This window comes from Lysobacter dokdonensis DS-58, assembly GCF_000770795.1.
Taxonomy (GTDB): Bacteria; Pseudomonadota; Gammaproteobacteria; order Xanthomonadales; family Xanthomonadaceae; genus Noviluteimonas; species Noviluteimonas dokdonensis.
The window spans coordinates 1-114,226 of the sequence record NZ_JRKJ01000008.1 but is presented as its reverse complement, the minus strand read 5'-3'; the positions used below and the strand labels follow the sequence as shown (position 1 = coordinate 114,226).

Sequence of the window (114,226 nt, the reverse complement as noted above, 5' to 3'; positions counted from 1 at the left end):
TACGCCGCCCTGCGCGATGAGTTCGGCGTGCGTGCCCCGCTCCACCAGGCGGCCTTCGTCCAGGACGAGCACCTGGTCGGCGTGTTCGATGGTCGACAGGCGATGCGCGATGACGATGGTCGTGCGATCCGGCATCAGGTGTTCGAGCGCGTCCTGCACCAAGCGTTCGGACTCGTTGTCGAGCGCGGCGGTGGCTTCGTCGAGGATCAGCAGCGGGGCGTCCTTCAACATCGCGCGCGCGATGGCCAGGCGCTGGCGCTGCCCACCGGACAAGCGCCCGCCGTGTTCGCCGATGCGCGTGTCCATGCCGTTGGGGAGGCGTTCGACAAATTCCATCGCGTTCGCGCCACGCACGGCGGCGGCGAGGCGATCGGAATCGGCGCCTTCCATTTCGCCGTACGCGACGTTGTTGCCGACGCTGGCGTCGAACAGGATCACGCGCTGGCTCACCATCGCGACCTGGCGGCGCAGGTCGGCGAGCGGGTAATCGGAAATCGGGTGGCCGTCGAGCAGTACTTGCCCGCTCTCGGGTTCGTAGAACCGTGGGATCAGCTTGATCAGCGTGGTCTTGCCCGAACCCGAGCGGCCGACGATGGCCGTGACGGTGCCGGGCTTGGCGACGAAGCTGATGTCGTCGATGGCCGGGCGGTTCTGATTGGCGTAGCGCGCGGTGACGTTGCGGAACTCGAGCTCGCCCTTAGCGCGTTGCAGCGGGATTGTGCCCGTGTCGCGCTCGTCGGGCGCGTCCATCACCGAGAACAGGCGGTCGGCGGAATTGACGCCGCGCTGGAGCATCGCCTGCACGCCGGTGAGTTGGCGCAGCGGTGGGATGATGCCGACCATCGCCGTCATCAGCACGGTGAAATCGCCGGCGGTCAATCGGCCCGCGGCGGCCTCGCGTGCAGCGAGGAACAACAGCACCGCCATGCCGATGGCGCCGAGCACCTGCACGAAGAACGAAATGGACCCGCGCGTGACTTCCACCTTCAACGCCAGGCGCAGGTTCTTCTGCGTTTGTTCGGCGTAGCGACCGATCTCGCTGTCCTGCGCGCCGTAGATCTTCACTTCCTGGTGGCCGTGCAGCGCCTGGTCGGCGGACTGCAGCATGTCGGCGGCGTTTTCGAGGATGCGATGGTTGATGCGGCGGTAACGCCCGCCGACGGTGTTCATCGCCCAGATCAGGAACGGCGCGAGCAACAGCAGCGCGATGGTCACGCGCCAGCTGGTGGACAACATCGCCCACATCATCGCGACCGTCATCAGGCTCGCGCTGATCATCACCTTCAATGCATCGACCGCGGCTTGCGCGACCTGCTCGGTGTCGCCGCCCAGGCGCGTGAGCATCGAGGCGACGGGTTCTGCGTCGAAGCGATCGCCCGGCAACCGGAAATACTTGCGCATCAGCATCAGGCGCAGGTCGCGCGCGACGCCGCGGCCCGAGCGGGCCATCGTGTAATCGCCGGCCAGGCCGAACAGGCCGCGCGCGATGAACAAGCCGATCAATGCGGCGGGCAGCCACATCGCGAAGGTCTTGGGATCGGCCAGCCCATCGACGATGGGCTTGAGCAGGCGCGTGATGCCGTAGCTGGTCAGGGCTTCGAGGCCCATCACGAGGGCGGCGCCGGCGAGCCAGCCGCGATACGGCTTGGCGAACCCGAGCAGGCGGCGGTACGTCTGCGCGGGGGTCGCAGTCGAGGGTTCGGTCATGGGGCCTTGGCCTGTGCAGCCTGCACGGGCGGTGCGGTGGCGATCGACACTTTCGAGAACCCGAGCTGGGCGAGCGCGTCGAGCGCGGTGACGACGGACTGGTGCGGCGTGCGGCCGTCGGCGCGCAGCAACACCGGACGCGTGCGATCGGTGCCGGCGACATCGACCAGCGTCTGCTTGAGCGACTCGACGTCGGTGCGCAGCGCTTCGCGGTCGTCGATGAAGTAACGCCCCTCCGCGTTGACCAGCACGCTCAGCGCCTTGCCCTGCGAATCCGCCGGCTGGCCATCGGCCTGCGGCAGTTGCAGCTTGAGCACGGAACGCGCGTCGAACGTAGTGGTGACGACGAAGAAGATGATCAGGCAGAGGACGACGTCGATCAGCGGGATCAGGTTGATCTCCGGCGCGTCGTCCTCGCGGTGGTCGCGGATGCGCATGCGGTCAGTCGACGCTGGCGCCCGCGCGGACGGGCGGCGCACCGGCCGGCGGCTGCGCGGCGGCGGCGCGCTGGGCGGCGGCGGCGCGCGGGTCCAGCGCATCCATCAACTGGAAGGCCTCGTGTTCCATGTCCACGATGTACGCGGCGATGCGGCCACGGAAATAGCGATGGAACGCCAGCGCCGGGATGGCGACGATCATGCCGGCCGCCGTGCACACCAGCGCCTTGCCGATGCCGCCGGCGAGCTGGTTCACGTCGCCGATGCCCTGGTCGAGGATGCCGAGGAACATCTGGATCATGCCCACCACGGTGCCGAACAGGCCGAGCAGCGGGCCCGCGGCGGCGATGGTGCCGAGCGTGTTGAGGTAGCGCTCCATGCGATGGACCTCGTGGCGGCCCACGTCCTCGGTGCGCTCGCGGATCTCCTCGCGGGGGCGATGGCGGACGTCGAGCACGGCCGCCAGCAACGCGCCGAGCGGCGAGTTGCGGCGCAGCGAATCGATGTGGGCCGGATCCAGGCGCCCCTTGCCCGCCCAGGCCCGGACTTCCGGACCGAGGCCCGGCGGCAGGACCACCTTGCGCCGCAGGCTCCAGAAACGCTCGACGATGATCGCCAGGGCGATCACGGACAGCAGCAACAGCGGGATCATCGGCCAACCGCCCGCGCGCACCAGTTCCAGCACGTTCACTCCTCCGGGCCAGGCCCGTCATTCCGCCGATAGCATAGCCCAGCCATCCGGCCGGACCGGCGCGCTGCGTCCCAAAGCCGAGCGTGGGTTTCGCGACGTGCGGCCGTATTCACGCCGTTCAACCCCACATCCACACGCAACGCGCCGCCGCCTGCCGTGTCGAAGACGCGGGCGCCCGCCCTGCACCACCGCGCGACGACCTCGGCGCGCGGGTGTCCGAAGCGATTGCCGGCGCCCGTGGCGACGAGCGCGACGCGGGCCTGCGTGGCCGCGATGAACGCCGGATCGGAAGAGCCTTCGCTGCCGTGATGGGGAACCAGGACGACGTCGGCGCGCAATGCCGCCGGGTCGCGACGGACCAGCGCGCGCTCGACGACTTCGCCGATGTCGCCGGTGAGCAACGCCGCGCCGTGCGCGCCGTCGATGCGCAGGACGCAACCGGCATCGTTGCCAAGGTAGGGAAAATGTTCGGTGGGATGCAGGTACCGGAAGCGCACGCCGTCGCGTTGCCATGTGCGCCCTGCGATGCACCGCGAGGCGACCGGCGACGGACTGCCCTCGGGTGCGTGACTGTCATCGATCGTCATCGCGTTGCGCACCGCGTTCCAACCACCGGCGTGGTCGCTGTCGGCGTGGCTGACGATCGCGACATCCAGCGCGCGCACGCCGAGCGCGCGCAACGCGGGGACGACGGCGCGCTCTCCGGCGTCGTAACCGTCATGCGAGGCGGGGCCCATGTCGAAGAGCACGGCGTGCGACGCGGTGCGCACGAGCGCGGAGAGCCCCTGCCCCACATCCAGCACGTCGATGCGGAATGCGCCGTGCGGAGGAAGATCGCGCGCGGGCCACAACAGCGGCAACCACAGGAGCATGGCGAGTGGTTTGCCCGGAACGCCGCGCGGAAGGAGAACCCAGAGCGCGGCGAATGCCGCGAACGGCAGCGCATACCAGCGCGCCTCGGGGAGCCATGCGAATGCGAACGGGCTGTCGCCGATGACGACGAATGCAGGCCACGTGGCATCGAATGCATGGCCCGCGATCCGCCATGGCCGCACACCGAGGCCGGCGTGCAGCGCATCCAGCGCGGTGCCGATCAGCGCGAGCGGAACGACGACGAGACTCCACCAGGGAATCGCGACGAGGTTCGAGACCGGCCCTGCAAGGGAGGCTTGTCCGAACAACGCGACGGTGAGTGGCAACAGACCGATGGTCGCGACCGCTTGCGCCGATGCGAACGCGCGCAGCACGCCCCCGTCGGCGTTCGGCAGGCACCACAGAAGCCACGCGACCCCGCAGACGCTCAGCCAGAAGCCTGCGCCGAGCAGCGACAGCGGATCGACCAACACCATCGCGACGACGGCGAGCGACAACGCAGCGAACGACGATTGCGCGCGGCGCGCACAGCGCACCGCGGCCACGACGGCGATCATCAGCGTCGTGCGCACGGTCGGCAGCGCGAACCCGGCGACCGCCGTGTACAGGAGGGCGCCGATGACGGCGGCGACCGCCATCGCGATCGGGCGTGGCACGCGCAACGCAAGGGACGGTAGGAGACGCCAGGGCAGCGAGGCGAGCAGCGCGAAGAACCCGGCGACCAGGCCGACATGGAAACCGGAGATCGCGATGAGGTGCGTCAGCCCGGTGGCGCGGAGCGTCGCCCAATCGTCGTCATCGAGGCCGCGCGTATCGCCCAGTGCGAGGGCGCGGATGAAACGCGCGACCGGCGCGTCGATGGCCGCATCGATGCGGCTTGCCACGTCGGCGCGCCATGCCTGGAGACCGGCGGGGTGTGCGATTTCGCGCGCGCTTGCAGCGTTGCGCACGTATCCCGTCGCGGCCAGGCGATTCGCGAGTGCGTGGCGCTCGGCGTCGAACCACCCTGGATTGCGCAGGCCGCGGGGTGCACGCAGGCGCGCGTCGAATTCCCAACGGCTGCCGGCGTAGACGGATGGCGATCGCGACTGGCCGCCGTCGTACCACGCGATGCGAAGCAGGCGACCGCGGAGGGCGTCGGTTTGCGATGCGTCGTCATCGACACGGATCAGGAATTGCACGCGGCGCGCTTCGCGATCGGGAAGATCGACGACGCGACCGCGGATGCGGGTGTCCTGGCCTTCGAGCGATGCGGGAAGGCGGATCGACATCGCGTGGTTCGCGTGCAAAGCGGCCAGGGCGAAGCCGAATGCGACGATGGCCATGAGTTGCGTTGCGCGGGCGTGGATCCCCGCCTTCGCGGAAATGACGGCGATCGCGAGCGCGACAACCGCTATCGCGATGCAACCCCACATCGGCAGCATAGTTGGCAGCCACAACGCCGCCATGGCGCCGCCGACGAAGGCGACCGCCCCCGCCGTGATCCCGATCGTCCTGGTCCGATCTTCCCGCGGCGTCCGTGCCGCTTCGCGCATGTCACACCTCGCTGGGCGCCAGCTCCCTGAGCTTGCCGTCGTGGAGTTCGAGCACGCGGTCGAGGCGGCGTGCGAGCGAGCGGTCGTGCGTCACCAACACCAGGCTGGTGCGCTGCGCGCGGTTGAGATCGAGCATTTGCGCGAAGACATGCGCGGCGGTCTTCTCATCGAGATTGCCCGTGGGCTCGTCGCCCAGCACGCACGCAGGTTTGTTCACCAGTGCGCGCGCGACGGCGGTGCGCTGGCGCTCGCCGCCGGAGAGCTCGCCCGGCTTGTGTTCGATGCGATGCCCGAGCCCGACGGATTCAAGCAGGTCCTTTGCGCGCTGCCGCGCTTCCGGGATCGGCGTGCCGTTGAGCAGCACCGGCAGCATGACGTTCTCGAGCGCGGTGAATTCGGGCAGCAAGTGATGGAACTGGTAGACGAACCCGAGCGCGCGATTGCGCAGGCGCCCGCGCTCGGCGTCGGACAGGTCGCTCATGCGTTGGCCCGCCACCCACACTTCGCCCGCGGTCGGCACATCGAGCCCGCCGAGCAGATGCAGCAACGTGCTCTTGCCGGCGCCCGACGCACCGAGGATCGCGACCGTCTCGCCTTCCGCCACCGACAACTGCAGGTCGTGGAAGACGTGCGTCTTGAGGCTGCCTTCGGCGTAGGTCTTCGCCAGGCCTTCCGCGCGCAATGCTTCACTCATAGCGCAGCGCCTCCGCCGGTGCAGTGCGCGCGGCGCGCCACGCGGGATACAGGGTGGCGAGGAACGCCATGCCGAGTGCGACGAGCGCGATGATCGTGACGTCGTCGGCCTTCAATTCGGTGGGCAACCCGGTGATGTAATAGACGTCTTCGGGCAGCAACTGCACGCCGAGCACCCGCTCCAGGCCATTGAGGATGTGGTCGAGGTTGAGGGTCAACAGGACGCCGCCGATCACGCCCATCACCGTGCCGATGATGCCGATCAGCGTGCCCTGCACCATGAAGACCTGCATCACGCCGCGCGGCGTGAGGCCCAGGGTGCGCAGGATCGCGATGTCGGCCTGCTTGTCGGTCACCAGCATCACCTGCGAAGACACCAGGTTGAAGGCGCCCATGGCGATGAGCAGCGACAGCAGGATCGCCATCACCGTCTTCTCCATCTTCAGCGCGCGGAACATGTTGGCGTTCTCGCGCGTCCAGTCGCTGACGCTGTAAGGCCCCGGCAACTTGAGCGCGAGGTCGCGCGCGACGTCGAACGCCTTGTCCATGTCGTGCAAGCGCAGCCGCACGCCCGTGACCCCGTTACCCATGCGCATCAGGCGTTGCGCGTCCTGCAGGTTCACGACCGCCAGGCCCTTGTCGAATTCGTTGTAACCCGCCTCGAACAGCCCGCTCACCTTGAAACGCTTGAACTGCGGCATCGCGCCCATCGGCGTCGCCTGCAGGTCCGTGGTCAGCACGACCTGGTCGCCGACGTTGACGCCGAGCCACAACGCCAGCTCGCGCCCCAGCACGATGTTGAAGCTGCCCGGCTGCAACGAATCGATGGTGCCGACGACCATCTTCTCGCCCAGCACGGACACATGCTTTTCCTGGTCCGGCACGATGCCGCGCACGATGGCCGGCTGGTTGCGCGCACTGCGCAGCAGGCCCTGCGTTTCGATGTACGGCGCGGCGCCGGCGACGCGCTTGTCCTGCATCGCCAGTTGCACCGCATGCGGCCAATCGGTCAGCGGGTCGCCGTAGCCGCTGACCGTGGCATGCGCGGCCATTTGCAGCATGCGATCACGGATTTCGCGCTGGAAGCCGCTCATCACCGCCAGCGTGGTGATGAGCGCGGTCACGCCCAGCGCGATCCCGAGGATCGAGGCCAGCGAAATGAAGGAAATGAAACCGTTGCGGCGCTTGGCGCGGAGGTAGCGCAGGCCGATGGCGACAGGAATGGGTTTGAACATGAGTCCCCTATCCTCGCATCCCGTGGGGTTGCGCGGCGAGAGGGCCCGTCAGCGATGGGCTGGAGAGGCGCAAGGCGCGCCGCCCGCGTGCGCCGAGGACGTCGGGCCAGAAAGCCAGCCGGTGGACGCGTCCGTCTCCATCGCGGGCGCGCAGGAACGCGAGCGGCCCGCGCCAGTGGACGTGGTGATCGTGCAGGGGCATGTCGTCGAGGATGGCGCTTTGGTCGGAACGGACCATGAAGACCCGCGGCGGGCGCCGATGTTCCCGCCAGGCTCCGACGAGGCTCCAGAGCACCGCACAGACCGCGAGCGGAAGCTGTACGCCTGTGGGCAGCCCGGACGCGAACACACCGAACGCGCCGCCGATGCCGAGCAGCGGCAACACGCCGACAACCCAGCGCGATGGCCGCCATGCGACGCGACACGCCGGACACGCACGCGAGATTGCTTCGGGCATCGGCGACGATCCATGTCGATCCAGGAAGGTCGAGCCTATCGCACCCGTCCCGGGCGCACCGTCAGCGATTGCCGCGTTGCAATGTGAGGAAACCCTCACTTCCGAGGAGGGCCGTAGTCTCGTGAGCCTCGCCTTGCCATGGCCGGAACCGTTGCATGGAGTGGGAATACAATCCCCCGATGCGCCTCTCTCCCCGCTGGCCCCAATACCTCCTCGCCGCCTCCGCGCTGGCGATGGCCGCGCTCACCGGCTTCGCCGCGCGCGTACTGTTCGCCGCGCACCCGGAAACCGAAGGTGGTGGCACGTTGTTCGCGATCGCGCTCTTCGCCTACCCGCTCACGTTGATCATGCAAGCAGTGGCCTGCGTGGGCCTGTATCGCCTGGCGAAGGCCGGCTTCGACGAACCGACCAAGCGCACGCAAGGCCTCATCGGCCTGGCGTTCCTGTCACTGGCCGGGCCGGTGCTGGTGTTCCTCGCGTATGCGTTGATGCACCGCTGAAGCCATCAGCGCGCGCCCCCAGCTAGCGCTGCCCGGCGCGCAAGGCCAACAACGAAGCGCGCATGCGGATCGCGCTCTCGTACTCACGCGGAGACAAGCGGCGCCGTAGCGCTTGCTCGTACGTCGTCCCGGGCAGGCAGCCATCGCTCATGCACAGCGTCGCGGCGGCAAGCGCAGTAGACCCACAGTCGTTGGTCGCCCCGCAGACCACGGGAATCATGGCGTACTCCGACGCGAACATCCGCTCCATCGGATCCAGGGACGGATCGACTTCCAGCGGGTATCTTTTCACATCGGAAAGATGGTTCAGCGCCGCGCGGATCTGGGTGCGCGAGCCCGACTCGCGCAGGATGTCGAGCGCCTGCGCGGTAGCTGCGTCCGGATCCGCCTTCCGGAGTGTTCGGAAGTCCCGCAGCGCGGGGATCTCCCCCACCTTCGTCCCCTGGACGGCGAAATCCACGCACGCGCGCTCGACGTAATCGATCGCCCACGCATGACGCGGCGACTTGCGGCGGAAATCGTCAGCGGGGATGTCGCGCACGATCAGGCAGGCGTTCAACCCCTCGACGTTCATTTCGGCGACGACGAGATCGTCAGGCCCGCGCTCGGCCACGGCGCGCCGCAGCGTCGTCAGCAAATGCAGATTCGGATCACCCAGCCCATCGACCCGCACACGCGGGTTCGACGATGCGCCACGCGCTGCGCTCGGTGTGGGCGCTGCGGCATCTGCTACCTCGCTCGGTGGGGAAAGCGGAGCCGACTTCGCGCGCACATGGGAGGCGCCCCACGTCCACCACGCCAATGCGGCGAGCGAGAGGGCGAGCACGATCGATGCAATCGTTGCGAGAGGGCGCATCGAAAGATCATACCGAAGGTCGGCAGGTGTCGATGACGGCTTCGGATCAGGAGCGGTCACCCGGTGAGCAATGGCAGCGATCCGCCATCACCGAACGCTAGGCAATCGCGACTTCAGAACGTTGCGAGTCGCACGGCCGCCTCCGTCTCGTTTGTATCGCGGTGGATGCTGTTCGCCTTCGGCCAAAGACGGACAATAACCTTACGCAGACTGATGTGCGGCCGCGATCGCGATCGCCAACCCTGACGCAGCAAACACGGTGGCTACACGAAGTGCGAGGAGGACGTCGGCGAGATGCGTGGTCGTGCGGTCCCTAAGCAAAGTGTGCTCGCGGACCACGAGAAACCACAGCAGAGCCCAGGCCGAAGAGAAGCGAATCCAGAAGATGGAAGGCCGGTCCATCGCATCGTACTTTGCGGGGTGCCGCTCCCTAAGCCGACGGTAGAGCGTAAAGCGGATCGCCGTATCGGCGATCGAAAGGACGAAGAGGGTTGCAAACAAAAGAAGAACTGGCATGCGGTCCCTGTCATAGCTTCGTCTACGGAAGGAGTTCTTCCGGCCCCAGCCCGGTAGGCCAGCCTAGTCGCCGCGGGTCGCGTCCTCAAACGCTTTCCAGATGCCGAGCGCGGCCATCAGTGCTCCGATACTCAGGCCGGCCCACATCGCAAGCTTGCGTTACGTTTGCATGCATCAAATCGTAGGAAACCTGATTCGGTCCAGCAAGTCCCTATCGGCGAGCTTGCGTGATGTCTACTTTGGTTCGTTAGCGGTCACCCGGTGACGAATGCTTTTCGACCAGAAGCAAACATTCGCGACGCGAAGGCCGAAGATGCCGGATGCGCGCGTTGACTCCGCCGACCACGGGGACAAGGGGAGGCGGGGCAGACAACCGAGCCGCTTGATCAACCCCCGGGAGTCGCGCAGCATGCTCCCATGTTGATCACCATCGGCCGTTATCTCAACCCATGGGAAGCCCACGTATTGCGTGGGCGGCTGGAGGCTGAGGGGATCCTCGCCTTCGTAACCAACGATGCGCACGCGATCGCCGTCTTTCCATTGTCGTATGCCTTCGGCGGCACCGCGCTTCAGGTCCCGGCATCGCGGGTGGATGAAGCGCGTGAGATTCTCCGTGATTGCGCCTCCGGCGCGTTGGAAGACGACCTCCGCGCGGAAACGGGATTGGCGCCGCTCAAGTGCGCGCGATGCGGCAGTGCGGACCTTCGCGACGTGGTCCCCGTTTCCCAGAAAGTTCTGGTGGTGATGCTCGCGCTGTGGAGCGCGACCTTCCCTACGCGCGCAACCGGCATGCGCTGCAACGCATGCAACCACACATGGGAGTTCGGGGACTGAAATCCCAAATGAACACCTTCGTATTCGCGTTGGCGAGTTGGGTCATGCCTGATCGCCAAACGAGCGACGAGCTAAAGTCCGCTTCCCAGCAGTGTCCGCCATGGGTCGCTACTGGTCACCGGCCCAGATAGAAGTCCAGAGGGATCAGTTCGACCGCCCATCCACCTTCTTCCCCCAACTTGGCGGCCGGGTGCATGGATGCGACGCGCAGCGCCTCGTCGGGATCGTCCGCTTCGATGATGAACAAGCCTCCCACTACTTCTTTGGACTCGGTGTAAGGCCCATCACTGACCTGCGTCCTGCCGCTGCGCGGGCGTAGCGTCCTCCAGCCTTCCAGATCGCCAAGCGACGCGGAAACCAGGACCTTGCCGGTGGCGCGCATCTTCTCGTCCAGTGCCGGGCATTGGCCCACCAATGCCTTGACGTCGTCTGGTGACATCGCGGCGAATTTATCGGGGGTGAAGTAAGCCAGTCCGAGGTACTTCATGGGAACTCCGTGGGTGGGATCTCAAGTAACGACGAACCTGGTGGGAGGAAATCGACAAGTGAGAAGAAAATATTTGCGCTGGCTCGACGAGGCCCAAAATGAAGCCTGCTAGCTCGTATGGTTGACCAGCGCCCCCCTTCTTGAGCGCGATGGAACTTCCGACATCCGATTCAGCAACCCGCAGACGACTGCCGCGATTGCGCCGGCGACGACCGCGAGCAACATCATTCGCTGGCCCTTGTTGTGCATCAGCGACACGGCTGCGCACGCCATCGTCGTCGCACCAAAGCCGGCGTCGAACAGCATCGCCGACCAGACGGGCCGCTTGGGCCAACGCACATCCAGCACGTGCGTGGAAAGGGCCGTCGCGATCGCGGCGACGCTGCCGACAAAATAGGCGAGCGGCATGCCAAAGATCAGTCCCATGGCATCGCGTGAAGTGAACGCTTGCTGCCGCAGCGCATGGTCGATAACCGTCAGCGACAGATATCCGACCAGGGGTGCGAGGAGCACGAACAGCAGGATCGTACCGGCCAAGCGCTTCCAATCGATGCGCGCGCGACCGACGGGCAACGTGCGTACGACGCGCCGCCGATGGTTCACGTGCCCACACACGACGGCCGCGATGACGCAGAAGGTCACCATGGGGTGCACGCCTAGTAGAGTTTCGCGCGGGTGGGAAAACAACCAGGGTGCGCCACCGACCAGCCCGGCGCTCACATCGCGCAACAAGCGCCGCCACGCAGATCGCGTGGGCCATCGCGCTTCCCATCCAAGCGCCACCAACCCGGCCAGCAACGCCGGAATCACGCCGACGACAAAAGCGAGGGGCGCAAGGAAGATCGTCAGCACGACCGCGGCTCCCCAGGCGGCCGGATTCAGGAGCGAGTGCTGGCCCTCCATCGCGACCATCGCGAGCAGGCCCACGAGTGGCCCGAGGAACGCATAGGTGCCCAGCTCCGTGACGTTCCGTGCCGCCTTGCTTTCGACCATGTCCTTCCCCTTTGGGACACTGCGAGCCGAGCTTACCGAATGACCGCTTTGGGTCGAAGGCGAATCACTCTCCGCTGCGACGTCGAAGGCCTTCGGTGTCCGCTTTCGGCCAGAAGCAGTCACTCATCGGGCGCGAAAATCCAGCGACAGACAAGGCACCCAACCCGTTTGTCCGTCGGCCTTCCGGACGCGGCAAACCCAATAGTCCTTTCCATGCGCGTCGTCGACGACGCGAACGGTTTCGCCCTGGCGCAACGCCGCAATCGGGCGCGGCTCGGGGCGGTTGATCGCACCCGCATACGCGGCCTCCACCTCCGTCTCGTAGACCGGTGTTGCGAGCATGACCTTCGATGCCGTCTCCGGCGTGCAGGCAGCAAGCAAGACCAGGGTGAGGACCACAAAACGGCGACGGCGGTTCTCAGTCACGGCGAACCAAGCTGATGGTGTAAACCTCGTAGAACGGCGCGCTCGGCGGCGCTGGATACTGCCGGCCGACCATCTCGCGGGAAAAGCATGCGAGGTGCGGGGCACTCGGGTTGATCAAGTACTCCTTGACGATCCCCGATCCGTCGATGACCGCGACGGCCTGGAAACTCTCGATACCCGCTTCCATCGGCTCCGCGGCGCAAGTGCGGATGACGTCCGCCCAGAAGCCGTTATGGACCGGAAGCATGCGCCGCTCCCACGCCATGCCTTCGACGGTCGACGTCATGCGATGCCCTTCCGCCGCCAGCGTGTGCCAACGATCCGCCGGCGGCATGCGTCCGCTGGAGCAACCCGCGATGACGACGATGATGCCTGCTACCAACGCTCGCATAGTCCCCTGCCCCGACCGGTTTGCGCGCAACGATCCCATTCGCCGCGAGCGGATGCAATCGGCGTAGCATGGAGGTGTCACGCACTCGGGGGAGGCGTCGTGGGGCTTGCCATTGTTGTCGTGATTGTTCTCATTGCGCTCACCAACTGTGCCGCGTTGAGTGTCGGCTACGGTGGGACCCGGCGCGTCGACCACGTGGCAAAGATCTTCGGCAGCCTGGGTTTGGTCTGCCTGCTCGGATTGGTCATTGCATTCATCGATGCCTTTACCCAGATCTGGGTGAAGCGCCCGGGCTACCAAGGGCTGCCTGTTTTCATCTTCTTCTACGGGACAGCGGTGACTACCGTTGGCTCGTTGGCGACGACGATTGCGATCGTCGTCGGCGAGATGCGGGCTTCGGCCAGAAGCAAACAAATTGAGAGGGAACGCCTTTAGGTGGGTGGAGGCTGGCGCGATCCGAATACAGCACGTGGAGGCCGTTTGAATTCCCCGCGTCGGCAAGAGCGTCCATGAGCAACTCTGCAGCCGCGCTTAGCCTGTAGTCCGCTTTCGGCCAGAAGCGAACCTCGTCAGTCGGCCAGCGGTAGCTTTCGGCCCATGGCGGACGCTTTGATCAGGCATCTCCCTCAGTGTTCCCCGCGCTGGCAATCCTTTGTCCGCGTTGGGTCGAAAGCGGTTACCTGGTCATTCACTTTTCGGAGTCAGGAATACGCCGAGAATGCTCAGGAGTCTTGGCAGGCGATCTCGAACGTTGGCTTGCTCATTCGATGGCACTGTCATTGGATACGCCTTCAACCACCCCTCCACCAACGTGCCGAAGTTGGCCTCGCCACAAAGGTGGGCAGCGGTGATGGCGCGATACATCCTCGGCTCCGGTTTGTTGTACAGGGGGTGGGAGCGAGATTCGGGGCTCGAGTTCAGGCCGGTCGAGCACTCCTGCAACGACGCATACCGTGCGAAGTAGGACAACAGTTCGGCTGTGAGGCAGCTTGCGACGGCGCCGGCGACGTCTTGTACATCTCGCTCGGACGCTGCGTTTGGCAAAAACCACGTGTACTGATTTCCAGGTGTCAAAGGGAACCGGTCAGGCGACGTGAGGACCGTCGTGGTCGCGCTTTGATACTCGCTTCCGTAGACGAGGCCAAGTTGATTGACCACTTGCTCCACGACATCGTGGCGAACGCCAGCCGCCAATTCGTAATGCTGTCCGAGCGCGCCGTCGACAACAGTTGGGTACGTCATCAACAGGAATTCGCTGAACCCATGAGTCTCTTTGCGGACAAAGGTGCCCCGTTTGCTGATGTAGCGAAAACCTGACGCCTCGGCGAAGGGCGCAATGGCTTTGGTGAGTCTCAATCCGACGGTCATTCTTTGGTCCACCGACTGGTTCCCCTCAGTGCATATTCCGCTACCGATGGTCCGTCACGTTCAGGGCCGGCGATACTCTTCGTATTCGTGGACCAGGTACACCACGACGCTGCCCTGACTTTCGAACACTTCCACTCGCTTCGCCCAATTCGCCGGGCACTCCGCGATGACCTCGTAACGGCCGCGGGTAGCGCACGTCCCGATCGCCAGCGGACCCGCGAGGTGCTCGTCGCCGTCGAAGATATCGACGACGGGAACGTCCGATGCCGCGCCCATCTCGCCCTGCGGATTCGAGTTGTAGAAGCCGCCGGAAATCTTGATCGACACGCGTCCGCAGGTCCTGCCCACCGTCCCGGTACCGAGCCGACGGATATCGCCATGTGTGTCTTCTTCGCTGACCTTGATCAAGTTGCCGACATCGATGCGCTCCACCGCCATGTCGGAGCCCCGATCGGCCGGCGACGGAGCCGCGGTCAACAGCAGACGCGAGTGCGTCGCGTCGCAATGGATGCGCAGGACTGAATCAACGAGGCCTTCCTCCGCGTGCGTCGGCGTGATCGCGCACGTCAGCAGCAACGCCAGCACCCATCGGATCATGCGCCGTCCCCCGGTTGGAAGCAGATATTCGAGCGCGCCGAAAACCGGCGGCAGTGCGATTGTAGGCGACGACCCTGTCCCTCGCGTCGGCGAATGTTTCGCCGACACCTGGGTCGGATGTCGATGTGTCCGCTCCGGGTGAATCCCACTCACCCTTGTCGCCAACCCTCCCCCGCGTGCTCGGGCAGACCAGGCCGATCGGCATACGTCACCCGGTCATCGTGATGCACTTCGACGAGCCACGCCCCCTCTTCCGCATAGACCCACATGTCCGATCCGCCGCGCATCAACGCGATCGCATGCGTGCATGCATCGGCGGAAGACAGCACGACACGCGGCATGCGGGACACACCCCAGTCGACGATCACGGTGGACGCGGGCGCGACGCGCAGTGCATGCAGCGCCCGCTCAAGCAATTCGGCGAGATGCGCCTGGGTGGCACCGTGCTCGACGACGGCATGCGGCACCAGCGACCAATGCACGCTCGCGAACCCGATCGGATATCGCGTCAGCGGCCCTCGACGCGTGTCGGTGTCCCAGAGCAATTCGAAGCGCGCGCCTGCCGCTTCCAACGCAGCACCGTGGTAACGATGGAAGTCCGCAACCTCCTCCGCATGCCGCTGCCGCGCCGTGCGTTGCGCCTGCTGGGCGTACAGCGCGTCGCGTTTGGCTGCGAGCGCCGCGCGTCGGGTTTCCGGTTCGTCTTGATGTGTCATCGCGGCATTCTCGCCGGTTCGGCCCGCGACGCGCGATCCGCGCTACGCCCTTCACTGCTGGTCGGGCGGCGCGCTTCCGTCATCAGATTCGGCATTCGCGCGACTCTGCGCGAAGTCCGGGAAAGTCTCCGCCAGCGTCGCCTCATCCGGCAAGATGTAGAACACCCCGCCGCGCTCGAACGTCGGACTCATGACCTGCTCGTAAAAATCGGGCGCGACGTTGATGCAGCCATGCGTGATGCGGTTGTCGTCCGGCGAAGGCGATGCAAGACGTTGGGGGCGTCTCTCGGCCGGCACGCCTGTCGCGGTGGGGTGGATGGAGACTGCGGAATCGTAGTCCACCCATAGCACGCGCCCCGCATCGGTGGACGGGCCAAAGCCGCCCACGAAGCGACCGGCAGGCGTCGTGCGATCCCGGCCGGGGATCTCGCGAAGCGCGAGACCCGCGATGCCGGGGGCCACGTGGTCGCCGACCGCCGAGCCGAAGAGCGCAGATGCCGCGCCGCGAAGCCGGCCGTCGCCGCCGAACACCAGGATCTGTGCAGCGGCCTTGTCCATGATCGCGAACGGATAGCCTTGGCTGTCGCCGCTGGCGACGACCCAGCCCGCGAGCTGGATCACCGTGTCGGAGACTTTCTGGCCCTGCGGCAGCTGGTCGACGGCGGCCGCGGGTTGCGCGACGTCATCCCCGGCGCGGGCCACGCCGACGCTGGCGAACGCCAGCGCCAACGTCAGCGCGCCACAAGCGGCCCGGATCGCAGGGTGAATGCACGTGCGAATAGGACGGCTCCTTGGAAAAGACTAACCGCGCGGTTTGCGGGGCGGTGCCGTTTCGAGCTTCTGGACGCGGCCTTCCAATTGATCCAGCCGTTGGTTGGCCTGCTGCGCGGATTGATTGGCGGATTCAGCGCTCGCGGCCGCGCCCTGCACCTTCGTGTCGAGTTGATCGAGGCGCGAATTGATTGTCGCGAACTCGTCGTCGTACGTGGCGCAGCTGGCAAGACCGAGGGCGGCGACGAGCGCCACGCCGAACATACGTGCCGTTCTCAGATGATGCTTGGTCGTGAACATTCCTGTGCTCCTTCGTCTGGGAGATTGGTCGGCCTTCTTTCCCGAGCCAATTCAGTTGACGCTGGAATACGTTCGTGGGCCGTGAAGATGATCCGGCAAACCGCGAGAGCGGCTTGAATTCATTGTTCTCCACGCCGACGCGAGGGGGATTGAGAGCAAGCTCAGCCGTACCGGCCCTTCAGGCTACGGCGTGCGATGCGCAATCAAGGCCGGGGCGCGCGCTTGAGCACCGTCCAGAACGGATACATCGCCATGTGTTCCGATGACTTGGTCCACGCGACGATTTCGCCGTCGATCGTGTCCCCGCGCAGCTTGAGGCCGAGCGAAAGTTGCTCCAGGCCTTCGCGGCGGATATCGGGGCTGTCGACGTTGCCGTGGCTGTCGCCCGAGAGCACGCCGTCGACCAGGCCGAGATCGTCGATCTTCCGGGCGGGCCCCTCGCCCACCGACAACGTCCCCGTGCCGTCTTCCGCGATGGCGAGCACGACGGGCACGTGCTTGCCCTGCGCGAGTAGCGTCCCCATCCACCGCCCGCGGTAGGCCGCGATTCCCTTCAACGGGATCGGCTGCACCGCCGGCGGCGGTGGGAGGGTCGACCAATCGGGTACGACCGTCTTCAACAGCCGATCGCGCACGTCATTGATGAAGTTCGAGGGTCCGCGCTGGTTGCTGAGCACGATCACGGCGACGTTTGCCGACGGCACCAGCACGAATTCCGCCTTGACCCCCGACTGGCCGCCGCCGTGGTACAGCACCGGCGCGCGGCCGGGGGCGTCGTGGATCTGCCATCCCATGCCGTAGTGGAAATGCGGGGCGACGAAGGTTTGCGGACGATGCAGTTCCGCGAGACGCGCCTGATCGAGGATCATCGCCGAGCGCGGCAAGCCCTGGCCGCCCAGGTGCAGCATCGCGAACCGCGCCATGTCGTGTGCGCTGGCATAGAGCTCGCCCGAACCAGGCGTCGCCGTGAGATAGAACGGAAGCCGTTTGCCATCGTCTGCATAGCGCGCGGCCATCTCCTTGCGGCGCGCCAGATCGGTGTCGAAGAAGCTGTTCCGCATGCCCAGCGGCACGAGCACCCGCGATTGCAGGAAGGCGCCGTATTCCTGTTGCGACTGGCGCGCGACGACCTCGGCCAACAGGCCCATGCCGAGATTCGAGTACTCATAGCGCTCGCCGACCGGCGCGATCAGATGGCCGTACTCACCGATCAACGTTGCAATGCTCGGCTGCCGCGCGGGGCCGTCTTCGGGATACATCGCGAAGAAGGTCGGCAGTCCCGCCGAATGCGTGGCGATGCGGCGCAGCGTGGCTTCGCGCGCGGGGCCGTCGGCATCGACGAGTTTTTCGCCCAGGTAATCGTTTGCCGGTCGGTCAAGATCCACTTTGCCGTCGGCCGCCAGGACCATCAGTGCGGTCGTCGTAAAGGGCTTCGTGGACGAGGCGATCGAGAACGCGCTGTGCGGCGTCGCCGGCGTGCGTGCTTCGCGATCGGCCCAGCCGAAGCCGTCTTCGTGGACGATGCGACCGTCCTTCACGACCGCGATCGAAACACCCGTAAGACGCCCTGCGGCGATCTCGCGACCAATGTCCGCCTTGATCGCAGCGTATGGATCCGGTGTCGCCGCGATGGCGGTGAATGGGGACACCGCTAGCAATGCGGCGCCCAAGAGCAGGCAAAGCAATCGAACCTGGCGGGCTGCATTCATGGACATCGCACTCGCGCAAACGAGTCCATTGGATGCCGCAAAGCGGTTCGGCGTTTAAACGACTTATCGATCCGGACGAGGATGGAATACCGCCGGCGGCGTCGCACGAAGCGAAGCCCGCAAGTCCTCCATGGGTTTTTGCGATTCATGGATCGCGCCATCAATCGGCCTGTCAATGTCGATGATCAGCCCGAGCGCGAGGGTGAACAAGAGGAACAGGAATGTCGTCGACCAGCGTTCGCGACGGCTCTCGCGCGTGAACCCCACCAGCCCCGACGCGGCAATGAGATAGACGAACAACACCCCGTAAACCTCGTAGGGAACCTTGGCCAGGCGCGAGATCTTCCGCGATTCGCCGAGATCGATGACGGAATTCATCGAGTCGATGTAGGACGACGAGAAATCCATCCCGCGAATCGTGGGCCAGGCCGCGACGGTCGCAACCCATAGTTCAGTCGTCATGCGGTCATTGCGCGCCATCAATGGCCGCGCTTCGGCATTGGGAAGCCGCGCAAGCTCCAGACGATTGTCCGTGTAGTCGACCAAGAGCCGGCTGATGCGCGATCGATGAGGCTCCTCCAACAGTTGCGTCCGCAGGTAGGCCGTGCCGATCGCATTCGCCTCCTCCAAAACCAGCGAGCGCCGCGTTTCGAAACGATCCACGGCCAGCGCGAACGTGAACCCGACCAGCAACGCGAGCAAGCCGACGACGGAGGACAGCATGAAACCTTCTTCGCCGTCCGACTTGGAACCATCGGATGCAACGCCTTGCTTCCAGCGCCGGCGGAGTGCGATGCCAACGACGCGCGACACCGACATCGCCGCGATGAGGCACGCCGCGATCAGCCACAACGGCGTGGCCTCGAGCCAGCCGCCGAATCCGGATACGTTCATCGCATCGCTTCGAATATCCCGTCGCCACATACTCTCAAGGCAAAGCGACCGGAACCTGCGTACTTCTACTGGCGGGAAATTGCAGAAACCACTGATTCGGGTGATATGCCCCGCTCGACATGATGCACCGGGACCGCCTAGTGGATTTACCGATGAGCAAGGCAACGCAATCCCGCAAGGCCGGTGCGGCCGCTCCGTTGGTCGAACAGATCAACAACGGTCGCTGGCTCGATCAGAAGGAAGCGAGTGCGCTGCTGGATGAGCTGTTTTTCCAGCGTGCAATTCACGCCTACATGTCGATGCTGCCGGTCCTCAACACCATCGGTATGCGCGACGGATCGGAAGCTGCCTTCGGCGGCGGATACAACATCCTGCCGATCTGGAAGGACAGGATGGACAGTCGCTGTTGGGTGCCGACGCCAAACGCCGACGTCATCTACTCGATGAGTTACCTGGACCTGAAACAGCATGGGCCGCTGGTCGTCGCCGCGCCGCCCAATATCATCGGCATGTTCACGGACTTCTTCCAGCGCACGTTGACCGACGTGGGCCTGATCGGTCCGGATCGCGCGAGAGGCGGGTTGTATCTGCTGCTGCCACCCGATTACGACGGCCCCGTGCCCCAGGGCTATTTCGCGTTCACGTCTTCGACCTACCAAGTGCTGTTGTTCTTCCGCACCATCATGTCGCCAGGCGCGAACGGCCCGGAAATGAAGCAAGCGGTCAAGACCGCGGAACAGACGCGCGTGTACCCGTTGTGGGAGACCGAGAAGACCGTCAAGCCGATGAAGTTCCCGAACGGCTCTGGCAAGAACGTCGACATGATGTATCCCGTCGACATGGCGTTCTGGACGAAGTTGAAGGCGTTCGTCGATTACGAGCCTGCATCCGCCATTCCGCCAGAGACCAGCGGCGTACTGGCATCGATCGGCATTCGAAAAGGTGCGCCATTCAAGCCTGACAAGACGCAGAAGGATTTGCTGCTGAAGGCAGTCCTGACTGCACCGCGGATGATCATGGCGATGCGGCAGCTGGGCCGACCCGACAAGCGCGAGCGGTACTACGAGGATCGCCAATATCAGAACACGTGGGCGTCAGGCACGTCGGAGTGGCTGCAGGAGGACTACCTCGACATCAACCAACGCGCCTGCTACTTCCAGATCGCGTTCTCGTCCGCCTCGGCGATGGTGATGCGCACGTTGGGCGCCGGTTCCAAGTATCCCTTCGCCACCCAGGACGCGAAGGGCGAGTTCCTCGACGGCGGCAACACCTATCGCCTGCACTTGCCGCCGAACCCGCCGGCCTCGCTGTTCTGGGCGGTCACCGCCTACAACATCACCGACGGGACCATGACCTCCGCTCCACAGTTGCTACCGTCGATCAACAGTCTCGACAAGTCGGTGTCCATCAACGACGACGGCTCAATCGACCTTTGGTTCGGACCGACGAAGCCTCGTGCCGCATCGGGCACCAATTGGATACAGACGGTGCCGGATCGCCATTTCCTCGCGGCGGTTCGGCTGTATGGCACCGGCGTCGAGTTCTTCGACCAGTCGTGGAAACCTGACGACTTGGTCAAGGAGAAGAAGTAGACGACCGCCGCGACCTCGAGGTGACCCCATGTCTGCCCCACAGAATGCATCGGCACTCACGCTGCCGGACGCTCTACAACGACAAGCACCTGTTCCATCCGAACGCACTGAATCATTATTCGCTCGGCACCAAGAACAAGAATCTGAAGCGCAACGCCGATGGATCGTTGACGTTGTACGTGGGCGGGGCATCGCCGGGCCAGGACGGGGATCCAACTGGCTGCCCGCTCCCCGAGGGACGTTCTCGCTTTACATTCGCGCGTACTGGGGATAAGAAGGCATCACCGGCGGATCCTGGAAGCCGCCGGCCGTCAAACGAGTTTGAGTTCCGGGCCAATGTCCGCTATCGGCCAGAAGCGGAACGCCCTCATGGCTTGCGCACCGGGTGACCACAGTGCGCACAACTGCGCAAAAAGGGAATGGCAAAACCAAACCCCCACTTGCCTACCCCAGCCCACGTGTTTTCCGCAACTGACGCAGTTTCGGAACGCCGATGCGTACCCGAGCAGTAGCCCGCCCATCACGACGAATATCCCGACATCCTTGCCAAGGATGAGAAGGGCAACGCCCGTTGCGGTCGCCACGATGCAGCCAATGCGAAGCGCGACAAACAATCGCCATGCGGCCTGTTTAATTGCATCAGCGTGGGTCACGAGGCTTGGCCCATCCGCTTTACTATCAGGTTGTTCGCGACACGCTTCAAAGTTGGTTCGCCATGTCCCGAAGCTGCTTGGCGCGAAGCGTTGCATGATCCGCCTCGCAAGACAGACCAAGAGCGGCCGTCGACGATCCGTCGGCGATGTCGAACACGGCGGCGCAATCCCGCTCTGAAACGTGAACCACGCTCGCTGCAGTCGGCGGGTTGCATGTGACTCGCTCCACCGGCATGCGTCATTGCGCGACCTTCTTCTTCAAACACGGTGCAAGGCGCATCGTGCCGTCCGCATCGACGAGCACGTCGCCGCTCTGGGTGCGGACGAGGGAGGTATCGGCGTCCACGCGCAGCAGGTCCCACGGCGCGCCGGGAAGTCCTCGCCAGGCGATCGCCTGCCAGCGTCCGTCGCTGCCGCGGCGCACGTCGAGCAGCGTGCCGTCGTTGAGTGTCATGTGCGCGATGCCGCCGGCAGCGACGATGCGATCACCGATGCGGCCGAGGCCCTGGATGTTGTCGTCGTAGATCGCCTGCTTGACGCCGTCGTCGCTAATGAAGAGGAGCTCGCCGCCCCATTCGCCACGGTCGCCGCCGACGAGCCAGCCGCCGTCGACGCGCAACGCGACCCGCGGCACTTCGGCGACATGTTCTTCGTTGCGCACCATGTTCTGCTCGGTCACGTGGATGACGCCGTCGACAGGCTCGGTGCCCTCCGCCGCGCCGTAACCCACGATAGTCGCGACGTACCCGAGTTTTTTCAGCGCGGCGTCGTCGCGCCCGCTGCGCAGCTTGTCGCGACGTCCCGGCTCGGCTACGCGCACATCCGAATCGCCGCATCGATCGTCGAAGCCGAGTGCGTCGTAGCCGCCCGCCCAACCGGTGTCGGAGTCCATCGGCGCGCCGGTGCGGATCGCGGCGATGGCGCGTTGCGCAAGCGCGCGGATGTCGGGATACCAGTGCGTCGCGGCGATGCGTTCGAGTGGCGGGATCGCCTGCGTCGCGCGCAGGCGGCCCAATGCATCGGCGGCCGCCCAGTTGAGTTTCACGTCGCGCGGATCATCGAGCAGGGGCACCAGCGCGTCGGCGCCCTGCGTGTAACCGATGCTGCCGATCGCGGTGGCCGCGAGCAGCCGGATTTCCGGATCGGCGTCGGCGAGCAGAGGCACGAGATCCGGCCCGACAGCGCGCGCGACCGCCCCGGCGCGTGCGATTTCCCGCAGCAGCCACTCCCGTTGATCGGGGTTGTCCCGCAGTCGCCTGGAGAAGATCTCACCGCTCGGCGCGCCGATCTCGACCAGCGCGAAATCGATGGCATCGGCGATTGCGGGGCGTTGCTCGCGCAATGCCACCAATTGCGGCGCCATCGCGTTCGCATGGCGCGCAAGGCCCGCCAGCACCTCGATCGCATCGGCCGCCAACACGTCGGAGGACGACGGGTCTTGTGCGATGACCACCAAGCCGGGCGCCGCGCCAGCCGCCGTTTCACCCATCTCGTCGACCAGCCCCACCAAGCGGTCGGCGTCGGCGTGATCGCAGCAACGAGCGTTGCGCGTCGCCTCCACGATGAAAGGGACGGCGCGTTCGCCGGCCCGTCCCACGCCAACCGCCGCCGAACCTCCGGAATGGGCATTCGACGCCATGTAGTAGCGCACGAGATGTCGCGCGGCTTCATCCGTGTGGATCGTGCCCAGTGCGATCGGCAGGTTGTACAGATTGCGATCCAGGCCTGCGACGAGTTGCGGCAGGAAGCGCGGGTCGACGGCAGGACCCTCGACGAGCCCCGTCGATGCGAGGTCGGCCATGCGCCGGTCGGGATCGGCCAGCAACGCCACCAGTCGCGCTTGCGCACCGTCGAACGTGAGTACGCGCGCGACCAGCACCTTGGCCGCGTCCCAGTGCTTCACCTCGCGCGGGTCTTTCGCAGCCACGAATGCGCGCATCTCCGTGACGCACGCCTCCAGGGAACCGCAAGTCGCCGGCTCAGGTGGCGAAGGCGGTTTCCATGCGAAGCCAGACGCGGCGAGGAACAGACATGCGAGCGCGAGCCAGAGTCGCAACGTGCGTGCGGATCGCGTCATCGGCATTCCCCCTGTCCCCCGGCGACTTTACCCCAAGCAGAAAGGGCGGCGTCGACAGATCGAATGTCCGCTTTGGCTCGTTAGGGGTCAGCTACTTGCCGGCAGGCTGTGGATCATCGGACGCATGGTCGGCGATGTAGAGCCAACGGCCATCGACTTTCCGCTGGACATCGGTATAACGGCCGACCATCACGGACTCGGCCTTGGAAGCCTTGTCGACGACGCTGATGGAAAAGGTGCCCCACGCCACGTGGACGTCGCCCATTTCTTCTCCGCCGATCGGCGTCAGTGTCGCGTCCTTGATCGTCATGGCGTTGAAGAACCCCGTGTACGCGTCGCGGATCGCGGCGCGCCCCTTGGCCATGCCCGCACCGGGAAGCCACAGCACCGCGTCTTCGGCATAGCAGGCCGCCACTGCGTCGGCGTCGCCGGCCTTGAATCCGGCCAGCCAGCAATCGCCGGCCGGCGCCGGCTCCGCGGCGAACGACACGCTCGTCGCCAGCGCCATGCCACACGCCAGCATCGCCGCGCCCAATCGGTTTCGTGCACGCATGAGCTTCTCCAGGTGGCGGCCGCCTCCGGCCCGTAATGGGCTGTACGTCCGGCGTTCGCGGGATCGGCCACGCCTTGATTCATGGCACCAGCGTGAGAACTGCAAGCAGGATGAGACCGAGGCACACTGCGATCGCGATCAGCGACCGAACCTTGGCGCCGGAGAACCCGAACGCGCAGAGGCACAGTGATGCAAGCAGAGAGAGCAGGCCCGCCAATAGCGCAACGTATGACGCAAGCTGGTGGGGTTCGATGACATCCCTCGGCGTGTCCGGCACGAAGTCGACAAGCAGGGAGAAAAACCCGTAAGAGCAAAGCGGCCATGCCAGGATGGCCAGCGCAAGAGCGATGTTCGAGGCGGTTGCCTGCTTCATGCGGCCGGACAAGCCATCCGCCTCAGGGTCGCGGCGCCGGTCTTGAATTCGACCGGCCCAAACTCCGACTCGGGTTCGGCGATGCCGGTCCAAACATCTTCGTCGTCGGCATTCCGCAGGATCACGCGGAGCGCGTATGGGCCATCGGCCATCCACAACACCAACGTGCCGTCCTCGAGCCGCTGCCAGGTTTGCCGAGGATCGGGCGTGTTCGCATCCAGCCGCGCCACGACGTGGACGCCCTTGGTGGCAGGAAACTCGGGATGCAATTCCGGCGTGAGGCGAACGCGCGTCGGTAGCGATGGATCCATGGTGAAGCCATGGTCCCCGGTCACGATGACGGGCAATCTTTCGGGAAACAGTTCCAACGCGTAGCAGCCGACGAGCTCGCGCTCGGTCGACGGGCCTGAAGCGCACGCGGGCCCCGTGAGTGCCAGCATCAATGCAAGGGCTCCGCGCATGCGCACCCTCAAGGCGCGATTCCGATCGGAACGACACCCCGCCGTGGCCCGCATCCCGACATCGCCGTGAACTTCATCCGTCGGCCCAAATCGAGCAACGCACGGTCGACATTGCGGTCTCGCGAGCTGCGTTGGATGCCGACGTCGATCGGGTTGCCTTGCTCGTCGATCGTGAAAATCAAGCGCGGTTCCCGCTCCAGTTGGGGAATCTTGCTTTCCTTGGTCTCGGGATCGATGCGCGGCTGGAATGCGCGGCCGACGGCGCTCTGCACGTAACCGAGCGGCGGCATCGACAGGATCCTGCCCACGTCCGCGCACTCCGGCAAGGCGCCCCGGGCGTCCGCTTCCGCGGCCGTGTTTGCGGGCACCGTGGATGCGGCGCTCGGCTTCGCTTCCTGCGATGCGTTGGCATCGACTGCGATGCCCACGCTCGCCGTCAGCAGTGCGACGCACCACGCAACTTTCGACAGGCGCTGGATCATTGGTCGCCTTCGCCGGCGATGGGCGCCTCGTCGAGGTTCGACACCATGTCCGCGATGGATCCATCGGGTGCCGGGATCACGAAGACTTGATAGCTGAACTGCCGGCCGTCACAGGCTTCGATCGTCCACTTCTCGGTCGAGTCTCCGTCGCCAGTCTCGAGGACACTCGTTCCCAGCAGCTTCTTGAAACGGCAGTCGTCATGCTGGCGGTTGTGCCAGCCCGCGACGTCGCGCGTGACGGCGGTCATCTGCGACTTCGGTACGTGCGTGTCGCGTTTCCTGCGCAGCGACGTTGGTCATGGCGGCGAGCAAGAGCAAGGTGATGATCGGACGCATGCGGTGATTCCGTTGGGTTGCGTGGAGATGGGATCAGTCGAACCGGGCGAGCGCGTGCGCGATCGCAGGCGCGGGCGCAGCGGCATGCAGGCCCCGCGCGTTCGGCAGGTCCGCCCACAACTGCGCCCAGGCCGGGTTGTTGCGCACGCCGATCATCATGTCGACGCGGGCGCGGCCGCCCAATTCGTGGTCGAACGTGAAGTAGAGACGATCGACGCAACGCGGCCCTTCCTGCGCGGCGCATGCGAATTCGAGGGACAACGCGTGGGCGTCGGCATCCCATGCGTAATGCTCGAGCTTTCCGGCCTGCTCGAAGTAACGCCGCAGGCCCGCCATATCGTTCATCGCGGTCGAAGGATCGTCCATGAAGGCATCGGCGCCAGTCGACGATGCCGCGGGACTGCCTGCGGCGCGCGCCACCGTCGCAACGGAATCGTGCGAAGCCGGCGTGCCGGAATGCGTCGTCAACGCATCGACCCGGGCCTGGTCGCGATCGGCGACCGCCGACAGCAACGCTGCGACGGTGGCAGTCGCCGTGTCGTACTCGACAGGCACGTTGGTCGATACACCGCCGCACGCGGCGGCGAGCCAGGCGCACGCCCCTGCGACGGCGAACGGACGGATACGATGGACCACGGGCGGCTCCCCTGCCCACATCGAACCACTTTAGTGGAATCGTGTGCGCCGATGTCGATTCCAGCCCCGCTCGTTCGTCGTCATGGTGAAAGCGCACAGCCCGCAACCGATCCTCACCAGGAGACTCCCGATGACCATCGTCATTACCGCCTTCGAACGCTCCCCCGACGGCGGCAAGGGACTGGCGCGCGACACACGCGTGCGCTGGGCGCTCGAGGAAGTCGGCCAGCCCTACGCGGTGCGCCTGGTGTCGTTCAAGGCGATGAAGGAACCCGCGCATCTGCGCCTGCATCCCTTCGGCAAGATTCCCACCTTCGAAGAAGGCGACCTCGCCCTGTTCGAATCCGGCGCGATCATCCTGCACCTCGCCCAGAACCACGCGGGACTGCTGCCGGACGCTGCCAACGCGCGCGCCCGGGCCATCACCTGGATGTTCGCCGCGCTCAACACCGTGGAGCCGCCGATCCTCGACCTGTCCATCGCCAAGTTCCAGGAAGGCGACAAGCCTTGGGCCAAGGAACGCATGCCCTTCGTCGCGGATCGCATCCGCAATGTGCTGGCCCAGCTTTCCGTCCGTCTCGGGGAGGCCGGGTGGCTCGACGGCGACTTCAGCGCGGGCGACCTGCTGATGGTGTCGGTGCTCCTCAGGGTGCGGCCTTCGGGGATCCTCGACGAGTTTGCGAACCTGGCCGCCTATGTCGCCCGTGGTGAAGCGCGTCCGGCGTACCAGCGCGCCTTCGCCGCGCAATTGGCGGTCAATGCGCCGCAGGCCCGTTGATTGCGCAGCGGTTAGGATGGGCCGATGCAGGAACTCGGCTCGCTCCTCTTCTGGCTCGACATCGCCGGTCTGTCGGTGTTCGCCGTTTCCGGCGTGCTCGTCGCGGTGCGCAAGCGCGTCGACTTCGTCGGCGCGTGTTTCTTCGCATTGGTGACGGCGGTCGGCGGCGGCACGCTGCGGGATCTGCTCATCGACGCGCCGGTGTTCTGGATGAACGATCCCTCGCCCGTCGTCCTCTGCGTCGTCATCGCGATCGCTGCGTGGCTCGTTCCGCTGCGCTGGTGGCCCGAGCGCGCGTTTGAGTGGCTCGATGCGGCCGGGCTCGCGGCTTATTCCGTGTACGGCGCGAGCAAGGCGTTGCAGTTCGGCGTCGCGCCGATATCGGCCGTGGCCGCAGGTGTGATCACCGCGTGCGTCGGCGGCGTTATCCGGGATGTCACGGTCGGCGTGCCGTCGATCCTCATGCGCCACGAGTTGTACGTCACCGCCGCGCTGGTGGCGGCGTTGGCGTTCGTCGGCATGGGATGGATCGGGATCGCCGCGCCGTGGCCCGCGGTCATGGGCGTGATTGCCGGCTTCGCCTTACGCGGCGCAGCGATTCGCTGGAAGCTGGCGTTGCCGCCGCATCGGGGCAACTGACGCATGCCGCTGCTGTTGCTCCTCCCCTTGGCGTTGCTCGTGCTGGTCGCGCTCTGGCTGGTGTTGTTGCCGATCTCGATCTGGGCGCGTTACACCTCGGGCCGCGCACGGCGTCGCGCCCAAGGTTGGGTCGTGCGCGGGAACGCGTGGTTGCTCGCGCTCTCGGTGCCCCTGTTCCTGCTGACCGCATGGGTCGCATCGCACTGGCTCCATGACGCGTTGCGCGACGGGTGCATCGGACTGTTGTTCGGCGTGCTCGTCGGCATCGCGAACGTGTGGCTGACGCGCTACGAGCGCGACGCGAAAGGCCTGATCTACACACCCAATCGCTGGATCGTGCTGGCGCTCACAACGCTGGTCGCGCTGCGCATCGCCGCGGGTTTCTGGATGGCTTGGCAACACGCCACGACGAACGGCGCGAATGCGGTCGTCCATTGGATCGAAGCCGGCGCGTGGACGGGCGTCGCCGGGGTGTTCCTGGGGTATGGGTTGGCGTTCACGTGGGGGTTGCGTGCGCGGTTGGCGCGCCCATGAGGGAGTAAGATCCGCGAGCGTCGGCGGTGGGGCGGCGTGTCCGCATTCCCTGTCCAACCCGCAGGAGGTCTCCCATGTTCACAAGGTTGGTGGTCCTGCTCGGCGCGTTGCTCGCCTTCGGAACTGCGACGGCGCAAACGACGTCGAAGCCCGCGTCGACGAAGGTCATGATCGTCGGCACCTTCCATCTGGATAATCCCGGGCGCGACGTCTTCAACGTGCAGGTCGACGACGTGCTGTCCAAGAAGCGCCAGGCGGAAATTGCGGAGGTCGCCAAATCGCTCGCGGCGTTCGAGCCGACCGCGGTCATGGTCGAATGGCCGGAGGCGCAGACGGACGAGCAATACGCGCGTTATCGGGAAGGCACGCTTCCGCCCTCCCGCAACGAGGTCGTGCAACTGGGCTTCCGGCTGGCGGCGCTGCGCAAGTTGGAACGCGTCCGCGGCATCGACGTCTCGGGCGAATTCCCGTTCGACGCGGTCAAGTCTTACGCGAGCAGCCACGACATGTCGCCGCGATTGGATGCGGCGCTGGCCGGCGCCGGAAAGGAAGTGCAAGAATTGAGCAAGCGCGTGCGCGAAGGCAGCATCGGATCGGTGCTGCGCTACATGAATACCCCGCCGCGTGCGCTCGAGAACCACGGGTTCTACATGGACATGCTGCGGTATGGCGAAGGCGAAACGCAGCCCGGCGCCCGTCTCGTCTCCGCGTGGTACGCCCGCAACCTGTCGATTTGCGCCCGATTGCTGCAGACCCTTCCCGAAGGGGGCCGCGCGGTGGTGTTCTTCGGCGAGGGGCACGCTTACTTGCTGCGTCAGTGCATCATCGAGGCGCCGGGTGTCGAATTGGTCGAGGCGAACGACTACTTGCCGAAGTAGCGCATCGAAGTCCTGCGAAACAAGAACACGACCAGGCCACCCGCAACGACGGATGGGGCGAATCCGATCAGGAAGTAGCCCCAGCCCGTGTTCCGCATGACTGCCGGAATCGCGTCGTAAGGAAGGAACCATGGCGGTAGCGAAGCCGCGAACGCGACAGCGAGGCTGCACATCACGCCGAGTCCGCGGATCCTGCAAACGATCCCCAGCGTGAGCACGGCGATCAACGACAGGGACGTTCCGGCGGGATAGAGCAGCACGTCTTCGCCGTGAGCGAACGCGACTCCCGGAACGAAAGCCAGGATCGACAGCGCGGTCATCGCCCGGAGGCGGGATACCGAACGAGTCACTCCGGGGATCTCCTCGCGGCAGGTTCGGGTCAACGCCCGACGTCGACGAAGTTATCACGCGGCCGCACATCCACCAGCAGTGCACGCGGGTCGATACCGACATACCCCGGCTCGTTGGGCACCGTGACGGTAATTGTCTGCGTTGCCTTGCTGATCCGATGCTTCTGCAGAGACATCGCCTTGCCCGGGATGACTTCGCCGTTCTCCTGCTTCCCTGCCTCGCCGGGGAATACGCCGATCTCGATCCACTCGTCGAGCGATCGATCGATTTCCTCTCCGGCGTCGTCGACCAGCAGCTTGCGCGCTCGCAGGTCGACGGTCACTTGCCATCCCTCCCCAACCTTCCTCGCCTTCGCTTGCGTGGCCGACAGCTCCCAATACGTGTTGGCGGCGAACAGGTCGTGCAGCAGCGGGCGATACTGCGCGGGCGTGACGGCTTCGAATTCGCGATACAGGTCGAGTGTCGTCGCCCGCGGCGTGTGGCCTGGCGGGTGCGAAGCGAGCAGCCGGCGCAGCGCGAGGTTCACGTTGTCACGGCCGATGTATTGACTGAGCGCGTAGATCGCCAGCGGCCCCTTGCGGTAGTTGAGGAACTGCTCGGTCGCGCGCAACAGCGGCGGTGATGCGCGCGAGCGCGGCACCTGGTACTCGCCGCGCATCATGTCGAGGTAGCCCTGCAACTGGTCCGGGCCCAAGGTGCTTTCCATGACCTGCGTGGCCGAGTACGTGGCCAGGCTTTCGACCAACAGGCCGGCCCCTTCCACCCGCGCCGGCGCGAGCTTCTGACCCCACCACTGGTGCGCGACTTCATGCGCGGTGACGGCGAACACCAGGTTCAGGCCATCGGGCTCGCCCGCGGGATTGAGCAGCGAGAAGCCGTCGCCGTAGTCGACGAGGCCCGGTTCCGCGTGCGCACCGATATCGCGCGCCGCATTCTCGACAATGCGCATCGTGCGGTGCGGATACGGCCCGAACAGTTGCGTGTAACGCGCGAGCGATGCGCACGCGCTGCGCGCCATGTCGGCGACGATGCCAGTGTGCGTGGGGTGGTGCACGACTTCGACACCCACGCCGTTGCACCGCGTGCGATGCACTGCGTAGTCGCCCGAGAAGAACTGCACGTCCTCGCGTATCGGGGCGTTGCTGGCGTATTCGAAATAGCGGCGGCCGTTCTCGCGCCAACTGCGGCGCAATGCGCCGGGTGCGATCGCGGTCTGGCCGTCGTCGGTGCCGACGATCGCATCGAACTGGATACCCACGTCGCCGGGCGCTGCATTGCGCGGCCTCGTGTCTTCCAGCAGCGGGAACTTCGGACGGGCGGGCAGGCCTTGGGTCAGCCGGTCGCCCGGCTCCTGCAGTTCGCGGCGGGGCTGGTAACCGATGGTCGGCAGCAAGTTCGCGGTCTGGAGCCACGAACCGTTGGCGACGACGCTGTCGTCTGCGCCGCGATTGCCGAAACCCCGGGGTGCGAAACGCACGTCGTAGTGGAGCTGCATGGACGCGCCCGGTTGCAGCGGCGTGGCGAGCTTGTAGATCTGGTGCCCGAGCGCGGCGTCCTCCAGCACGCGGGTCGCCGGCCGGTCGAAGCGCAGCGTCCGCGTGTCGATTCCGTCGCCGGTCGCGGTGGCGACGTGCACGGTGTCGATCGCTTGCCGGGTTGCGTTGACCAAGCGATAGCTGCCGCGGAAGTCCGCGCCGTGCGTGCGCGGATAGAGCTCGACGCGCATGCGCGATGCCACAAGCGTCGGTTGCGGGACATCGGCGTAGCGCGCGTAGAGGCGCTCGTACGCCGCCTTGCTCGCCAGGCGGTCCTCCTGCGTGCTGTACGCGTTGAGCACGTTCGTGTTGTAGAAGATGTACGCGCCCAGGCCCACCGTGGCGATGCCAGCCAGAGCGGCGGCGCCCATCGTGGGGCGCGTCCACCGCGCGCGCGCCAACTGCAGTCGCGCACCGAGGTCCGACTCGCGGCCGCGCACCCACGCCAGCCGCGCAAGCACCGCGAGCAACAACGCCCACGCGATCCAGTACGCCTTGAACGCCAGCCACGGTTGCAGCGATGCACCGAAGCCGCGGATGTCGGAATAGGACCACTCCGGGCTCGCGCCGAACACCAGCAGCTTGTGTTCGATTCCCAGCAACGGCGCGAAAGCGATCAGCGCATACAGCGCCAGCGCCGCCAACGTGCCGAGGTGCTTCTGGTTCACCACCGTGTGCACCGTCAACGCCAGCAGCGCGAACAGCAGATAGTCGGTCAATTGCAGCCCGAACAGCACCTTGGCGTACAGGCCCATTTCGAAGTGCGCGTAGCCCAGCACGGCCTGCCCGATCACGCCGCACGTGGCGAGCACGAACATCCAGCCGATCAGCACCAGCGCGAGCGCCAGGAACTTGCCGACGAAGAACACCCAGTCCGGCACCGGCGCGGCGCCGCTGATTTCGCCCATGCGCGCGTCACGCTCGCCCCACACCAGTTCGCCGGCGTAGAAGATGATGAGCAACGGCACGATCATCCACACGCGGTTGCCGGGATTGGCGAGCGCGGCGGTCAGGTAGGTCAACACATGCTCGGTGCGCGGCAACAGGGGCACGCCGAGGTATTCCATGCGCGCGGGTACCGCGACGCAGACGAGAAACGCGACGAGGGCCAGCGGCGGAAAGACGGTCCATCCTGTCGCGAGCGTGCGCAGCGAGCGGCCGGTGACCGCGCGCAATTGGCGCAATTGCGTTGCCAGGCCGAAGCGACGGTCGGCGATCGGCGCCAGCCGCACCGCCACCGATGCAGCACTCACCTCGTCATGCATCTTGGCGCGCGCCTTCATGCGACGCACGCGGCGCTTGCCTTCCGCCGGATGCGCGAGGCGGAAGCGCGCGTACGTCCATGCGAGCACCGCGGCGCCGACAGCCAGCCACAGCAGGCGGTTGCCGACGAGGATAGGCTGCAGGCCGACGAGGCGCGTGTTCTTCTCCGTCGTCGTCCATGTGTCGTAAAGGTTGCCCACGATGGAAATCATGCCGACCGGGTCGAGCAAGCGCGCCAGGTCCTGCTCCCGCAGCGCGGTCATGACGAAGGCCGCCAGCCCCATCGATGCGAAGAACAACACCACGCTGCCGAAGTAGCCGAGGATCGCGCGGCGCCCCAATGCCGCGAACGCGAATTGCACCGCCGTGGCGATGAAGACGTTCGGAAGGATGATCGACACGTAGGCCAGCGCGAAGGCATCGGGCCGCCACGGGCCGACGATTTCCGGTTCGACGTCGGGCCAATGCATCCCGAGCAACATCCCGGCCGGCACCGCCAGCAGGATCATCGCGTTGAGCGCGTACGCGGCGAGGAAGCGGCCCGCGAGGTAATGGAACTTCGACACCGGCGCGGTGTAGCTGAGGGGATGCAGGCCCGATTCGATATCGCGCGAGGCGGCGTCACCGGCCACCGACGCGCCGACGAACAACCAGAACAGGCACGCCACCACGGTCGTGGAAGCAACGATCAACGGCGCGTTGATGAGCGTCCACCCGTTGCGCGCGTCATCGACGTAGTTGCCCTGGATGATGCTCCAGGCGATGAAGAACACAGCGACACAGTACAGCCACGTCGAAACGCGACGCGCCTGGTAGCCGAACTCGAACCGGAAGATCGTGCCGAGCGTCATGCGCCGACCGCCACCGGCTGCCGTGCACTGGCGCGGCGTTGGCCGATGTGTCCGGACATCGTGCTGAAGTACACGTAGGTGAGGTCGGGTTCGGTGGGTTCGAAACCGGCGCCGGGCGACGTTTCGTCGTAGACGTGCACGACGGTGCGCCCGCCCAGCAGCGTGGTCGAAATCACGCCGTGTTCGCGTTGCACCGCGGCGAGTTCGTCGCGGGCCACCACGCGCCGCCAGATGCGGCCGCGGATGCCTTCCACCGCACGCAAGGGCTCGGCTTCGAGCAGGATCTGTCCCCGGTTGATGATCGCCATCCGCGTGCACAACTCCGAGACGTCTTCCACGATGTGCGTGGAGAGGATGACGACGCTGGTTTCGCCGAGCTCGCTCAGCAGGTTGAGGAAACGTACGCGCTCGGCCGGATCGAGGCCTGCGGTGGGTTCATCGACGATCAGCAGTTTCGGATTGCCGAGCAGGGCGACGGCCACGCCGAAGCGTTGCTTCATGCCGCCGGAGTAGCCGCGCAATTTCTGATGGCGCACGTCCCAGAGGTTCACCTGGCGCAGCAGCGATTCGACCACATCGCGCCGCTCACCCGTGCCCGTGATGCCCTTCAGCACGGCGAAGTAATCGAGCAGCGACTGCGCGCTGGCATGCGGATACACGCCGAATTCCTGCGGGAGGTAACCCAGCGTCTTGCGCAGTTCTTCCTTGCGATGCAGCACGTCGAGCTCGCCGAGCATCGCGCTTCCGCTGTCGGCTTCCTGCAGGGTCGCCAGGATGCGCATCAACGTCGACTTGCCCGCGCCATTGGGCCCGAGCAAGCCGTACATGCCGACCGGGATCGTCAGACTGACCTTGTTCAACGCCTGCACGCCGTTGGGATAGGTCTTGCAGATGTCGCGGAGGGTCAGTTGCATGGCGTCTCGTTCAATGCGTGGTTTCGGCAAGCGTGCCGAAACGCAGTGACGCCAAGGTGGGGGGAATGTGTGGGGCGCGCGAAGTGACGAACGTCACCGTGACCATCATCGATGGTCGGTTTTTCCCTAACGCGCGGCAGATGACCGCTTTGCGGTCATCCGCACCATCGGGTGCTCACTTGTGGCGAGTCGGAATGACTTCCACGACACCGGCGCCGGCCTGGGCCGTGTCGCGCGATTGCAGGGTGAGGCGGCGGGCGATTTCGATGCCGACGGTCACCAGCGTGTACACGCCGGCGGCCAGGCCGAGGAACATCGCGAATTGCAGCGTCTGAGCGTCCATGGCGGGTCCCCTGTCTCCCTGTGCGAGGCGACAGGATCGCGCTCAGGCCGTCCGTGAAATTGAGAACAAAGTCACATTTTTGAAGACTGGCTAGGACTCGCTACGGGGAGTCACCTGGGCATCAGCGGGTGTGAAGATCCCCTGGCCGAAGGCGATCAGGTCCCCGTCGGGCACCTTCACGAGCAATTCCCGCTGCCCGTAGGGCTTGTCGGCGGGGCCATGGACGTCCTCCCTGGGGAGGGTGTCCAGCTTCGGCTTGAGCTCGGCGTACAGGCCGTCGACGTCGCGGACGTCGATGTAATAGCGGAAGCGCCGGTTCCCGGGGAGCAGCGGATTGCCCTCGCCCGCCTCGAGGATGCGGATGCCGCAGCCCTCGCGCTCGATGTAGGCGTAGCCGACCTGGCGATAGAGGACGTCGAAGCCGAGGATGTCGGCGAAGAAACGCGTCGTGGCCTCGACGTCGGCCACGTGCATGAACGGCGTGATCTGGAGGAAATTGGCCATGGCGCGAGTATGCGCCACGCAAAAAAGAAGGTCCGATCTCACGGACCTTTTTCAAGGGTCTGGAGGGGATCGGACCTTCCGCTCATCGAGTCACTCTTCGAGTTGCCGACCTCTTCGAACGGTGCGTTCCTGAGGTGGCAGGTTCTTGGAATGTCTCGACGGTTCGGAAGGTAGCGGATCGATCGTCAACGATTTGTCATGGCGGCGCTAAGACCACGGCCACCACCCGCGGCCGGTGAGTGCGTAACGATCCGCCGCACGCTCGAACCGATTGCGCACGCTCACCCCGCCGCACGCCAGGTACAGCGGCAGGAACAGCGGCCCGAGCGCCATGTACTGGAAAACATGCGCGCGTTCGTGGTCGGCGTAGGTGATCGACGGCTCGTGCGCGTGCCCCGCGCGATGCGCGTACGTCACGCATTCCGAATCGAGCGTATCCCCCGTGTGGAGGATGGTGTTCCCCAGCGTGATCGCTCCGCCCGGCCCCCACGGGAACCGGTGGAACACGACCGCGCATTCGCGCGGCCGCACATGCGCGTGCGCGCCGAACAGGATGCCGGCGAGACCCGCGGTCAACCCGATCAGCGTATTCGGCACGGTCCATGCCATGCCGAACAAGCGCGCGACCGCGAGCGGCAGCGCGCCCATCGCCTCAGCGCGCGGCCAGCCAGTCGTGGATGGTCTGCGGCACTTCCTTCTGCGCGCGGCCCGACACGTAGATGCCGATGTGGCCGCCCTTGAAGGAGAGCTCGGTGTAATCCTTCGTGCCGACCACGTCGCGCAGCGCGCGCGAGGCCGCCGGCGGCACCAGGTGATCCTGCTCGGCGAAGATGTTCAGCACCGGCATTTCGACCATGCCCAGGTGCACTTCGCGATCGCCGATGGTGATGCCACCGTTGATGAAGCCGTTGGCCTGGTAGAACTGCTTGACGAACTGGCGGAACGCCTCGCCCGCCTGGTCCGGCGAATCGAAGATCCACTTTTCCATGCGGAGGAAATCTTCGACGGCCTTCTTGTCGTCGAGGATGTCCACCAAACCGACGTACTTCTGCACGAACAAGCGCGCCGGCTTGAGCGTGAGGTAGCACCAGTTCATCAGGTCGGCCGGCACGTTGCCCAGCGTGTCGACGAACAGGTCGACGTCCATGCTGCGCGTCCAGCTCGAGAGCATGTTGTCGTCGGTGTGGAAATCCACCGGCGTGACCATGGTGATGAGGTTGCGGATCTTCCCGGGATGCAGCGACGAGTAGCACAGCGAGAACGCACCGCCCTGGCAGATGCCGAGCAGGTTGATCGCCTCCAGGCCGTGTTCGCGACGCAGGTAATCCACGGCGCCGCCGAGGAAGCGTTCGACGTAATCCTCGAGCGTCAGGAATCGGTCCGAACGATCCGGATAGCCCCAATCCATGATGTACACGTCTTCGCCGCGCGCGAGCAGGCCGCGCACGATGGAACGGTCGGATTGCAGGTCCACCATGTAAGGGCGATTCACCAGCGCATAGCTGATGAGCAGCGGGACCTTGGCGGTCGGCGCCTGCTCACCGCGATAGCGGTACAGCGTGACCTTGCCGTCGGACCACACGGCTTCCTTCGTCGTCGCGCCGTACTGCACGTCGTCGACTTCACGCAGGGTGTTCAATCCCGCGCCGAGTTTCTGCTGCACCTTGAACGCTTCGTCCGCGAGTGCTTCGGGGCTGATGTCCAGCGGACCCTGGTTGCCGAGAGCCATTAGCGCTTCCCCTTGTTCTTCGTCGTCGACTTCTTCGGCGCGGCCGGCTTCGACGGGCTGTTGTCGAGGATCTTGTCGCCCTGCACCTTCAGCGAGGGCTCGCCCGCACGGGCGGCGGCCTGCGGCTGCGGAGCCGGCTTCGCGGGCGTCTGCGCCAGCAACGCGTCGCGCAACTTGCGCACTTCGCGTTCGAGCTGCGCGATCTTCTTGTGCGCGGCGTCGACTTCGGTGCGCGTCGGCATGCCGAGCTGGCCGGTCTGGTTTTCCACTTCGCGCTGCACGCCACCACGCACGCGCATCTGCGCGTCGACGAGGCGGCCGTACACCTTGCGGAATTCATCCGACAGCGCGATCTCGGCGTAGGCCTCTTCGGCGGCGTCGATCCACAGGTCGAACAACGCGCGCGCGGACTTCAGCGGTTCGCCCTTGCGGCCGTTGAGTTTCTGTTCGAACACCTCGTAAGCGCGCTGGCCCGACTTGAGCATCAACGCGTTGTACGCGCTGTTTTCCTGCGCGAGGTCCATCTGCGCCTGCGCGAGCTTCTGCCAGCGTTCCTGGTGTTCGCGCGCGAAACCGAACGCGGGAACGCCGAGCCACGAGCCCGTTTCGCGACGCCATGCATCGAGGAACGGCGAGGCATCTTCGATCCACTGTTCGAGACCCTGCTGGCCCTGCCCGCGCATCGTGCGGAACAACTCGGGGAACGGGTTCTCGCCGACCGCGCCCAGCGCGGACTTCCACGCACTGGTGATATCGCGCGCCGAGGCATCGTGGCCCGCGAACTGCGCCGCCACCTGCTGCATCGCGCCGTACCAGCTGCGGGCCTGGCCATTGAAACGATCGACCGCGGCATTGACCTCCGAACGCTGCCCGTGAGCGAGCTGCGTCCACCAATCCACCGCGTCGTGCCAGGCCTTCATCGGGTCCGGCGTGGCGGGTTGGGCCGACGGCACGGCGCTGCGGAGCATGTCGCCCCATGCGCTCCAGTACTGTTGAGCCACTTTGTTGAAGTCCTGTCCTGCGTCCATTCCCGCCTCCAGCGTCATCAGGCGGGCATCCTATCGCCCGGAATGTTGCAGTGCCACATTTCCTCAGAACTTGGGGATCCGCATCGTCTTGCTGATCATCAGCGAACCCGACAGTGCGAACACCAGCACCAGCGGGTGCAGCTGCCACGGGCCGAGATGGAGCACCCCGAACCACAGATTGGTCCCGATGCGGTCCTGGACCGCGGCCACGGCCAGCAGGACGACGAGCAGCAGGCTGGTGGGGATCGGCGTGCCTTCGAAGAACTTCACCTTGTCGTCTTCACCGGACAGGGCCTCGGCGGTGACGTTGTAGCGCGCCAGGCGACTGACGCCGCAGCCCACGAAATACGAGAGCACCACCCAATCCCATCCGCCCTGCAGGCCACAGGCGTAGGCCAGCGCCGCCGGCGCGACGCCGAAGGAAATGACGTCGGCCAGTGAATCGAGCTCGCGGCCCAGCGTGGAGGCCGACTTGCGCCAACGCGCCACGCGCCCGTCGAGCGCATCGAAGATGAAGGCCAGCGGGATGAGGGCCATGCCCACCAGCAGGTCGCGCACGACGCCTTCCTGCAGGAAGCGCATGGCCGCGAAGATCGCGCCCGTGCCGCAGAACGCATTGGCCAGCGTGAACCAATCGGCCAGGTGGAAGTCGCGCAGCATCGAGAAATGGCGGGGTCGCTGCATCACGTGCTCTCCATTGCGAACGCGCAGGGTGCCAAAGGCGGTGTGAACGCCGCAACCTTCAGGGCCGCGGCGTGCCTGCCTGGACAGGTTCGGGCAGCGTGTCGCCCCGGCACAGCGCGGCGATGTCGAGCGGCAGCAACTGCACCGTCCGCGGGTCGCGCGCGATGCGGACCTGCATCTGCAGCAATCGGGCAGTGCGCATGTCGAACAACAACTCGTAGCCCGAGACCCAATACGTCGACGGGAGGGGACCATCGTCGAACGAGATGTTGACGTAGTACGGCAACCCCTCCATTTCCTCGTGGTACCACGAGCCCGCGACACGCACCTGGCTGATATCGCTGCTCCGCAGCAGCCCCGTCAGGCAGCTCGGCAACCGCACCTCGCGGTCGCGGATCCGCAGGACCACCGAGGCCACGTTCGGTGCGTCGTACGACGCGTCGCTCGCCTTGAACCCCACACGCAGCGAGGCCGGCCCGAATTCTTCGGGAAACCCGGTGAGCGCGCCATCGCGCTCGAGGCGAAACGGCGTGTCTTCATGCGCGAATGCGGGCATCGCGAGCAGCAACGTCGCGGCGAGCAACCAACGTCGGATCGAGAGCATCACGTCTACTCGCGCCGCCAATCGTCGCCGAACGCATCGCGCATGCGTTCGTACGCTTCGCGCTGGTCCTTCGAATGCGCCTTGGGTGCGAGGATTTCGAGTTCGACGATTTCGTCGCCCGGCGGTTGGCCCGGCAGACCGCGGCCGCGCAGGCGGAGCTTGCGGCCCGATTCGGAGTCCGCGGGGATTTTCAGTTCGACGGCGCCGCCCAGCGTCGGCACGCTCACCGTCGCGCCGAGCGCGGCTTCCCACGGCGCGAGCGGCAGCACGTGCAGGATGTTGCGGCCGTCGACTTCGAATTGCGGATGCGCGGCGTATTCGATTTCCAGGTACAGGTCGCCGCCGTTGTTGCCTTGCTTGCCCAGGCGGATCGATTGGCCGGGCTTGATGCCCTTGGGCACCTTGATGTCCAGCGTCTTGCCGTTGACGCCAATGCGCACGCTGCCGCCGCTGTACACCGACTCCAGCGGCACCGCGAGTTTCGCGCGCGTGTCGCGCGTCTGTTGGCGCGCGCCGTTGCCGCCGCCGTAGCCCGGGCCGCCGCCGCGCTGGCGGCCGAACAACGATTCGAAGAAATCGGAGAAGCCGCCACCCGCGCCACCGCCGGCGAAGATTTCGTCGAAGTCGAAGTCGCCCTGCCCGCCGTGGAATCCGCCGGGCGGCGGTTGCACGTCGTCGCCCGGACGATAGCCGCGCGTGCGCAACTGATCGTAAGCGGCGCGCTTCTGCGGATCGCGCAACGCCTCGTAGGCTTCGTTGACGGCCTTGAACTTGTCCTCGGCGCCCGCTTCCTTCGAGACATCGGGGTGGTACTTGCGCGCCAGTCGCCGGTAGGCGGTCTTGATCTCGGAGTCGCCCGCGCCGGGCTCGACGCCCAGGATCTGGTAGTAGTCCTTGAATTCCATGCGCAAAAGCCTACCGCAACGCCGTGGAGACCGGATCATCTACACTCGATGGCCTGCCCCCCACGCAAGGATTCCCCCATGTCCATCCAGCCCGGCGACCGCATCCCCGAAGTCGCCCTCAAGCGCATCAAGGACGGCGTCGAGACGGTCGATACGCGCACATTGTTCGACGGCAAGAAGGTCGTGCTGTTCGCGGTGCCCGGCGCCTTTACCCCGACCTGCTCGGAGCGCCACCTGCCGGGCTTCGTCGAGAAGTTCGAGGACTTCAAGGCGCGCGGCGTCGAAGTGCTCTGCATGTCGGTCAACGACCCGTTCGTCATGAAGGCCTGGGGCGATTCGCAGCACGTGCCGCAGGGCCTGGAAATGCTGGCCGACGGCAATGGCGACTTCACCCGCGCGCTCGGCCTGGAAATGGACGCGAGCGGTTACGGCATGGGCCTGCGTTCCAAACGCTTCGCGTTGTACGCCGAGGACGGCGTGGTCAAGCAGTTGCATGTCGAATCGCCGGGCGAGTTCCGCGTGTCGGCCGCCGACTACGTCCTAGAGCAACTGGGCTAACCGCCCGGTTCCATGACCCGGAACCCGATCGCCGCCCATGCGCCGGTTTCGGCCAGCGCAGTGAGCGTGTGCGCGCCGTGGGCGGCGAAGTCGAAAGCGAACGGCGCGGCGCCGCGGGTCTCGCCGACCATGCGGCCGTCAAGCAACCAGCGGATGCGCGCTTCACTGCCGAGCGCGCGCACCGAGAGTTTCAACGGTGCGGTGCTGTTGGACGGGCGCGCGAGGGTTGCGCGGTCGACGAGACCATCGATCCGCAAGGACTCGGTGGCGTCGCGGCTGTCGGGTTCGCAATCGGCGGCACGCGGCGGCAGCGTCGCCGCCGCGCGCGTTTCGTCGGACAGCCAGGGCGACGCGAGTGCGGGCCAGCGCGCGAGTTCGGTCGGCCGGCGGTCGTGCATCGACGTGCAATCGGCGGTGAGCCGTTGGCCCGTGCGTGCATCGATGTCGAATCGTTCGACACCCGCGTTCCACAATCGCGCATCGCGTTCGGCGAAGGTTGGCGGCACGTTGCCGTCGAGCGTCCACGCTTCGCGTTTCTTGCGGCACAACCCGGGCGCCGCGGGATCGGGCGGCAGGCCGAGCGGCCAGCACACTTCGATTTCCTCCACGCCTTGCGGCGGCGGGCGCGGCGCCGTGTCGGTCGCCGCGACCGGCAGGCTGTCGATGGTTTCGAACAACAACGGCAGCGCGGTCATCGCGCCGTATTGCCCGGGCATCGGCGTGCCGTCGGGCCGGCCGACCCACACCCCGACCGTGTAGCGCCGCGTACTGCCGAGCGCCCACGCGTCGCGATAGCCGTAACTCGTGCCCGTCTTCCATGCCACGCGCATGCGGGAGCGCGAATCGAATGTATCGGCCACGGTGCCCGGGCGCGGATGCGCTTCGAGAATCTCGCGAATGATCCATGCCGCGCCCGGCGACAACAGGCGGCGGTCGACATGCGGTGCATCCGGCCGATAACGCACGCGGCCGGCGATGCCGTCGCGATTCAATGCCGCATACGCACCGACGAGGTCTTCCAATCGCGCACCCGTGCCGCCGAGGATCATCGCCAGGTTCGGCGCCCCGCCCTCCGGCCATTTCAATGCGATGCCTGCGTTCTCGAGCCGCGCGGCGAATCGCGCAGGGCCGACGCGATCGAGCAGATCGACGGCGGGCACGTTCAACGACAGGCGCAACGCTTCCGACGCGGCCACTGGCCCGTTGAACGCCATGTCGAAGTTGCCGGGCCGATAGTCGCCGAACGACTGCGGCGCATCGATGAGCAGGCTTTCCGAATGGATCAGGCCGTCGTCGATGGCCAGGCCGTAGAGGAACGGTTTGAGCGTCGAGCCCGGCGAGCGCCAGGCTTTGACCATGTCGACGTGGCCCAACCGCTCGGGATCGCCGAATTCCACCGAGCCGACATAAGCGCGCGCTTCGAGCGTCGCATTGTCGACGACCAACAAAGCGGCCGATGTCCGCGGCGGCAAATCGGAGAAGTACGCAGCGACGCGCTCTTCCAGCATGCGTTGCAAATCGTTGTCGATGGTCGAACGGATCCGCGACGCGCCGGGCGCCGCATCGCGCAGACGTTGCGCGAGCAGTTGCGCGTGGCGCGGCGGTTCCAATGCACGCGCGACAACCGGTTCGATCTTCGCCTCGTGCACGTCGCCCGCCGGCCACAGGCCCTGCGTCGCCATGCGCGCGAGCACCTTGTCGCGTGCGACGCGTGCGCGCTCGGGCGCGCGATCCGGCCGCAACCGGCTCGGCGATTGCGGGAGCACGACAAGCAATGCGGCTTCCGCATGCGACAACCGCGCCGCCGGCTTGCCAAGGTACGCCCAACTGGCCGCTTCGACGCCTTCGATGGTGCCGCCGAAGGGCGCGCGATCCAGGTACAGCGCGAGGATCTCGCTCTTCGACAGATGCACTTCCAGTTGCAGCGCCCGCGCCATCTGCCGCGCCTTGTCGAACACGCTGCGCCGGCCGGGCTTCGGGGGATCGAGGATCCGCGCGACTTGCATGGTCAACGTCGAGCCGCCCGACACCACGCGCCCATGCCGCGCCCACTGCCCCGCCGCGCGCGCCATCGCGACGGGATTGATGCCCGGATGCGCGTAGAACCAGCGGTCCTCGTAGCCGATCAGCGCCTGCACGTACAACGGCGACACACGATCGATCGACGCCGGATACCGCCACACGCTGTCGCGGTCGGCGAAAGCGCGCAACGGCGTGCCGTCGCGCGCCAGGACGATCGCTCCCGCGCCGCGCCCATCGGGCAACGGCACGGGGAACGCGAGGTCCGCCAGCATGGCGAGGACGAGCAGCAGCTCCGCTGCCAACAGTCCCCGCCACCACCACCGCCTTCGACTGCGCACGGTCATTGCCCCGGTTGGGTCACCGTGATCGTCGCGGGCGTGCGCACGCCGGTGCCGCGCAACTCGGGCCGGTACATGTCCTCCGCTTGCGGCGGCGGCACCGCGTAGGTGCCCGGCGTTACGGCGCGCACGAGGTAGAACAGGCGTGCGGTGTCGTAACGATCGAGCTTGAGCGCGGCGGCATAGCGGTCGTCGCGGAACTCTTCGTGGCGCAGTTCGTTTGCGCGATCGCGGTTGGCGATCTCGATGCCGTCGATCACCACGCCCGCCCACTGCTTCGCATCGCCGAGGTTGAAGTTCTCGATTTCCAGGCCCGCGGGCAGCAGGTCGACGACGAGTGCATCGGGCATCGCCGTGGAGGCCTTCACCGTCAGTTGCACGATGAGGCTGTCGCCTTCGACCAGCTTGTCGCCGGCCCACGGCTTGCCGTCGGTGGTGTAGTACGTGCGCTGGATGTCGATGACCGACTTGTCCGGCGCAGGTGCCTCGCGCGGGATGCCGGCGACTTCCATGCTCACGTAGTACGGCGGTGGCGTGGTCGGCACGAAGCGCAGGTCGAGCGCCCCGTTGTCCACCAGGCGGCCCGTCATCGGCACGTCCGCGACATCGCTGCGGACGTTCGGACCGATCCATTGGCCCGCGACGACCTTGCCCTTGCCGCGCATCAACGCCTTGCCCATGCGCGCGATCGACACCTGTTCCTGCGTGCTGAGGTAGAACCAGCGTTCCTTGCGGCGGGCGTCGAGTTCGCGGCCGAGTGCGATCGAACGCGCGTCGTACTCAGGCTTCGCCAGCCCACGCTCATGAACGAGCGCGATCATCATCGCGTCGTCGCGGATGCGCGTGCCGTAGTCGCCGAGGTATTCCGGCCGATGCGAATCGTCGAACGCGAAGCCTTCGGCGATGGATTTCGCACCGCGGCGGCGGTCGCCCTGCAGCGACAGCGCGATGCCCAGGCGCACGAGCGGCAGGCCCGTTTCGGCCTTCGCGCGTTCGTCGTCGTACAGCGCGCGCAGCGTGCCGAGCGGCGCGCGGTTGACGCGGGCCAGCGCGTAGCCGGCGTGCGCGCGATACGCGAACATCAGATGCGGGCGATGGTCGTAGTTGTAGAACTGCGGACCACCGGACAGCAGGTCTTCGTTGAGCGCCTTCAGCGATTTCTGCAGCATCGCTTCGGGCACTGCGAAGCCGGCTTCGCGCGCATCGAGCATGAACTCGGTGATGTACGGCGTCAGCGAGGGATCGACGAAATCATCGCCCCACAACGAGAAGTGGCCCGACGCCAGTTGCATGCCCGCCAGGCGGGCGAGCGCACCGGCGATGCGGTCGCGGCGTTCGCGGTCGCCGAGCGGCGGAACACCGAGCAGTTTGGCCGTCGCATCGTCGAGCACCAACGTCGCGTAGCCCTTGCTCGTCGTCTGCTCGGCGCAGCCGTACGGGTACTTCAGAACGTCTTCCAGCGCCGCGGCGAACGGAATCGGCGGATACGCGCTGACCACGAGGCGGCCGCGTACCGAATCGGGCATCAGCCCCGAGAGGAGCGTCGGATCGAGCGCGATCGGGCCGTTGCCCTGCACCGTGACGCTGCGCGTCCGCATGACCTGCGGCCATGCCGCGCGCACCGGCAGGTCGTACTTGCGATCGACCTTGTGCCCGTTGCCATCGACGCGCACGCGCACCTGCGCGGTCGAGAAGCCTTCCTTCGCCTGCAGCGGGAAGGTGAGCGTCGTGCGTTCGTCCTTCGCCAGCTTGACCGTACGCGCGCCGTTGCCAATCGACAGCGGACCGATGCCATCGACCTGCACCTTGAACGCGCCCGGCTGGCCGCTGAAGTTCTGCACGTCGAGCGTGACGTTGCTCTTGTCGCCCGGCGCGAGGACGCGCGGCATGCTCGCTTCGGCCAGCACCGGCGCGCGCACGAGGGTTTCGTTCGCGCGGCTGCCGTACTTGCCACCGGACCAGACGAGCGCCGAGACGCGCAGCGTGCCGTTGAAGTCGGGCACGTCGAGCTTCACCCGCGCGATGCCCTTCGCATCGAGCTTCACCGGGCCGCTGAACAGGTCGACGGTCTGCACGCGCGAGGTGGGCCTGCGCGCTTGCGGCAGCGCGAGCGGCGGGGCCATGTCGCCGCCGAAGCGGATCTTCGCGGTCTGCCCGTCGAAGCTTTCGATCACGCGGCCGTACAGATCGTAGGCATCGACGCCGAGGCGGCGCTGCGCGAAGAAATGCTCGGCGGCGTTGGGCACCGGGAAGCGCGTGATGTTGAGGATGCCGACGTCGACGGCCGACACCGACACGAACGCGACCTGGCCCGCCAATTGCGGCGCGCTCACGACCACCGGCAGCTTCTGCTGCGGGCGCATCGCCTTCGGAACGGCCACGCCGACCGCGACGTTGCGGTCGCGGCGGTCCATCACGACATGCGCGATACCGACGGCGCGCGCCGGCGTCACCTTGCTGCGCGCACTGCCGCCGCGGAAGATCAGCGCGGTGACGTACACATCGTGGCGCTCGAACTCCCTGGTGACCGGGATTTCGAACGTGCTGCCCGCCTTCGCCGTGATGCCCTGGACGAAGAGCATCTTGTCGCTCTCCACCATCAGCAGGCCTTCGCCCTCGTGCGGCGGCGTCACGGTGACCTTCATCGTGTCGCCGGCGCGATAGTGCGTCTTGTCGAGCGCGAGCTTGACCTTGTCGGGGCGCGCGTCGAGGCCGCGGTTCTCGTCGTCCCAGCTCCAGCCGGCGGTGAACGGGTAACGCGTGGTGAGTTTGGTCGTCGGGTCGTAGACCTCGATGCGATAGTTGCCCCACTCCACCGGGAACGCGAGGCGGATGGCGGTCGTGCCGAGATCGACGGTGCGTGTTTCGATCGACGACCAGCGACTGCTGTAGTCGTAATCCCAACCGCCTTCGTCGCCCCACGCCCAGTGGTAGTCGCGCTTCTCGCGCATCAACGTGACGCGCGCGCCCTGCACCGCGCGCATGGCGCCGTCGGCGGAGAAGCGCGCGAGTTCGAACCCGGCGTTGGAATCCGATCCCGGGCCTTCCTTGTCGTCGAACAACGGGCGCACGCCCACCAGCGTTTCGGCCGGCCACACGACGCGCTTGATCGAACGATTGACGCTGCGCCCGCCGGTTTCGTACACGCTGCCGGTGACCACCGCGGCAATCGGCGAAACGGGCCTGGCCTCCTTCGGCAACGCGATGGGTTGCACGAGCGTGCCGTCGTCGCCGAATTCGGTATCGACGACGTCCTTGGCGTCCTTCGGCAGCGTGAGCGTCGGGTCGCCGAAGAACCAGCCTTTCAGCGATTCGATCGGATGTTGTTCGACGGCGACGGCGAGTTTCGCGGTGAAACGGTTGCCCGCCGCGGGCGCGCCGTACAGATACGCGCCGACCGCCTTCAATTGCAGCGGCTGGCCGGGCGAGAGGCGCGCGGGCGCGTCGAGGTCGAGCTTCATGCGCTCGGGCAGGAACTCCTCGATGCGCAGCGTCATACCCTGCACCGCGTCCTTGCTGGCCGGGTCGGTACGGAATTCCACTTTCCAGCGGCCGGTGGCGGCGTCGGCCGGAATGGCCTGCGCGTGGCGAACGTAGCCCTGCGTGTCGGGTTGCAGCGGGGTTTCGAGCAGCGCCTTGCCGTCGGGTTGCACGTAGCGCACGAAGATCGGCTGCAACGCCTTGCCCTTCGTGTCGATCGGTTGCCCATCCTGGTCGCGCAACAACGCGGAGATGCGCACCGTTTCGCCGGGGCGATACAGATCGCGGCCCGACCAGGCGAAGACGTCGAACCACGCCTGCTCGCGGCCGGCGACGGCGAACTCCGACAGATCGAGCGCCGGCTGGTTGAAGGGCAGCATCGACACATCGGTGCCGTGCGTGGCGATCAAGACGTGCGTCGCATCGAGCTTGTACGGCAGCAGCGCGTTGCCGTTGCGGTCGGTGCTGGCCTTGAGGATGGCCTCGCCCGCGGCGTTCAGCACTTTCAGTTCGACCGTCGGCTGCGCGGCACCCGATTGCAGCGAGGCGGCGTGCACGAACAGGCGATCCTTGTAGGCGCGCGTGTGCAGGCCGAGGTCGCTGACGGTGAAGAACGCGGTGTCGTACTGCTCGGTGAACTGTCCGGCGCGCTTCATCACCGCGAAGTACAGGCCGGGCTTCTGCAGCTCCGTGATGTCCTGCAGCGGCAGGTAGGTCAGCACGCGCTCGTTGGTGCGGCCACCCAGCGTGAAGCGGTTGACGTACACCGGTTCGGCCATCTTCGACAACGGCGTGCGGCTGCGCGAGACGCCACTGTCGTCGTCCCAGTTGTAGTCGCGTTCGAGATCCCAGGTGCCGCGGCGTCCGCCGCGCTGGAACTCGGCGAAGAAGCGCGGCAGTTCGCTGTCCTTGATGCGCAGGAATTCGACGTCGACTTCCGGCACGTTGATCGACACGACCGGCAAGCCGCGGCTTTCGCGCGCCGGCAGCACGCTGCCCTGCGAGGCGAAGCCAACCACCGGGTCGAGCGGGCCGGTGTGCACCGTGCGGCGGATGTCTTCCTTCAGCGTGCGGCCGTCGGCGGCGGTGAGTTTGGCTTCGACCGACACGATGTAATCGCGGCCGGCTTCGACGTGTGGGAATCGCAGGACGCGGCCTTCGTCGTCGCCCTTGTCGTCGAGCACCCAGCTGCCCTTGACCCGCGAGCCGTCCTTGTCCGTGACCGACAGCAGGTCGTCGAACTCCTGCGTGCCGACCAACGGCTTGCTGAATTCGAGCGCCAGCGCGAGCGTGTCGCCTTGCTGGTCGGGATACGCGGACACCAGGCCGAACCCGGCGACCTGCGCTTTCTTCGCGGCGATCTTCTCGCCGCTGACTTCCGGGAGTTCGCCTCCCGGCTGGGGTTTGCACCCTGCAGCGAAGCCCATTGCCAGGGCGGCGATGGCCACCCACCCGATTGCATTCCGAATCGCACCCCCGACTCCGTTCGGACGCGCCCAGCGTTGCATGATCGAACCCCTAAGTTGTGTTGTGACGGCAGGCCGCCGTCGTGCGATCGCCTTGAAGCATGCCCCGGATACGACAACGCCGCCCGGAGGCGGCGTCGTCGATGTGCGTTGCACGCACTCGGGCGATCACTCCGGAGAACGATCCTCGGCAGCGTCGGCGGACACCGCTTCGGACGCGTCGACCATCGCCGTTGCCGCGCCTTCAGCTTCCGACACAACCGTCTCGTCGTCCAGCGACGCGTCGACGCGTTCGACCGCCTGCAGCGTCTCGTCTTCGGCCAGGCGCATGAGCGTGACGCCCTGCGTGTTGCGGCCGACCTGCGAGATTTCCGCCGCGCGCGTGCGCACCAGCGTGCCGCCGTCGGAGATCAGCAACACCTCGTGGTGGTCGCTGAGCTGGATGGCGCCCACCAGCTTGCCGTTGCGCGCGGTGGTCTGGATGGCGATGACGCCCTGCGTGCCGCGGCCCTTGCGCGGGTAGTCCGCGACCGGGGTGCGCTTGCCGTAACCGCGTTCGCTGGCGGTGAGGATGTCGCCGTCGCCTTCGATCACGATCAGGCTCTGGACCTTGTCGCCCTCGGCCAGGCGCATGCCGCGAACGCCGGTGGCGGTGCGGCCCATGGCGCGGACTTCGTTTTCGGCGAAGCGCACGGCCTTGCCGTTGGACGCGAACAACATGATGTCGCTGTCGCCGCAGGTCAGCGCGACGCCGACCAGCGCGTCGCCGTCGTCCAGGTTGATGGCGATCTTGCCGCGCTGCAGGCGGAAGGCGAACTCGGTGAGCGCCGTCTTCTTGACCGTGCCGTCGCGGGTGGCGAACAGCACGTAGCGGTCGTCGCGGTACTCGCGCACCGGGAGGACGGCCTGCACCTGCTCGCCGGCTTCCAGCGGGATCCAGTTGATGATCGGACGGCCGCGGGCGTTGGGGCCGGCGTCGGGCAACTGGTGCACCGGCAGCCAGAACACGCGGCCGGCGCTGGTGAAGGTGAGCAGCGTGTCGTGCGTGTTGACCAGCCACAGGCGGTCGATGAAATCCTCGTCCTTCGCCATCGCCGCGTTGCGGCCGCGGCCGCCGCGGCGCTGCGCGCGGTACGCGCTGGCCGGCTGGCGCTTGGCGTAGCCCGAATGCGACAGCGTGACCACCACGTCTTCCGGCGCGATGAGGTCGAGGATGTCGAGGTCTTCCTCGCTGGCGCGGATTTCCGAACGACGCGCGTCGCCGAATTCTTCCTTCAGGTTGCGCAGCTCGGTGCGGATGACATCGAGCAGCACGTCCGGGTTTTCGAGGATGCGGATCAGGCCGGCGATGGTTTCCAGCAACTGCTTGTATTCGTCGGTGAGCTTTTCCTGCTCCAGGCCCGTGAGGCGGTGCAGGCGCATCTCGAGGATCTGCTGCGCCTGGACTTCGGTGAGCTGGTAGCCGGCTTCGGACAGGCCGACGCCCGCCGGCAGGTCATCCGGACGCGAGGCATCGGCGCCGGCGGCGGCCAGCAGCGAACCCACCAGGCCCGGGGGCCAGCGGCGGTCGAGCATGCGCTCGCGGGCTTCGTTCGGGTTGGCCGACGTCTTGATCAGCTCGATCATCTCGTCGATGTTGGCCAGTGCGACCGTCAAACCTTCCAGCACGTGGGCGCGCTGGCGGGCCTTGCGCAGTTCGAAGATGGTGCGGCGCGTGACGACTTCGCGGCGGTGGCGCACGAAGGCTTCCAGCATCTGCTTGAGGTTGAGCAGCTGCGGGCGGCCGTCGACCAGCGCGACCATGTTGATCGCGAACACCGATTCCATCTGTGTCTGCGCGTAGAGGTTGTTCAGCACGACCTCGGCCGACTCGCCGCGCTTGACCTCGATGTAGATGCGCATGCCGTCCTTGTCGGACTCGTCGCGCAGCTCGCTGATGCCTTCGAGCTTCTTTTCCTTCACCAGCTCGGCGATCTTCTCGATCAGCCGCGCCTTGTTGACCTGGTACGGGATCTCCGACACCGCGATGGCTTCGCGGCCGGTGTCTTCGTTGACTTCGATCTCGGCGCGGGCGCGCATGCGCACGCGGCCGCGGCCGGTGCGGTAGGCGAGCTGGATGCCGGCGGTGCCGTTGATGATGCCCGCGGTGGGGAAGTCGGGGCCCGGGATGTGCTGCATCAGGCCGTCGACGTCGAGCAGCGGATCGTCGATCAGCGCGATGGTGGCGTCGATGACTTCGTTGAGGTTGTGCGGCGGGATGTTCGTCGCCATGCCGACCGCGATGCCCGCCGAGCCGTTGACCAGCAGGTTCGGCACCCGCGTCGGCATGACGGTGGGTTCGAGTTCCTTCTCGTCGTAGTTGGGCTGGAAGTCGACGGTTTCCTTGTCGATGTCCGCCATCAGCTCATGCGCCAGGCGCGACATGCGCGCCTCGGTGTAACGCATGGCCGCCGGGGAGTCGCCGTCGATGGAGCCGAAGTTGCCCTGCCCGTCCACCAGCATGTAGCGCAGCGAGAAGGGCTGCGCCATGCGCACCAGCGTGTCGTAGACCGCGGTGTCGCCGTGCGGGTGGTACTTGCCGATGACGTCGCCGACGATGCGCGCCGACTTGTAATACGGCTTGTTGCTGTGGGCGCCGAGCTCGTTCATCGCGAACAGCACGCGGCGGTGCACCGGCTTGAGGCCGTCCCGGACGTCGGGGAGTGCGCGCCCCACGATCACGCTCATCGCGTAATCGAGGTAGCTGCGGCGCATCTCGTCTTCGAGGTTGACCGGGATGATTTCCTTGGCGAGTTCTGCCATTCGGTGGGCTTTTTCTAAGGAGTGCGCAAGGCGGGAATTCTAGCATGGACCCGGTCGCCAGTCGCTTTTCAAACGCCCGAAAAACAAAGAGTTATGAAGTCTCGCCCGGGTCCCGCCTGACGGAGAAGGCGCGACCTTCCTCGTGTGGATAGCGATCCCCGGCGACGTAGCCTTCGAGTAGCGAAACCAGCCCCCCTCGAATGAACAGGATGAACCCGACAGGCTCCGCGCCGGGGCTGTCGGCCACGACGTCGGATAACTCGAAATCCTGCGCTCCGGGGAGCGGTATGGCCCTGCTGTCCAGGTGGAAGTCGATATACACACCCACCGCATCGGGCGACCGCGTGACCGACGCGAGATGGCGCAGTTGCGCCCGCAACGCGATGAGCGTCGGGCTTTCGCCCTCCAGCAGCAGGTGCAGGGCATCACGCTCCACCTGCGGAAGATCAGTCAGCTGCACGCGTGGGATCCTCCTTCCTGATGAACGCGGTCCCGACCTTCGACGTCGATCCACGCGATGACACGCGCGGATTTCGCGAACGATTCCATCGCGACACCCCGTCACGCCGCGACGAATGCGGCCGACTGAAGGTCACGAACGCGGGGGAGAGGATCGAGCCGAAACGTCTCGAGCGCAGGACGACTCAGCCCCCGAAGGCGGCCCGCATCGCGGCTTCATCCGGGCGGCGGATCAGGCCCCGTTCCGTGACGATCGCATCGATCAGGTCGTGGGGCGTCACGTCGAAGACCGGGTTCCAGGCGTCGATGCCCTCGGCGACGGTGCGGCTGCCGCCGACGGCGTGCAGCTCGGCGGCGTCGCGCTCCTCGATCTCGATCAGATCGCCGCTGGCGGTGGCCATGTCGACGGTCGAGGACGGGGCGACCACCATGAATCCGACGCCGTGGTGGCGCGCGGCGATGGCGAGCTGGTAGGTGCCGATCTTGTTCGCGGTGTCGCCGTTGGCGCAGATGCGGTCGGCGCCGACGACCACCCACTGCACCTTGCCAGACTTAAGCAAATGCGAAGCAGCGGAGTCTGCGATCAGGGTGGCGTCGATGCCATCCTGCTGCAGTTCCCACACGGTCAGGCGCGCGCCCTGGAGCCACGGACGGGTTTCGCCCGCGAACACTTTGTCGATGCGGCCCTGCGCGACGCCGGCGCGGATCACGCCGAGCGCGGTGCCGAAGCCTGCGGTGGCGAGCGAACCGGTGTTGCAGTGGGTGAGGACGCCGCTGCCGGGTTCGATCAGCGATGCGCCCAGCGCGCCCATGCGGCGGTTGGCGGCGAGGTCTTCGGTGTCGATGGCCTGCGCTTCGCGTTCGAGCGCGCCGCGCCAGTCGTGGTCGGCACGGGCCAGGGCGGCGCGCATGCGTGCGAGCGCCCAGGCGAGGTTGACCGCGGTCGGGCGTGCGGCGTTGAGGCGTTGCAGGGCCGGTTCGAGTTTGGCGGCCGCGTCGCGCGCGTCGGTCGCATCGATCTCGCGTTCGGCGAGCACGACGCCCCAGGCCGCGGCGATGCCGATCGCCGGTGCGCCGCGGACCGCGAGCGCGTGGATGGCCGCGGCGACCTCGTCGCTGGTGCGGCACGTCATGTACTGCGTTTCGAACGGCAGCTTGCGCTGGTCGAGAAGATCGAGCGCCTCGCCGGTCCAGCGGATGGGGCGGATGCGGTCGTAGCGGGCGTAGTCGAAGTCGTCCATGGGGCGCAGTTTAGCGCGCCCCCTCTCCGCCTTCAGGGAATCGCAAGATGCTCCGCCGACAACGGCGTCGCCCCACGCGGTTTCGTTTCGATCACCGCATCCACCGGCAACGGCTTGGCCGCATCGTCGAGATGCGCATTCACCTGGTCCAGGGCCGCGTACACGTACGGCAGCAAAGGCACGTAGCGACTGCCGTAATCGGGCAGCGCGAGGAAGCCGTCGAAGTGCTGGGCGTTGCGGATCTGCCAGTAGCGCACGTCGCGTCCGGCGGCCTTCGCCATCGCGACGTACGGGGCGCTCGAGAACGCGGGCGGGATCAGCCCGTCGTCGAGACCATGCACCACGACAACCGGCAACCCCGCGCGCGGGGCGTTCGCGCGCAGCTGCGCGACACCCGCGCGCACGCGGTCGGCGTCGGCGCCCTGCCCGTCCCACAACGCGCGCAGGCATTGCAGGCCCGGTAGCGTGAAATCCGGTGCGGCGACCTTCGTGTCGACGATGTTCACACCCGCGCCCGGCGGAATGCCGCTGCCGTCGCTCCACCAGGCGGCGCGCTCGACGTCCGTCGCTGCGCGCGGAGTGAAGTCCGGATTCTGCGCGCCGAAACGAAAGCCGCACGGATGCGCGTTGAAACCGTAACGCCCGTACGCCGATGCATACGTCACGGCGACCGCGCGATAGAGATCGAAATCCACGGACAACGCCGCCGCGCGCATCGCGGCATCGGTCCAACCGCTCGCCTGCAATGTCGCGCGTGCGTCCTTGGGCGTGATGCCGAGCGAGGTGCAACGCAAGGTGCCGACGGCCTTGCCCGCGGCCGACAACGGCGATTGCGGCAGCGATTCCAAATCCAGCAACGCGCACGGCATCAACAGCGCCGCTTGCGTGGTGTAGTCGTACAACGCGCGACCACCGGCCGCGTCGATGCTCGGTTCGCCCGCGACCACGGCGTCGAGCCAATCACCGTCGAGTTCCGCCGCGCGCAACACCGCGCCGCCGCCGTTCGAAATGCCCACCGCGATGACGCGCGTGTTGTCGAAGCGGAAGGGCGCCTGGTCCGGGAAGGCTTGCGTCAGGGATTGCAGCGCGAACTCCGCCGCCTGCTTCACGTGGCGGCCCCAATCGGCTTCGGGATTGTCCTGCGAATGCGCGTGCTTCACCTCGACGCCATCGGCGCCGTGGTCGACGTAATCGGTGCCCGCGCCCTTGTCGGTGTACGCCACGGCGCAGCCTTTCGGCAGGCCCCATGCACCGGCGACCGCGATCGACCCGTAGATGCCGCGCGAACCCGACGACGCGGTGACGACCACGCAACGCTTGGTCGCATCGAATCCATCGGGCACTTGCACCAGCACGCGATGCGGCTGGTGCGCACCATCGATGCGCGCCTGTGCGCTGAACTCGCGCCCGGGCACCGCCTGCGTCGTGCCGTACAGGATGCCGTAGCCGCCGAGCGGCCCGAGATCGGCGATGCCGCGCCAGTTGTTCCACAGCGCGCGACGGCGACGTTCGGCGTCGGTGGGATGCGCGGGATCGGCGAACGCCGGCGCGGCCATCGCGCGCAATCCGTCGATCCCCAGGCCGGCGGTGAGCAGATCGTCGCTGCCGCGGTGTTCGGTGGTCTGCGTCGCGGTGAACATCGTCGTCGCCTCCGTCGCGCGCGGCGTGGATGCGCAACCCGCCAGCCCAGCCATCGCGACGCACAGCGCCGCGCCCCACTTCGCTCGTTCGCGCATGTTATCCATGCGGCCACCCTAGCAACCCGGCCGCCGCGCGGCATCGTACTTTCGTCCGAAGGCGTCCGCGCCACGGCCTGCTAGGCTGGCCGCAGCACGCTCCGAGCCCGACGCCATGACCCCACGTTGCATCCTGATCACCGGCGCCGGTAGTGGCATCGGCGCCGGCATCGCCTCCGAACTGGCGAACGCGGGCCACCATCTCGTGGTGACCGACGTCGCCCTGGCGCCCGCGCAGGCCGTCGTCGACGCCATCAAGGCTGGCGGCGGATCGGCCGAAGCGCTGGCCCTCGATGTCACGTCCGATGACAGCGTCGCCGCCGCGATGGCGCAAGTGTCGCGGCCGATCGACGTCCTGGTGAACAACGCCGGCCTGCAACACGTCGCGCCGCTGGAAGAGTTCCCAATCGCCAAATGGGATCTCCTCGTGCAGGTGATGCTCGTCGGTGTCGCGCGTTTGTCGCGTGCGGTGCTGCCCGGCATGCGCGAACGCGGCTTCGGCCGCATCGTGAACATCGGCTCGATCCACTCGCTCGTCGCCAGCCCGTACAAGAGCGCTTACGTCGCGGCCAAGCACGGGCTGGTCGGGTTCTCCAAGGTGATCGCGCTGGAAACGGCCGACACTGACATCACGATCAACACCATCTGCCCGACCTACGTGAAGACCCCACTGGTCGACAAGCAGATCGCCGACCAGGCGCGCACGCGGGGCATTCCCGAAGACGCCGTCGTGCGTGAGGTGATGCTCAAGCCGATGCCTAAGGGCGTGTTCATCGGCTTCGACGAACTGGCCGGCATCACCGCGTTCCTGATGGGCCCGCACGCGCGGAACATCACCGGGCACACAATCGAGGTGGACGGCGGCTGGACCGTGCAGTGACACTGGCCCGATGCCGTCCCTGCTGATCGCCGACGACCACCCGCTCTTCCGGGCCGCATTGCGCGGCGCGGCGAAGGACGCCGTGGCCGACCTCGACGTCCACGAAGCCGAAACGCTCGAAGGCGTCCTCGCGCGCCTGGATGCCGAACCGGGCATCGATCTCGTGCTGCTCGACCTCCACATGCCGGGCAACCATGGCCTCGCGGGATTGGCGGCGATCCGCGCGCAACACCCGGGTGTCGCCGTCGTCGTGGTGTCCGCGAACGATGACCCGCGCGTCATCCGCCGCGCACTCGACCACGGCGCCGCGGGTTACCTGCCGAAGAGCACCGGTCTGGACGACCTGCGCCACGCCATTCGCAGCGTGCTCGCCCTGGAGCAATGGTTGCCCGCGACATTGCGTGCCGCAGTGAATGGCGCGCCTTCGACGCCCGGTGATTCCGCGCTCGCTGCACGCCTGGCGAGCTTGTCGCCGCAGCAATTCCGCGTGCTGGCGCTGGTGGCGGAAGGATTGCTCAACAAACAGATCGCCGACCGCCTCGACATCCAGGAGCGCACGGTGAAGTCGCACCTGTCCGCGATCTTCGAACGCCTCGGCGTCCGCAATCGCACGCAGGCGAGCGTGATCCTGCGGGAACTGGAATTGAGCGATCCGTCGCGGCAGATGGAGTGACGGCTGGCCGTCGTCCTGCTACGTCACCGCTCGTGCAGCAAGCAAGCGATCCAGCACGCTTTTCAACGCCAACGGTTTCAACGGTTTCATCAACAACGGCAAGCCCGCTTCCTGCACGGCGGCACGCACGTCGGTGCCTGCGTCGGCGCTGAGGATCAGCGTCGGTCGCGCGCCATGGGCTTGCGACAACCGCGCATGCGCGCCGACGCCGGTGGCGCCGTCGTCGAGGTGGTAGTCGAACAACCACAGGTCCGCGGGCGATTCGGACAACGCCGCGTCGGCTGTGTTCGCGTCGCGGGCGTCGATCACGGAGCAGCCCATGCCTTCGAGCAATTGCCGCAAGGCGTTTCGGGCGAGGACTTCGTTGTCGAGGACGAGGACGCGGGTGCCGGCCAGGCCACTCTTCGCGGCGGCGTGTTGCGCGCGTGCGGGCGTGGCCACACGCGGGACCGTCACGGCGAACATCGTGCCGGTGCCGGGCGCGCTGCGTAGCGTGAGCGGCGCGTCGAGCAACTTCGCGATGCGGTCGGCGATCGCCAGGCCCAGGCCGAGCCCCTGCCCCGCGGCGTCGGCGCCGCGGCGGAATTCGTCGAAGATGTGCGACTGCGCTTCGCGCTCGATGCCCGGGCCGGTGTCGTGCACTTCGATGCGCAGCGCACCGCCCGTGCGGCGCACGCCGAGGACGATGCGACCACGGTCGGTGTAACGCACCGCGTTGGCGAGGAAGTTCTGCAGCACGCGGCGCAGCAACTGCGGGTCGCTGTGGACCCATGCGCAGGTCGCGAGCGCGTCGAATTGCAGGCCGCGTTCGGCCGCCAGCACGCGGAATTCGGAAGCGAGCGGTTCGAGCACGTCGGCGAGCGCAAATGCGCGCGGTTGCGGATCCAGGCCGCCTGCTTCCAGCCGCGACATGTCGAGCAGCGCGGTCAGCAGATCGGTCGTCGAATCCAGCGCGCCGCGGATCTGCTTCACGCTCTCCTTTCCGCCCGGGGGCACCTGCTGCGCAAGGGCATCGGTGAACAAGTGCGCGGCGTGCAACGGTTGCAACAAGTCATGGCCGATGGCGGCAAGGAAACGGCCCTTCGCGTCGTTCGCGCGCTCGGCCTCGTGGCGCGCGGATTCGAGCGCGGCGGTGCGTTCTTCCACGCGTTGCTCGAGCGTTTCGTTCGATTGCAGCAACGCCGCTTCGGTGCGGCGGAACGCGGTGACGTCGGTGAAGGTCGCGACGAACCCGCCGCCCGGCATCGGGTTGCCGCGGATCTCGACGATGCGGCCGTCGGGAAACTCGCGCTCGGTGAGGTGCGGCGTGCCCGCGCGCATGTGCGACAGTCGCCGTTGCAACGCGCGTTCGGCGTCGCCCGTCGGTGGCATCTGTTGCAGCGCGTAACGCGCGAGTTCGGCGATCGTCGTGCCGACGGTGAGCAACGATTCGGGGAAGCCGAACAACTCCGCGTACCGGCGATTCCAAGCGACCAGGCGCAGCTGCGCATCGACCACGCTGATGCCCTGGTCCATGTTCTCCAGCGAAGTCTCGAGCACGCGCTGGTTGAACCGCAGATCGCGCGAGGCCTCGCCGACGATGGCGGCCACCGTGTCCAGATGCCCTGCTTCGCGCCGCGCGGCATCGAGAAGTACTCGCGCGGAGGCCGAGCCCAGCACGGCCGCGAGTTCGCGTTCGACCTGCGCTTCGGTCTGCGCGGGCACGGCGCCGTCGGCCGGCGCTTCGCGCAGCATCGCTTCCACGCGATCCGGCGGCAGGAAGCGCAGGCCCGCGTCGCGCAGCGTGCGCGCATCGAGACCGCGCCGCGCGCGACGCGGCAGTTCGCGTTTCCACGCCAACGCCAGCACCGTGGCGACGGTTCCGACGAACAGACTCGCACCCACCGCGCGCCCGAGCCGGCTCCACCCCGTCAACCCGAACAAGCCGTTCGGCGACAACCACTCGATGCCGAACGGTCCGTCGATCAACCACGTCGGTGAAGTGCCATGCAGCGCATGGAACGTGGGGACCCATTGCACCCAGCACCACGTCGCGAACGCCGCCACGATGCCGACCACGACCGCGCGCGCCGGCGTCTGCGGCCGCCACACGGCGAATGCGAGCGCGGGCACCAACGTGCCGAGCGCCGAGAACGACACGGCGCCGACGTCCGCCAACGCCTCGCTCCCCGCGACGAGCCGGCTGTAGCCCCACGCCAGCAACATGATCGCGACGATGCCGAAGCGCCGTAGCGCGAGGACGTGTCCGCGCAAGTCGCCGCCATCGCCACGCGCCCACGCACCGCGCAACAGGCCCGGCGCGAACCAGTGGTTGCCGATCATCAGGCTCAAGGTGAGCGTGCTGACGACGACCATGCCCGTCGCTGCACTCAACCCGCCGAGGAATGCGAACAGCGCCAACCCCTCCTGCCCTTGCGACAGCGGCAACGCGAGCACGTACAGATCGGACGGCACGCTCGACCCCAGCAACGCCTCGCCCGCGCGCGCCAGCGGCAGCACCGGCAACGCGATCAGCACCAGGTACAAGGGGAATTGCCAGCGCGCGGTGCGCACGTCGCCTTGTTCGCGGCACTCGACGACCGCGATGTGGAACTGGTGCGGCAGGATGAACATCGCGAAAGCGCCCAGCAGCACCAGCGGCGCGAACCCGCCCGGCGACACCGGCGCCTGCACCGACGACGCAGGCATCTCGAAATCGAGCCCGAACCACACGAACGCACCCAGCGCAAGCATCGCCGCGAGTTTGAGCACCGATTCCAGCGCCATCGCGAGCACGAGTCCGCGATTGTGTTCTGCCGCGCTGACGCGCCGCGTGCCGAACAACATCGCGAACAAGGCCATCGCCAGCGCGACATACAGCGCGCTGTCCTGCCACGCCGCGCCCGTGGCGTCGCTGGCCGTGAGCATGCCGAAGCTCATGGCGATCGCCTTGAGCTGCAACGCGATGTACGGAATCAGGCCGAGCGCGGCGACCAGCGTGATGGTCGCGGCGAGCCACGCATCCTTGCCCAGGCGCGTGGCGATCAGGTCGGCGATGGACGTGGCGTTGGTTTCGCGCGCCAGCTTCACCAGCCGCACCATGAAACCGAACCCGACCAGGTACAGCACGATCGCGCCGAGGAAGGTGGGCGGCAACGGCCACCCGTTGCGCGCGGCCTGCGTCACCGTGCCGTAGAAGGTCCAAGAGGTGCAGTGCACGGCGAGCGAGAGCGCGTAGACGTGCCGCCAGCCCGAGGAAAACGCACGCGGGTGCCGCTCGCCGTACACCCCGGCGAAAAACAGCAGGCCCAGCCACGCCAGGCCCGCGAAAACCACGACACCGATGTTCAACATGGAATGCGCAACGTCATGCGCCTAGCGTATCCGCTCCTCCCCCCGCACAGCAGGGGGAGGTTGGGAGGGGTTCCCGCCTTAGAAGTTGTATTTCACCGTCAGGCTGTACTGGCGCGGGTTGCCGTAGAAGCCCGTGCGTACGCCCAGGGCCGGGATCACGTAACCCGTGGTCAGGAATTCCTTGTCCGTCAGGTTGGTGCCCTGCGCGATGACCGACCAGTGGTCGTCGATGGCCCACGTCACGCCCGCATTCACCAGGCCATAGCCGTCCTGCGTGATGGGGGTCGTGCGCACGTTGGTGACCGGGTCGCGGGTCACTTCGGTGGTCGCCGTGACTTCGGACTGGTAGGAGTACGTCAGGCGGGCCGAGAGCTCGCCCATGTCGCCCACCGGCGTGCGGTATTCGAGGTTCACCGCGCCGGAGAACTCGGGCGCGTTGGTGAACTCCTGCTGGTCGGCGATGTTGAAGCCCTTGTACAGGTACTCGTCGAACTGCGCGTCCAGCCACGCCAGGTTGCCCGACAGCGTGAAGTGCTCGTTCGCCAGCCACTGGTATTCGAGCTCCACGCCCTGCACGGTGCCCGCGCCGGCGTTGGTGAAGTCGCCGAAGAACGCGCGCGTGCCGTTGGGCAGCGTGTATTCGGTGAACACCGAGAGCTGCATGTCGTCGTACTTGTTGTAGAAGTACGCGGCGTTGAGGAACAGGGACTGATCGAGGAACCCCATCTTCGCGCCGATTTCGTACGAATCGACCTGCTCGTCTTCGAACGGCTCGGCCGAACGCGGCACCGCCGTGGCCTGCGCGCGGATGTTGTAACCGCCGGACTTGAAGCCGCGGCTGGCCAGCGCGTAGGCCATGATGTCGTCGGTGACCTGGTAGTCCAGCGAGATCTTCGGCGAGGTGTTCTTGAAGTTGATGGTGCGGTCGAAGCCCGCCGCGATCGGCGTGCCCAGACCCGCGCAGTTGGCGACGTTGGTGAAGGTGGAATCGCTGTAGCACTGGTTGGTGACCACCGCGTGCTTGTCTTCGTCGGTGTAGCGCACGCCGGCGTCGATCGAGAACTTCTCGGTGATGTCGAACGTCCAGTCGGCGTACACCGCGGTGCTCTGGGTGTAGACCGTGCCGTGCGTGTCGCCGAAGGACAGGTTGAAGAAGTTGTTGAGCACCTGGCCGCCGGCGTAGCCGTCGAACGAGTAGATGCCCATCACGCCATGCACGCGTCCGCCGGCGTCGTAGTTGACCTGCAGCTCGTGCGTGGTCTGCTGGTCGCTGTAGAAGGCCTTCACGTCGGCGGTCTTCGACTGCAGCGTGTCGAAGTCGATGTTGGTCTCGGTATCCGACTCGCGCTTGGCCCAGACGTACTTGAAGGTCCAGTCGTCGTTGAACTTGTAGTTCGCCGTCACCGACATGCCGAGCATGGTGGTGTCGTTGATGTTCGGCATGCCGTTGCGCACGTCGAAGCGGTTAGCCACCAGCGGCGCGTTCTCCGGCGCGTTCGGGTTCGGCGCGAAGATCGACGGCGCGAACGGGTTCGGCGCCAGCATCTGCGCGGCGCGCACGCCGGAGGTGTCGTCGACGTGGTCGACGTTGAATTGCAGGTCGAAGTCGTCCGTCACGAACGCGCCGACCGACAGGCGGAACGCGGTCACGTCCTTGTCGCTGACGTCATCGCCGGTGACGAGGTTTTCGCCGAAGCCGTTGCGATGCATGTCGGCCACCGCCACGCGGGCGCGCAGCGCGTCGTTGCCGCCGAGGCCGCCGCCGATGCCGGCCTTGAAGTCACGCTGGCCGTAGTTGCCGAGGGTCACCGAACCGAAGCCCTGCATGTCGGGCGTCAGCGGGCGGCTGACGTACTTGATCGCGCCGCCGATGGTGTTCTTGCCGTACAGCGTGCCCTGCGGGCCGCGCAGCACTTCGACGCGCTCGACGTCGAACACGTCGAGCAGGCCGCCCTGCGGACGCGCGATGTAGACATCGTCCATGTAGATGCCGACGCCCGGGTCCACGCCCCACAGCGGATCGGACTGGCCGACGCCGCGGATGTACGCGGTGATCGTGCTGGAGGAACCTCGCGCGGCATAGACGGTGAGGTTCGGCACCTGCGCGTCGAGGTCGCCGAGATCTTCGACCTGCAGCTTGTCGAGTGCGTCGGAGGTGAACGCGGTGACGGCCACCGGCACTTCCTGCAGCGTTTCCTCGCGCTTGCGCGCGGTGACGGTGACCGATTCGAGCGTGGTCGTCTTCTTCGCGGCGGTCTCCTGCTGCGTCGACGCCGCCGGCTGGGCGTCCTGCGCCCAGGCGATCGTCGGCAACATGGCGCAGGCGATGGCCAGGCTCAGTGTCTTGCGCTTCATGCGTTCCATTCCCCGATGCAGGCGCGGCGGACGGCCGCGGATCGAGGCCAAGGCTAGGACGCCGCCGAATCTTCCGGCATCGTACTTTCGGACAGTGGGCCCGCGGGGCGCGGTGCCGAACACTGCCGCCATCGTGGTCGCCCCTTGCGACCGGGGACGACGCATGGCTTTCCTGATCGTGCTGGCCGCACTGGTGTTCCTGATGGTGGTCGCCTACCGCGGCCACAGCGTCATCCTCTTCGCGCCCATCGCCGCGCTCGGCGCGGTGTTGCTGACCGATCCGTCGCTGGTCGCGCCGATGTTCACCGGCCTGTTCATGGACAAGATGGTCGGGTTCCTCAAGCTCTATTTCCCGGTGTTCCTGCTGGGGGCGGTGTTCGGGAAGCTGATCGAGTTGTCGGGGTTTTCGCGGGCCATCGTGAAGGCGGCGATCCGGGTGGTCGGGGCGAAGCGCGCGATCCTGTCGATCGTGTTGGTGTGCGCGTTGCTGACGTATGGCGGGGTCTCGTTGTTCGTCGTGGTGTTCGCGGTGTATCCGTTCGCGGCGGAGTTGTTCCGGCAGGCCGACATTCCCAAGCGCCTGATTCCCGGGACCATCGCGCTCGGGGCCTTCACCTTCACGATGGATGCGCTGCCGGGCACGCCGCAGATCCAGAACATCATCCCGTCGGCGTTCTTCGGCACGAACGGGTGGGCGGCGCCGTGGTTGGGGATGATCGGGGCGGTCGCGATCTTGCTGGCAGGCCTGGCGTATCTGGAATCGCGCCGGCGTGCGGCCGTGCGCAAGGGCGAAGGCTATGGCGATCCTGCGACGCTGGTGAACGAGCCGGCGTCGTTCGTCGGCGATCGGTTGGCGAATCCGTTGGTCGCGTTGTTCCCGCTGGTGTTGGTCGGCGTGGTGAACAAGCTGCTGACGAACGCGATTCCCGGTTGGTACGGGGTGGAGCATTCGTTCGTGCCCGGGGTGATCGGTTCGCCCGCGCCGGTGATCCAGGAGGTCTCGAAGGTCACGGCAATCTGGGCGGTCGAGGGGGCGCTGCTCGCGGGGATCGTCGCGGTGCTGGTGCTGGCTTGGAAGCCGGTGGTGGCGCGGTTCGCGGAAGGCACGAAGTCGGCCATCGGCGGGGCGTTGCTCGCCTCGATGAACACGGCGTCGGAGTACGGGTTCGGTGCGGTGATCGCCGCGTTGCCGGGGTTCCTGGTCGTCGCCGATGCGTTGCGCGCGATCCCGAATCCGTTGGTCAACGAGGCGGTGACGGTGACGGCGTTGGCCGGCATCACGGGGTCGGCATCGGGCGGGATGAGCATTGCGCTGGCTGCAATGGCGGAGACGTTCATCGCGAATGCGCAGGCGTCGGGGATTCCGATGGAGGTGTTGCACCGCGTGGCCGCGATGGCCTCCGGCGGCATGGACACCCTGCCCCACAACGGCGCGGTGATCACGTTGCTGGCCGTGACCGGGTTGACGCATCGGCAGGCATACAAGGACATCTTCGCGATCACGCTGATCAAGACGGCGGCGGTGTTCGTCGCGATCGGTGCGTTCTACGCGTTCGGGATCGTTTGACCTTCCTTGTGCTTCTCACGTCCTGAGACGGACCACGCCTACAACTCGCGGCGTCGCAAGGAGACGCCCGATGTCGGCACTGACGCTGTTCGAACACCCTGCCCCACCCGCCCCGCAGATGCGCGATGGCGGCCTGCTCGCCACCAAGCTCGCCGGCAAGCACGCCGCGCTGATCACGGGCCACTTCCTCATCCCCGGCCGCGAAGGCCGATACGCCGCACTGCCCGACACCCTTCCCGAAAAACTCGCCCACGCCCTGCGCGCCCGCGGCGTCACGCAGCTCTACGCCCACCAACGCGATGCCTGGGATGCCGCGCAACGCGGCGAACACCTCGTCGTCGCCACCCCGACCGCCTCCGGCAAATCCCTCTGCTACACCCTGCCCGTCGTCGCCGCCGCGATGACCAAGCAAGCCAAGGCGCTCTACCTCTTCCCGACCAAGGCCCTCGCGCAGGACCAGGTCGCCGAACTGATCGAACTCAACCGCGCCGGCGACCTCGGCCTGCGCACCGCCACGTTCGACGGCGACACCCCCGGCGACCAACGCCAGGCCATCCGCCTCAACGGCGACATCGTCGTCAGCAACCCCGACATGCTCCATCAGGGCATCCTGCCCCACCACACCAAGTGGGCGCAGTTCTTCGAAGGCCTGCAGTACGTCGTCATCGATGAAATCCACAGCTACCGCGGTGTGTTCGGCTCGCACCTGGCCAACGTGCTTCGTCGCCTGCGTCGCGTGTGCGCCTTCTACGGCGCCAACCCGCAATTCATCCTCTGCTCGGCGACCATCGGCAACCCGAAGGACCACGCCGAAACCCTGATCGAAAGCGACGTCACCGCGATCACCGACTCCGGCGCGCCGACCGGCGACAAACACGTGCTGCTCTGGAACCCGCCGGTCGTGAACCCCGACCTCGGCCTGCGCGCCTCCGCCCGCTCGCAGAGCAACAAGATCGCGCGCACCGCGATCCGCGCCGGGCTCAAGACGCTGGTGTTCGCGCAATCGCGCACGATGGTCGAGGTGCTGACGAAATACCTGAAGGACGTCTTCGACCACGACCCCCGCAAGCCCGCGCGCATCCGCGCGTATCGCGGCGGTTACCTGCCGACCGAGCGCAGAGAAGCCGAGAGAGCGATGCGCGAAGGGCGCATCGACGGCATCGTCTCCACGTCCGCGCTGGAGCTCGGCGTCGACATCGGCAGCCTGGATGTGGTGGTGCTCAACGGTTATCCGGGCTCCGTTGCGGCCACATGGCAACGCTTCGGCCGCGCGGGCCGCCGGCAGCAGGCGTCGGTGGGCGTGCTCGTCGCCAGTTCCGATCCGCTCGACCAATATGTCGTGCGCCACCCGGAATTCTTCTCCGCGTCCACGCCGGAACACGCGCGCATCGCACCCGACCAACCGGTGATCCTGCTCGACCATATCCGCTGCGCCGCGTTCGAACTCCCGTTCCTCGAAGGCGAGCGTTTTGGCCCCGTGGATCCGACCGTCTATCTCGAACTGCTCGCCCAGGATGGCGTGGTGCATGCCGAAGGCGGCCGCTGGGAATGGATCGCAGACAGTTATCCCGCCAACGCGGTGAGTCTGCGGTCGGTGGCCGATGGCAACTTCGTCGTCGTCGACCGCACCGACGGGCGCCAGGTGATCATCGCCGAGGTCGACTACTCCTCCGCGCCGCTGATGCTCTACGAAGGCGCGATCCACATGGTGCAGTCCACGCCCTACCAAGTGGAGCGCCTCGACTGGGAAGGCCGCAAGGCCTACGTCACGCGCACGCACGTCGACTACTACACCGACGCGATCGACTACACCAAGCTCAAGGTACTGGAGCGGTTCGATGGCTGCATCGCCGGCGCGGGCACGTGCCACCACGGCGAGGTGCACGTCGTCCGCCGCGTCGCTGGCTACAAGAAGATCCGCTACTACACGCACGAGAACATCGGTTACGGCCCGGTCACGTTGCCCGACCAGGAAATGCACACGAGTTCGCTGTGGTGGCAATTGCCGCAGGAGACGCTCGATGCGCGGTTCGCCTCGCGACAGGATGCGCTGGATGGCTTCCTCGGTGCGGCGTACGCGTTGCACGTCGTCGCCAAGGTGGCCGTGATGGCCGATGCGGCGGACCTGCAGAAGGCGGTCGGCAGCGGCGATGGCGCGTGGTTCGCCACCGCCGATGGCCGAGGACGCGGGCAGTTGCGCAGCACCGATGGCAGCGTGGGCGATCCGAACGTGCACGACCGCTTCGTGCCGACGGTCTATCTCTACGACAACTACCCCGGCGGCGTCGGGCAGAGCGAGCCGTTGTGGCGACGGCAGCATGAACTCGTGGTGCTCGCGCGCGAGTTGGTCGAGCGCTGCGATTGCAAGGCCGGGTGCCCTGCGTGCGTCGGGCCCGTGCTGGAGATGCAGGAAGACACCGTCGATTCGCCGCGGGCACTCGCGTTGCGCGTGCTCGGTGCGTTGGAGACGGCATGAGCCTGACGCTCGACAAACTCAAGGCACTCAAGCGCCAAGCCGGTGGCGATATCCCCGCAAGGGAACCGGCGCCACTCCCCGCTTCGACTCCCGCGCGGCCTGCGCAGGCGTCGATCGAACACCTCCGCCAGTTGCTCCGCATTCGCGCGCCCGCGCCGCCGATGGTGCGCGTGGATTCCGATCGCTCATTGCCCGGTGTCGAAATCGCGCCGGGCCTGCATCTGCGCGAAGCCATCGTCGCCGACGATGCGTTGCCCGAATCCTTCTGCGGCGCTTTCGACCGCAAGGACGCGCTCGATCCGTCGCGCATGCTCTTCTTCGATACGGAAACGACGGGCCTGGCCGGCGGCACCGGCACGCGCGCCTTCATGATCGGCGCGGCGGACTGGCACGGCGGTGCGTTGCGCATCCGCCAGCTCACGATGCGCACGATGGCCGCGGAGTCCGCGATGCTCGATGCGTTCCGCGAGTGGGTCGCGCCCGACACCGTGCTCGTCAGCTACAACGGCAAGTGCTACGACGCCCCACTGCTCGCCACGCGCTACCGACTCGCGCGGAAAACCAATCCCCTGTTCGGGTTGCAGCATGTGGATCTGTTGTACCCGACGCGCCGGCGCTACCGCGGCGTTTACGAGAACTGCCGCTTGGCCACCATCGAGCGCCAGGTGCTGCGCATCGTGCGGGAAGACGACCTGCCCGGTTCGGAAGCGCCGTCGGCGTGGTTGTCGTTCCTTCGCGGCGGGAGTGCGCAAAACCTGCGGCGCGTGCTCTCGCACAACCACCAGGACGTGGTGTCGCTGTCGCGATTGCTGCGGCACTTGAGCATCGCTGGCGCGCAAGGCTGAGGTCGCTTCCCCATTCACCGAAAATGGCGACCAACGGTCGTCCTGCACGCGAAGATCACGGCGTTGAACAGGCTGCGATCTTTCATCGCGGAGCAGGGGCAAGACCATGACACACGCTCACCCACGTGTGCGCCTTCGCGCGGCAGGCATCCTCCTGTCCGCATGCCTGGCGCCATCGGCGTTCGCCGCGTCCATCAGCGGCGCCATCTTCACCACCGACACCGACGGCAACGTCAACGTCAACCAGTACGAGAACAAGGCGGACGTCTACCTCAACGGTGGGCCGACCAATTCCAACTGCAACGCCGCCGCGATTCCCGATGACACCTACGTCTTCCAGGTCACCAACCCCTCCGGGAGCGTGGTGTTGAGCAGCGACACCATCGACCACCGCGAGTTCACCGTGGTCGGCGGCGTGGCGCAATTTGCTAACGACCATGCCATCGACACGGTGGACCCGCCCTGCTCGGGCGTCCGCGTGCAACTGGCGCCGTTCGACGACACGCCGAACAACGGCGGCGTGTACAAGGTGTGGATCACGCGCAAGTCGGATTACATCGCCAACGGCGGTTTCAAGAACAGCGACAGCAAGACCGACAACTTCCACGTCAAGCTGCCGTCCGAACAACCGCAGACGGCCGACATCAGCATCTACAAGTTCTACGACGCCAACGCCAACGGCGACTGGGACCCGGACGAGCAGCCGATCTTCGGTTGGCTGATGACGCTGGGCGACAGCAACGGCGGCAGCGGCGCGGGCCTGACGCAATCCCCCGACGGCATCGTGAGCTTCCTCGGGATGGATCCGACGCTGACGTACTCGGTGACCGAAGGCCTCGGTGGCGGCACGTGGCACCAGTCCGCGTCCATCGTCAACGGCACGCCGACGGGCACGCCGACCAACCCGGTCACGGGCCTGACGCTGACGGTCGGCGAGACGACGATCGTCGAGTTCGGCAACTACTGCGACTGCAAGAGCGGCGGCAAGCCGAAGTCGTGGTGGATCACCGCGTCCGGGCAGACGAAGGTCAACGACGGCGGCACGATGAACCCCGAGTTCAACGCGCTCAACCAGTTGAACCTGCGCTCTTCCAGCGGCAGCAACTGGAACCTGACCACCACGCTGGCGACGCCGACACAGGCGCAGAACTGGACGACGTTCGTCAATTGGGTCAACAACGCCAGCACCACGAACATGGCGTACGCATTGTCCCGCCAGGTGGCGATCCTGCGGCTCAACATCGACGCCGGCTACGTCACCAAGGAGAACTACTACAAGGCCGCGGGGCTCACGATCCAGGGATTGCTGGACGAAGCCAACCTCGCGCTCGGCGCCGACGGCAACACGCCGGTGGGCGATCCGAACCGCGCCGTGCAGGAGCAGCTGCTGGCGTGGATCACCGCGATCAACGGCGGCACGGTCCTGGTGATCAAGCCCAAGCCCTGCCCGTTCGTTTTCACACTGCCCACGCCTCCGACCTGAGGCGCGTCCCCCCGTCATCCCCGCTTTCGCGGGGATGACGTTATCGGGCATCCTGCGCGCACACAGGCAGGGGCCCTTCCATGACCCATCCGGACGCACGCGACGAGGCGACATCGCTGCCCCGCCACACCACCCCCACGTGGGAGGTCGAACTGCTGATCTCCGGCGTCGCCGTGTTCGCGATGCTGCAATTGCCCGAGCTGCTGGATCGCTACATCCTCGACTGGACGCCGCGCCTGGTCGACCGCTGGGCCAAGCTGCTCTTCGTCATCTACGTCTACGCCAAGAGCGCGGCGATCATCCTCGCCGTCACGTTCGTGATCCATCTGCTGCTGCGCGCGCGGTGGATCGCGCTGGTCGGCATGTTGTCGATCTATCCCAAGGGCGTGGATTGGGACCATTTCAAGCTCGGGCCCAACGCGCGCGAATTCGAAAGCAAACGCCTGGGCAAGATGGAGGATGCGATCGACCGCGCCGACAACCGCGCGACGATGGTCTTCGCGATGGGCGTGGTGCTCGCCTCCATCCTGTGCGTCGTGACGCTGGCCGCCGCGGTCGTGCTCGGCATCGCGTGGTTGCTCGAAGCGCGCTTCGGCGTGCGCGCCAATTCGCTGTGGCTGATGTGGACCATCGCCGTCGCGATGGTGCCCTACGGGCTGGCGATGGCCATCGATCGCCGCGCCGGTGCGCGCATGGCACCGGACGGCATCGGCACGCGCGTGTTGCGCGCGGTGCTGGGGTTCTATTCGAAGATCGGCGTGGGCATGGCGAACAACCCCGCGCTCGCGCTGTTGTCGAGTCATCGCGGGCGGCGGCGGACGATCGCGCTGATCGCGTCGATCTTCTTCATCGCGACCTTCGCCGCGTCGACGAGCTACTACGTGGCGCGCAACCCCGATGCGTACGGCAGCTACGACGCCTTCCCCGACGAAGACGAGCTTCCGTCGCGTTCGGTCGACCCCGCGCATTACGACGACCGCCGCGACCCGATCCGCAACGCCGCATCCCCGTTCATCCAGTCCGCGGTGATCATCGGACCGTACGTGCAATTGGTCGTGCCATGGGTGCCCGACCGCGACGGCCCAGCCCTCGACAAGCGCTGCGGCACCTTGCCCGCGGAGCGGCAACTGGCCTGCTACGCCGAACACGTGCGGCCGGTGACGCTCGACGGCAAGCCGATCGCACCGGTCTTCGACATCGGCGAGGACGCGCGGACCAACCGGCCCGCGCTGGTCGCGATGATCGACGTGCGCCGGCTCCCGCAAGGCCGCCATGTCCTCGGTGTCACGCTGCCGCAGCACGGCCCGAAGGACACCGCGCCCGACGCCGACTTCATTCCCTTCTGGCGGTGATCGAAGACGCGCCCCAGCGCAAGATCCTGCACGTCGACATGGACGCGTTCTATGCGTCCGTCGAGCAGCGCGACGATCCGGCGTTGCGCGGCCGTCCCGTCGTCGTCGCGTGGCGCGGTGCGCGCTCGGTGGTCTGCGCGGCCAGTTACGAAGCGCGCAAGTTCGGGGTGCGCTCGGCGATGCCGGCGATCCGCGCCGAACGCCTGTGCCCGCAGGCGGTGTTCGTGCCGCCGGATTTCGTGCGTTACAAGGCGGTGTCGAAGCATGTGCGCGAGATCTTCGGGCGGCATACCGACCTGATCGAACCGCTGTCGCTCGACGAGGCCTATCTCGACGTCACGCACACCTTCACCGGCCTGCCGAGCGCGACCGCGACCGCGCAGGCGATCCGCGAAGCGATCCGCGAAGAAACGCAACTCACCGCATCGGCGGGCGTTGCGCCGAACAAGTTCCTCGCGAAGATCGCCTCGGATTGGCGCAAGCCCGATGGCATCTTCGTCATCAGGCCCCACCAGGTCGAAGCATTCCTCGCGCCCTTGCCCGTCGGCCGCCTGCCCGGTGTCGGCAAGGTGATGGAAGCCAAGCTCGCCGAACTCGGCGTATCGACGGTGGCGGACCTGCGCACGCTCGGCGCCGCGAACCTCGAGCAGCGCTTCGGACGCTGGGGCCGGCGCCTGCACGAACTCTCGCTCGGCATCGACGACCATCCGGTGCAATCCGAACGGCCGACGATGCAGATCAGCGCCGAAGACACCTTCGAACGCGACCTGCGCCTGGCGGACATGGAAGACCACATCCGTCGCCTGGCGGAGAAAGCCTGGCGCGGCTGCGAGAAGGAACGCGCCGATCCGCACGGCCGCATCGCGCGCACGGTGGTGCTCAAGCTGAAGACCGACGACTTCCGCATCCTCACGCGCAGCCTGACGCCGCCCGAGCCGCCGTCTTCACTGGACGCGGTGGCCGACATCGCGTGTGCGCTGCGCGAACGCGTCGACCTGCCCTCGCGCACGCGCTACCGCCTCGTGGGCGTGGGCCTGTCGGGCTTCATCGACGCCGACCGACTGGCGACGCCGCAGAGCGACCTGTTCGGCTGACCCGCCCGTCACGGGTGCGGCCCACACAATCGCGGTCATCCCCCGATTCGTCCCCGCCGCGTGCCGTCCGTCACCGTCCTCACCCTCAATTGCCACATGGGCTTCGATCAGTTCGGGCGCCGCTTCGTGCTGCACGAGCTGCGCGACGCCGTGCGCGAGGTGGGCGCGGACGTCGTGTTCCTGCAGGAAGTCATGGGCGAGAACGAACTCCACAAGCGCAAGCACGCCAAGTGGCCCGACAAGCCCCAATACGAATTCCTCGCCGACTCGATCTGGTCGCACGCCGCCTACGGACGCAACGCCGCGTATCCGCACGGACACCATGGCAACGCGGTGTTGTCGAAGTACGTGATCCGGGCGCATCGCAACTGCGATATCTCCATCGCGGGCCATGAAGGCCGCGGCCTGTTGCACTGCCAGTTGCATGTCGACGACGGCGCGCATTCGTTGCACGCGATCTGCGTGCACCTGGGCCTGCACGAAGCGCATCGGCAGAAGCAACTGCGCCTGCTGTGCGAAGTGCTGCACGATGCGATCCCGCGCGACGCACCGCTGATCGTCGCCGGCGATTTCAACGACTGGCGCAGTCGGGGACATCCGGTGATGGACAGCTGCGGGCTGACCGAAGTGTTCCTGCAATCGCAGGGCAAACTCGCGAAGACCTTCCCGGCACGCTGGCCGTTGCTGCCGGTCGACCGCATCTACGTCCGCAATGCGCGCGCCACGCAGGCGCGCGTGATGACCGCCAAGCCGTGGTCGCACCTGTCCGACCATGTGCCGATGCTGGCGAAGGTGGCGTGGTGAGCATGGGCTGGCGTCGACCGCGGCCGCCGGGCCCGTGGCGCCCGGGCAATCGCGTGTCCTTGCTGGAGAACGGCGAGGAATTCTTCCCGCGCGCGTTCGCCGCGATCGCCGCCGCGCAGCGCGAAGTGATCATCGAAACCTTCATCCTCTTCGAGGACGCCGTCGGCCGCGATCTGCAACGCACCCTGATCCGGGCCGCGAACCGCGGCGTGCGCGTGGACCTCACCTACGATGGCTATGGGTCGCCGGCGTTCTCGCCGGAGTTCCTGTCGGAGCTGATCGCCGCCGGCGTGCGCGTGCACGCCTTCGATCCGCACCCGGGGTTGCTGGGCGTTCGCGTGAACGTGTTCCGCAGGTTGCACCGCAAGTTGCTGATCGTCGATGGCGAGCGCGCTTTCATCGGCGGGATCAATTACTCGATCGATCATCTCGTCGAGACGGACCCCACGCACAAGCAGGATTACGCGGTGGAGGTCGAAGGGCCGGTGGTCGCCGACATCCATTCGTTCGCGCGTTCGGCGCTCGGCGGGGACGGCACGGGCGAACGATGGACGCATCCGCCGGCCAGCGTGGAGCGCGCGCACGCCGGCGATGCGCAGGTGCTGTTCGAACTCCGCGACAACCGCCGCCGACGCACCTCGATCGAACGCGAGTACCGTCGCGCGATCCGCGAAGCGAAACACGAGATCACCATCGCCAACGCCTACTTCTTCCCGGGCTGGGGCTTCCTGCGCGAACTGCGTCGTGCTGCGCGTCGCGGCGTGAAGGTCACGCTGCTCGTTGCCGCGGAATCGGATTCGCCCATCGCGCATCCCGCCACGCGGACGTTGTATCGGCACCTGCTCCGCGCCCGCGTCGACATCGTCGAGTACTGCGAACGGCAGTTCCACGGGAAGGTCGCCGTGATCGATGGACGCTGGTCGACGATCGGGTCGAGCAACCTCGACCCGTTGAGCCTGGCGTTGAACCTCGAGGCGAACATCTTCGTGCGCGATGCGGGCTTCGCCTCGCAACTCACCGCGCGCCTCGCCGCGTTGCGCCAGCGGGAATGCCACGCGATCGACGTCGCGCAGCTGGGCGAGCGCACGTGGTGGTCCCGCATCACGCGGCCGCTGCTGTTCCATGTGCTGCGCCGCTTCCCGCGCTGGGCTGGCCTCCTGCCCGGGCATACGCCGCAACTGGTGCGCGTCACTGCACCGGCGGATGGCACGTGAAGCACCGCCGCCCGTGGGTCGCGCGGGCCAAGCGCGTGGCGTTCATCGCCTTCCTGTGCGGCGTGACGTGGCTGTTGTGGCGCGCGGCGCAGTCGATCGATTGGCGGGAAGTCGTCGCTACGCTGCGCAATCTCGAACCGCACACCCTCGCCATCGCGCTCGCGCTGACGGCCGCGAGCTTCCTGCTCTACACCGGCTACGACCTCGCCGCGCGGCGCTATGCCGGGCACGATGTGCCGACGTTGCGGGTGATGTGGATCTCCTTCATCGCCTACACCTTCGCGCTGAACATCGGCGCGGCGGTCGGCGGGGCCGGCTTCCGATTGCGGATGTACGCCCGCGAAGGCGTACCGCTGGGGCGCATCACGCGGGTGATCGGATTCTGCGTGGCGACCAACTGGATCGGCTATTTCCTGCTGGCGGGCGCGTTGTTCGCCAGCGGGGCGATCGTGCCGCCGCCCGACTTCCCGATCCACGTGTTCGGGCTGGGCTCCGGCGCCGGCATGCGCGTGCTGGGCGTGGTCCTGCTCGCGATCGCGGCCGCGTACCTGATCGCCTGCCACGTGACGCATGGCCGCGTCTTCCATGTGCGCGGACATCATTTCCGGTTTCCGTCGGTGCGCCTGGCGCTCCTGCAGCTCGCAATGGCGACGACCAACTGGACGTTGATGGGCCTGGTCGTCGCCTGCTTCCTCCCCCAGGTGGGGGATGCGACCGTCATCGCCGCGCTGCTGCTCGCGGCGGTGGCCAGCGCGATCGCGCACATCCCGGCAGGCATCGGCGTGGCGGAAGCCGTATTCATCGCCCTGCTCGGGCATCGCGTCCCCGCCCCGCAGCTGATTGGCGCACTGCTTGCATATCGCGCCTGTTATTACCTCGCGCCGCTGGCGGCGGCGACGCTCGCGTACGCGGCTCTCGAGTTCAGGCGGCGGCCGACCTCCACGCCTGCGTCCGTTGCGAAGCAGTAGGGTCTTCGCAAACGAAAGGGATCGCGCGACGCCGTCGTGACCATGGACATGCACGAACCAGAAGCCGAGCGACGCGCCGGCGAGGGCGACTGGCTTCGGCGTGTCCACGCGTTCGATTGGGCGTCCACGCCGCTGGGGCCGCTGACGAACTGGCCGCATGCGCTGCGCACCGCGTTGCAGTTGCACGAAACCGAGATCGACCACCTGCGCCGCCTGCAGAAACTCAGCACGCGCCTGGTGCGCGACGACGAGGACGAAGAACAATTGCTGCAGGATGTCGTGGCCGCGGCGGTCGCCGTCACGGGTGCGCAAAGCGGCGACCTGCGCATGGTGCGCGAGGATGGCGACCTCGACCTGATCGTCAGCCACGGGCTCGAACACAGCTTCGACGATTTCCAGCGCGTCGCCGAAGCGGGAGCGCTCGCCGAAGAATGCGCGCGCACCGCACGGCGCATGATGGTGGACGACGTCGCGCTGTCGCCCTACTTCGACCCCGACACGCGCGCGGCACTGGTGATGGGCGGCCTGCGCGCGATCCAGGCCGCGCCGCTGCTCGCACGCGATGGCCGCGTACTCGGCGTGTTGACGACGCACCATCCCGATGGCGTGCCGGGCGAACGCGACCTGTTGCTGCTCGACCTGCTCTCGCGCCAGGCGGCCGACTGGATCGAACGCGCGCACGCCGTCGACAAGCTCGAAGACAGCGAGCGCCGCCTGCACACGATCCTGCACCAGAGCGTCGCGGGCATCATGGTCGCCGACGCCGACGGACGCGTGATCTACGCCAATCGTTGCTGGTGCCGGATGCTCGGGTACCGCGAAGACGAGCTGCTGGGCAAACACCTCGCCGACATCACCGATCCCGAATCGCTCGAACGCTCGATGGACGCGCTGCGCCGTCTCGAAGGCGGCATGCCCAGCCTCACCGTCGAGAAGCGCTATCGCCGCAAGGACGGAGAGCCGTTGTGGGGTAGCGCGAGCGTCAGTGCGTTGCGCGGGCCCGATGGGCGTTACGAAGGCTTCGTCGCCGTCATCATCGACATCGGCGAACACAAGCGACTCGAACGGTCGCTGCGCGACCAGGCGGACCGGCTGGAACTCGCGCTCGCCACGGGTCGCCTCGGCACGTGGCACCTCGATCTGATCACGCTGGAAACGCAGGCGTCCGACCAGTGCAAGGCGAACTTCGGCGTGCAGCCGCACGAAACGCTGACGTTCCAGCGTGCGTTCGACGAACTCATCCACCCCGAGGACCGCGACGCCATGCGCCAGGCGCTGGCGGAGACTATCGCCGCGCACACCGACTACGACGCCGATTTCCGCGTGGTGTGGCCCGACGGCAGTGTGCATTGGATCGTGTCGCGCGGCCGCGCCGTCTACAACGCGGAGGGACGCGCGGTGGCGATGACGGGGGTGAACTTCGACGATTCCGAACGCCGTGGCGCGATGGAGCGCCTGCGCGAAAACGAAGCGCAATTGCGGCGAACGGTGGAGGACGCGCCGCTCGCGCTGTGCCTGCATGCCGACGACGGCGAGATCCTCAACCTCAGCCGCCACTGGACCGAACTCACCGGTTACACGAAGACCGATTCGGCCGTCCTGCAGGATTGGCTGCGGCGCGCCTACGGCATCCGCGAGGGCGAATTCCGCGACGCGATCGAGCGCATCTTCGGCAGCGACCACGCGATGGTGCAGACCGACATCGAGATCGTCACGCGCAACGGCCTGCCGCGCACGTGGAGCATGAATGCCTCGTCACCCGGGCGGCTGAAGGACGGCCGTCGATATGTCGTCGCAATGGCGCTGGACATCACCGAGCGCAAGCGCGCCGAAGCGTTGATGCGGCGGTCGGCGGCGCGCGCGGCGTTCCGCGTGTCGCTGAGCGATCTGTTGCGGCCACTGTCCGATCCGGTCGAAATCCAGTGCACCGCGGCCACCGCGCTCTGCGAGCATCTCGGTGCGGATCGAACGCTGTACGCCGAGATGTCGGAAGACGGGCACATCCTGCATGTCCACACCGATCATTGCCGCGAAGGCATGTCCTCGGTGAACGGAGAACACGAGCTCGCGACGTTCGGCGAGGAGATCGGCCAGCGATTGCGCGCCGGGCGTACGGTGGTGCTCGATGACGCGCATGCATCGAGCACGCTGGCGCAGGCGCAGCGCGATGCATACGAGCGCGTGCAGGTGCGCGCGCACGTCAGCGTCCCGCTGGTGAAGCACGGTCGTCTCTCCGCTCTACTCAGCGTGCAGCAGGCGACGCCGCGCCTGTGGGCCGGCGACGAGATCGCGTTGATCGAGGAAACCGCGGAGCGCACGTGGGCCGCGATCGCGCGTGCGCGCGCCGAGGCGGCGGTGCGCGAGAGCGAATCGCGCCTGGAGGCCGAACTCGCCGACGCCAAGCTGTTGCAGGAGATCAGCGCCGAGCTGGTGCACGAAGAAAGCGAGGACGCGCTGTACGACAACCTGGTGGCCGCGGCGATGGCGATCATGCGCTCGCAGTTCGCGGTACTGCAGCGGCTGCACCCGGAACGCGGCAACGGCGGGCAACTGGAGTTGCTGGCCTCGCGCGGGTTCACCCCGCAATCGGCGATCGAATGGACATGGATCGACGCAGGCCCGGCGTCGCAGAGTTGCAGCGCGCAGGCCATGCGCGCCGAGGGCCGGATGATCATCGAGAACATCGAACGGCACGACACGATGGCCGGCTCCGCCGACCAGGATCGCTACCGCCGCACCGGCATCGCCGCGGTGCAGAGCACGCCGTTGTTCGCACGCGACGGGCAGATCGTCGGCATGCTTTCCACGCACTGGACGCGCCCGCACATGCCGGCCGAACGCGACCTGCGCCTGCTCGACATCCTGGCGCGCCAGGCCGCCGACCTGATCGAGCGCCGGCAAGGCCTGGAAGACCTGCGCGCCGCCGACCGGCGCAAGGACGAATTCCTCGCCACGCTGGCGCACGAATTGCGCAACCCGCTCGCGCCGCTGCGCAACTGCCTGCACATCCTGCGCGCGACCGAAGGTGACGACGCGCAATTGCACAAGTTGCACGGGATGATGGAGCGGCAGGTGCAGCACATGATCCGCCTCGTCGACGACCTGATGGAGGTCTCGCGGATCACGCGCGGCGAAATCGAGCTGCGCAAGCAGCGCGTCACGATGCGCGACGTGCTGGAAGGCGCGATCGAAACCAGTCGGCCGCTGCTCGAACAGGCCAACCATCATTTCCATGTCGAGGCCGCGCCGGATGCGCTGGCGCTGGACGCCGACCCGATGCGCCTGGCGCAGGTGTTCACCAACCTGCTCAACAACGCGGCGAAGTACACGCCGCCCGGCGGGAACATCACGCTGCTCGCGCGACGCGACGGTGACGTCGCCGAAGTGCGCGTGCGCGATGACGGCATCGGCCTGGCGCCGGAGATGCTCACGCACGTCTTCGACATGTTCACGCAGAGCGAGCATGGGCGCGCGCATTCGCAGGGCGGGCTGGGGATCGGGTTGACGCTGGTCAAGAGCCTGGTCGAGCAACACGGCGGCACGGTGGAAGCGCGCAGCGCGGGGTTGGGGCAAGGCAGCGAGTTCGTCGTGCGCTTGCCGCTCGCGCCGGGCGCGTTGATCGAGGAGTCGGGCGAATGGCCCGTGGTGCGGCAGCGGCATGCGATGTCGATCGTGGTGGCCGACGACAATCACGAGAGCGCGGATTCGATGGCCTTGTTCCTGCAGATGCGCGGGCACGAGGTACGCACGGTGTACGACGGCCGCGCGGCGCTGGAGGCGATCGCCGAACGCCGGCCCGATGTCGTGCTGCTCGACCTCGGCATGCCGACGCTCGATGGATTCGAGACGTGCCAGCAGATCCGCGCGATGCCCGAAGGCGACAAGATCGCGGTGATGGCGACGACGGGCTGGGGATCGGATGCGGACCGGCAACGCTCGGCGGCGTGCGGGTTCGATGCGCACCTGGTCAAGCCGGTGGATCCGGGGTTGCTGCTGGCGCGGTTGGACGCGCTGCATTGAGGCAGAAAAAAAGCGGACCCGAAGGTCCGCTTTTTCGTATCGAACGATTGCGCGCGGCGATTACTCGGCCGTGACGCCCTCGCCTTCTTCGACGGCCTTCATCGACAGGCGGATGCGGCCCTGCTTGTCGACTTCGAGGACCTTGACCTTCACCACGTCGCCTTCCTTGAGCTTGTCGCTGACCTTCTCGACGCGCTCGTTGGAGATCTGCGAGACGTGCACGAGACCGTCCTTGCCCGGGAGGATCGTCACGAACGCACCGAAGTCCATCAGCTTGACGACCTTGCCTTCGTAGATGCGGCCCGGCTCGACGTCGCTGGTGATCTGCTCGATGCGCGCCTTGGCGGCCTGCGCCGCGGCGGCGTTGACCGACGCGATGACGATCGTGCCGTCGTCCTGGATGTCGATCTGCGTGCCGGTTTCCTTCGTGATCGCCTGGATCGTCGAACCGCCCTTGCCGATGACTTCGCGGATCTTGTCCGGATGGATCTTCATCGTGAGCAGACGCGGCGCGAACTCGGACAGCTCGCCGCGCGGCGTGGTGATCGCCTTGTTCATCTCGTCGAGGATGTGCAGGCGGCCGGCCTTCGCCTGCGCCAGCGCGACCTTCATGATTTCTTCGGTGATGCCCTGGATCTTGATGTCCATCTGCAGCGCCGACACGCCGTTGCGCGTACCGGCCACCTTGAAGTCCATGTCGCCGAGGTGGTCTTCGTCACCGAGGATGTCGGACAGGACGACGTACTGCTCGCCTTCCTTCACCAGGCCCATCGCGATGCCCGCGACCGGCGCCTTCACCGGCACGCCGGCGTCCATCAGCGCGAGCGACGAACCGCAGACCGAGGCCATCGACGAGGAGCCGTTGGATTCGGTGATTTCCGACACGATGCGGATGGTGTACGGGAATTCTTCCATCGTCGGCATCACGGCGAGCACGCCGCGCTTGGCGAGGCGGCCGTGGCCGATTTCGCGACGCTTCGGGCCCATCATGCGGCCGGCTTCACCGACGGAGTACGGCGGGAAGTTGTAGTGGAACAGGAAGTGTTCCTTGTACTCGCCGGCGACGGCGTCGATGATCTGGCCATCGCGCGCGGTGCCGAGCGTGGCCACCACGATCGCCTGCGTTTCGCCGCGGGTGAACAGCGACGAGCCGTGCGTGCGCGGCAGGATGCCGACCTGCGAGTTGATCGGGCGCACCGTGTCGAGCGCGCGGCCGTCGATGCGGACCTTCGTCGACAGCACCGAGTTGCGCATGGTGTTGTATTCGAGCTCGCCGAATTCCTTGCCGAAATCGGCCGGCAGCCAGCCTTCGGATTCCGCGCGGCCGGTCAGCGTCGACCAGGTGTCCTTCTTGATCGCGGAGATCGCGTCGCGGCGTTCGCCCTTGTTGCGGATCTGGTAGGCCTGCGAGAGCTGCGTGCCGCACGCTTCCTGGATCGCGGAGATCAGCGCGGCGTTCTTGGCCGGGGCCGACCACGTCGAGGGCTTGGTGCCCGCTTCGACGGTGAGCTCGTTGATCGCGTTGATGACCTTCTGCATTTCGCGATGGCCGAACATCACCGCACCGAGCATCACGTCTTCGGACAGTTCCTTCGCTTCGGACTCCACCATCAGCACGGCGTTGGACGTACCGGCGACGACGAGTTCGAGTTCCGAATCGACGAGCTCGCTGGTCGACGGGTTGAGGATGTACTGGCCGTTCTTGTAACCGACCTTGGCCGCGCCGATCGGACCCTGGAACGGCGTGCCGCCCAGCGACAGCGCAGCCGAGGCGCCGATGAGCGCCGGGATGTCACCGTCGACTTCCGGATTCAGCGACATCACGGTCGCGATGATCTGGACTTCGTTCTTGTATTCCTCGGGGAACAGCGGGCGGATCGGACGGTCGATGAGACGCGAGATCAGCGTTTCCTTTTCCGTCTGGCGGCCTTCGCGCTTGAAGAAGCCGCCGGGGATGCGGCCGCCTGCGTAGAACTTTTCCTGGTAGTCGACGGTGAGCGGGAAGAAATCCTGCCCCTCGCGCGCCGACTTGGCGGCGACGGCGGTGACCAGCAGTACGGTGCCATCGATCTTGACGACGACGGCGCCGGAGGCCTGGCGTGCGATCTCGCCGGTTTCGAGGGTGACCTCGTGCTTGCCGTACTGGAAGGTCTTGGTGATTTTCGCCACGGGTGTATTCCTGTGTGTTGCTTGCGGATGGACCTCGACCGACCCTTGTCGGCCGCGGCTGGCGCCATTGGCGGCGCCCAAAAACGAAACCGCGGCGCATCGCTGCGCCGCGGTCCGGGTGTCTCTTATCGGCGCAGGCCGAGCTTCTCGATCAGGCTCTTGTAGCGCTCGATGTCCTTGCGCTTGAGGTAGTCGAGGAGGCTGCGACGACGGTTGACCATCATCAGCAGGCCACGACGGCTGTGGTGGTCCTGCTTGTGCGTCTTGAAGTGACCCGTCAGCTGCTCGATGCGGGCCGTGAGCAGGGCGACCTGGACTTCCGGCGAACCGGTGTCGTTGTCGCCGCGCTTGTGTTCGGAAATGACTTTCGCGGAATCGATGGACATTGCGTGCTAACTCCTGGATGCGCGGCCTGCAGGAACGCCCGGAATGTCGCGACCGGTGCGCACCGCGTGCCCGCCTGTTGAGGGGACTGCGTGGATGTTGCGGTTGGAACGAAAAGCCGCGGGATTGTAAGCCGCGCAGGCCTTGCGGGACAAGGGTTTAGGCGGTGCGGCCTTGCGGTTGGCCGAGCGCGGCGGCCCAGGTGAAGAGGCGTTGCGGGCGCAGGCGGCCCTCACTGTCGACTTCGCCGAGCCCCAGCGCGCGGCCCGCTTCGTCGTACAGCGCGACCTCGCCGGCCGTCGAACCGGCGCCGGCAACGCTCTGCCCCTGCGCCAGCCGCTGGGCCTGCGCATGGCTCACGCGCAGCGCGGGCCATGCGGCCATGCCGGTTTCGATGGGCAGCAGGCAGGCGTCGAGCATGCGCTCGCCACGTTCGGCCAGTTCCTGCAGGGCTTCCAGCGTCCACATGCGCGGATCGCGGAACGGATCCACCCACAGCCGCCGCAGTTCCGCCACGTGGGCGCCGCAACCGAGCGCTTCGCCCAGGTCGCGCACGAGGCTGCGCACGTAGGTGCCCGAGCCGCATTCGACGTTCAGGCGCAGCAGCGGCTTGTCGCCGTGCAGGAGGTCGGCGGCGGAGATCAGGTCGAATGCGTGGACATCGACCGGCCGCGGCTCGACTTCGACGATCTCCCCGCGGCGCGCGCGCGCGTACAGCGGCTCGCCCCCGCGCTTGAGCGCCGAGTAGATCGGCGGGCGCTGCATCTGCGCGCCGGTGAGGGTGCGCAGGGCGGCATCGATGCGGCCGATGGTCAGGTGCGGCACCGGCCGTTCCAGCAAAGGCTGGCCTTCGGCGTCGTCGGTGTCGGTGGTGATGCCCAGGTGCGCGACCGTTTCGTACGCCTTGCGCGCCCCGAGCAGGCCGCCGGCGATCTTGGTGGCTTCACCGAAGCACACCGGCAGCAGGCCGGTGGCGAGTGGATCCAGGCTGCCGGTGTGACCGGCCTTGTCCGCGCGGAACAGGTGCCTGGCACGCTGCAGGGCCTGGTTGGAACTCAGGCCCCGCGGCTTGTCGAGCAAAAGGATTCCGTCGAGCTTGCGAAAGTTTCGCTTCGGCCCCTGCTGCTTCAAGCGGCTCAGGCCTCGTCGCCCGCGATGGGGTTGTCGCGCAGCAACTGGTCGATGCGCTCGCCCTTGTCGACCGAATCGTCGTAGTGGAAATGCAGTTCCGGCACGTGGCGCAGCTTCATCGCGCGCGCGAGCTGGAAGCGGATCTCCGGCGCGATCTCCTTCAGCGCCTTCACCGTTTCCCTGGCCTTCTCCGGCTGCAGGACGGTGACGAACACCTTGGCGTGCGCCATGTCGCGCGTGACTTCGACGTCGGAAACGCTGGTGGACCCCAGGCCATGCTCGCGCACGGCCATGTGGACCAGCGTGCCCAGCTCGCGGCGGAGCTGGGCGGCGACGCGGTCGGTGCGATGGAAGCTTTTCTGCGCCATTGCGATTCAACGCACGCCTTACAGCGTGCGCTGCACCTCGATGCGCTCGAAGCATTCGATCTGGTCGCCGGCCTTGACGTCGTTGTACGCCTTGACGCCGATGCCGCACTCCGTGCCGTTGCGCACTTCGTCGACGTTTTCCTTGAAGCGGCGCAGCGATTCCAGTTCGCCTTCGAAGACCACGGTGTTGTCGCGCAGCACGCGGATCGGCTTGGTGCGCTTGACCACGCCCTCGACGACCATGCAGCCGGCGACCGCGCCGAACTTCGAGCTGCGGAACACGTCGCGGACTTCCGCGATGCCGATGATCTCTTCGCGGATCTCCTTGCCGAGCACGCCCGAGGCGATCTGCTTCACCTGGTCGATGACGTCGTAGATGATCGAGAAGTAGCGCAGGTCGACGCCGTTGGATTCGATCACCTTGCGCGCCGAGGCATCGGCGCGGACGTTGAAGCCGATGACCGTCGCCTTCGACGTGGCCGCCAGCGTGGCGTCGGATTCGGTGATGCCGCCCACGCCGCCGCCGATCACGTTGATGCGGATCTGCGTGTTCGACAAACCGGTGAGCGCTTCGCGCAGGGCCTGCACCGAACCCTGCACGTCGGCCTTGACCAGCAGGTTGAGCGTCTGCTGCGCGGCGCCCTCGCCCATCTGCGCCATGATGTCTTCCATGCGGTTGCCCGCCTGGCTGACGAGGCGCGATTCGCGGCGCTTGGCGTCGCGCTGCTGCGCGACGTCCTTGGCGAGGCGTTCGTCTTCGACCACCGTGAAGTCGTCGCCGGCATCGGGCACGCCCGACAGGCCGAGCACCTGCACCGGGATGGACGGCGCCGCTTCCGGCACCTGCTTGCCCGTTTCGTCGAACAGCGCGCGCACGCGGCCGTACTGGATGCCGCACACCAGGTAGTCGCCCTTGCGCAGCGTGCCCTGCTGCACGAGCACCGTCGCGACCGGGCCACGGCCCTTGTCGAGCGAGGACTCGATGACGGTGCCGCTGGCGCGGCCTTCGTACACGGCCTTCAGTTCGAGCACTTCGGCCTGGAGCGAGATCGCGTCGAGCAGGTTGTCGACGCCCGCGCCGGTCTTGGCGGAGAGCTCGACCATCTGCGTGTCGCCACCGAACTCTTCGGCGACGATGCCCTGCGCGAGCAGGTCGTTCTTGATGCGCAGCGGATCGGCGCCCGGCTTGTCGATCTTGTTCACCGCGACGATCAGCGGGACGCTCGCCGCCTTGGCGTGCTGCACCGCTTCGATCGTCTGCGGCATGACGCCGTCGTCGGCCGCGACCACCAGCACCACGATGTCCGTGAGCTTGGCGCCGCGCGCGCGCATCTGCGTGAATGCTGCGTGGCCCGGGGTGTCGAGGAAGCTGATCGTGCCGCGGTCGGTTTCGACGTGGTACGCGCCGATGTGCTGCGTGATGCCACCGGCTTCGCCCGCGGCCACCTTGGTGCGGCGGATGTAGTCGAGCAGCGAGGTCTTGCCGTGGTCGACGTGGCCCATGATCGTGACGACCGGCGGGCGCGTCTGGCGTTCGCCCTGCTGGTCCTCGGTGTGCGCGAGCAGCACGTCTTCCACGTCGCCGGCATCGGCGTGCACGGCCCGGTGGCCGAGTTCCTCGGTGACGAGCACCGCGGTGTCGTGGTCGATCGTCTGCGTGATCGTGGCCATGACGCCCATCTTGAACAGCTGCTTCACCACCTCGCCGCCCTTGAGCGCGAGCTTCTGGGCCAGGTCGCCCACGGTGATGGCGTCGCCGATGGAGATCTCGCGCACGATCGGCGCGGTCGGACGGGTGAAGCCCGTGCCGGTGCGCGACTGGTCGAGCGAACGGCGCTGCTTCGGGCGGCCGCGCGAGGCACCGCGACGCGCACGTTCCTGCGCGCTCAGGTGCAGCTGGCCGGCGAAACGCGCGGCGTTGTCGTCGTCTTCGATCGACGTGACCATCGCGTGCGAACCGCGGTTCGGCGCAGCGCCCTTGCCCTTGTGGGCGTCGGACTTGGCGTCCACGCGCGGGGCGGCAGGCTTCGGGTGGCCATGGTGGCCGGCCTTCGGCTTGGCGGATTCCTCGGCGACGACGGCTTCCGCGGCGGCGGCCGCGGCTGCGGCGGCAGCCTGGCGTTCGCGCTCGGCGGCTTCCTCTTCCAGGCGGCGGCGCTCATCGAGCTCGGCCTTGCGCTTGGCGTCGGTTTCCGCGAGGCGCTGTTGCTCGCTCAGGTTGCGCTGGCGGGATTCCTCGAGCTTGCGCAGGATCTCCGCGCGCTCCGGATCAGCCTGCGCGATCGCGGCCTGCGCCGCGGGCGAGCTGTCCACCGCCGCGCCTTCGGGCGGCTTGGTGTACGTGCGCTTCTGACGGACCTCGACGGCCACGGTGCTCTTGGTGCGGCCGGAGGCGACCGTCACTTCCTGCACCTTGCGGCGGTTGAGCGTGATCTTCTTCGACGCCTCGCCTTCCTCGGCCGGGGCATCACCCTTGCCGTGCGTGCGCCGGAGGAAGCCGAGGAGCTTCATCTTCTCGGTGCTGGTCACGACCTGGTCCGGACCGCTGAAGCTCATGCCCGCCTCGGACAGTTGCTCCAGCAGTTTCTCGACCGGCGTGTTCACCAGTTCGGCCAGCTTGCGGATGGTGGTTTGCTGCGACATTCGGTGTCCGTTGGTGGCCCGGGGGATTGGGTGCCCCGGGCTGGAAAGGGGGCGATTCTAGCGCGTAGGCCCGCAAGGGCCCGGCGCCGTCATTCGAACCAGTGCTTGCGCGCTTCCATGATCAGGGCGGCGGCGCGCTCGGCGTCCATGTCCTCGATGTCGGTGATCTCGTCGACCGCCATGTCGGCCAGGTCGTCGCGCGTGCGGATGCCGCGCGAAGCGAGCACGTAGGCCGTGGCCTCGTCCATGCCCGCCAGCGAGAGCAGATCCTGCGCCGGCTGGTGTTCGTCGAGCTCTTCTTCGACCGCGAGTGCATCGTTGAGCAGCGCGTCGCGGGCACGGGCGCGGAGTTCCTCGACGATGTCCTCGTCGAAGCCTTCCACCGCCAGCAGCTCGCCGACCGGCACGTACGCGATTTCCTCGACCGTGGTGAAGCCTTCGGACACGAGGATGCCGGCGATTTCTTCGTCGACTTCCAGCTTGTCCATGAACAGCTGGCGCGCGTTGGCCTGCTCGGCTTCGCTCTTGGCCTGCACCTGGTCGGCCGTCATGACGTTGAGCTGCCAGCCCGTCAGGCGGCTGGCGAGGCGCACGTTCTGGCCGCCCTTGCCGATGGCCTGCGCGAGGCGGTCTTCGGCGACCGCGAGGTCCATCGAATGCTTTTCTTCATCGACGATGATCGACTGCACTTCGGCCGGCGCCATCGCGTTGATGACGAACTGCGCGCTGTTGTCGCTCCACAGGATGATGTCGACGCGCTCGCCGTTGAGCTCGTTGGACACGGCCTGCACGCGCGAACCGCGCATGCCGATGCACGCGCCGATCGGATCGGTGCGGTGGTCGTGCGCGAGCACGGCGATCTTGGCGCGGTCGCCCGGGTCGCGGGCGCAGGCCTTGATTTCGACGAGGCCCTGGCCGACTTCCGGCACTTCGAGCTTGAACAGCTCGATCATGAATTCCGGCGCGGCGCGGCTGATGAACAGCTGCGGGCCGCGCGGCTCGGTGCGCACGTCGTAGAGGTAGCCGCGCACGCGGTCGCCGGCGCGCAGCACGTCGCGCGGGATGCCCTTGTCCTTCGGGATGAAGGCTTCGGCATTGCCGCCGAGGTCGACGTAGATGTTGCCGCGCTCGGCGCGCTTGACGATGCCCGTGACGAGTTCGCCGACGCGATCCTTCCAAGCATCGACGACCTGCGCGCGCTCGGCTTCGCGGACGCGCTGCACGATCACCTGCTTGGCGGCCTGCGCGGCGATGCGGCCGAAATCCGGATTTTCGATCTGTTCTTCGATGTAGTCGCCCACTTCGGCGCCGTCGCTTTCGTCGACCGCGTCCATCAGGCGGATCTGGCGATCCGGGGATTCCATCACCACGTCGTCGGCCACCACTTCCCAGCGGCGGTAGGTTTCGTAGTTGCCGTCCTTCGGGTCGATCTGCACGCGCACGAGCACGTCCTGGTCGGGGTAGCGCTTCTTCGCGGCGGACGCGAGCGCAGCCTCGATGGCCTCGAAGATCACCGATTCCGGCACGCCCTTTTCGTTGGCGACGGCGTCGACGACAAGCAGGAGTTCTTTCGACATGGTGGTGTGTCTCTATGCGTCAAATGTTGAATGTGGGGTCGCGCGTGGCGCGGCTTACTTCTTTTTCGCGGGCTTCTTCGCCGGGCCCTTCCCGGGCGGCGGCTTCGGCGCCATGCCGAGCGCGACCCAATCGGGGACGAGCTTGGCCTTGTCGATGTTGTCGAACGCGACTTCGAACGGCTGGCCGTCGATGTCGAAGGTGATCGTGTCGCCCTGGATCTTGTCGATGCGGCCCTGCAGGCGACGGCGACCGTCCTGCGGGAGCTTCAGTCCGACCTTGGCCGACTGGCCGAGGAAGCGCTCGAAATGCGACGGCGCGAACAACGGGCGGTCCACGCCCGGCGACGACACTTCCAGCGTGTAGTTGCCGCTGATCGGGTCTTCGACGTCAAGCTGCGCGGAGACCTCGCGGCTCACCGCTTCGCAATCCTCGATCCCGACGTTGCGCTGCTCGGCTTCGGCCTGCGGCACATCGATGTACAGACGCAACACCGCACCGCCCGGCGAAGGCAGGTATTCCGCACCCAGCAGCTCCAGGCCCATCGACGTGACGGTCGGGGCGAGCAGCGCCGAGATTTCGTTCGCCTTGTCGGTCATAGGTGCGGCCATCCTTGCGGCAATGCAATCGCCTGTTCGGTCCGGCGGGAGCCGGAAAACAACAAGGGGCCCGTCGGGCCCCTTGTCAGCAGCGGGAACGGCGCATCGAGGATGCGGTTCCCGCCGGATGTCGGCGCTGCGCGCCCATCGCGATGCGAGGGTGCGGCCAGCGAGCCCGGCGGCCTCCCTGAAAGAAAAAAGGCTCCGAGGAGCCCTTGATCGCCAGCGGAGACGCTGGTGCGATGGGGACGGCCCATCGCTGTAACGCCGCACAGTGTAGGCCTGAACGCCGGGGGTGGCAAGCAAGCGCAAGCGGCCGCCGGCCAAGGGCGGGCGCGGCGGTTCAGCCCTGCGAACGGCTCAGAAGAAGGTGGATTCCACCGCGAGCACGGTCATGACCACCATGGCGAGCATCGCGATGGCCCACAGGGTGCCGGATGTCGCACTGCGGAAATCCGCCTCGCGTTCATCCTCCTGCTCGGCATGCAGCGAGCGCCACAACCCGCCGTGGCGATGGAGGATCACGTCCCGCCAGTTCGGGATCTCCTGCCTGCACGAGCCCAGCAATGCGTAACGGCCGGTAATGGCGCCGGCGGTCCAGGAGCGCGTCGCGGCATCCGCGAGCGGGCAATGCTGGAACGCCCACACCATGCCGTCGTGATCGGAGACGACGAACTCCGCCCAGGCCGGCGCATGGAAACCGAACGGACGCGCGCCGCCGAAGGCGTACGCGGGGATGGTGGATTCAGGAGGATCGATGCGCATGCCGCAGGTGTATCGGGTGCTGCGGGCAAAGGGCATCGTCCCGAAGGGCAGCGCGGTCCCCATGCGGACGATGGCACTCCCTCAGCGTTTCTTCGCCGCGGCCTTCTTCGTCGCTTTCCTTGCTTTGGCGGGTGTTTTTGCCGCGGGGCGCAGGTTGTATTCAGTGCGTTGTTCCATCACGCGCACGCGGCCGGGTGCGGCGTGCATGTCTCGTACGACCGGCGCATCAGGCGTGATGGGCTCGATGCGCATGCGGAAGCCGAGCGTGTCGAGTACGCGCACGAGTGTGTCGAATGCGGGGTTGCCGTCTTCGGCAAGCGCCTTGTACAGGCTGGCCCGCGTCAGGCCGGTGTTGTTGGCGACTTCGCTCATGCCGCGCGCGCGGGCGACTTCTCCGATGGCCTTGAGGAAGAGCGCGGTGCCGCCTTCTTCGTAACAGGCGGTGAGATAGCTGGCCATCATGCCGTCGCTGGCGAGATGGCGAACGACGTCGAAGGGCGTTGTTTGGAGCTTGAGGCTGTTGCTGGTCATTGGCATCCTCCCGATGCGTCAGTACGCGGCAGCGAGCACCTGCGCCCGCAGGATGTCGCGTGATTGCGATGATTTGTCTCCGCCGGAAAGCAGCAACACGACCGAGCTGCCGTCGCGCATGAAATACAGCCGATATCCGGCACCGTAATGAATGCGCGATTCCAGGACGCGACCACCCACGGATTTCCAATCGCCGAAATTGCCCTTCGCCATGTTGGACAACCGGGCGAAAACACGCGCTTGCGCATTGATGTCGCCCAGCGACGCAACCCACGAATCGAATTGCGCAGTGGTGCGGACTTCGTACATGCACTGTATCCCGTAGAAGACATCGCGTCAACTATCGGAGACACATGCTCCGGCGACGCGAAACGTGCACGCATGGTGGCGATCGCCTGAATTGCACACCGGGAACTGGTTCGGAAACCGCGCGCGCGATGCGTCTTGAGACCGCACAGCGATTTCTTCACGCCATGCTTTCCGCGCACGCGCTTGAATTCGCACATGGGCCGCATGGAACCCAAATACGCACACGCCGTCGAAACCGGCCGGCGCGCGGCGCGCGCCCTCCCCGACTACACGTGGCGCGATGCATGGCCGCTCATCGCCGAAGCGTGGATCCTCGACGAGAGCGAACCGCTGGCCGATTCGAAAACCGCGATCGGGAAAGGCTGGTGGGACGAACGCAGCCAGCGCGCATGCAAGCAGGCGCGCATGTTGCTGGACACCACGCGCGTCGGCTGAGTTCTGGTAAAAGTGCCCTGCCGGCATCGTGCCGGCAAGGGGAACCATGCCGAAGAACCGCACGCTCTCGATCGTGCTCGGAGTCGCGTTCGCGTGGTTGGTCGTCGCGACCATCGTCGCGTTGGAAGTCTGGCCGCGCTGGCCGGAGACGGGCGCCGGATGGATCGCACTCGTCCTGTTCGGTCCGCCGATCTACGTGCTTACCGAAATCGGTTCGGCATGGCTCTGGGCGAAAAGCGGCGTCGACGCGATTCCCGCGTACGCACGCATCGGCGTGGGCGTCGTGGTCGGCGGCGCGTATCTGGTGCTGTTGCTCGCGCTCCAGCACGCCATGGGCGCTTGATCGAACGGACGCCGAAACAAAAACGGCGACCCGTTTCCGGATCGCCGTCGTTGTTTGGTAGCGGGGGCAGGATTTGAACCTGCGACCTTCGGGTTATGAGCCCGACGAGCTGCCAGACTGCTCCACCCCGCAGCAGGCCGCGCATTATGGTGAAGCCGCGCGGGGAATGCAACCCGCGCATTGAAGACTTTCGTATCGGTTCAGCGGAACGCGGCCAAACACCAGGCCATCAAGGGGTTCCAGAAGATGCCGAGGACCAGCAGCAGCAACGCGTTGGCGCCGAATGCCACGCGCAGCGGGCGGTCGTCGCGTTCGCGCATGCCCTCGCCCACCGGCTGGTCGAAGTACATCACCTTGATCACGCGCAGGTAGTAGAACGCGCCGACCACGGCGAACACGATGCCGACGATCGCCAGCCACAACATGTCGCCCTGGAGCGCGGCGCGCAGCACGGCGAGCTTCGACCAGAAACCGAGGAACGGCGGCACGCCCGCAAGCGAAGCCATCACGCACAGCACAAGCCCGGCCATCCACGGGTTGCGCACGTTGAGCCCCTTGAAGTCGTCGATCTCGTCGGCTTCGAAGCCCTTGCGCGAGAGCACGACGATCGCACCGAACGCCGCCACCGACATCAGCGCATAGGTGATGGCGTAGAACATCGCGGAGGCGAAGCCCTGCGGCCCGCCGCCGGCGAGGCCGAGGAACAGGAACCCGACGTGCGAGATCGTGGAATACGCGAGCATGCGCTTGAGGTTGTTCTGCGCCAGCGCGATCAGGTTGCCCAGCACCAGCGATGCGACCGCCAGCCCGGCGATCAGCAAACGCCACTGCGTATCCAGCGGACCCGCGCCGAGCTCGAGCAGGCGATACGCCATGCCGAACGCGGCGATCTTCGGCGCAGAACCGATGAACAACGTGATCGGCGTCGGGGCGCCGTGATAGACGTCGGGCAACCACATGTGGAACGGGGCCGCGCCGAACTTGAAGGCGATGCCCGCGACGATGAACACCAGGCCCGTGAGCAACAAACCGGGCGATGCCGAGCCCATCGCGTCGCGGATGCCGACCAGGTCGAGCGTGCCGGTCGCGCCGTAGGTCAGCGACAGGCCGTAAAGCAACATGCCCGAGGCCAGCGAACCGAGGATGAAGTACTTCATCGCCGCTTCGGATGCGAGCGGGCTGTCGCGGTCGATCGCCACCAGCGCGTACTGGCACAGCGCGAGCATCTCGAGGCCGAGGTACACCATCACCAGGCTGCCCGCGGACACCATCAGCATCATGCCGGCCGTGGCGAACAACACGAGGATCGCCACCTCGCCTTTATAGAGCCCGCGCTCGCGCAGGAACGGCCAGATGTAGACCAGCGACAACGCCGACACGATGCAGGTGAAGAACTTCATGACGTCCGCCGCGATGTCGCGGATGAACATCCCGTTGAGGACCGTGCCCTGCCCGCCCGTGCCGAAGCCGATCATGCCGGCCACGACGGCCAGCACCAGGATGCTGAGCACGTGCGTGATCCAGCGGCGGCGGTCGTCGAGGAACAGGTCGAGCATCAGCAGCGCGAAGGCCGCGCCGACCAGCACAAGCTCGGGCAGCAGCGGCAGCAGTTCGGCGGCGGTGGGCATCGTCGGGTTCATGCAGTTTCTCGAATCAAAGCTTGCTGGCCGCGAGCTGGCTCGCGAGCTGTGCGATGGAGGGTTCCATGAGGTCGGTCAGCGGCTTCGGGTAGATGCCGAGCGCCAACACGCCGATGGCGAACACGCCCAGCACGATCCACTCGCGCATGTTGATGTCTTCCAGTTCGGCGACGTGCGCATTGGCGACCTCGCCGAAGATCACGCGCTTGACCAGCCACAGCGTGTACGCCGCGCCGACGATCAGCGTTGTCGCCGCGCCGAACGCGAGCAGCGGATGCTGCTGGAAGCTGGCGAGGATGACCATGAACTCGCCGATGAAGCCCGACGTGCCCGGCAGGCCGGAGTTGGCCATGGCGAACAAGACCATGAACATCGCGAACCACGGCATCGTGTTCGCCACGCCGCCGTAGTCGCGGATCATGCGGGTGTGCATGCGGTCGTAGAGCACGCCGACGCAGGAGAACATCGCACCGGAAATGAAGCCGTGCGAAATCATCTGCACCATGCCGCCCTGCAGGCCCAGGCGCGCGGCATCGACGTTGCCGGTGTCACGCACCAGCGAGAAGGCGATGAACGTGCCGAGCGTGACGAAGCCCATGTGCGAGATCGACGAATACGCGATCAGCTTCTTCATGTCGTCCTGCACCAGGGCGACCAGTCCGATGTAGATGATCGCGATCAGCGACAGCGTGATCACGACCCACGCGAACTCGTGGCCGGCGTCCGGCACGATCGGCAGCGAGAACCGCAGGAACCCGTATCCGCCGATCTTCAGCATGATCGCGGCCAGGATCACCGAGCCGCCGGTCGGCGCTTCGACGTGCGCGTCGGGCAACCACGTGTGCACCGGGAACATCGGCACCTTCACCGAAAACGCGGCCAGGAACGCGAAGAACAACCAGGTCTGTTCCTTCATGGTCAGCGGGAGCGCGGCCATGTCCGCGAGCTGCCAGCTGCCGCCCTTGAGGTACAGGTAGATGATGCCGACCAGCATGAACACCGACCCGAGGAAGGTGTACAGGAAGAACTTGATCGATGCGTACACGCGGCGCGGTCCGCCCCACACGCCGATGATGATGAACATCGGGATGAGCATCGCTTCGAAGAACACGTAGAACAGCATCGCGTCCAGCGCGCAGAACACGCCGATCATCAGGCCTTCGAGGATCAGGAACGCGGCGACGTACTGGTTGACGCGTTCGTCGATCGAGCCCCACGCGCCGATCAGCACCAGCACCGTCGTGAGCGTGGTCAGCCCGATCAGCGCGACCGAAATGCCGTCGGCGCCCAGCGCGTAACGGATGTCGTACGCCGGGATCCACGCATGCTGTTCGACGAACTGCATGTTCGCGTTGGCGATGTCGAACCCGCTGAACAACGGGATCGACAAGGCCAGGGTCACCAGCGCGGTGCCGAGCGCCAGCCAGCGCGCGGCTTGCGCGCGTTGCTGCCCGAGCATCAGCGCGAGCGCGCCGCCGAGGATCGGCAGCCAGATCAACAGACTCAGGAGGGGCGCGTTCGCCACGTCTTCGATTCCATGCAAAGGGGGGCTAAGGGGTTCAGACCCAGAGCTTGTGGATCACGGCCAGCAGCGCGATCAGACCGATGATCATCGCGAAGGCGTAGTGGTACAGGTAACCGGATTGGACCTGGCGGACGACGCCCGACACCAACCCGACCAGGCGGGCGCTGCCGTTCACCGCGACGCCGTCGATCAACCTGGAGTCGACCTCGCGCGAGGCCTGGCCGAGCGCGAGACCGCCGCCGGCGAAACCGTCGATCCACAGGTCGTCCATGAAGTACTTGCGCTCCAGCACGCGCACCGGCCAACGCAACGCATGCGCGATCTTGCCCGGCAGGTCGGGGCGGAACAGGTACAGGAACGTGGCGAGCAGGAAGCCACCGAGCGCCAGCCAGAACGCCGGCGCCATGAACCCGTGCAGCGCGAACTGCAGCGGCCCGTGCCAATGCTCGGCGGCGATCTTCGACAGCACGTCGTGTTCGGGCAGCACTTCGATGGCGCCGGTGAAGTACGGAGCGATCTTCTCGTGTCCCGACGAATTCGTGCCGAACAACATCGGACCCGCGGTGAAGTAACCGATGACGATCGACGGAATCGCCAGCAGGATCAGCGGCAGCGTCACGACCCAAGGCGACTCGTGCGGGGTGTGCGCATGGCCGTGGCCGTGGTCGTCGTGCCCGTGCGCGTCGGCGGGCTCGTCGTGCGAGTGCGAGATGGCTTCTTCGTGCTCGGTCGAATCCGCTTCCGGCGCGATGTAGTGGTCGGGCACCGGATCGTGGAAGCGCTCCCTGCCGTGGAAGGTCAGGTACAGCAGGCGGAAGCTGTAGAACGAGGTGACGAACGCGCCGAGCAGCACGGCCCAGTGCGCATACGTCGCCACCCAGTTGTGCGCTTCGTGCGCGTGCTCGGCCGCGGCCTCGATGATGGTGTCCTTCGAGAAGAAACCGCTGAAGAACGGCGTGCCCACCAGGGCGAGCGTGCCGATGACCATCGTCCAGTACGTGATGGGCATGTACTTCTTCAGGCCGCCCATGCGGCGCATGTCCTGCTCGTGGTGCATGCCGATGATCACCGAGCCGGCGCCGAGGAACAGCAGTGCCTTGAAGAATGCGTGCGTCATCAGGTGGTACACGCCGGCCGAATACGCCGACACGCCGAGCGCGACGGTCATGTAGCCCAGCTGCGAGAGCGTGGAATACGCCACGACGCGCTTGATGTCGTTCTGCACCATGCCGATCAGGCCGGTCCAGAACGCGGTGGTCGCGCCGATGAACAACACGAAGCTCAGCGCCGCCGGCGAGAGTTCGAACAGCGGCGACATGCGCGCCACCATGAAGATGCCCGCCGTCACCATGGTCGCGGCGTGGATCAGCGCGGAGATCGGCGTCGGGCCTTCCATCGAATCGGGCAGCCACACGTGCAGCGGCACCTGCGCCGACTTGCCCATCGCACCGATGAACAGGCAGATGCAGATGACGGTCGCGACCGACCATGCGTGGCCCGGGATGAACTCGAACACTTCCCCGCCGCCGATGGTCGAAGCGGCGTTGGCGAACACCGTTGCGTAGTCCAGCGTGCCGAACCAGAACAGCACGCCCGCGATGCCGAGAAGGAAGCCGAAGTCGCCCACGCGATTGACGAGGAACGCCTTGAGGTTGGCGAAGATCGCCGTCGGGCGCTTGAACCAGAACCCGATCAGCAGGTACGAGACCAGGCCCACCGCTTCCCAGCCGAAGAACAGCTGCAGGAAGTTGTTGCTCATCACCAGCATGAGCATCGAGAAGGTAAACAGCGAGATGTAGCTGAAGAACCGCTGGTAACCCGGGTCTTCCTCCATGTAGCCGATCGTGTACACGTGCACGAGCAGCGAGACGAAGGTGACCACGACCATCATCATCGCGGTGAGCTTGTCGACCATGAAGCCGACGTGCGCGTTGTAGCCGCCGATCTCGAACCACGTGTAGAGGTTCTGGTTGAACGGCGCCGCGCCCTGCGACACCAGTTGCCACAGCACGTACATCGACAGCGCGCAGCTGAGCGCGACGCCCGCGATGGTCACCGTGTGCGCGCCCGCGCGCCCGATGCGGCGGCCGAACAGGCCGGCGAGGATCGCGCCGATCAGCGGCGCGAGGACGATCGCGACGAGGATCGACTTCGAGAGGGTGAATTCAACGGCCGGCATCGGTCAGCCCTTCAAGGAGTCGATTTCGGCGACGTTGATCGTGCGCCGGTTGCGGAACAGCGTAACGAGGATGGCCAGGCCGATCGCGGCTTCGGCCGCGGCCACCGTCAGGATGAAGAACACGAACACCTGGCCGGACGCATCGCCCAGCTCGCGCGAGAACGCGACGAAGTTGATGTTGACCGCGAGCAGCATCAGCTCGATCGACATCAGCAGGACGATGACGTTCTTCCGGTTGAGGAAGATGCCCGCCACGCTGATGCAGAACAGCGCGGCGCCGAGGGCGAGGAAATGCCCGAGCGAAAGGATCATGGCGTGCCCTCCTCCTGCGTCGCGGCCGGCTTGGTCGCCTCCATGCGCACCATGCGCAGGCGGTCGGCGGACCGCACGCGCGCCTGCGCGGACGGGTCCTGGTGCTTGACGCCACCGCGGCGGCGCAACGTGAGCATGACCGCCGCCACGACGGCGATGGTCAGGATCACCGCGGCCACTTCGAACGGCAGCAGGAAGTCGGTGAACAGTGCTTGCGCCAGCCACGTGGTGTTGGGGATGTCGGCGGCGGCCGCGGCATCGGGTGCGAGCGGCGCCTGCACGAGCACCTTCACGCCGATCAGCATGCAGATCTCCACGAGCATGATGATCGCGACGATCAAGCCGATGGGCAGGTAGCGCACGAAGCCCTCGCGCAACGGCGCGACGTCGATGTCGAGCATCATCACGACGAACAGGAACAGCACCATCACCGCGCCGACGTAGACTAGGATCAGCACGATGCCGAGGAACTCGGCGCCGGCCAGCAGCCACGTGCAGGCGACGGAGAAGAAGGTGAGCACCAGCAACAGCGCGGCCTGCACCGGGTTTTTCACGCTGATCACGCCGACGGCGGCGGCGATGGCCATCGTGGCGAATGCGTAGAACGCGAGGGTCGGGAAATCCATGAGGGCCTCAGCGGTACGGTGCGTCGGCCGCGCGGCGCGCGGCGATCTCGGCTTCGAAACGGTCGCCGATGGCCAGCAACTGCGGCTTGGTCGCGATGTTCTGGCCGCGCTTGTCGAAGTGGTATTCGTGGATGTGCGTCTCGACGATCGAGTCCACCGGGCACGACTCTTCGCAGAAGCCGCAGAAGATGCACTTGAACAGGTCGATGTCGTAGCGCGTCGTGCGGCGCGTGCCGTCGGCGCGCTGTTCCGAATCGATGGTGATCGCCAGCGCCGGGCACACCGCTTCGCACAACTTGCAGGCGATGCAGCGTTCTTCGCCGTTGGCGTAGCGGCGCAGCGCGTGCAGGCCACGGAAACGCGGCGACTGCGGCAGTTTTTCCACCGGGTACATCACCGTGTACTTCGGACGGAACAGGTACTTGCCGGTGAGGAACAGGCCCTGGGCCAGTTCGATCAGCAGCAGGCTCTTGAAATAGGAAACGATGCGAGTCATGCCCTCACTGCCCCGGCGTGAACACGTTGAAGTACGCCATCAGCGCCGTGACGCAGATCCAGGCGATGGTGAGCGGAATGAAGACCTTCCAGCCCAGTCGCATGATCTGGTCGTAGCGGTAGCGCGGGAACGACGCACGGAACCAGATGAAGCAGCTCGCGAAGAAGACCACCTTCGGGAACAGCCACCACCAGCCGTCGACGGAGAGGAACGGAATGCCGAGCCCGTGGAACGGGCTGAGCCAGCCGCCCATGAAGAAGATCGCCGTCAGGAAGCTGACGAGGATCATGTTGGCGTATTCGGCCAGGAAGAACAGCGCGAACTGCGAACCGGAGTACTCGACCATGTGGCCGGCGACGATTTCCGACTCGCCTTCCACCACGTCGAACGGCGCGCGGTTGGTTTCCGCCACGCCCGAGACGAAATAGACCACGAACAGCGGCAGCAGCGGCCACATGAACCACTCGAACAGGCCCGCATCCCCGGCCTGCGCCATGACGATGTCCGTCAGGTTGAGGCTGCCGGCGGCGATCAGCACGCCGACGAGCGCGAAGCCCATCGCGATCTCGTAGGACACGACCTGCGCCGCGGCGCGCATGGCACCGAGGAAGGCGTACTTCGAGTTCGACGCCCAGCCCGCGAGGATGATGCCGTACACGCCGAGCGAGGTCATCGCGAGCAGGTACAGCAGGCCCGCGTTCGCATTCGACAACACCAGTTGCGCATCGAACGGCACCACCGCCCACGCGGCGAACGCCGGCACGAGCGCGATCAGGGGCGCAAGGCGGAACAGGAACGGCTGCGCCACGCTGGGCTGCACCACTTCCTTGAACAGCAGCTTGAACACGTCCGCGAAGGCCTGGAGGATGCCCTTGCCGATGTACATCGGCCCGTGGCGCACGTGCATCCAGCCGATCAGCTTGCGCTCCCACACCACGTAGAACGCGACGGCAAGGATCACCGGCACGGCGATCAGCAGGATCTTCAGCACGATCCAGAGCAGCAGGCCCAGCGGCCCGAAGGCCACGAGCCAATCGCGGAAGGCGTCGACGTACATCATGCGCGGGTGATCTCCACGGTGCCCGACAGCAGCGCGGCGGTCGCGCCATACCCCGATTCGACCCACGCGCAACCGCGCGCGACCTTGTCGCTGATCGCGACCGGCAGCGTCGCCGTGCCCGTGGCGTTCTTCACCTTCGCAACGCCGTCGGCATGCACGCCCGCCTCGCCCGCATCCGTCGGATGCAGCACGATGCGCGCGCCCAGCGTCAGCGGATGCGCCTGCAACGCGGCCGCGCGGCGCACGGTGGCGTCGATGCGGTAGATCGCCTGCGAAGCGACGATGGACAGGCCCGTGCCGTGCGTGGGTGCGTGCGCGGGCGCGGCGCCCTTCGCGACATCGACGTTGCGCAGCGACAAGCCCTTGCGCATGCCGGCGTAATCGGTGAAATCGAAACCGGCGAGGCCCAGGTCCGCACCGAGCGCACGCAGCACGCGCCAGCCGGCGCGCGCTTCGCCCGGCGACTTGCCGCCGGCGGTGGCGTGCTGGACGCGGCCGTCCAGGTTGGTCAGCGAGCCTTCGTTTTCCGGCAGTGCCGCGATCGGCAGGATCACGTCGGCCACCGCGCGCGTGGACTCACACGCGTACTGGCTGAAGGCGACGACCTGCGCGCCCGCGAGCGCCTTCATCGCAACGGACTGATCGGCGAAATCCAGGCCCGGCTCGATGCCGTAGATCACGTACGCGCTCAGCGATTGCGCGAACATCGCCTGCGTACCGCGCGAGGCCGGCAACACGCCGTGCTGCGAAAGGCCCAGCGCGTTCGCGCCCTGCGGGATGCGGCACAGCGTGGCGTTGTTGGCCGACGCGAAACCGCGCGCCGCCGCGCGGATGGCGCTGGCGTGTTCGGACAGCTCGGCGACGCCGCCGACGATCACGACGGCGCGCTGCGCGCCCGCGATGTCGACGCGGCCCAGCGCCGTGGCGAGTTCGGCCATCGGCACGACCGTCGACGACGCGGTATCGAACGCGACATCGAAATCCACCGGATTGACCATGTGCACGCGCGCGCCCTTGCGCTGCGCCTTGCGCACGCGCTGGTGCAGCAGCGGCACTTCGTGGCGCAGGTGCGAGCCCACGATCACGATGACGTCGGCGTTTTCGATGTCGGCCACCGGCATCGCGAATTGCTCGGCCACCGCGCCGTCGGACACGTCGCGCTGCGGCAGGCGATGGTCGAGGTTGCCGGTGCCCAGGCCTTCGGCGAAGCGGGCGAGCAAGGCGCCCTCCTCGTTCGTCGTCGAGGGATGCACGAGGATGCCGAGGCGGTCGCCCGTGTTGTCGCGCAGGATCTTCGCGGCCTTGGCCAGCGCTTCTTCCCAGCTGGTTTCGCGCCAGTCGTTGCCGTCCTTCACCATCGGCTTGACCGCGCGGTCGGCGGCGTACAGGCCCTGGTGCGCGTAACGGTCACGGTCCGACAGCCAGCATTCGTTGACCGCCTCGTTGTCGCGCGGCACCGAACGCAGCACTTCGCCGCGGCGGACGTGGTGGAACAGGTTGCTGCCGAGCGCATCGGAGAAGCCGAGCGATTCGCGCGCGACGAGTTCCCACGGACGCGCGCGGAAACGGAACACCTTGTTGGTCAGCGCGCCGACCGGGCAGACGTCGATGACGTTGCCGGACAGTTCGGTCGTCAGCGGCTTGCCGTCGTACGTGCCGATCTGCAGGTTCTCGCCGCGCATCATGCCGCCGAGCTCGTACGTGCCGGCGACTTCCGCGGTGAAGCGCACGCAGCGCGTGCACTGGATGCAGCGCGTCATGTCGCTGGCGACCAGCGGGCCGAAATCCTCGTCGGCGACCACGCGCTTGCGTTCGACGAAGCGCGAGACCGAGCGCCCGTAACCGAGCGAGAGATCCTGCAATTCGCACTCGCCGCCCTGGTCGCAGATTGGGCAATCGAGCGGATGGTTGATGAGCAGGAATTCCATCACGTTGCGCTGCGACTTCAACGCCTTGTCGCTGCGCGTGACGACCTTCATTCCGTCCATCACCGGCGTGGCACACGCAGGCGCCGGCTTCGGCATCTTCTCGACTTCGACCAGGCACATGCGGCAGTTGGCCGCGATGCTGAGCTTGTCGTGGTAGCAGAAACGCGGAATGGGAATGCCGGCCTTGTCGGCGGCGGCGATGATCATCGAGCCCTTGGGCGCGGTCATCGCCACGCCGTCGATTTCGATCGACACGTGGCCTTCCGGCACGACGGGCTTGGTGACGTCGGTTTCGACGGCGCTCATGCTGCGACACCCTGCTTTGCGACCACCGTACCGGCGCGCTGGTCATCGAGCAGGAAGCGCCCGTTGACGATCGCGTATTCGAATTCGTCCCAGAAGTGATGCAGGAAACCCTGCACCGGCCACGCGGCGGCTTCGCCGAACGCGCAGATGGTGTGGCCTTCGATCTGGCCGGCGGCGGCGCGCAGCATCGACAGATCGTCGAGCGTCGCCTTGCCGTCCACGATGCGCGTGAGCATGCGGTACATCCAGCCGGTGCCTTCGCGGCACGGCGTGCACTGGCCGCAGCTTTCCTTGAAGTAGAAGCGCGCGATGCGCTGGCACGCGCGCACCATGCAGGTGGTCTCGTCCATGACGATGACCGCGCCCGACCCCAGGCCCGAACCGGCCTTCTGGATCGAGTCGTAGTCCATCGTGCAGGCCATCATCGTGTCGGCCGGCAGGACCTTCATCGACGAACCGCCGGGGATCACCGCCTTCAGCTTGTGGCCGTTGCGGATGCCGCCGGCCATTTGCAGGAGGTCGGAGAACGGCGTGCCCAACCGGATTTCGTAGTTGCCCGGCTTCGCGACGTGGCCCGACACCGAAAACACCTTCGGCCCGCCGTTGTTGGGCTTGCCGAGGTTGAGGAACCACTCCGCGCCGTTGCGGATGATCGCCGGCACCGAGGCGTAGGTTTCGGTGTTGTTGATCGTCGTCGGCTTGCCGTACAGGCCGAAGTTGGCCGGGAACGGCGGCTTGTAGCGCGGCTGGCCCTTCTTGCCTTCCAGCGATTCCATCAGCGCGGTTTCTTCGCCGCAGATGTACGCGCCGGCGCCGAGCACGTTGTACAGATCGATGTCGATGCCGGTGCCGAGGAGGTTCTTGCCCAGCCAGCCGTTGGCATAGGCCTCGCGCGTGGCTTCTTCCAGGTGTTCGAACGGCTCGTGGTGGAACTCACCGCGCAGGTAGTTGTACGCGGCCGGCGAACCGGTCGCGTAGCACGCGATCGCCATGCCCTCGATCACCGCATGCGGGTTGTAGCGCAGGATGTCGCGGTCCTTCGCCGTGCCCGGTTCGGATTCGTCCGAGTTGCACAGGATGTACTTGATGCCCGGGCCCTTCGGCATGAAGGACCACTTCAGGCCGGTCGGGAAGCCTGCGCCGCCGCGGCCGCGCAGGCCGGAGGCCTTGACCATTTCGATCACCGCCGCCGGCTCGATCTTCTCTTCGAGGATCTTGCGCAGCGCGGCGTAACCGCCGGTCTTCAGGTAGTTCTCGTACGACCACGGCTTGTCGAAGTGCAGCGTCGTGTAGACGACGTTGTGCTCCTGCGGCGCGGGGCCGACGGGACCGGTGGGATCGCTGTAGTGGCTGTGCCCTGCCATGCGTTACTCCAGGCCGTCCAGGAGCTCGTCGACTTTCTGCGTCGTGAGCTTCTCGTGGTAGTGGCCGTTGATCACCATCATCGGCGCGCCGCAGCATGCGGCCAGGCATTCTTCTTCGCGCTTGAGGAACACGCGGCCGTCGCTCGTGCTTTCCCCGAGCTTGCAACCGAGTTTCTTCTCCGCATGCGCGACGAGGTCTTCGGCGCCGTTGAGCCAGCAGCTGATGTTGGTGCAGAAGGCGACGTTGTTACGGCCGACCTGTTCGGTCTCGAACATCGAGTAGAACGTGGCGACTTCGTACGCCCACACCGGCGGGATCGACAGGTACTTCGCCACCGCGGCGATGAGCTCGTCGGTGAGGAAGCCGCCGTTCTGTTCCTGCGCGGCGAACAGCCCCTGCAGCACGGCCGACCGCTTGCGGTCCGCCGGGAACTTGGTCAGCCAGTGGTCGATGTGCGCACGCGTGGCGTCCGACAGCACTTGCTGCGGGTCGACATTGCGCGCGTTCTCGAAGTTGCCGGTCGCTCTCATCGGTTCTGCCTTGCTGGAACTTGTATGGCCGATCGCGACGCGATCAGCGGTCGATCTCGCCGAACACCACGTCGTACGTGCCGATCATCGCGACCACGTCGGCCAGCATGTGGCCACGGACGACCGCGTCCATCGACGAGAGGTGCGCAAACCCCGGCGCGCGCAACTTGCAGCGGAACGGCTTGTTGGCGCCGTCGCTGACCAGGTACACGCCGAACTCGCCCTTCGGTGCCTCCACCGCGGCGTACGTTTCCCCGGCGGGGACGCAGTAGCCTTCGGTGAACAGCTTGAAGTGGTGGATCAGGGCTTCCATGTCGTCCTTCATCTCCTCGCGGGAGGGAGGCGCGACCTTGTAGTTATCGAGCATCACCGGGCCGGGGTTGGCCTTCAGCCACTGCACGCACTGCGCGACGATGCGGATCGATTCGCGCATTTCGGCCACGCGCACCAGGTAACGGTCGTAGCAGTCGCCGTTGGTGCCGAGCGGAATGTCGAAGTCGACTTCGGCGTACTTCGCGTAGGGCTGCTTCTTGCGCAGGTCCCACGCCAGGCCCGAACCGCGGACCATCGGCCCGCTCATGCCCCACGCGAGCGCGTCTTCCGGCGAGACCACGCCGATGCCGACGGTGCGCTGCTTCCAGATGCGGTTTTCGGTGAGCAGCGTCTCGTACTCGTCGACGCGCTTCGGGAAATCCTTCGCGAACTGCTCGAGGTAATCGAGCATCGAGCCTTCGCGCCACTCGTTGAAGCGCTTGAGCTTCTGCCCCTTGCGCCACGGCGATTCGCGGTACTTCGGCATGTGGTCCGGCAGGTCGCGGTACACGCCGCCCGGGCGGTAGTACGTGGCGTGCATCCGCGCGCCCGACACCGCCTCGTAGACGTCCATCAGCTCTTCGCGTTCGCGGAAGGCGTAGAGGAACACCGCCATCGCACCGAGGTCGAGCGCATTGGAACCGACCCACATCAGGTGGTTCAGGATGCGCGTGATCTCGTCGAACATCGTCCGGATCCACTGCGCGCGTTCCGGTGCCTCGATGCCGAGCAGGGTCTCGATGGCGCGCACGTAGGCGTGCTCGTTGCACATCATCGAGACATAGTCCAGGCGATCCATGTAGCCGATCGACTGGTTGAAGGGCTTGGATTCGACCAGCTTCTCGGTGCCGCGATGCAGCAGGCCGATGTGCGGATCGGCGCGCTGCACGATTTCGCCGTCCATCTCGAGGATCAGGCGCAACACGCCGTGCGCGGCCGGATGCTGCGGGCCGAAGTTGAGCGTGTAGTTGCGGATCTCGGCGTTGTTCAGGCCCGAGGTGTTGGCGGTTTGCAATTGGGCGCTCACTTGCGCGCTTCCTTTTCTTCGCCGGCGGCCGTCGAATAACGCGCGTCGTCGCGGATCACGCGCGGCACGCCGACGCGCGGCTCCACGGACGTGACCGGTTCGTACACCACGCGCTGGCGCTCGTTGTCGTAGCGGACTTCGACGTTGCCGATCAGCGGGAAATCCTTGCGGAACGGATGGCCGACGAAACCATAGTCGGTGAGGATGCGGCGCAGGTCCGGATGGCCCTCGAACAGGATGCCGTACATGTCGAAGGCTTCGCGCTCGAACCAGTTCACGCCAGGCCACAGGTCGACGACCGACGGAATCACCGGCAGCGTGTCGTCCGCGCAGAACGCGCGCACGCGGATGCGCTGGTTGTGCTGCATCGACAGCAGGTGCGCGACGACGGCGAAACGGCGATCGGGCGCGGGTTCTTCCTGCAGGCCGCTGGGAAGCTCGCCCCACTTGAAGCGCCCCGGGCCGCGGCCTTCGACGCCGCGGCTGAAGCCTTCGGACGAGACGTCGGTGGTGTCCCACTCGTCGTTGCCGTAGCCCAGGTAATCGACGCCGGAAACGTCCATGCACAGTTCGAAGCCGAAGGTGTCGCGCAAGTCTTCGCACGCCAGGTGCCACATTGCCGGCGGCACTTCGAGCGTGATTTCGTTGCGCGGCTGCGCGATGGCGACGGCCGAGCCTTCGAAACGCGCGTCGCCGAAGTGCGCGCGCAGGCGCTCGATGAACGCGGCGCTCATGCGTTGACGCCCTGCGTGCCGTCGGTGGCCTTGCGCGTGAACGGCGAGGACTCGTTGCGACGGATCTTCTTCTGCAATTGCAGGATGCCGTAGACGAGCGCTTCGGCCGTCGGCGGGCAGCCCGGCACGTAGATGTCGACGGGCACGATGCGATCGCAACCGCGCACGACCGCGTACGAATAGTGGTAGTAGCCGCCGCCGTTGGCGCAGCTGCCCATCGAGATGACCCACTTGGGCTCGGGCATCTGGTCGTAGACCTTGCGCAGCGCCGGGGCCATCTTGTTGACCAGCGTGCCCGCGACGATCATCACGTCGGACTGGCGCGGCGAGGGACGGAACACGACGCCGTAGCGGTCGAGGTCCAGGCGCGCGGCGCCGGCATGCATCATCTCGACCGCGCAGCACGCCAGGCCGAAGGTCATCGGCCACATCGAGCCGGTGCGCGCCCAATTCCACAGCGCGTCGAAGCTCGTGGTGACGAAGCCCTGCTCCAGCAACGGGTTTTCGCCTTCCGGCCGCAGGATGTCGCCGACGCGATCTTCCGGCAGCGGGTTATGCATCAAACCCGAAACAGTCTGGATCACTCCCATTCCAGTGCACCCTTCTTCCAGACGTAGACGAAACCGATCACCAGCAGCGCGAGGAACACGCCCATTTCCACCAGGCCGAACACACCGAGCTCGCGGAACACGAGGGCCCAGGGAAAGACGAACGCGATTTCCAGGTCGAAGACGATGAACAGGATCGCGATGAGGTAATAGCGCACGTCGAACTGCATGCGCGCGTCCTCGAATGCGTTGAAGCCGCATTCGTAGGGCGAGAGTTTTTCGGAGCTCGGGCGCTTCGGACCGAGCACGTTGCCCACGATGATCAGGGCGACGCCGATGCCGAGGGCGACGATCAGGAACAGCAGGGTCGGCAGATATTCAGCCAGCACGCTCGGACCTCTTGATTCGCTCGTGCGCAGGGGGCGATCACGAGCCGGCTATTGTAGCTGGCGGTGTGCGAAGACAACCACCCTTCACGTACTAATGGGTACAAAAAAACCCGCCGAAGCGGGTTTTCTTGTTTGGTGCCCAAGGGGGGACTCGAACCCCCACGACCGAAGCCGCTACCACCTCAAGGTAGTGCGTCTACCAATTCCGCCACCTGGGCAATCAGGTCCCGCATCGCGCATCGCGCGCTGCGGAGTTCGACATTGTATGTCGGTTTGATTCTTCTGCGAAGCGTTACTTCGGCGCGACGGTGGTCGCCGGCGCCGGTGCGGCCGGGACCGCGTTGTTGGCGGCGGGCGCCACCGGAACCGCAGTGTTGGCCGGCTGCTGCGCGGGCGCAGCGGCCGGGGCCGTCGGCACGTCGCTCACCAGGCCAAGGTCCGCCGCCGCTGCCTTCTGCTGCGCTTCGGCCGGCGCCTTCGACGCATGCGTGAAGTGCCAGCCCATGAACAGGGCGATCAGGAAGAAGGTGATCGCGAGCCACTTGGTGCTCTTGGACAGGAAGTTGCCCGCGCCGCGCGCACCGAACACGGTGGCCGACGCGCCCGCGCCGAAACCGGAGCCGGCCTGCGCACCCGCGCCGCGCTGCATCAGGATCAACACGATCATCGCGACCGCGAGGAGCACGTACAGCACGTTGAGGAGGGTCATCAACATCGGGGGAACTCTGCCTTATGCGTCAGGCCGCCGCGTCTGCGATGGCCAGGAAATCCCGGGCGACGAGGGAAGCGCCGCCCACCAGTCCGCCATCGACGTCGGGCTGCGAGAACAGCGCCTTCGCATTGTCGGGCTTCACGCTGCCGCCGTAGAGGATGGGCAGCGAGCCGGCAATGTTAGCAGAGCGCGAAGCGACCTCGCCACGAATGAAGGCGTGGACCGCCTGCGCCTGCTCCGGGGTGGCCGTGCGGCCGGTGCCGATGGCCCAGACCGGTTCGTAGGCGATGACCGCCCCGTCCAGGGCCTCGGGGCCCCCGAGGGCGAAGATCGGCTCCAGTTGCTCCTCGATGCGCCATTCGGTCTGGCCCGCCTCCCGCTCGCGGAGGGATTCGCCCACACAGAGGATCGGGATGAGGCCCGCCCGCTTGGCCGCGAAGAACTTCTGCGCGACCAGCTCGCTGGACTCGCCGTGGTACTGGCGGCGCTCGGAATGGCCGACCAGGCCGTACCTGGCGCCGACGTCGAGCAGCATCGCGGCCGAGACCTCGCCGGTGTAGGCGCCCTTCTCGTTGACGCTGACGTCCTGCGCACCGAAGGACACGCCGCGCTCGGCGAAGTGTTCGACCAGCTCGCCCAGGTACGGCAGCGGCGGGAGCACGACCCGCTCGACGCCCGCCACCGGCGCGACCTTCGCGATCTCCTCGACCAGCGCGCACGCGAAGGCGCGATCGCCATGCAGTTTCCAGTTGCCCGCCACGATCTTGCGACGCATGTGCATCTTCCCGAACCTCGAAGCGCGGCAGTCTAGCGCAGCGGCCCGCCCGCTATGATCGGCGCATGCCGATGCTTCGCCCGCCCGCGCGCCCCGCCCTGCCCGTCCTGCCCTATCGCAAGCCCACGCCGGGCCGCGATTTCTGGGTATTCGACGATGTCCTGCCCGACCCCGACGCCGTGCGCGCGCGCACGCTCGCGCGCACCGATTGGATCGAAGGTTTCCCGCACAAACCCGAATCCTGGCCGGGCATGCGCGTGATGCCGGGGTTGCTGCCCGATGAGCTGGCCATCGTCGAGGCGCTGGTGCGCAAAGCGACGGGCGTGGAAAAACTCTGGGTCGAATCCGCGCCCGACGGTGCGCATCTCAACCACAACTGCATCCAGGTGGTCGGCGCGGACGAGTGCGACGCGCGGCCGCACACCGATTCGCGCGCGCTGTGCCGTTTCGCCGCAGTCCTTTATCTCAACCCTGGCGTGCCCGCCGGTTTCGGCACCACCTTCTTCCGCCAGCGCCTGCCCGGCGGACAGCGCGGCGGCAACATCGTGATGCCGCCGCACCAGACACTGGTGCAGGCATTGGGGACGCGGTTCGTGCCGCCCGATTCGTTCGTCGAAGACGTCAGCGTCGATCACAAGTTCAATCGTTTGCTGCTGTACCGCGCGAACCTGCTGCACAGCGCCACCGCTTACCATGGCCGCGAACTGGCGGACAAACGCATGGCCGCGGTGTTTTTCTGGATGGCAAAGGCATGACGGACGCGATCAAGTACGAGGCGGTCATCGACCTCGCTGCGCGCAACAACTCGCACACGCTGCTGCACGAACTGGCCGTCGCCGACGGGCGCGCGCATCTGTCGGTCCTCGAAGTCGGCTGCTCGTCGGGGTACCTGGGCGCCTCGCTCGTCGCGCGCGGGCATCGCGTCACCGGCGTCGAACCGGATCCGGCGTCCGCGCAGGCCGCCGCGCGCGTGCTGAGCGAAGTCTGGAACGGCGGCCTCGACGATTACCTCGCCGCGCATCCCGAAGCGCGCTTCGACGTGCTGATCTTCGGCGACGTCCTCGAACACATGGTCGACCCCGCCGATGCGCTGCGCAACGCATTGCGGCACTTGCGCGAAGGCGGCAGCGTGGCGATCAGCCTGCCGAACATCGCGCACGGCAGCGTGCGCGCGATGCTGCTGCAGGGGCGCTGGGACTACGCGCAGCGCGGCATCATGGACCACACGCATCTGCGATTTTTCACGCGCGGCACGATCGCGCAACTGCTCGCGGACTGCGGACTGCGCCTGGAGCGTTTGTACGAAGTGGTCGTGGAGGTGCCCGAGGTGGACGCCGATTACGCGATGGGCTTGTCGCGCGAGCTGGTCACCGCCGTCGAACTGCTCGATGACGATGATTCGCGGCACGCGTTCCAGTACGTATTGCGGGCGACGCCGTCGACGCAATCGGCCGATGCGTTGGTGAGCGCGAACCGCGCGATCCCCGCCGAGCGCCCGGAAGCGTTGAAGCGCATCCCGGGCGCGGGGTCGTTCAAGCAGCGGATGCAGGTGAAGCTGTTCCGCGCGTTGCTGAAGTCGATCAGCAAGCGCCGCTGGCGCGGCGTTACTTGAGCTTGATCTCGCGCAGGCGCTCTTCGAGATACCCCTGCGCCGTGATTGCTTCCGGATAACGCGACGGGTTTTCGTCTGTCACGCACGAGTCCAGGACGTCGATGAGGAAATCCGGGTTCGGGTGCAGGAAGAAGGGCGTCGAGTAACGCGGCTGGCGCGCGAGTTCGCCCGGCGGGTTCACCACGCGGTGCGTGGTGGACGGATACACGTGGTTGGTCAGGCGCTGCAGCATGTCGCCGATGTTGACGACGATGGTGTCGGCGTCGGAGGTGAACGGCACCCACTCGCCCGTGCGCGATTTCACTTCCAGGCCCGCGGCGCTCGCGCCGACCAGCAGCGTGATCAGGTTGATGTCTTCATGCGCGCCTGCGCGCACGTTCGGGATGTCGGGCGTGGTGATCGGCGGGTAGTGGATCGGCCGCAGGATCGAGTTGCCGTAGTTCGTCTTGTCGACGAAGTAATTCTCCGGCAGGCCGATGTGCAGCGCGAGCGCCGACAACACCTGCGCGCCGAGCGTGTCGAGCGACTGGTACAGCCCGTAGCCCACTTCGCGGAACTCCGGGATTTCGTCCGGCCACAGGTTGGCCTGCATGACGTCGGCGCAATGATGGTCGCGCGGGATCTCGCGGCCGATGTGCCAGAACTCCTTCAGGTCGTGGTACTGCGCGCCCTTTGCGGTTTCCACGCCGAAGGGCGTGTAGCCGCGCGCACCGCCGCCGCCGGCGACGTGGTATTTGCGCTTGGTCTCGTCGGACTGCGCGAAGAAGCGCTGGAACACGTCGTATGCGCGGTCGATCTGGTCCTGCGGGATGCCATGGTTGCGGATGCCGGCGAAGCCCCACTCGCGATAGGCGCTGCCGAGTTCGGCGACGAACGCGTCGCGGTCCTCGGGGCTGGTCGGATGGGTGAAGCGCGCGATGTCGAGCGTGGGAATGCGGGTCTGGGCGTTCATTTCGATGGGCAATGGTTACTGCGCGGCCGCGCGCACGGCGTCGGCCAGTTTGTCGAGGGTGTTGCGCACGAGCGTATCGTCGTCGGCTTCGACCGTGACGCGCACGACCGGTTCCGTGCCCGACGGGCGCAGGAACGCGCGGCCGCGGCCGGCGACGGCCTGTTGCGCATCGGCCAAGGCGGCCTGCACGGACGCCTGCTCGACAGGCTTGGCGCCCGGTGCGAGCTGCACGTTGATCGTCTTCTGCGGCACCTTGCGCATGCCGGCGAGCGCGTCGCGCAGGCTGAGGCCGCGACGGCGCAGCACTTCGAGCACCTGCAGCGCGCTCACGATGCCGTCGCCGGTGCTCGCCCGATCCAGGCACAGCAGATGGCCCGACGCTTCGCCGCCCAGCACGCCCTCGTGTTCGACGAGCATCTGGTGCACGTAGCGGTCGCCGACCTTGGCGCGCATGAAGGCGATGCCGCGGTCGGCCAGCGCCTTCTCCAGGCCGAAGTTGGTCATGAGCGTGCCGACCATCGGGCCGCGCAGGCGGCCGCTGTCCTGCCAGTCGGTGGCGAGGACGTAGAGCAGATCGTCGCCGTCGCAGATCGTGCCGTCGTCGGCGACGAACAGCACGCGGTCGCCGTCCCCGTCGAAGGCGATGCCGATGTCGGCCTTGGTGGCGCGCACGTGCGCGACCAGCGTTTCGGGATGCGTCGAACCGACGCCGTCGTTGATGTTCAGGCCGTTCGGATCGACGCCGATGGCATCCACGCGCGCGCCGAGTTCGCGCAGCACGAGCGGTGCGATCTGGTACGTCGCGCCGTTCGCGCAATCCATCGCGATGCGCACGCCCGTGAGGTCGAAGCCCTTGGGCACGGAGTTCTTGCACGCCTCGACGTAACGCTCGACCGCGCCGCGCGTGCGCAGCGCCTTGCCCAGGCGCTCGGATTGCACGGTGGTGAACGGGGCTTCGAGCGCGGCTTCGATGGCGAGTTCCGTCGCATCGTCGAGCTTTTCGCCTTCGGCCGAGAAGAACTTGATGCCATTGTCGTGGTGCGGGTTGTGCGAGGCCGAAATCACGATGCCGCCGTCGGCGCGCAGCGAGCGCGTCAGGTGCGCGACGGCCGGCGTGGGCATCGGGCCCATCAGCTGCACGTCGACCCCCGCGGCGACCAGCCCGGCTTCCAGCGCGGCCTCGAACATGTAGTTCGAGATGCGCGTGTCCTTGCCGATGATGACCACCGGCTTGCGCCATTCGCGGTGCGAATCGCGCTGCGCCTGCAACAGCGCATGGCCGTAGGCGTTGCCGAGGCGAAGCACGAAGTCCGCGGAGATCGCACCCTCGCCCACGCGGCCGCGGATGCCGTCGGTGCCGAAATACTTGCGGCTCAAGCGATCGTCTCCGGATCGTTGGCCGGCTCGGGCTGGCGCAGCATCATCGCGGTGAGGTGCGCGATGCGGTCGCGCATTTCGCGGCGGTCGCAGATCTGGTCGATCGCACCGTGGTCGAGCAGGAATTCCGAACGCTGGAAGCCCTCCGGCAGTTTTTCGCGCACGGTCTGCTCGATCACGCGCGGGCCGGCGAAGCCGATCAGCGCGCCGGGCTCGGCGATGTTGATGTCGCCCAGCATCGCGAAGGAGGCCGACACGCCGCCCGTGGTGGGATGCGTCAGCACCGAGATGTACGGCAGGCCGGCCTCGCGCATGCGCGCGAGCGCGGCCGAGGTCTTGGCCATCTGCATCAGCGAGAACAGGCTTTCCTGCATGCGCGCGCCGCCGCTGGCGGAGAAGCAGACGAACGGCGCGCGCAACGCGAGTGCGCGCTCGGCGCCGCGCGTGAATCGTTCACCGACCACCGAACCCATCGAGCCGCCCATGTAGGCGAAGTCGAAGGACGCGGCGACCAGGTCGCGGCCCTTGAGCTTGCCTTCCATCGCCACGAGCGCGTCGCGCTCGCCGGTGGATTTCTGCGCGGCCTTGATGCGGTCGGAGTATTTCTTCTGGTCCTTGAACTTCAGCACGTCGGTCGGGCCGAGGTCGGCCGCGATCTCGATCATCGGCGTGCCGGGATCGAACAGGGACTTCAGGCGCGCGCGTGCGCGGATCGCCATGTGATGGCTGCACTTCGGGCAGACCTCGAGGTTTTCCTCGAGCTCCGGGCGGTACAGCACCGAGCCGCACTTGTCGCATTTTTCCCACAGGCCATCCGGCACGCTGCGCTTGGTGCCGCCTTCGGTGCGGATGCCCGCGGGCATCAATTTCTTCAGCCAGGACACGTAACGGTCTTCCGGTCAGGGGTGGTCGGGGTGCGCGGGAGTCTAGCGCAGCGCCCCGCGAGGGCGGTGCGAGGGGCTATGCGGCCCGCGCGCCGGAGGCGGCGTCGAGCGCGGCGCGCAAGGGCGCGAGGAAACGCGCGGCTTCGGCCACCGGATCGTCGGCGGCCGCGAGCGCGGCAACGAGCGCGCTGCCCACCACCACGCCGTCGGCGTGTTCGGCCATCGCGGAGGCGGACGCCGCGTCCTTGATGCCGAAACCGGCGAGCACGGGCACGCTGGCCTGCGCGCGCAGCGCATGCAGGCGTTCGGACGCGGCGCCGGCGTCGAGCCGGTCCGCGCCGGTCACGCCGGCGAAGCTCACGAAATAGAGGTAACCCTGAGCGTCGCCGCACAGGCGGCGCAGGCGCGCTTCCGGTGTCGTCGGCGAGGCCAGGAGGATCAGCGCGAGGCCGTGCGAGTCGAGCGCAGCGCGCAGATCGTCGGCTTCCTCGGGCGGGAGGTCGACGAGCAACACGCCGTCGACGCCCGCCTCGGCCGCATCGCGCGCGAAGCGTTCGACGCCGCGGATCTCGACGGGATTGAGGTATCCCATCAGGACCACGGGCGTCGTCGCGTCTTTCGTGCGGAAGGTGCGCACCGTGTCGAGTACGTACGACAGCCCGGCGCCGCGTGACAACGCGCGTTCCGAGCTGCGCTGGATCACGGGGCCGTCCGCCATCGGGTCGGAGAACGGCACACCGAGTTCGAGCACGTCGGCGCCCGCCGCGACGAGCGCATGCAGCACCGGCGCCGTTGCGTCGAGCGCGGGATCGCCCGCGGTGACGAAGGGCACCAGCGCCTTGCGCCCGCGCGCGCGCAGGGCGTCGAACGTGGCCGACAGCCGGCTCACGCGCCGGTGTTTTCCTGCGCGGCGCGCGCGGCGGCCTGGCGGTCGATTTCCGCCTGCAGCTCGGACTCGCCGACGTTGACGCCGCGCTCGTGGCCCAGGCCGTCCAGGTGCTCATTGAGCATCGTGCGGTATAGCTTGGTCATGTAGTTGAGGAAGTCCTGGCGTTCGGCGGCCACGTTGGCGCCGGCGGCGGACATGAAGGTGTGCACGTTGAAGCGCGCGGCGGCGTACAGCGAGGCCATCGAGATGCGCTTGAGGCCGTGTTCCTTCGAATGCTTGTTGGTCAGTTCGAGATACTCGTTGACCACCGCGAAGAACTTGGGGTCGAGCTCGTTCTGCTGCTGCGCGGCCTGCTGGCCCTGGGTGTCGTCGGTCATGGTGCTACTCCTGGCAAGGTTCAGAAAGAAAGTCCGTCGCGCGCGGCGATGGTGTGCACGTCCTTGTCGCCGCGGCCGGACAGGTTGCACAGCACGAGGGCATCGCGTGGCATGTCCCGCGCGAGCTTCAGGGCTTGCGCGACGGCGTGGCTGGATTCGAGCGCGGCGAGGATGCCCTCGGTGCGCGCGAGCTGGTGGAAGGCGGCGAGCGCTTCGTCGTCGGTGACGCCAACGTAATCGGCGCGGCCGGTGTCCTTCAAGAATGCGTGTTCCGGGCCGACGCCCGGATAGTCGAGGCCCGCGGACACCGAATGCGTCTCGACGATCTGGCCGTCGTCGTCGCACAACACGTAGGTGCGGTTGCCGTGCAGCACGCCGGGGCGACCGGCGGCGAGCGACGCGGCGTGACGGCCCGTCGCGATGCCCTCGCCCGCCGCTTCGGCGCCGACGATGCGCACGCCGCGGTCGTTGAGGAAGGCGTGGAAGATGCCGATCGCGTTGCTGCCGCCGCCGACGCACGCGGTGACGACATCCGGCAGGCGGCCGTAGTCGGCGAGCATCTGCGCACGCGCTTCGCGGCCGACGACTGCGTTGAAGTCGCGGACCATGCGCGGATACGGGTCGGGGCCCGCGACGGTGCCGATGATGTAGAAGGTGTCGGCGACATTCGTCACCCAGTCGCGCATCGCTTCGTTGAGCGCGTCCTTGAGCGTCTGCGAACCGCTGGTCACCGGCACGACCGTCGCGCCGAGCAGGCGCATGCGATAGACGTTGATCTTCTGGCGCTCGATGTCGGTCGCGCCCATGTACACGACGCATTCCAGCCCGAGGCGCGCGGCCACGGTGGCCGAAGCGACGCCGTGCTGCCCCGCGCCGGTCTCGGCGATGATCCGCGGCTTGCCCATGCGGCGCGCGAGCAGCGCCTGGCCGATGGTGTTGTTGATCTTGTGCGCGCCGGTGTGGTTCAGGTCTTCGCGCTTGAGCAGGATGCGTGCGCCGCCGTTCTCGCGCGACAGGCGCGTGGCTTCGTAGATCGGGCTCGGGCGGCCGACGTAATGCTTGAGGTCGTGTTCGAACTCGGCGATGAACGCGGGGTCCACGCGCGCCGCGTCGTACGCCGCGGCCAGCTCGTCCAGCGGACCGATCAGCGTTTCGGCCACGAACCGCCCGCCGAAGCGGCCGAAATGGCCGGTCGGGTCGGGGGTGTTGCTGAAATCGATCAGCTCGGAGCCGCGGGCGGTGGGCTCAGTCTGGGTGGCAGTCGGCACGACGGACTTCTTCGACGAAACGGCGCATCTTATCGCCGTCCTTGATCCCGGGGGCGCTTTCGATCCCGGAAGCCACGTCCACACCCCACGGAAGGGTGGAAATCACGGCGTCGAACACATTATCGGGCCGCAGGCCGCCGGCCAGGACGAAGGGCTTGCCCAGCCCCGTGGGAATGGTGGACCAGTCGAAGACCTCCCCGGTGCCGCCCTGCTGGCCCTCGGCGTGGCCATCGAACAGGAAAGCCGAAGCCGCCGGGTACTTCATCAGCAGCTGGATCGCGTGCTGGGCGCGCTGGGCCGGGTCGAGGCCGCGCATCGGGATGCCCTTGATGTAGGGCACGCCGAAGCTCTTGCAGAAGACGTCGTCCTCGCTGCCGTGGAACTGCAGCAGGCTCGGGCGAACCTGCTTGAGCACCGCGCGCACCTCATCGGCCGGGTTGTCCTTGAACAGCGCGACGGCGTCGACCAGCGGCTCCATCGCATTGCGCATGGCGCGGGCTTCCTCGGGCTGCAGGCGGCGCGGGCTGCCTTCGGCGAACACGAAGCCGACGGCGTCGACGCCGAGCTCGCTGGCCAGACGCACGTCGCCGGCGCGGGTCATGCCGCAGAACTTGATACGCGTGCGGAACAGCGTCTTGCTCAAGCGGTCACCTCGTCGGGCAGGCCGAACAGGCCGGGATACAGCGGGCCGAGAAAGCTCAGGCCCGTTGGGGGTGCGGTCGGCCCGGCGAGGGTTCGGTCGCGGCCGGCCAGCAATTCGGCGATCCAGGCCGGGGGGCGTTCGCCACGGCCGACCAGGACCAGGGACCCGACGATATTGCGAACCATGTGATGCAGGAATGCATTCGCCCTCACATCCATCCAGACCTCATCACCGTCGCGCCGGAAGGCGATGCTCTGCAGGTCGCGGCGCGCGTGCGGCGCCTGGCAATGCACGGTGCGGAAAGCGTTGAAGTCGTGTTCGCCGACCAGCGCCTGCGCGGCGATGTTCATGGCGTCGACATCCAGCGGGATGCGCTCCCAGGTCACGTAACGACGCGCCAGCGCGGGGCGCACGGCACGGTTGAGGATGCGATAGCGATAGCGTCGCGCGATGGCGGAAAAACGCGCGTGGAAATCGTCGGCGACCGGCACGCACCAGCGGATGCTGATGCTCGGCGGCAGGCGCGAGGTGGTGCCGAGCACCCAGCCGCGCACGTCGCGCTGCACGTCGGTATCGAAATGCACGACGTTGCACACGCCATGCACGCCGGCGTCGGTGCGGCCCGCGCATACGGTGTCGACCTGCGTGGCCGCGACGAACGACAGCGCCGTTTCCAGCGCCTGCTGCACGGTTTCGTCGCCCGGCTCGCCCGGTTTGCTGAGGCGTTGCCAGCCGAGGAAATCGCCGCCGTCGTATTCGACGCCGAGCGCGTAGCGCGCCATCAGGCGCGCATCACAGCTCGCGCAACATGCGTGCCGCCGTGTCGCGCGCGGCCGGATCGCGACCGTCGAGCACTTCGCGCAGGATCACGCGCGCCGCGTCGTCGTCGCCCATGTCGAGATAGGCGCGCGCAAGTTCCAGTTGCTGCATCGCGGTCTGCGGTTCGGCGACGGCGGTGTTATCGCCGGTCGCACCACCGTGCCACGTGGGCGCCGCGCCGAGGGTCGCGGGCGCGGCCGTCCAGTGCGGCGTTTCCTTCGCACGCGGAGGGGCTGCTGCGAAGGCCGGCGCCTGTTCCGGCGTGGCCGGCGCCGGTGCTGCGCGTTCGCGCGGCGCGACGTCTTCGGCGGTCGGGATGCCCGCGGCGAGCGCTTCGGTGTCGTATGCGCGGCGCGCCGGTTGTTCGACGCGCGTGGCGCGACGGCGCGTGAACAGCCACGCGAGCACGCCAAGCATCAGCAACCCTGCCCCGCCCCACAGCCATGCGGGCGTGCCGGTCTGTTGCGCCGGTTGCTGCTGCGCCGTGGTCGCGGTCGTCGCCTTCGCGGCGGCGTCGTTCGACTGCGCCAGGCGTTGTTCGGCGGCCGCGAGCTTGCTGTCCTTCATCGCGATCAGCGCGGCCTGGTCCTTCTGCAGTTTCTCCAGTTCCGCGACGCGGGACTGCAGTTCCTGCACTTCGGCATCGCGCGCGGCGAGGTCTTCCTTCGCCTGGTTCAATTCCTGCTGTCGCAGCATGTCGCCCTCGCCTCCGGCGCTGGCGCCGGATCGTGATCCTGGTGTCTTGGCGCCGGCCTGCACGGGCGGCACGATTTCGAGGCGTGCGCCGGCCGTGCGCGCGTTCGCGTTGTTGGCACTCGCACTCGCGGCCTTCGC

Annotated in this window: 107 protein-coding genes, 2 tRNA genes and 2 pseudogenes (1 of these 111 cut by a window edge); 26 read left to right on the top strand and 85 right to left on the bottom strand. The window is 66.9% G+C overall.

Going from position 1 to position 114,226, the window contains the following annotated elements:
• The 7 genes from msbA to LF41_RS07680 all read right to left on the bottom strand — a co-directional run.
• Positions 1–1,707 carry the 5' portion of a lipid A export permease/ATP-binding protein MsbA gene (msbA, locus tag LF41_RS07710; RefSeq protein ID WP_036168190.1) on the bottom strand. It extends 51 nt beyond the left edge of the window, so only the first 1,707 of its 1,758 coding nucleotides appear in the window; the start codon lies at positions 1,705–1,707; its stop codon lies off the left edge, out of view.
• Complete coding sequence (locus tag LF41_RS07705; protein ID WP_036168532.1) at positions 1,704–2,144, bottom strand: ExbD/TolR family protein; 441 nt, start codon at positions 2,142–2,144, stop codon at positions 1,704–1,706. Before LF41_RS07705 ends, msbA begins: the two co-directional genes overlap by 4 nt.
• 4 nt (positions 2,145–2,148) lie before the next feature.
• Positions 2,149–2,829 carry a MotA/TolQ/ExbB proton channel family protein gene (locus LF41_RS07700; RefSeq protein WP_036168530.1) on the bottom strand — a complete coding sequence of 227 codons (681 nt, stop codon included), beginning with the start codon at positions 2,827–2,829 and terminating at the stop codon, positions 2,149–2,151.
• Positions 2,830–2,831: 2 nt separating this feature from the next.
• Entirely contained in the window at positions 2,832–5,123 is a 2,292-nt protein-coding gene (locus LF41_RS07695; RefSeq protein WP_237577689.1) for a DNA internalization-related competence protein ComEC/Rec2, read from the bottom strand.
• 121 nt (positions 5,124–5,244) lie between these two features.
• Positions 5,245–5,937 carry a lipoprotein-releasing ABC transporter ATP-binding protein LolD gene (gene lolD / locus LF41_RS07690; protein ID WP_036168188.1) on the bottom strand — a complete coding sequence of 231 codons (693 nt, stop codon included), beginning with the start codon at positions 5,935–5,937 and terminating at the stop codon, positions 5,245–5,247.
• Positions 5,930–7,171, bottom strand: coding sequence for a lipoprotein-releasing ABC transporter permease subunit (locus tag LF41_RS07685; protein ID WP_036168187.1), 1,242 nt, complete (start codon positions 7,169–7,171; stop codon positions 5,930–5,932). Before LF41_RS07685 ends, lolD begins: the two co-directional genes overlap by 8 nt.
• A 7-nt stretch (positions 7,172–7,178) precedes the next feature.
• Positions 7,179–7,556 carry a hypothetical protein gene (locus LF41_RS07680; RefSeq protein WP_052116229.1) on the bottom strand — a complete coding sequence of 126 codons (378 nt, stop codon included), beginning with the start codon at positions 7,554–7,556 and terminating at the stop codon, positions 7,179–7,181.
• A gap of 251 nt (positions 7,557–7,807) precedes the next feature.
• On the opposite strand from LF41_RS07680, the gene LF41_RS07675 reads away from it, so the two are divergent.
• Positions 7,808–8,128 carry a hypothetical protein gene (locus LF41_RS07675; protein WP_036168185.1) on the top strand — a complete coding sequence of 107 codons (321 nt, stop codon included), beginning with the start codon at positions 7,808–7,810 and terminating at the stop codon, positions 8,126–8,128.
• Between the two features lie 22 nt (positions 8,129–8,150).
• Here the strand turns inward: LF41_RS07675 and LF41_RS07670 are convergent, their stop codons facing one another.
• Both LF41_RS07670 and LF41_RS07665 read right to left on the bottom strand, forming a co-directional pair.
• On the bottom strand, positions 8,151–8,954 hold the full coding sequence (locus tag LF41_RS07670; RefSeq protein WP_152599935.1) for a hypothetical protein: 804 nt from the start codon (positions 8,952–8,954) through the stop codon (positions 8,151–8,153).
• Positions 8,955–9,185: 231 nt separating this feature from the next.
• Positions 9,186–9,500 (bottom strand): hypothetical protein, encoded by a 315-nt coding sequence (locus LF41_RS07665; protein WP_036168180.1) that lies wholly within the window; start codon positions 9,498–9,500, stop codon positions 9,186–9,188.
• A 417-nt stretch (positions 9,501–9,917) separates the two neighbouring features.
• Here LF41_RS07665 and LF41_RS07660 point away from each other — a divergent pair, with 417 nt between their 5' ends.
• Positions 9,918–10,334, top strand: a complete 417-nt coding sequence (locus LF41_RS07660) for a putative signal transducing protein (RefSeq protein ID WP_052116228.1) — start codon at positions 9,918–9,920, stop codon at positions 10,332–10,334.
• Positions 10,335–10,449: 115 nt separating this feature from the next.
• Here the strand turns inward: LF41_RS07660 and LF41_RS07655 are convergent, their stop codons facing one another.
• The 4 genes from LF41_RS07655 to LF41_RS07640 all read right to left on the bottom strand — a co-directional run bounded on the left by LF41_RS07655 (position 10,450) and on the right by LF41_RS07640 (position 12,526).
• Positions 10,450–10,821, bottom strand: a complete 372-nt coding sequence (locus LF41_RS07655) for a YciI family protein (protein ID WP_036168178.1) — start codon at positions 10,819–10,821, stop codon at positions 10,450–10,452.
• 108 nt (positions 10,822–10,929) lie between these two features.
• Entirely contained in the window at positions 10,930–11,748 is an 819-nt protein-coding gene (locus LF41_RS07650) for a hypothetical protein (protein ID WP_152599934.1), read from the bottom strand.
• A 189-nt stretch (positions 11,749–11,937) separates the two neighbouring features.
• Positions 11,938–12,240: an SH3 domain-containing protein gene (locus LF41_RS07645; RefSeq protein WP_152599933.1), complete on the bottom strand. Its 303-nt coding sequence runs from the start codon at positions 12,238–12,240 to the stop codon at positions 11,938–11,940.
• The gene (locus LF41_RS07640; RefSeq protein WP_152599932.1) at positions 12,233–12,526 is read right to left on the bottom strand and encodes a hypothetical protein; all 294 of its coding nucleotides are present in this window, start codon (positions 12,524–12,526) and stop codon (positions 12,233–12,235) included. Before LF41_RS07640 ends, LF41_RS07645 begins: the two co-directional genes overlap by 8 nt.
• Positions 12,527–12,730: 204 nt before the next feature.
• Here LF41_RS07640 and LF41_RS07635 point away from each other — a divergent pair, with 204 nt between their 5' ends.
• Positions 12,731–13,066, top strand: a complete 336-nt coding sequence (locus LF41_RS07635) for a hypothetical protein (protein WP_036168166.1) — start codon at positions 12,731–12,733, stop codon at positions 13,064–13,066.
• Positions 13,067–13,315: 249 nt separating this feature from the next.
• Here LF41_RS07635 and LF41_RS07630 read toward each other — a convergent pair whose 3' ends face one another.
• The 7 genes from LF41_RS07630 to LF41_RS07600 form a co-directional block, all read right to left on the bottom strand.
• Complete coding sequence (locus tag LF41_RS07630; RefSeq protein ID WP_036168162.1) at positions 13,316–13,999, bottom strand: hypothetical protein; 684 nt, start codon at positions 13,997–13,999, stop codon at positions 13,316–13,318.
• Between the two features lie 60 nt (positions 14,000–14,059).
• The gene (locus LF41_RS07625; protein ID WP_152599931.1) at positions 14,060–14,584 is read right to left on the bottom strand and encodes a hypothetical protein; all 525 of its coding nucleotides are present in this window, start codon (positions 14,582–14,584) and stop codon (positions 14,060–14,062) included.
• A 161-nt stretch (positions 14,585–14,745) separates the two neighbouring features.
• Positions 14,746–15,312, bottom strand: coding sequence for a hypothetical protein (locus tag LF41_RS07620; protein ID WP_036168155.1), 567 nt, complete (start codon positions 15,310–15,312; stop codon positions 14,746–14,748).
• Positions 15,313–15,363: 51 nt separating this feature from the next.
• Positions 15,364–16,041 (bottom strand): L,D-transpeptidase, encoded by a 678-nt coding sequence (locus LF41_RS07615; RefSeq protein ID WP_036168152.1) that lies wholly within the window; start codon positions 16,039–16,041, stop codon positions 15,364–15,366.
• 72 nt (positions 16,042–16,113) lie between these two features.
• Complete coding sequence (locus LF41_RS07610) at positions 16,114–16,383, bottom strand: membrane protein (protein WP_036168149.1); 270 nt, start codon at positions 16,381–16,383, stop codon at positions 16,114–16,116.
• A 203-nt stretch (positions 16,384–16,586) separates the two neighbouring features.
• Positions 16,587–18,092 (bottom strand): serine hydrolase domain-containing protein, encoded by a 1,506-nt coding sequence (locus LF41_RS07605; protein WP_272913781.1) that lies wholly within the window; start codon positions 18,090–18,092, stop codon positions 16,587–16,589.
• A 63-nt stretch (positions 18,093–18,155) separates the two neighbouring features.
• Complete coding sequence (locus LF41_RS07600; protein ID WP_036168144.1) at positions 18,156–18,986, bottom strand: bestrophin-like domain; 831 nt, start codon at positions 18,984–18,986, stop codon at positions 18,156–18,158.
• Positions 18,987–19,138: 152 nt separating this feature from the next.
• Here LF41_RS07600 and LF41_RS07595 point away from each other — a divergent pair, with 152 nt between their 5' ends.
• Both LF41_RS07595 and LF41_RS17365 read left to right on the top strand, forming a co-directional pair.
• Entirely contained in the window at positions 19,139–20,578 is a 1,440-nt protein-coding gene (locus tag LF41_RS07595; RefSeq protein WP_202594026.1) for a DUF1254 domain-containing protein, read from the top strand.
• A 44-nt stretch (positions 20,579–20,622) separates the two neighbouring features.
• Positions 20,623–20,967 carry a DUF1214 domain-containing protein gene (locus tag LF41_RS17365; protein ID WP_202594025.1) on the top strand — a complete coding sequence of 115 codons (345 nt, stop codon included), beginning with the start codon at positions 20,623–20,625 and terminating at the stop codon, positions 20,965–20,967.
• Here the strand turns inward: LF41_RS17365 and LF41_RS07590 are convergent.
• The 8 genes from LF41_RS07590 to LF41_RS07555 all read right to left on the bottom strand — a co-directional run bounded on the left by LF41_RS07590 (position 20,890) and on the right by LF41_RS07555 (position 26,149).
• Positions 20,890–21,327 carry a hypothetical protein gene (locus LF41_RS07590; protein WP_152599930.1) on the bottom strand — a complete coding sequence of 146 codons (438 nt, stop codon included), beginning with the start codon at positions 21,325–21,327 and terminating at the stop codon, positions 20,890–20,892. The two genes, LF41_RS17365 and LF41_RS07590, sit on opposite strands and share 78 nt — an antisense overlap.
• A 142-nt stretch (positions 21,328–21,469) precedes the next feature.
• Positions 21,470–23,308, bottom strand: a complete 1,839-nt coding sequence (locus LF41_RS16115) for a HEAT repeat domain-containing protein (RefSeq protein ID WP_161786936.1) — start codon at positions 23,306–23,308, stop codon at positions 21,470–21,472.
• Positions 23,309–23,399: 91 nt separating this feature from the next.
• Entirely contained in the window at positions 23,400–23,861 is a 462-nt protein-coding gene (locus tag LF41_RS07580; protein WP_084073450.1) for a YybH family protein, read from the bottom strand.
• Between the two features lie 79 nt (positions 23,862–23,940).
• On the bottom strand, positions 23,941–24,234 hold the full coding sequence (locus tag LF41_RS07575) for a hypothetical protein (protein ID WP_152599929.1): 294 nt from the start codon (positions 24,232–24,234) through the stop codon (positions 23,941–23,943).
• Positions 24,231–24,674, bottom strand: coding sequence for a hypothetical protein (locus tag LF41_RS07570; RefSeq protein WP_036168129.1), 444 nt, complete (start codon positions 24,672–24,674; stop codon positions 24,231–24,233). Before LF41_RS07570 ends, LF41_RS07575 begins: the two co-directional genes overlap by 4 nt.
• Before the next feature lie 29 nt (positions 24,675–24,703).
• Positions 24,704–24,985, bottom strand: a complete 282-nt coding sequence (locus tag LF41_RS16960; RefSeq protein WP_161786935.1) for an energy transducer TonB family protein — start codon at positions 24,983–24,985, stop codon at positions 24,704–24,706.
• A gap of 188 nt (positions 24,986–25,173) precedes the next feature.
• The gene (locus LF41_RS07560; RefSeq protein WP_036168124.1) at positions 25,174–25,425 is read right to left on the bottom strand and encodes a hypothetical protein; all 252 of its coding nucleotides are present in this window, start codon (positions 25,423–25,425) and stop codon (positions 25,174–25,176) included.
• A gap of 121 nt (positions 25,426–25,546) precedes the next feature.
• Positions 25,547–26,149, bottom strand: coding sequence for a hypothetical protein (locus tag LF41_RS07555; RefSeq protein ID WP_036168121.1), 603 nt, complete (start codon positions 26,147–26,149; stop codon positions 25,547–25,549).
• A 130-nt stretch (positions 26,150–26,279) separates the two neighbouring features.
• Between LF41_RS07555 and LF41_RS07550 the strand changes: the two genes are divergently transcribed.
• The 4 genes from LF41_RS07550 (at position 26,280) to LF41_RS07535 (ending at position 28,978) form a co-directional block, all read left to right on the top strand.
• Positions 26,280–26,927, top strand: a complete 648-nt coding sequence (locus LF41_RS07550; RefSeq protein WP_036168118.1) for a glutathione S-transferase family protein — start codon at positions 26,280–26,282, stop codon at positions 26,925–26,927.
• Positions 26,928–26,951: 24 nt separating this feature from the next.
• Complete coding sequence (locus LF41_RS07545; RefSeq protein WP_036168114.1) at positions 26,952–27,566, top strand: trimeric intracellular cation channel family protein; 615 nt, start codon at positions 26,952–26,954, stop codon at positions 27,564–27,566.
• A gap of 3 nt (positions 27,567–27,569) precedes the next feature.
• Positions 27,570–28,100, top strand: coding sequence for a CcdC protein domain-containing protein (locus LF41_RS07540; protein WP_036168111.1), 531 nt, complete (start codon positions 27,570–27,572; stop codon positions 28,098–28,100).
• A 74-nt stretch (positions 28,101–28,174) separates the two neighbouring features.
• A complete protein-coding gene (locus LF41_RS07535) occupies positions 28,175–28,978 on the top strand; it encodes a DUF5694 domain-containing protein (RefSeq protein ID WP_036168108.1) in 804 nt (267 codons plus the stop codon).
• Here LF41_RS07535 and LF41_RS07530 read toward each other — a convergent pair.
• The 11 genes from LF41_RS07530 to LF41_RS07485 all read right to left on the bottom strand — a co-directional run bounded on the left by LF41_RS07530 (position 28,963) and on the right by LF41_RS07485 (position 39,689).
• Complete coding sequence (locus LF41_RS07530; RefSeq protein ID WP_036168105.1) at positions 28,963–29,298, bottom strand: hypothetical protein; 336 nt, start codon at positions 29,296–29,298, stop codon at positions 28,963–28,965. The two genes, LF41_RS07535 and LF41_RS07530, sit on opposite strands and share 16 nt — an antisense overlap.
• Positions 29,299–29,357: 59 nt before the next feature.
• The gene (locus LF41_RS16955; protein ID WP_036168103.1) at positions 29,358–32,978 is read right to left on the bottom strand and encodes an ABC transporter permease/M1 family aminopeptidase; all 3,621 of its coding nucleotides are present in this window, start codon (positions 32,976–32,978) and stop codon (positions 29,358–29,360) included.
• Positions 32,975–33,892, bottom strand: coding sequence for an ABC transporter ATP-binding protein (locus tag LF41_RS07520; protein WP_036168100.1), 918 nt, complete (start codon positions 33,890–33,892; stop codon positions 32,975–32,977). The genes LF41_RS16955 and LF41_RS07520 overlap by 4 nt, the downstream gene beginning before the upstream one ends.
• Positions 33,893–34,067: 175 nt before the next feature.
• Positions 34,068–34,235, bottom strand: coding sequence for a hypothetical protein (locus tag LF41_RS16950; RefSeq protein ID WP_161786934.1), 168 nt, complete (start codon positions 34,233–34,235; stop codon positions 34,068–34,070).
• A 90-nt stretch (positions 34,236–34,325) separates the two neighbouring features.
• The gene (locus LF41_RS07515; protein ID WP_052116226.1) at positions 34,326–34,739 is read right to left on the bottom strand and encodes a bleomycin resistance protein; all 414 of its coding nucleotides are present in this window, start codon (positions 34,737–34,739) and stop codon (positions 34,326–34,328) included.
• 207 nt (positions 34,740–34,946) lie between these two features.
• Positions 34,947–35,387, bottom strand: a complete 441-nt coding sequence (locus LF41_RS07510; protein ID WP_036168097.1) for a hypothetical protein — start codon at positions 35,385–35,387, stop codon at positions 34,947–34,949.
• A gap of 4 nt (positions 35,388–35,391) precedes the next feature.
• Entirely contained in the window at positions 35,392–36,468 is a 1,077-nt protein-coding gene (locus LF41_RS07505) for a class III poly(R)-hydroxyalkanoic acid synthase subunit PhaC (protein ID WP_036168095.1), read from the bottom strand.
• Positions 36,468–37,514 (bottom strand): class III poly(R)-hydroxyalkanoic acid synthase subunit PhaE, encoded by a 1,047-nt coding sequence (gene phaE, locus LF41_RS07500; protein WP_052116225.1) that lies wholly within the window; start codon positions 37,512–37,514, stop codon positions 36,468–36,470. Before phaE ends, LF41_RS07505 begins: the two co-directional genes overlap by 1 nt.
• Before the next feature lie 45 nt (positions 37,515–37,559).
• A complete protein-coding gene (locus tag LF41_RS07495) occupies positions 37,560–38,180 on the bottom strand; it encodes a CDP-alcohol phosphatidyltransferase family protein (protein ID WP_036168092.1) in 621 nt (206 codons plus the stop codon).
• A gap of 58 nt (positions 38,181–38,238) precedes the next feature.
• The gene (locus LF41_RS07490; RefSeq protein WP_036168089.1) at positions 38,239–38,784 is read right to left on the bottom strand and encodes a hypothetical protein; all 546 of its coding nucleotides are present in this window, start codon (positions 38,782–38,784) and stop codon (positions 38,239–38,241) included.
• Between the two features lie 5 nt (positions 38,785–38,789).
• Positions 38,790–39,689: a DnaJ C-terminal domain-containing protein gene (locus LF41_RS07485; RefSeq protein WP_036168086.1), complete on the bottom strand. Its 900-nt coding sequence runs from the start codon at positions 39,687–39,689 to the stop codon at positions 38,790–38,792.
• A gap of 78 nt (positions 39,690–39,767) precedes the next feature.
• Between LF41_RS07485 and LF41_RS07480 the strand changes: the two genes are divergently transcribed.
• Positions 39,768–40,247, top strand: coding sequence for a peroxiredoxin (locus tag LF41_RS07480; RefSeq protein WP_036168082.1), 480 nt, complete (start codon positions 39,768–39,770; stop codon positions 40,245–40,247).
• Here LF41_RS07480 and pbpC read toward each other — a convergent pair.
• The 6 genes from pbpC to LF41_RS07450 all read right to left on the bottom strand — a co-directional run bounded on the left by pbpC (position 40,244) and on the right by LF41_RS07450 (position 53,800).
• Positions 40,244–42,613, bottom strand: coding sequence for a penicillin-binding protein 1C (gene pbpC, locus LF41_RS07475; RefSeq protein ID WP_084073449.1), 2,370 nt, complete (start codon positions 42,611–42,613; stop codon positions 40,244–40,246). The two genes, LF41_RS07480 and pbpC, sit on opposite strands and share 4 nt — an antisense overlap.
• The gene (locus LF41_RS07470; RefSeq protein WP_036168080.1) at positions 42,610–47,595 is read right to left on the bottom strand and encodes an alpha-2-macroglobulin family protein; all 4,986 of its coding nucleotides are present in this window, start codon (positions 47,593–47,595) and stop codon (positions 42,610–42,612) included. The genes pbpC and LF41_RS07470 overlap by 4 nt, the downstream gene beginning before the upstream one ends.
• Positions 47,596–47,721: 126 nt before the next feature.
• Positions 47,722–50,355 carry a DNA gyrase subunit A gene (gyrA, locus tag LF41_RS07465; RefSeq protein ID WP_036168078.1) on the bottom strand — a complete coding sequence of 878 codons (2,634 nt, stop codon included), beginning with the start codon at positions 50,353–50,355 and terminating at the stop codon, positions 47,722–47,724.
• A gap of 91 nt (positions 50,356–50,446) precedes the next feature.
• Positions 50,447–50,815 carry a hypothetical protein gene (locus tag LF41_RS07460; protein ID WP_036168075.1) on the bottom strand — a complete coding sequence of 123 codons (369 nt, stop codon included), beginning with the start codon at positions 50,813–50,815 and terminating at the stop codon, positions 50,447–50,449.
• 184 nt (positions 50,816–50,999) lie between these two features.
• Entirely contained in the window at positions 51,000–52,055 is a 1,056-nt protein-coding gene (gene mtnA / locus LF41_RS07455; RefSeq protein WP_036168072.1) for an S-methyl-5-thioribose-1-phosphate isomerase, read from the bottom strand.
• 32 nt (positions 52,056–52,087) lie between these two features.
• Positions 52,088–53,800 (bottom strand): D-(-)-3-hydroxybutyrate oligomer hydrolase, encoded by a 1,713-nt coding sequence (locus tag LF41_RS07450; RefSeq protein ID WP_237577682.1) that lies wholly within the window; start codon positions 53,798–53,800, stop codon positions 52,088–52,090.
• Positions 53,801–53,906: 106 nt separating this feature from the next.
• Between LF41_RS07450 and LF41_RS07445 the strand changes: the two genes are divergently transcribed.
• Both LF41_RS07445 and LF41_RS07440 read left to right on the top strand, forming a co-directional pair.
• Positions 53,907–54,671, top strand: coding sequence for a 3-hydroxybutyrate dehydrogenase (locus LF41_RS07445; RefSeq protein WP_036168069.1), 765 nt, complete (start codon positions 53,907–53,909; stop codon positions 54,669–54,671).
• A 10-nt stretch (positions 54,672–54,681) separates the two neighbouring features.
• Positions 54,682–55,344 carry a response regulator transcription factor gene (locus tag LF41_RS07440; protein ID WP_036168067.1) on the top strand — a complete coding sequence of 221 codons (663 nt, stop codon included), beginning with the start codon at positions 54,682–54,684 and terminating at the stop codon, positions 55,342–55,344.
• An 18-nt stretch (positions 55,345–55,362) separates the two neighbouring features.
• Here LF41_RS07440 and LF41_RS07435 read toward each other — a convergent pair whose 3' ends face one another.
• A complete protein-coding gene (locus LF41_RS07435) occupies positions 55,363–58,677 on the bottom strand; it encodes a PAS-domain containing protein (RefSeq protein WP_036168064.1) in 3,315 nt (1,104 codons plus the stop codon).
• A gap of 78 nt (positions 58,678–58,755) precedes the next feature.
• The gene (locus LF41_RS07430; protein ID WP_036168514.1) at positions 58,756–61,032 is read right to left on the bottom strand and encodes a TonB-dependent receptor; all 2,277 of its coding nucleotides are present in this window, start codon (positions 61,030–61,032) and stop codon (positions 58,756–58,758) included.
• A gap of 163 nt (positions 61,033–61,195) precedes the next feature.
• On the opposite strand from LF41_RS07430, the gene LF41_RS07425 reads away from it, so the two are divergent.
• The 10 genes from LF41_RS07425 to LF41_RS16105 all read left to right on the top strand — a co-directional run bounded on the left by LF41_RS07425 (position 61,196) and on the right by LF41_RS16105 (position 76,855).
• Complete coding sequence (locus tag LF41_RS07425) at positions 61,196–62,599, top strand: GntP family permease (protein WP_036168062.1); 1,404 nt, start codon at positions 61,196–61,198, stop codon at positions 62,597–62,599.
• A 70-nt stretch (positions 62,600–62,669) separates the two neighbouring features.
• Positions 62,670–65,075: a DEAD/DEAH box helicase gene (locus tag LF41_RS07420; protein WP_036168060.1), complete on the top strand. Its 2,406-nt coding sequence runs from the start codon at positions 62,670–62,672 to the stop codon at positions 65,073–65,075.
• Complete coding sequence (locus tag LF41_RS07415) at positions 65,072–65,920, top strand: ribonuclease H-like domain-containing protein (RefSeq protein WP_052116224.1); 849 nt, start codon at positions 65,072–65,074, stop codon at positions 65,918–65,920. Before LF41_RS07420 ends, LF41_RS07415 begins: the two co-directional genes overlap by 4 nt.
• A 127-nt stretch (positions 65,921–66,047) precedes the next feature.
• A complete protein-coding gene (locus LF41_RS16110) occupies positions 66,048–67,403 on the top strand; it encodes a hypothetical protein (protein ID WP_052116223.1) in 1,356 nt (451 codons plus the stop codon).
• A gap of 80 nt (positions 67,404–67,483) precedes the next feature.
• Complete coding sequence (locus LF41_RS07405) at positions 67,484–68,755, top strand: sulfite exporter TauE/SafE family protein (RefSeq protein WP_036168057.1); 1,272 nt, start codon at positions 67,484–67,486, stop codon at positions 68,753–68,755.
• The gene (gene dinB, locus LF41_RS07400; RefSeq protein WP_425599470.1) at positions 68,746–69,849 is read left to right on the top strand and encodes a DNA polymerase IV; all 1,104 of its coding nucleotides are present in this window, start codon (positions 68,746–68,748) and stop codon (positions 69,847–69,849) included. The genes LF41_RS07405 and dinB overlap by 10 nt, the downstream gene beginning before the upstream one ends.
• A gap of 60 nt (positions 69,850–69,909) precedes the next feature.
• A complete protein-coding gene (locus tag LF41_RS07395; protein ID WP_036168054.1) occupies positions 69,910–70,653 on the top strand; it encodes an endonuclease/exonuclease/phosphatase family protein in 744 nt (247 codons plus the stop codon).
• Between the two features lie 2 nt (positions 70,654–70,655).
• Complete coding sequence (gene clsB / locus LF41_RS07390) at positions 70,656–71,867, top strand: cardiolipin synthase ClsB (protein ID WP_052116222.1); 1,212 nt, start codon at positions 70,656–70,658, stop codon at positions 71,865–71,867.
• On the top strand, positions 71,864–72,835 hold the full coding sequence (locus tag LF41_RS07385; RefSeq protein WP_036168051.1) for a lysylphosphatidylglycerol synthase domain-containing protein: 972 nt from the start codon (positions 71,864–71,866) through the stop codon (positions 72,833–72,835). Before clsB ends, LF41_RS07385 begins: the two co-directional genes overlap by 4 nt.
• 48 nt (positions 72,836–72,883) lie before the next feature.
• Positions 72,884–76,855, top strand: a complete 3,972-nt coding sequence (locus tag LF41_RS16105; protein WP_161786933.1) for a PAS domain S-box protein — start codon at positions 72,884–72,886, stop codon at positions 76,853–76,855.
• 60 nt (positions 76,856–76,915) lie between these two features.
• Here LF41_RS16105 and pnp read toward each other — a convergent pair whose 3' ends face one another.
• From pnp to LF41_RS07330, 11 genes and pseudogenes are all read right to left on the bottom strand, one after another.
• Positions 76,916–79,024, bottom strand: a complete 2,109-nt coding sequence (gene pnp, locus LF41_RS07375; protein ID WP_036168049.1) for a polyribonucleotide nucleotidyltransferase — start codon at positions 79,022–79,024, stop codon at positions 76,916–76,918.
• Positions 79,025–79,149: 125 nt separating this feature from the next.
• Entirely contained in the window at positions 79,150–79,410 is a 261-nt protein-coding gene (gene rpsO, locus LF41_RS07370) for a 30S ribosomal protein S15 (RefSeq protein ID WP_036168046.1), read from the bottom strand.
• 157 nt (positions 79,411–79,567) lie between these two features.
• Positions 79,568–80,539, bottom strand: coding sequence for a tRNA pseudouridine(55) synthase TruB (truB, locus tag LF41_RS07365; RefSeq protein ID WP_152599927.1), 972 nt, complete (start codon positions 80,537–80,539; stop codon positions 79,568–79,570).
• A gap of 5 nt (positions 80,540–80,544) precedes the next feature.
• The gene (gene rbfA, locus LF41_RS07360) at positions 80,545–80,907 is read right to left on the bottom strand and encodes a 30S ribosome-binding factor RbfA (RefSeq protein WP_036168043.1); all 363 of its coding nucleotides are present in this window, start codon (positions 80,905–80,907) and stop codon (positions 80,545–80,547) included.
• A gap of 18 nt (positions 80,908–80,925) precedes the next feature.
• A pseudogene (infB, locus tag LF41_RS07355) lies at positions 80,926–82,872 on the bottom strand (translation initiation factor IF-2); the annotation flags it as partial.
• A gap of 129 nt (positions 82,873–83,001) precedes the next feature.
• Positions 83,002–83,550 (bottom strand): annotated as a pseudogene (locus LF41_RS17360) (translation initiation factor IF-2 associated domain-containing protein); the annotation flags it as partial.
• A gap of 89 nt (positions 83,551–83,639) precedes the next feature.
• Positions 83,640–85,127: a transcription termination factor NusA gene (gene nusA / locus LF41_RS07350; protein ID WP_036168038.1), complete on the bottom strand. Its 1,488-nt coding sequence runs from the start codon at positions 85,125–85,127 to the stop codon at positions 83,640–83,642.
• A 54-nt stretch (positions 85,128–85,181) separates the two neighbouring features.
• Positions 85,182–85,724 carry a ribosome maturation factor RimP gene (gene rimP, locus LF41_RS07345; protein WP_036168036.1) on the bottom strand — a complete coding sequence of 181 codons (543 nt, stop codon included), beginning with the start codon at positions 85,722–85,724 and terminating at the stop codon, positions 85,182–85,184.
• Positions 85,725–86,084: 360 nt separating this feature from the next.
• Entirely contained in the window at positions 86,085–86,489 is a 405-nt protein-coding gene (locus LF41_RS07340; RefSeq protein ID WP_036168033.1) for a hypothetical protein, read from the bottom strand.
• Positions 86,490–86,570: 81 nt separating this feature from the next.
• Entirely contained in the window at positions 86,571–87,020 is a 450-nt protein-coding gene (locus LF41_RS16450; RefSeq protein WP_084073447.1) for an addiction module antidote protein, read from the bottom strand.
• Between the two features lie 18 nt (positions 87,021–87,038).
• Positions 87,039–87,329 (bottom strand): type II toxin-antitoxin system RelE/ParE family toxin, encoded by a 291-nt coding sequence (locus tag LF41_RS07330; protein WP_036168030.1) that lies wholly within the window; start codon positions 87,327–87,329, stop codon positions 87,039–87,041.
• A gap of 195 nt (positions 87,330–87,524) precedes the next feature.
• Here LF41_RS07330 and LF41_RS07325 point away from each other — a divergent pair, with 195 nt between their 5' ends.
• Together LF41_RS07325 and LF41_RS07320 are read left to right on the top strand one after the other, a co-directional pair.
• Positions 87,525–87,764, top strand: a complete 240-nt coding sequence (locus LF41_RS07325; protein ID WP_036168028.1) for a hypothetical protein — start codon at positions 87,525–87,527, stop codon at positions 87,762–87,764.
• A gap of 46 nt (positions 87,765–87,810) precedes the next feature.
• Entirely contained in the window at positions 87,811–88,107 is a 297-nt protein-coding gene (locus LF41_RS07320) for a hypothetical protein (protein ID WP_036168026.1), read from the top strand.
• A gap of 55 nt (positions 88,108–88,162) precedes the next feature.
• Here the strand turns inward: LF41_RS07320 and LF41_RS07315 are convergent.
• The 18 genes from LF41_RS07315 to tpiA form a co-directional block, all read right to left on the bottom strand.
• Positions 88,163–88,239: transfer RNA gene (locus tag LF41_RS07315), tRNA-Met, on the bottom strand.
• A 68-nt stretch (positions 88,240–88,307) separates the two neighbouring features.
• Complete coding sequence (gene nuoN / locus LF41_RS07310; protein ID WP_036168023.1) at positions 88,308–89,747, bottom strand: NADH-quinone oxidoreductase subunit NuoN; 1,440 nt, start codon at positions 89,745–89,747, stop codon at positions 88,308–88,310.
• Between the two features lie 13 nt (positions 89,748–89,760).
• Positions 89,761–91,272: an NADH-quinone oxidoreductase subunit M gene (locus LF41_RS07305; protein ID WP_036168498.1), complete on the bottom strand. Its 1,512-nt coding sequence runs from the start codon at positions 91,270–91,272 to the stop codon at positions 89,761–89,763.
• Positions 91,273–91,306: 34 nt separating this feature from the next.
• Complete coding sequence (gene nuoL / locus LF41_RS07300) at positions 91,307–93,451, bottom strand: NADH-quinone oxidoreductase subunit L (protein ID WP_036168021.1); 2,145 nt, start codon at positions 93,449–93,451, stop codon at positions 91,307–91,309.
• Between the two features lie 3 nt (positions 93,452–93,454).
• Positions 93,455–93,760 (bottom strand): NADH-quinone oxidoreductase subunit NuoK, encoded by a 306-nt coding sequence (gene nuoK / locus LF41_RS07295; protein WP_036168496.1) that lies wholly within the window; start codon positions 93,758–93,760, stop codon positions 93,455–93,457.
• A complete protein-coding gene (locus LF41_RS07290) occupies positions 93,760–94,389 on the bottom strand; it encodes an NADH-quinone oxidoreductase subunit J (RefSeq protein WP_036168018.1) in 630 nt (209 codons plus the stop codon). Before LF41_RS07290 ends, nuoK begins: the two co-directional genes overlap by 1 nt.
• A 7-nt stretch (positions 94,390–94,396) precedes the next feature.
• Positions 94,397–94,885 (bottom strand): NADH-quinone oxidoreductase subunit NuoI, encoded by a 489-nt coding sequence (nuoI, locus tag LF41_RS07285; RefSeq protein ID WP_036168015.1) that lies wholly within the window; start codon positions 94,883–94,885, stop codon positions 94,397–94,399.
• A 4-nt stretch (positions 94,886–94,889) separates the two neighbouring features.
• Positions 94,890–95,945 carry an NADH-quinone oxidoreductase subunit NuoH gene (gene nuoH, locus LF41_RS07280; RefSeq protein ID WP_036168013.1) on the bottom strand — a complete coding sequence of 352 codons (1,056 nt, stop codon included), beginning with the start codon at positions 95,943–95,945 and terminating at the stop codon, positions 94,890–94,892.
• Positions 95,942–98,179 carry an NADH-quinone oxidoreductase subunit NuoG gene (gene nuoG, locus LF41_RS07275; RefSeq protein WP_036168010.1) on the bottom strand — a complete coding sequence of 746 codons (2,238 nt, stop codon included), beginning with the start codon at positions 98,177–98,179 and terminating at the stop codon, positions 95,942–95,944. Before nuoG ends, nuoH begins: the two co-directional genes overlap by 4 nt.
• On the bottom strand, positions 98,176–99,543 hold the full coding sequence (gene nuoF, locus LF41_RS07270; RefSeq protein ID WP_036168007.1) for an NADH-quinone oxidoreductase subunit NuoF: 1,368 nt from the start codon (positions 99,541–99,543) through the stop codon (positions 98,176–98,178). Before nuoF ends, nuoG begins: the two co-directional genes overlap by 4 nt.
• Before the next feature lie 3 nt (positions 99,544–99,546).
• Complete coding sequence (gene nuoE, locus LF41_RS07265; protein ID WP_036168004.1) at positions 99,547–100,074, bottom strand: NADH-quinone oxidoreductase subunit NuoE; 528 nt, start codon at positions 100,072–100,074, stop codon at positions 99,547–99,549.
• Positions 100,075–100,117: 43 nt separating this feature from the next.
• Complete coding sequence (locus LF41_RS07260) at positions 100,118–101,413, bottom strand: NADH-quinone oxidoreductase subunit D (RefSeq protein WP_052116220.1); 1,296 nt, start codon at positions 101,411–101,413, stop codon at positions 100,118–100,120.
• Positions 101,410–102,147 (bottom strand): NADH-quinone oxidoreductase subunit C, encoded by a 738-nt coding sequence (locus LF41_RS07255; protein WP_036168002.1) that lies wholly within the window; start codon positions 102,145–102,147, stop codon positions 101,410–101,412. The genes LF41_RS07260 and LF41_RS07255 overlap by 4 nt, the downstream gene beginning before the upstream one ends.
• Positions 102,144–102,737, bottom strand: coding sequence for a NuoB/complex I 20 kDa subunit family protein (locus LF41_RS07250; RefSeq protein WP_052116219.1), 594 nt, complete (start codon positions 102,735–102,737; stop codon positions 102,144–102,146). Before LF41_RS07250 ends, LF41_RS07255 begins: the two co-directional genes overlap by 4 nt.
• A complete protein-coding gene (locus LF41_RS07245) occupies positions 102,728–103,084 on the bottom strand; it encodes an NADH-quinone oxidoreductase subunit A (protein ID WP_036168000.1) in 357 nt (118 codons plus the stop codon). Before LF41_RS07245 ends, LF41_RS07250 begins: the two co-directional genes overlap by 10 nt.
• A 133-nt stretch (positions 103,085–103,217) precedes the next feature.
• Positions 103,218–103,302: transfer RNA gene (locus LF41_RS07240), tRNA-Leu, on the bottom strand.
• 74 nt (positions 103,303–103,376) lie between these two features.
• Positions 103,377–103,799 carry a preprotein translocase subunit SecG gene (secG, locus tag LF41_RS07235; protein WP_036167998.1) on the bottom strand — a complete coding sequence of 141 codons (423 nt, stop codon included), beginning with the start codon at positions 103,797–103,799 and terminating at the stop codon, positions 103,377–103,379.
• Positions 103,800–103,821: 22 nt separating this feature from the next.
• Entirely contained in the window at positions 103,822–104,571 is a 750-nt protein-coding gene (gene tpiA / locus LF41_RS07230; protein ID WP_036168490.1) for a triose-phosphate isomerase, read from the bottom strand.
• A 65-nt stretch (positions 104,572–104,636) separates the two neighbouring features.
• Between tpiA and LF41_RS07225 the strand changes: the two genes are divergently transcribed.
• Positions 104,637–105,326, top strand: coding sequence for a DUF6445 family protein (locus LF41_RS07225; protein ID WP_036167996.1), 690 nt, complete (start codon positions 104,637–104,639; stop codon positions 105,324–105,326).
• The gene (locus LF41_RS16100; RefSeq protein WP_052116218.1) at positions 105,323–106,183 is read left to right on the top strand and encodes a class I SAM-dependent methyltransferase; all 861 of its coding nucleotides are present in this window, start codon (positions 105,323–105,325) and stop codon (positions 106,181–106,183) included. Before LF41_RS07225 ends, LF41_RS16100 begins: the two co-directional genes overlap by 4 nt.
• Here the strand turns inward: LF41_RS16100 and LF41_RS07215 are convergent.
• From LF41_RS07215 to LF41_RS07175, 9 genes are all read right to left on the bottom strand, one after another.
• On the bottom strand, positions 106,176–107,135 hold the full coding sequence (locus tag LF41_RS07215; RefSeq protein ID WP_036167995.1) for an isopenicillin N synthase family dioxygenase: 960 nt from the start codon (positions 107,133–107,135) through the stop codon (positions 106,176–106,178). The two genes, LF41_RS16100 and LF41_RS07215, sit on opposite strands and share 8 nt — an antisense overlap.
• A gap of 15 nt (positions 107,136–107,150) precedes the next feature.
• Positions 107,151–108,512 (bottom strand): phosphoglucosamine mutase, encoded by a 1,362-nt coding sequence (gene glmM, locus LF41_RS07210; protein WP_036167993.1) that lies wholly within the window; start codon positions 108,510–108,512, stop codon positions 107,151–107,153.
• The gene (accD, locus tag LF41_RS07205) at positions 108,509–109,396 is read right to left on the bottom strand and encodes an acetyl-CoA carboxylase, carboxyltransferase subunit beta (protein ID WP_036167991.1); all 888 of its coding nucleotides are present in this window, start codon (positions 109,394–109,396) and stop codon (positions 108,509–108,511) included. The genes glmM and accD overlap by 4 nt, the downstream gene beginning before the upstream one ends.
• Before the next feature lie 76 nt (positions 109,397–109,472).
• Positions 109,473–110,285, bottom strand: a complete 813-nt coding sequence (gene trpA / locus LF41_RS07200) for a tryptophan synthase subunit alpha (RefSeq protein WP_036167988.1) — start codon at positions 110,283–110,285, stop codon at positions 109,473–109,475.
• Complete coding sequence (locus tag LF41_RS07195; protein WP_036167985.1) at positions 110,282–110,662, bottom strand: DUF3144 domain-containing protein; 381 nt, start codon at positions 110,660–110,662, stop codon at positions 110,282–110,284. Before LF41_RS07195 ends, trpA begins: the two co-directional genes overlap by 4 nt.
• 20 nt (positions 110,663–110,682) lie before the next feature.
• Entirely contained in the window at positions 110,683–111,885 is a 1,203-nt protein-coding gene (gene trpB / locus LF41_RS07190; RefSeq protein WP_036168487.1) for a tryptophan synthase subunit beta, read from the bottom strand.
• Between the two features lie 22 nt (positions 111,886–111,907).
• Positions 111,908–112,573, bottom strand: a complete 666-nt coding sequence (locus tag LF41_RS07185; protein WP_036167982.1) for a phosphoribosylanthranilate isomerase — start codon at positions 112,571–112,573, stop codon at positions 111,908–111,910.
• Positions 112,570–113,355 (bottom strand): tRNA pseudouridine(38-40) synthase TruA, encoded by a 786-nt coding sequence (truA, locus tag LF41_RS07180; RefSeq protein WP_036167979.1) that lies wholly within the window; start codon positions 113,353–113,355, stop codon positions 112,570–112,572. Before truA ends, LF41_RS07185 begins: the two co-directional genes overlap by 4 nt.
• A 10-nt stretch (positions 113,356–113,365) precedes the next feature.
• The coding region (locus tag LF41_RS07175) for a FimV/HubP family polar landmark protein (RefSeq protein WP_036167976.1) at positions 113,366–114,226 on the bottom strand (861 nt) is incomplete at its 5' end.

Coding starts and splice junctions, on each gene's coding strand:
- LF41_RS07705 (WP_036168532.1), bottom strand. CDS start 2,144: ATGCGCATCCGCGACCACCGCGAGGACGACGCGCCGGAGATCAACCTG.
- LF41_RS07695 (WP_237577689.1), bottom strand. CDS start 5,123: ATGTGGGGTTGCATCGCGATAGCGGTTGTCGCGCTCGCGATCGCCGTC.
- lolD (WP_036168188.1), bottom strand. CDS start 5,937: ATGAGTGAAGCATTGCGCGCGGAAGGCCTGGCGAAGACCTACGCCGAA.
- LF41_RS07685 (WP_036168187.1), bottom strand. CDS start 7,171: ATGTTCAAACCCATTCCTGTCGCCATCGGCCTGCGCTACCTCCGCGCC.
- LF41_RS07675 (WP_036168185.1), top strand. CDS start 7,808: ATGCGCCTCTCTCCCCGCTGGCCCCAATACCTCCTCGCCGCCTCCGCG.
- LF41_RS07665 (WP_036168180.1), bottom strand. CDS start 9,500: ATGCCAGTTCTTCTTTTGTTTGCAACCCTCTTCGTCCTTTCGATCGCC.
- LF41_RS07660 (WP_052116228.1), top strand. CDS start 9,918: ATGTTGATCACCATCGGCCGTTATCTCAACCCATGGGAAGCCCACGTA.
- LF41_RS07655 (WP_036168178.1), bottom strand. CDS start 10,821: ATGAAGTACCTCGGACTGGCTTACTTCACCCCCGATAAATTCGCCGCG.
- LF41_RS07640 (WP_152599932.1), bottom strand. CDS start 12,526: ATGACGTCGACCGTCGAAGGCATGGCGTGGGAGCGGCGCATGCTTCCG.
- LF41_RS07630 (WP_036168162.1), bottom strand. CDS start 13,999: ATGACCGTCGGATTGAGACTCACCAAAGCCATTGCGCCCTTCGCCGAG.
- LF41_RS07620 (WP_036168155.1), bottom strand. CDS start 15,312: ATGACACATCAAGACGAACCGGAAACCCGACGCGCGGCGCTCGCAGCC.
- LF41_RS07610 (WP_036168149.1), bottom strand. CDS start 16,383: ATGTTCACGACCAAGCATCATCTGAGAACGGCACGTATGTTCGGCGTG.
- LF41_RS07605 (WP_272913781.1), bottom strand. CDS start 18,092: ATGAATGCAGCCCGCCAGGTTCGATTGCTTTGCCTGCTCTTGGGCGCC.
- LF41_RS07600 (WP_036168144.1), bottom strand. CDS start 18,986: ATGAACGTATCCGGATTCGGCGGCTGGCTCGAGGCCACGCCGTTGTGG.
- LF41_RS07595 (WP_202594026.1), top strand. CDS start 19,139: ATGAGCAAGGCAACGCAATCCCGCAAGGCCGGTGCGGCCGCTCCGTTG.
- LF41_RS17365 (WP_202594025.1), top strand. CDS start 20,623: ATGCATCGGCACTCACGCTGCCGGACGCTCTACAACGACAAGCACCTG.
- LF41_RS07590 (WP_152599930.1), bottom strand. CDS start 21,327: ATGCAACGCTTCGCGCCAAGCAGCTTCGGGACATGGCGAACCAACTTT.
- LF41_RS16115 (WP_161786936.1), bottom strand. CDS start 23,308: ATGACGCGATCCGCACGCACGTTGCGACTCTGGCTCGCGCTCGCATGT.
- LF41_RS07580 (WP_084073450.1), bottom strand. CDS start 23,861: ATGCGTGCACGAAACCGATTGGGCGCGGCGATGCTGGCGTGTGGCATG.
- LF41_RS07575 (WP_152599929.1), bottom strand. CDS start 24,234: ATGAAGCAGGCAACCGCCTCGAACATCGCTCTTGCGCTGGCCATCCTG.
- LF41_RS07570 (WP_036168129.1), bottom strand. CDS start 24,674: ATGCTGGCACTCACGGGGCCCGCGTGCGCTTCAGGCCCGTCGACCGAG.
- LF41_RS16960 (WP_161786935.1), bottom strand. CDS start 24,985: ATGCCGCCGCTCGGTTACGTGCAGAGCGCCGTCGGCCGCGCATTCCAG.
- LF41_RS07560 (WP_036168124.1), bottom strand. CDS start 25,425: ATGACCGCCGTCACGCGCGACGTCGCGGGCTGGCACAACCGCCAGCAT.
- LF41_RS07550 (WP_036168118.1), top strand. CDS start 26,280: ATGACCATCGTCATTACCGCCTTCGAACGCTCCCCCGACGGCGGCAAG.
- LF41_RS07545 (WP_036168114.1), top strand. CDS start 26,952: ATGCAGGAACTCGGCTCGCTCCTCTTCTGGCTCGACATCGCCGGTCTG.
- LF41_RS07540 (WP_036168111.1), top strand. CDS start 27,570: ATGCCGCTGCTGTTGCTCCTCCCCTTGGCGTTGCTCGTGCTGGTCGCG.
- LF41_RS07535 (WP_036168108.1), top strand. CDS start 28,175: ATGTTCACAAGGTTGGTGGTCCTGCTCGGCGCGTTGCTCGCCTTCGGA.
- LF41_RS07530 (WP_036168105.1), bottom strand. CDS start 29,298: ATGACCGCGCTGTCGATCCTGGCTTTCGTTCCGGGAGTCGCGTTCGCT.
- LF41_RS16955 (WP_036168103.1), bottom strand. CDS start 32,978: ATGACGCTCGGCACGATCTTCCGGTTCGAGTTCGGCTACCAGGCGCGT.
- LF41_RS07520 (WP_036168100.1), bottom strand. CDS start 33,892: ATGCAACTGACCCTCCGCGACATCTGCAAGACCTATCCCAACGGCGTG.
- LF41_RS16950 (WP_161786934.1), bottom strand. CDS start 34,235: ATGGACGCTCAGACGCTGCAATTCGCGATGTTCCTCGGCCTGGCCGCC.
- LF41_RS07515 (WP_052116226.1), bottom strand. CDS start 34,739: ATGGCCAATTTCCTCCAGATCACGCCGTTCATGCACGTGGCCGACGTC.
- LF41_RS07510 (WP_036168097.1), bottom strand. CDS start 35,387: ATGGGCGCGCTGCCGCTCGCGGTCGCGCGCTTGTTCGGCATGGCATGG.
- LF41_RS07505 (WP_036168095.1), bottom strand. CDS start 36,468: ATGGCTCTCGGCAACCAGGGTCCGCTGGACATCAGCCCCGAAGCACTC.
- phaE (WP_052116225.1), bottom strand. CDS start 37,514: ATGACGCTGGAGGCGGGAATGGACGCAGGACAGGACTTCAACAAAGTG.
- LF41_RS07495 (WP_036168092.1), bottom strand. CDS start 38,180: ATGCAGCGACCCCGCCATTTCTCGATGCTGCGCGACTTCCACCTGGCC.
- LF41_RS07490 (WP_036168089.1), bottom strand. CDS start 38,784: ATGCTCTCGATCCGACGTTGGTTGCTCGCCGCGACGTTGCTGCTCGCG.
- LF41_RS07485 (WP_036168086.1), bottom strand. CDS start 39,689: ATGGAATTCAAGGACTACTACCAGATCCTGGGCGTCGAGCCCGGCGCG.
- LF41_RS07480 (WP_036168082.1), top strand. CDS start 39,768: ATGTCCATCCAGCCCGGCGACCGCATCCCCGAAGTCGCCCTCAAGCGC.
- pbpC (WP_084073449.1), bottom strand. CDS start 42,613: ATGACCGTGCGCAGTCGAAGGCGGTGGTGGTGGCGGGGACTGTTGGCA.
- LF41_RS07470 (WP_036168080.1), bottom strand. CDS start 47,595: ATGCAACGCTGGGCGCGTCCGAACGGAGTCGGGGGTGCGATTCGGAAT.
- gyrA (WP_036168078.1), bottom strand. CDS start 50,355: ATGGCAGAACTCGCCAAGGAAATCATCCCGGTCAACCTCGAAGACGAG.
- mtnA (WP_036168072.1), bottom strand. CDS start 52,055: ATGGACGACTTCGACTACGCCCGCTACGACCGCATCCGCCCCATCCGC.
- LF41_RS07450 (WP_237577682.1), bottom strand. CDS start 53,800: ATGGATAACATGCGCGAACGAGCGAAGTGGGGCGCGGCGCTGTGCGTC.
- LF41_RS07445 (WP_036168069.1), top strand. CDS start 53,907: ATGACCCCACGTTGCATCCTGATCACCGGCGCCGGTAGTGGCATCGGC.
- LF41_RS07440 (WP_036168067.1), top strand. CDS start 54,682: ATGCCGTCCCTGCTGATCGCCGACGACCACCCGCTCTTCCGGGCCGCA.
- LF41_RS07435 (WP_036168064.1), bottom strand. CDS start 58,677: ATGTTGAACATCGGTGTCGTGGTTTTCGCGGGCCTGGCGTGGCTGGGC.
- LF41_RS07430 (WP_036168514.1), bottom strand. CDS start 61,032: ATGAAGCGCAAGACACTGAGCCTGGCCATCGCCTGCGCCATGTTGCCG.
- LF41_RS07425 (WP_036168062.1), top strand. CDS start 61,196: ATGGCTTTCCTGATCGTGCTGGCCGCACTGGTGTTCCTGATGGTGGTC.
- LF41_RS07420 (WP_036168060.1), top strand. CDS start 62,670: ATGTCGGCACTGACGCTGTTCGAACACCCTGCCCCACCCGCCCCGCAG.
- LF41_RS07415 (WP_052116224.1), top strand. CDS start 65,072: ATGAGCCTGACGCTCGACAAACTCAAGGCACTCAAGCGCCAAGCCGGT.
- LF41_RS07405 (WP_036168057.1), top strand. CDS start 67,484: ATGACCCATCCGGACGCACGCGACGAGGCGACATCGCTGCCCCGCCAC.
- clsB (WP_052116222.1), top strand. CDS start 70,656: ATGGGCTGGCGTCGACCGCGGCCGCCGGGCCCGTGGCGCCCGGGCAAT.
- LF41_RS16105 (WP_161786933.1), top strand. CDS start 72,884: ATGCACGAACCAGAAGCCGAGCGACGCGCCGGCGAGGGCGACTGGCTT.
- rpsO (WP_036168046.1), bottom strand. CDS start 79,410: ATGTCCATCGATTCCGCGAAAGTCATTTCCGAACACAAGCGCGGCGAC.
- rbfA (WP_036168043.1), bottom strand. CDS start 80,907: ATGGCGCAGAAAAGCTTCCATCGCACCGACCGCGTCGCCGCCCAGCTC.
- nusA (WP_036168038.1), bottom strand. CDS start 85,127: ATGTCGAAAGAACTCCTGCTTGTCGTCGACGCCGTCGCCAACGAAAAG.
- rimP (WP_036168036.1), bottom strand. CDS start 85,724: ATGACCGACAAGGCGAACGAAATCTCGGCGCTGCTCGCCCCGACCGTC.
- LF41_RS07340 (WP_036168033.1), bottom strand. CDS start 86,489: ATGCGCATCGATCCTCCTGAATCCACCATCCCCGCGTACGCCTTCGGC.
- LF41_RS16450 (WP_084073447.1), bottom strand. CDS start 87,020: ATGACCAGCAACAGCCTCAAGCTCCAAACAACGCCCTTCGACGTCGTT.
- LF41_RS07330 (WP_036168030.1), bottom strand. CDS start 87,329: ATGTACGAAGTCCGCACCACTGCGCAATTCGATTCGTGGGTTGCGTCG.
- LF41_RS07325 (WP_036168028.1), top strand. CDS start 87,525: ATGGGCCGCATGGAACCCAAATACGCACACGCCGTCGAAACCGGCCGG.
- LF41_RS07320 (WP_036168026.1), top strand. CDS start 87,811: ATGCCGAAGAACCGCACGCTCTCGATCGTGCTCGGAGTCGCGTTCGCG.
- nuoN (WP_036168023.1), bottom strand. CDS start 89,747: ATGAACCCGACGATGCCCACCGCCGCCGAACTGCTGCCGCTGCTGCCC.
- nuoL (WP_036168021.1), bottom strand. CDS start 93,451: ATGCCGGCCGTTGAATTCACCCTCTCGAAGTCGATCCTCGTCGCGATC.
- LF41_RS07290 (WP_036168018.1), bottom strand. CDS start 94,389: ATGGATTTCCCGACCCTCGCGTTCTACGCATTCGCCACGATGGCCATC.
- nuoI (WP_036168015.1), bottom strand. CDS start 94,885: ATGACTCGCATCGTTTCCTATTTCAAGAGCCTGCTGCTGATCGAACTG.
- nuoH (WP_036168013.1), bottom strand. CDS start 95,945: ATGATGTACGTCGACGCCTTCCGCGATTGGCTCGTGGCCTTCGGGCCG.
- nuoG (WP_036168010.1), bottom strand. CDS start 98,179: ATGAGCGCCGTCGAAACCGACGTCACCAAGCCCGTCGTGCCGGAAGGC.
- nuoF (WP_036168007.1), bottom strand. CDS start 99,543: ATGGCAGGGCACAGCCACTACAGCGATCCCACCGGTCCCGTCGGCCCC.
- nuoE (WP_036168004.1), bottom strand. CDS start 100,074: ATGAGAGCGACCGGCAACTTCGAGAACGCGCGCAATGTCGACCCGCAG.
- LF41_RS07255 (WP_036168002.1), bottom strand. CDS start 102,147: ATGAGCGCCGCGTTCATCGAGCGCCTGCGCGCGCACTTCGGCGACGCG.
- LF41_RS07250 (WP_052116219.1), bottom strand. CDS start 102,737: ATGGGAGTGATCCAGACTGTTTCGGGTTTGATGCATAACCCGCTGCCG.
- secG (WP_036167998.1), bottom strand. CDS start 103,799: ATGTTGATGACCCTCCTCAACGTGCTGTACGTGCTCCTCGCGGTCGCG.
- tpiA (WP_036168490.1), bottom strand. CDS start 104,571: ATGCGTCGCAAGATCGTGGCGGGCAACTGGAAACTGCATGGCGATCGC.
- LF41_RS07225 (WP_036167996.1), top strand. CDS start 104,637: ATGCCGATGCTTCGCCCGCCCGCGCGCCCCGCCCTGCCCGTCCTGCCC.
- LF41_RS16100 (WP_052116218.1), top strand. CDS start 105,323: ATGACGGACGCGATCAAGTACGAGGCGGTCATCGACCTCGCTGCGCGC.
- LF41_RS07215 (WP_036167995.1), bottom strand. CDS start 107,135: ATGAACGCCCAGACCCGCATTCCCACGCTCGACATCGCGCGCTTCACC.
- LF41_RS07195 (WP_036167985.1), bottom strand. CDS start 110,662: ATGACCGACGACACCCAGGGCCAGCAGGCCGCGCAGCAGCAGAACGAG.
- truA (WP_036167979.1), bottom strand. CDS start 113,355: ATGGCGCGCTACGCGCTCGGCGTCGAATACGACGGCGGCGATTTCCTC.